A 115,343-nucleotide genomic window follows, 5' to 3' on the forward strand; every position below is an offset into this window, starting at 1 on the left:
TTAACCCCGCGCGAGTCGCACTCAGCATTGCGTTCTGCGCATAGATGACTCTAGCGCGAGGGCGCCATTATGGCGCCCCAACGCAGGCTACTTGATTACGATCGGATTGACCGGTGCGCCAGTCCCCCCTACTACCTTCAGCGGCGCAGCGGTGTACAAGAAAGTCCATTGCCCATCTTCGGCACAGTCGGCGGCAAGCGGATCCAACTGCGCAATCTCTGTCAGGGTAATACCAAGATTACGCATCAATGCGTTATGCAGTGGCAACGCGACGCCGGAAACCGGGTCGACGGTTACTTCGTTGGCAATGGTGTCAGTCACGATGTTGGGAATTTCCATGTCCTGGAACCATTGCACAAGCTCCGGGCTATAGGTCAGTCCCGGTTCGATGAAGTCTTTGTAGAACTCTTCGCTGTCGCGATAGTAGAACGAACCGATCCATCCTGTACGAATGAGCAGAATGTCGCGTTTCTGGATCTTGACGCCTTGAGCGGCAGCGGCGTTCATCAAATCCTCGTGATTGAAGGTTTCCCCTGGTGCCAACACCTGCTTGTCGCGAAAGCGCGCCATGTCGATGAGAATCCCACGCCCCACGACGCCCTTTTCCCCAATCGGTGCGACGCTGGCCTTCGCCAGCCCGCCGATGGTGGTGTCTGCATCGTAGCCGTTCCAGATCTGATCGTCGTACCACACGTGGCCAAGGGCGTCATATTGCGTTGAGCCCTGCAGATGGAAAAACATCACATCGTCAGCATACTCGTAGCAACCTGGGAAATGCGGTCCTTTTCCACAGTTGTAGTGCCCGCGATCCATGATGTTCATACGCCGCGCCGGAGTACGTCCTGGCCAAACCGGATCGCCCTTCTCATCGCCAATACGAACCTGCAGGGTAAAGGTCTTCCCCTGCCGGACTTGGCTGACACCCTCCAAGGCTTCCTTGGCAGTGAGGTAGTTCAGACAGCCGACTTCATCGTCAGCGCCCCACTTACCCCAATTGCGCGGAGCGTCTTTAAGCAGTTCACGTACGTGAGGTACTTTTTTATCGGACATGATTGTTCTCGTTTGTTGTTGTGACCATCAATCAGAATAGGGAGCGTCTCAACTCATGTTGCACGCGCTGCGGCTGACCAGCGACCGGTCATAACGCTTGAACCAACCCGCCGTTTCCCGGGTGAACAGTGCCGTCAACAGTGCCGCCACGAACATCAGCGCTGAGATGAACACCAGGGCAAGGTGATAACCTGCGGACTGCTCGAAACCGCCTCCGGCCCCAATGAACAAACCAATCAGCAGCGGGCCGAAACCACCCGCGTAAATGCCTGCGTTAACCACCGAGCCTGCCAAGCCAGTCGTGCCGGGTTTGGCTGAGTCGAATGCGATCGCATACAGCAAGGTGTAGGGCGCATTCATGGCGAAACCGGCAAACAACTGCACGCCGATCAGCCACCCGAGGCTGACCGAGGTATAGCGGAACAGATACATGCCCACGCCCAGCCAGAGAAAGACGATCACCAGGCTCAACTTTCGACCGATTCGATCCGATAGCCATCCCCACAGGATCTGGCCGATCCCACCCGTGATAGTGAAGAGCACAGAGTACGCTGCGGCTTGGGCAAAGTTGTAATGCGCAACGAACGCGAGGTATTGCGGCAACCAGAAGCTGATGCCGAAGTAGCCGACTATTGCGAACATCGAGATCAGGGCAATGACGCTGATATTGGGGTTTCGCAGGACGTCCTTAAGCACACCTTTTTGCGGGATTGCAGGTGTATCGCTCAGACTCGGTGCGGTTTCACCAACGGCGGCGACATGCGCCGTAAATTTTCGATAGCGCGCTGCCGTGCTGAACTTCCAGTACAAGGTGAATACGATGATCATGGGAATCGGGAACAGCAAGAACGCATAGCGCCAGTTTTCCGGGCCGTAGGCGTTCAATAGCGCACTGATCGCCACACCACCAATCAACGTGCCCCACGGGTAACCCGTGTGGTGAAGACCGAGCGCGAAGCCGCGACGCTCCTTGGACCACCACTCGGCCAGGGAGGTGACCTCCACGGCCTCGCCCACCCCGCCAAAAGCATGGGAAAGGATCTGCAAGCACACCAGCACGCCCAATGAAGCGGTGAGGAAGTTGAAGCCCGTCAGGAACGTGAACAGCGTATAGGCGAATACGATAGGCAAATGCCGATATTTGCGCCGCCAGCCATGACCACCTTTATCCACCCATACCATCAGTGGCACAGCGAGCAACGATGTCGAGATGGTGATGACCGCCGCCAGTAACCCGGCCATTTCAGCGCTGGTTTTGAACTCGCTGGTGATTGAAGGCAACACCATGAAAAACAGGTGCCGTGAATTGGCGTCCAGCGCATACACCAGCCAGAGCAGCAGCATCGCGCCCCAGGAGACAGCGCCGGCGCCCTGTATTTTTTTTGTAGAAAGGCCAACAGCGGATTGAGGGTCGCTGCGAAGTTCCATTAGAAAGCTCCGATATTTGATTATTGTTATTTATTGGCTTCCTGGCCCGCTCATGCACGAGGGTGCATGAACCTCTCACTCAGCACGCCTGGTGCGTGGAAACGAGTGTGTTCAAGCTTATGCCGACAGGCATGCACAGAGCATCGCTGCCCAGAGCAAACCCGCTTTGCCTGTGCGGCACGGCAACTTGGCAGGCTCCTTGCGTTACGCCTGCCATTTGGCACGGGAACTAGGGCAGATAGTCCTCAAGGATCAGATCCGCCGCCCGCTCCGCCACAGCCATTACCGCGCCCTGGATATTCCCTGAAACCATGGAAGGCATCACCGAGGCGTCGACCACTCGCAGCCCCTGCAAGCCATGCACCCTAAGTCGCGAGTCGACGACTGCGCTTGCGTCTTCGCCCATCCGACAGGTGCCCAGAGGGTGGTAGATGGTCTGCCCTGTCTTGCGGGCAAACTCCAGCCATTGTTCATCTGACTGCGCCTGCAGCCCAGGGCTGGTTTCCTCCTCGACGAAGCGGGCCATGGCTGGCTGCATGACGATCCGACGCGCGATCTTCATGCCCTCGACAATACAGCGCTGGTCTTCGTCTGCAGCCAGCATGTTGGGACGAATGGCCGGCATCGCGTTTCGGTCACTGCTTTCAATATGCACCGAACCAATCGACTTGGGCCGCAGTTGGCTGACCCCGATGGTCATGCCAGGATGCTTGTCCAATATCCGATTCGCAGCATTGGCATAGCTGGCGTGCACGAAGAAATACTGGATATCCGGCGTAGGCAAGCCTGGGTCGGTCTTGATGAACCCATGCACCAGGCCGGTTCCCAGCGTCAGGATGCCGGTTCGCCGGGTAAAGTATTCGGTCACTGCCAGCCCCAGCCGCCAGCCACGTGCCAGCTCATTCAAGGTCACGACGTTCTTCATGCGCCAGTTCATGCGGGTAGCAAAGTGGTCGATGTAGTTCTCCCCGACCCCGCGTAGCTCGTGCTTGAGTGGTACACCAGCGGCGAGCAGCACCTGCGGCTGGCCAATGCCGGACAATTCCAGCAACTGCGGAGACTGGATGGCACCGGCGCAAAGAATGACTTCAGCATTGGCTTTGATGCTGACTTGCTCACCATTGTGTACATAGGTTACGCCCGTGCAGCGTTTCCCCTGCACGTCGACCCGCAGTACATGCGCATGGAGGACGATGTGCAGATTTGCCCGTGACCTGGCCGGTTTGAGGTAGCCGTCGACTACACTCCAGCGCCGCCCATCTTTTTGCGCCACTTGGTAGTAGCCAAAACCGGTCTGATCCCGGCCGTTGTAGTCAGCATTGTGAGGATGACCATCCTGCGCAGCTGCTTCCAGGAAAGCGGTGGACAGCGTGAAACGCTCGCTGACCTGGTGGATGTGCATGGGGCCCTGGTGCCCACGCGTCTCATCCCCCGATGCATAATTCTCGATCTTTCTGAAGTAAGGTTTGAGTGTTTCGAAGTTCCAACCCTTGGCGCCTGATTCTGCCCATGCGTCATAGTCGCCTGGTTGGCCGCGCACGTAGATCATGCCATTGATCAACGTCGAACCACCCAGGCCTCGCCCGCGGGGCACAGCGATTTCACGATTGTAGGTGCCGGCTTCAGGTTTGGTCTTGAAGTCCCAGTTGAAACGTTTGTCCACCATCAGTTTGCTGAACCCAGCCGGAATCGGGATCCAACGGCCATTGGGCTCCCCGCCTGCTTCCAGCACCAGCACACTGTGTTTGCCTGATGCAGTCAGGCGGTTGGCCAGGATGCAACCGGCGGTGCCGCCACCGACGATGACATAGTCGTAGTTATTCATGGGTTGCTCCCATCGCCGCGGCCATGAGCGCGATCTGGGACTGCAGCATTGGCCGCCCCGGATGGACCCGACAGCCGCGCTCGGCAGCCGCAACCAGCAAGGGGGTATGTTCAGGCTGCATGATGATTTCCGCCACGGTTTGCTCCGGGGTCAGGCGCTGAACCTCGCACGGATAATCATCGCTATCGCGCAGTCCCATCGAGGTAGCGTTCACCACCAGGTCGTGCCCAGAAGGGTCCCTGCCCCCCAGCTTGAAAGATACATCTGGGAAAAATCCCGCGAGGCGGGTCACCAGTTGCTGTGCTTTGGCCTCGGTGCGGTTGGCAATTGTCAGCAGTGCCACGCCGGCCTCAGCCAGGGCAAAGGCGATCGCTTGCGCGGCGCCACCGGCCCCAGCGAGATAAACCGTCTTGCCGGCAGGCTCGATCGCCGCGTTGCGCAGGCCGGCGACAAACCCGACTCCGTCGAGGATGTCACCATGCAGCCGCCCTTCGGCATCCCGACGTACGACATTTACCGCGCCCACTTGGCGAGCCGCCGGTGACAAGCTGTCGCACAACGGCACGATGGCGCTCTTGTGTGGGACCGTGACCACAAACCCGTCCAGATTCTGCAGGGCCCGCAGGCCATCGACCGCGGTAGCAAGCTGAGTCTCGTCGACATGAATGGGCACCATCACCCTGTCATGCCCCCAGGACCGCATGAGTGCGTTCATGTCTTCTGGTGTTTTCACATGCACAATGGGGTCGGCGACGATGGCAAAGAGCCGTGTATTTCCGGTGATTTTTTGAGTATTCGATGGTTCGCGCATGGAGCTCAGGCCTGTGTATAGGTGGTCTTGATGGCGGTATAGAACTCACGGGCGAACGGGCCTTGCTCCCGTGCACCATAGCTGGAGCCTTTGCGCCCGCCGAAAGGAGCGTTGTAATCGACCCCCGCCGTTGGCACATTGACCATCACCATGCCGGCCGTGGAGCGTGCCTTGAAGTCGCTGGCGTGCTTGAGCGAAGTGGTGCAAATGCCGGACGACAAGCCGAACTCGGTATCGTTGGCCAGGCGCAGGGCATCATCGTAATCCCGGGCGCGAACCACACTGGCGACTGGCCCGAACACTTCCTCGCGGTTGATCCGCATATGATTTTCGGTGTCGACGATCAGTGCCGGGTTCAGGTAGTAGCCCTGAGTTGCTCGCACTACACGTTCGCCACCGAAAACCAGACGCCCGCCCTCGCGGGTGGCAATATCGATGTAATCGCAGTCCTGCTGCAGTTGGCTTTCGCAGACGACGGGACCAATGTCCGTACCTGCTTTGGTGGCGTTGTCGATATTCAGCATCGCCAGCCGCTCGACGACAGCAGCTACGAAACGATCATGAATGGCGTCTTCGACGATGAAGTGACTTGAGGCAGTACAACGCTGGCCTGTCGAGAAAAACGCGCCTTGCACCGCCACTTCGACAGCCTGCTCGAGGCTGGCATCGTTGAGCACTACCAGTGGATTCTTACCGCCCATCTCAAGCTGAACCTTGGCACCCCGCGCCATACATTCGAGGCCGATGGAACGCCCAGTCTGGGTTGACCCGGTGAACGACAACGCCCTGACCTTGGGATGCTTGGCGAACACATTGCCAACCTGGGAGCCTGGGCCCATGACCAGGTTGAAAACACCTGCCGGGAGCTGACCTGCGCGGCTTATGATCTCCGCAAGGGCCCAGGCGCTAGCGGGTACCAGGTCTGCCGGTTTGAACACCACCGCATTGCCATATGCCAATGCCGGCGCAATTTTCCAGGCGGGGATGGCAATGGGGAAATTCCAAGGAGTGATGATGCCCACTACGCCTTCAGGCTCGCGCCGTACTTCGGCTTCGACATCCGGACGAATATTTGCGAGGCGTTCGCCCGACAGACGCAGAGCTTCGCCCGCGAAAAACTTGAACACCCTGCCGGCGCGGACCACCTCGCCGACGCCCTCTACTAGCGTCTTGCCCTCCTCCCGTGAAAGCAGCAAGCCGAGTTCTTCTTTGCGTGCGAGTATCTCGGAGCCGATCCGGTCTAAGGCATCGCCACGCTGTTCAGCGCTCATCCGGGCCCAGGTGGGTTGCGCATCATGCGCAGCCTCTACGGCCAGCTCAGCCTGGCGGGTATCGGCCCTAGCGTATTCGCCGACGATATCGGTGATATCCGATGGGTTGATATTGCGATTGATACTCGCACCCTCGACCCACTGGCCAGCAATGTAGTTCTTGTTCATAGCCTATTCCGATTGACAGAGTGTCTGGACAGTCGCGTCCGGCAGCTACGAAATGCTATCCGGGGCACTGACGACACCTTAATCGAACAGGTCGCAGGCGAGTTGTGACTCCACGGCAAAGGGGGTTTTCCCTGAGTTCACAGGACCGCAAGTATGACAGGCAGGGTTCTCCCCCTTTTTTGTTAACGCTTCGCCTTTGCTGGAGGCTGGATCGTCCAGGGATTCAGCGCGATATGCTGCTCCATCGCCTTGATAAAGGCCCTGATACGGGGACTGACATTCTTGCGGTTTGGGTAGATCAGATAAATCGGCTGCGCGATGCGGCTTTGATAAGACTCCAGCACCGGCAGCAATCGCCCGGCTCTCAGGTCCTTACCGATATGGAAATCGGCGAGTCGAACAATGCCGCCACCATTCAACGCGAGCGAGCGCAGCAAGTCCCCTTGTGTGAATGTCGAACGGGGCTTGATGGGAACGATCGTTGTCTCGCCAGCGTGCTCGTAGCTCCAGATGTTCCAGGGGCTGTTGAACGCGAAGTGGAAGCAATCGTGTTCGAGCAGGTCGGCAGGCGTTTGCGGCCGACTACGCTTCTCCAGGTAGGAAGGAGCAGCGCAGGTAATCCATTGGGCCTCACCAATACGTCTGGCAACGCGCGATGAATCAGGCAATACACCACTGTGAATGGCAACATCCAGGCCGTGATCGAACTGATCAACATACTGCGCGCCCACCTCGATGGTCACCGAGAGATCCGGATGATCAGCCAGGAAGTCTGGCAGCCAAGGTATGATCTGATGCTTGGCGAACGTCGCCATCGTATGGATGCGCAAACTTCCGCTTAGCCGGCCAGGAAAAAGCTCGGCGAGGGAGTCGGCTTCCGCCATGGCGTCCATGACCGCACGGGCACTGGTCAGGTAGACCGCCCCCTCCTCGGTTAGCGTCAAGGCTCGGCTCCCGCGCTGAAACAGGCGTACTGAAAGGCGATCTTCCAAGCGAGTGACAAGTTTGCTGATCGCTGATGGCGACAGGTCATTGGCCCGAGCAGCGGCCGAGAAGCTCCGATGCTCATAGGCCCACAAAAAAGCAAGCATCTGCGCGTAGTTTTCTTTGTCCAAGGTGAGTGCCTCAGTTCAAGCGCTATTTACGGTTTGGCAGATCAACACTTGGACTCGCGCTGCTTTCGCGCGTGACCAGTGAAATGTCCAGTTCGACAACCCGCTCAATCTGGATACCTTCGACCTGCGCAATCATCATGTCGGCGCTGAGTTGCCCGATTTCGAAAATCGGGATCCTGATCGAGGTCAATGAGGGCGATGCAATCGCGCTGAAACTGATGTCGTCGAAGCCGGTGATGGTCATCTGCGTCGGCACGCAGACTCCCCGACGTTTAGCTTGCTCGCAGGCCCCCAGCGCCAGCAGGTCTGTGGTGCAAACCAGCGCAGTCGGTCGCGGTTGCATGGCAAACACCTGCTCGAAACCGGCGCGTCCGCCGTCAAGGCTGAATGGCTGTTCGATGATCCGGTTTTCAGGAATATCGAGCCCCATCTGCGCAAAGCGTTTACGCACCCCTTCGATTCGATACCTGGCACGCTCGTTGTACTGGCGCTGTCCGGTGAGAATTGCAACGTCCCGGTGGCCTAGCGCAAGCACATGGTCCGCGATCAACTCGCCTCCCCGCACATTGCTGAAGCCCACCGCGCAGTGTTCACGGCAATCATCCACCGACCACATCAGGACGTAGGGGCGCTGTGATCGCTGCAACAGTTCGAACACCGCAGGATCATGGTCTGTGCCCACCAGGAAAATCCCTTCCACACCTCTTTCGATAAAGTTACGCACACTGGAAAGCTCTCGCTCACGATCGTACTCGTGCGAGGCAATGATCAGTTGGTAGCCACTTGTATTGAGCCGCTGCTGCAGCGCCTGGATCGAGTCAGCGTAGATCGGGTTGTTCAATGTGGGGAAGATCGCAGCGACACTGAAGGTACGCCGTAATGCGAGGGCTCGCGCAGCGCCGTCCATCACATACTGCAGCTGCCGTACAGCCGCATCGACCTTGGCAAGCGTGCTTGGTTTGACCTGGTCCGGGTTGGACAAGGCACGAGAAGCACTGCCCAGTGAAACGCCGGCCAGACGTGCCACGTCGCGCAGTTTTGGTTTGTCGTTTTTTGTCATGGTGGTGGTAACTCCTGCTTGACAGCAGTGTATCACCAGACTTAAAAATGAACCGGTTCATTTATGAACAAAGTCGTCCTGAATCAACAATAAGACCACAGCCACGCAGCCCACGCCTTGCCAGGCGTTTTTTTTGACCCTGTAATTGAACCGGTTCAAATCCATGCGGCATGGCTGATACACCAGGAGGCAACACAATGAAAATCATGCCCTGGGCCATCAATGGCCTTGCTGCCCTTACCCTGTCAGTCTCGCTCACCGCACATGCCGATGTGCCAATAGGTGCCCTCTACCCACTCAGCGGAGCCCTCGCACTGCTGGGCGATGAGAGTTTTCGCGGGGTCGAATTGGCCGTGGAGCAGCGCAATGCCGCTGGCGGCCTCAACGGTGAGCGAATCAAGCTGATCAAGGCCGATGCAGTGGATGCCGCGCAAGCGGTCAGCGCCGCTCGCCGGCTTACCTCCAGCGACAACGTCGCTGCGGTGTTCGGCAGTTACTCCTCGGCATTGTCTTTCGCCGCCACGCAAGTGACCGAGCTGGCCGGCATTCCTTATTTCGAGCTCGGAGCCGTGGCCGACAACATCACCGATCGTGGGCTTCAAAACGTTTATCGCAGCAACCCCACCGCTCGTAATTTCGCCGAAGGCACCATCACCGCCATCACCCAACTGGTCGCTCCTCAACTGAAGGTTGATGCCAAGAGCCTGAAGATTGCGATCATTCATGAAGACGCGCTGTACGGCACGACCATCGCCAACTTCCAGAAAGAGTTGGCGGCCAAGGAAGGCTTGCAAGTGGTGGAGGTGCTGCCCTACTCCGCCAAAGCCGTCGACCTTTCGTCACTTATCCTGCGCCTCAAAGGCGCTGGCGCCGATGTTGTGTTGCAAACCTCCTACCAGAACGACACCACCCTGTTCTTCCGACAGATCCGTGAAGCCGGCTTTGCGCCTAAGGCCATCATCGGTGCCGGTGGAGGCTATTCCATGCAGGACACCGTCAAGGTGGTCGGCGCGCAGAACATCGAAGGCGTACTGGACGTCGATTTCCCGCAGTTCCAGACCAACGAGGCCGGTGCACCGGGCATCGCTGCCTTCGCCGAAGCCTATCGCGCACGCTACGGCAGCGAGCCGCGCTCAGGCCACAGCCTGATCAACTATGTCGGCGCCAAGGTATTCCTCGATGCCATGGCCAGCGCCAAATCGCTCGATGCCGAAGACATCCGCGAAGCGGTAAAGACGATCGACATTCCGATCGGTCAGACCGCCGCGAACATCGGTGCGAAGTTCGCTGCCAATGGCCAGAACGAGCGCGCACAAACCACCATCATGCAGTGGCAGCAGGGCGTGCTTAAAACCGTCTATCCCCAAGCCGCCGCCGTTGCCCAGGCCACTCTGGCCAGCCAGCCCTGACCCACACGCTGTACGCAGGCCCGCGTCGTGCTTGTGGCGCGCCGCCTGCGCATGAGGACCTTTCATGGATATCTTCCTGCAACTTCTGCTGAACGGTGTGTTGCTGGGTGGCACGCTCGCCATCATCAGCATCGGTCTGACGCTGATTTTTGGCATCGTCCGGGTGGTCAACTTCGCCCATGGCGAGTTCCTGATGATCGGCATGTACGCGGTGTACCTGATGAACGTGCATTTCGGCCTGCACCCCTACGCCACGGTCATTCCTGCAGTGGCGCTGCTGTTTGTGCTGGGCGCGGGCATGCAGCGCTTCATCATCCAACCCCTATTGGCCGCCGAAGGGCACATTCAGATCTTCGCCACGGTTGGGGTGTCGATCGCCCTGATGAACGCTGCGCTGATGGTATTCGGTGCCGATGTGCTCACCGTGAGCAATCCGAGCGGTGTGGGGGCCGGCAGTTTGGCCGTCGGCCCGCTGCGGGCTAACACCGGCCAGTTACTGACGTTCATGGTTTCGCTGGCACTGGTCGGCGGCCTGCACTGGTTCCTGCACAACACCTTCCTGGGGCGCGCCGTGCGCGCCACGGCACAGCACCGCAATGCCGCGTTGCTCATGGGGGTGAACGTAAACCGCATCTACATCTTCGCCTTTGGCCTGGGCTGCGCCTGCCTGGGGCTGGCGGCGGCGATGATCGCGCCGCAGTACCCGGTGTTTCCGACCTTCGGCACCTTCTTCGTCCTCACCGCGTTCGTCATCGTGGTGCTAGGTGGACTTGGCAGCCTCTCCGGTGCCTTGGTTGGTTCGTTGCTGATCGGCGTCGTCGACAGCCTGGCTGGCTATTACATCGCCCCTGACCTCAAGGAAGTCGTGTACTTCCTGATTTTCCTGGCGATTCTCATTTTCCGCCCCACCGGTCTGTTCGGTGCCGGGCGTGGCTCAGAATAGGAGCTAACCGATGAACTTTCTTCATCCGCGCATCTACCTCAGCTTTGCAGCGCTGTCGCTGTTGCTGATCATCCCGTTCTCGGCGGGCTCGAACTTTGTCTTCCACCTGTTCATCCTGATCTGCAGCTATGCAGCACTGGCCAGTGCCTGGAACATCGTCGGCGGCTTCGCAGGCCAGCTGTCCCTGGGCCATGCGGTGTTCTATGGCACCGGCGCCTACGTCAGCACCCTCCTGCTGCTGCACCTCGGCATGAGCCCGTGGCTCGGCATGCTTGTGGGCGCGGTCGTGTCCACCGTGCTGGCCGTAGTTATCAGCTGGCCCTGCTTCCGACTGCGTGGGCCTTTCTTCGCCTTAGCGACCATTGCTGTACTGGAGGTAGTGCGCCTGCTGGTCATCAATCAGCATGACCTCACCGGCGGCGCTGCGGGCCTGGCCGTGCCTCTGAAGCTGGGGGCGGAGTGGATGCTGTTCCGCGCACGTTGGCCTTACCTGTTGATCGCATTCGGTTTCCTTGCAATCACCTTGCTGGTTTCGTGGAAAATCAAGCATTCGCGCCTGGGCTATTACCTGATCGCTGTACGCGAGCGCGAGGACGCAGCCCAGGCCGTGGGCGTCAACGCAGTCAAGGTCAAACTGATCGCCGTGGCGTTGTCCGCGGCGCTGACCAGCCTGATCGGAAGCTTCCACGCCATGTACCTGACCTTCATCGAGCCTGGTGCCATGTTCTCGCTGGAGCTGTCCATCCAGATCGCCATGTTCGCCCTGATTGGAGGCCTTGGGACCTTGTCGGGGCCTCTGATCGGTACCCTGATCGTGTTGCCGCTGGCAGAGCTTGCACGTGGCTGGCTAGGCGACGCCGGCAGCGGCGTACACGGGCTTGTCTATGGACTGGTGCTGGTAGCCTTTGTCCTGACAATTCCACAAGGCCTGGTAGGGCGCTTCGGGCAGAGGGTCAGTGCGTGGGTGGACCGGCTACCTGGCGGCAAGCCCAACACCGTGCCGCCAGCCGCAGCACGCCCGGTATCCCAGCCGTCGAAGCATACGGGCCAACCGATTCTGGTCGCGGAAAACCTGCACAAGTTTTTCGGCGGGTTGCACGCGACCAACGACGTGTCGCTGACCCTCAACGAGGGTGAGATCGTGGGTGTGATCGGCCCCAACGGTGCCGGCAAGACCACCGTGTTCAACCAACTCTCGGGATTTATCCAGCCCTCCTCGGGCCAGGTGAAGGTACGCACGGCAGCCGGTCAGTGGGTAACGCCGTCCAGCCCTGCGCAGTTCGCCGTGGCCGGCATTGGCCGTACGTTCCAGATCGTGCAGCCGTTCGCTGACCTGAGCGTGTGCGAGAACATCATGCTCGGCGCATTCATGCACACCCGCGACCCCGTCGAAGCCCGGCAGATCGCCACCAAGGTTGCCGCCCTCACCGACCTTGGCCCACTGCTCGACACCCGCGCACGCAACCTCACGGTCGGTGGCATGAAACGCCTGGAAATGGCCCGTGCGTTGGCCACGCGCCCGCGCGTCCTACTGCTGGATGAAGTCATGGCGGGCCTGAACCCCACCGATGTCGGCAAGGCCATCGAGATCATCCGCCGTGTGCGTGACACGGGGGTCAGTGTGCTGATGATCGAGCACATCATGCAGGCAACCATGACCTTGTCCGACCGCATCGTGGTGATCAGTACCGGCGCGGTACTGATGGATGGCGAACCACAAGCTGTGGTGACCAATCCGCAAGTCATCGAAGCTTATCTGGGCAAGGAGTACGACCATGCTGCGGCTTGAAAACATCCATGCTGGCTATGGCAATACGGAGGTCCTGCGAGGCGTCTCTCTCGAGGTCAAGGCGGGTGAAGTGGTGACCTTGGTAGGCGCGAATGGAGCCGGCAAGACCACAACACTTCGCAGCCTCTGCGGCCTGATCCGCCCCTCTCTCGGCACGGTCGAATTCGAAGGCCGCCGCCTCGACGGGTGTGCCCCTGACGAGATTGTCGCTGCCGGCGTCACGCTGATTCCCGAAGGGCGCCAGTTGTTCCCGTTCATCAGCGTACGCGACAACCTGCTGATGGGAGCCTATAAAAAGGCCGCTCGGCCTGCGGTCAAGCAACGCCTGGAACAAGTGCTGGAGCTGTTCCCGCGGGTACGTGAGCGATTGGAGCAACATGCCGGTTCACTATCGGGTGGTGAGCAACAGATGGTCGCCATCGCACGCGGGCTGATGTCTGATCCCAAATTGCTGATTTTCGACGAGCCGTCTCTGGGATTGTCGCCGCTGCTGGTTTCCCAAGTGTTCGGCATCATCGACAAGATCCTCGCGCTGGGTACCACGGTACTGATCGTCGAGCAGAACATCGTCCATACCCTGCGTGTCGCTCATCGCGGCTACGTGCTGGAGAACGGCAGCATCACCCTGACAGGCACAGGGCAAGAACTGCTGGAGAATCCCCATGTCAAGCGGGCGTACCTGGGGCTATGAAGGAGCGGCAGACTATGGAGCAGAAGATGCTGTTGATTGAACACCGCCCAGGAGGCAGTGCTGCTTGCCTGCATCTGACCGAGGCTGACATCCCGACCCCGGCCGCTGACGAAGTGCTGATCCGGGTTGCGTATGCCGGCGTGAATCGCCCGGACATTTTGCAACGCTCCGGCAGCTATCCGCCCCCTGTTGATGCTTCACCTTACCTGGGCCTGGAAGTCTCCGGTGAAGTCGTGGCTGTCGGCGCTGGCGTACAGAACGTGCAGGTTGGCACGCACGTCTGTGCACTCACGCCGGGGGGCGGTTATGCCGAGTACTGTTGTGCACCGGCCGCGCATTGCCTGCGGGTTCCCGTTGGTTACAGGCCTGTCGTAGCGCAGGCGCCAGCAGGGTCATCAACTACCACGAAGAAGACTTCGTCGAGGTGATCGACGCCGAAACCGCAGGCAAGGGGGTCAACCTGATCCTCGATATGGTCGGGGGTAGCTACCTGCAACGAAATATCGATGCGCTGGCCGTGGAAGGCCGGCTTGTGCAAATCGCCTTCCTCGAAGGCAGCCAGGTGGACCTGAACGTCATGCCGATCATGCTCAAGCGCCTGACGTTTACCGGCTCGACACTTCGCGCCCGACCCAAAGCAGAGAAGGAGGCGATCGCCGACGCTTTGCAGGTCCACGTCTGGCCTCTGCTCGATTCCGGTCTCTGCCTGCCGGTTATTCACTCTACTTTCCCTCTGTATCAGGCCGCACAAGCTCATGCGCTGATGGAGACCAGTCGTCACATCGGCAAGATAATGTTGGAGATAAACCCATGATTGCAGGACGTCACAGCGGTAGAAATGTTCTGGTTTCAGGCGCGGCAAGCGGTATCGGCGCGGCTATCGCACAACGCTATTGCGAAGAAGGTGCCCGCGTTGCGCTACTCGACCTCAACCCGCAAGCCGTGCAAGCACAAGGTGAAGCACTGCGCGCCCAGGGCTTCCACGTTGCCTGGCAAGCTGCAGATGTTGGCGACTTTGAACAATGCCAGCATGCCTGTGCGCTGCTGGCTGAGGAAATCGGTCGCGTGGATACGCTCATCAACAATGCGGGAATTTCCCCAAAGCATGAGGGCAAGCCTGCCCCGATCTGGCAGATGAGCCCAACGGAATGGCAGCAGGTGGTTGCGGTAAATCTGAACGGCGCGTTCAACCTGTCACGTTTGCTTTCGCCCTCGATGGTCGAGCAACGCTTCGGCCGCATCATCAACATGTCCTCGGTGGCAGGCAGTGCGTACCTACCTTTGGTCGCAGCACACTACAGCGCTACCAAGGCGGCCATCATTGGCTTTACCCGACACCTGGCCGGAGAACTCGGTGCCTATGGCATCACGGCCAATGCTCTGGCACCTGGGCGCATCGAAACCCCTCTGTTGAAGACGGTTGCCTCCGCAGCCAATGAAGCAGTGATCGCCGATACGCCGTTGCTCAGGCTGGGGCAGCCGTGTGAGGTCGCCGACGCGGCGTGCTATCTGAGTGCGCCAGATAGCGCATTTATCACTGGCCAGGTGCTGGATGTGGCAGGTGGCTGGCTTATGCGTTAATTACTTTCCAACGCGTTATCAAATAACGCGGGCTGCCGGCTTCGGTGGCTCGCGGACCTTGTCGGCATCGGCTCAAAACGCCCGCAATAAAATCGAGGCCACAACTTACACCGGCAGTTCGGTAGTGAGCTTGATCTTTTCCATTGGAACCTCGGTTTTGACATTTTGCACCACGTCCAGGCTTGTCAAATGAGCGATCTGGAAGCGTCGATAAGCCTCCAGGTCTGCTGCCACTACTCTAAGCATGAGATCACAATCGCCTGCCATCACGTGGCACTCCACCACTTGCGGTAACTGGCGGACGGCGTTGATGAACTCATCGGTGGTGGCCTGGTCCTGGCGCTTGAGCCAAACCCGGACGAACAAAGTCAGCCCTAGCGCCACTTTCGCCGGGTCCACCAGCGCCACGTAGCGTTCAATCACGCCAGATTCCTCCAGCAGGCGGACCCTACGCAGGCATGGCGATGGGGAAAGCCCGACCTGCTTGGCAAGCTCCTGATTTTGCAGGCGACCATCTCTCTGCAGGGCGCTCAAGATGCGGCGATCGATAGCATCTAGCTTGATTGGCATTGGATTCTCGCTATAGGAAAATTCTGAAACTGGATGCTAAATGCTCATGCTGATCATGCAATTACGCAAGCAAATTTCAGCGACAAATTGAAATAATTTGCCTCCAACGGAGGTGCGTATGAATGTCATTGAACCTGCTCTGAGTGATCCCCCAGCCACAACACCCAACGACGATTTGCGCCGCGGAGCAATAGCTGCCGTACCCGTTCTGCTGGGCTTCATTCCCTTTGCCTTGGTGCTCGGCGCCCAGGCATCGCAACGCAGTCTTGCTGCAGGCGAGGTCGCGCTGATGACCGGCTTGAACTTTGGCGGCGGCTCGGAATTCGCCGCTATCGAGCTCTGGACATCACCTCCGGCAATCCTGGTGATCGTAGCCATGACCTTGCTGGTCAATAGCCGACACCTGCTGATGGGCGCGACTTTGGCACCCTACCTGCGGGATTTGCCGCTGAGGCAGGCGCTCGGCGCGTTGTTCTTCATGTGCGATGAGAGCTGGGCCATGGGCCTGGCCGATGCGCGCCGACGCGCAGGCTTCAGCTTGCGCTATTACATGGGCGTTTCGTTGTGCCTCTGGGGCACTTGGGTCTGCTTTACCACCCTCGGCGCATTGGTAGGGCCGCTGCTGGGCGACCTGCATGGCTACGGCTTCGACATGGCCTTCGCGGCAGTCTTTCTGGTACTGCTCAAGGGCATGTGGAAAGGTGTGCATGCCGCCCTGCCCTGGCTCTTCAGTCTAATCACTGCAGCACTCTTTTATCTGTTGATCCCCGGTGGCTGGTATGTGCTGGCTGGCACCGTTGCAGGACTGGTCAGCGCCTACCTGTGGGCCAAACCATGATGGATATCACCACCTTGGTCACCATCCTTGGGATGGCCGTCGTCACTTACCTGACTCGCATCATGGGTTTTCTGCTGTTGCGTAAACGGGTCATCGGCCCACAGCTCACCCAGGTGCTCGAGGCAGCCCCCGGTTGTGTGCTGATTGCAGTGATCGCGCCAAAATTCGTCAGTGGACAGCCGTCTGACCTGATTGCCTTGGGCCTCACCCTAGTTGCGGCCACCCGTTACTCCTTCTTCCCGGTGGTGGTATTCGCCATCGTTGTCACTGCTGCTCTGCGAACGGCCTTGCCGAGCTGAACGTTCACCTTTCTGAAGAAAATCCCAATGGTTAATCTTTCCAAGCGAGACTTGCTAGCTCTCGGTTTCATGACCTTTGCGCTTTTTGTCGGCGCCGGTAACATCATCTTTCCGCCTATGATCGGCCTGAGCGCGGGTGACCAGGTATGGACCGCCGCCGCAGGCTATTTCATCACTGCCGTAGGCATGCCGGTACTCGCGATTGTCGTTCTGGCTCGATTTGAAGGCTCCATGGACAAGCTGTGCGCGCCACTGGGGAAACTGGCTGCGCGCACATTGGCAATCGTTTGTTTTCTGTGTATTGGCCCCCTGTTTGCTACTCCGCGCACCGCTACCGTGTCATTCGAGGTTGGTGTAGCACCGTGGCTCGGCAACAGCCCTGCGCACTTGTTCGCTTACAGCGCCCTCTATTTTGCCTTGGTCCTGGCGGTATCCCTGTATCCCGGCCGGCTGTTGGACTCGGTGGGCCGCTGCCTTGCGCCGATCAAGGTAGCTGCTTTGGCGATCCTCGGTGTTGGAGCATTCATCTGGACTGCGGGTCCACAAGGTCCTGCTGAGCCACCGTTCGATACCCAGGCCTTCAGTAAAGGGCTTACGGAAGGCTACCTGACCATGGATACATTGGCCTCACTGGTATTCGGTGCAGTGGTAGTGAACGCCTTGAAACATCGCGGCATCCATGCGCCGCGGCAGCTGTTCAAATACAGCGTCATCGCAGCGTTGATTGCCGGTGTGGGTCTAAGCCTGGTCTACGCCAGCCTTTTCGAACTGGGGGCTCATGCAGGCGGGCTCGTCGATCATGCCGACAATGGTGCTCAGGTGCTCAATGCCTATGTACTGCATACCTACGGCGCAGTCGGCTACTGGCTCCTGGCATTCCTGATCACCATCGCCTGCCTGGTAACGGCGATTGGACTGACCTGCGCATGCGCAGAAGCATTCAGCAAATTCTTGCCGCTCGGTTACCGCACACTGGCAGCGCTGCTCGCTGGATTTTCCTTCGCTGTCTCCAACGTGGGACTTACCCAACTGATCGCGGTGTCTGTACCGGTGCTGACCGCAATCTACCTGCCTTGCATCGCAATCATTCTGCTCAGCCTGATTAGCTCTCGCCTCAACAGCCCTGCGCGGGTATTGATACCGGTAACCGCTTGCGCACTGGGTTTCGGCCTTATCGACGCATGCATGGCAGCGGGTTTACTGCCACCGAGTGTTCTGCTCTGGGTCAGTCAACTCCCCTTGGCTAACGCCAGCCTTGCTTGGTTACTGCCCTCCTTGGCCATATTTTTCGTCGCAACTGTTTACGACCTGTACAAAGGAGCGAAAACCCGCTCATCTTCTCTGTCGCCGGAGTCGGCCTGACCAAGTGATTTACCTTTTGAACGGAGCACGGGTATGACCGACATTGCCAAGCAGTCACACAGGATCGAGACGCCACGAGGTCATTTGTATGCAGAGTGTTGGAGTCCGCGGAAATCACGCGGGGTTCCAATCGTGCTTCTGCACGATTCACTAGGGTGTGTGGAACTGTGGCGCGATTTTCCGCTGCGGTTGGCCCAGTCTTGTGGGCGCGAGGTGATCGCCTACGACCGGCTTGGTTTTGGGCGCTCTAGCGCTTGCTTGGTCAATCTGACACCGAGCTTCATCGAGGATGAAGCTCACGGTGATTTTCAAGCAGTGCGTGAATACTTCCAACTAAGCCAATTCGTGGTTTTCGGCCATAGCGTAGGCGGCGGCATGGCGGTTGGCTGCGCGGCCGCCCATCCGCAAGCATGCCACGGACTGATTACCGAGTCCGCCCAAGCTGCAGTCGACAACGCGATCCTTGACGGTATCCGTTCCGCAGCGCGGCGGTTTGCCCTGCCTGGCCAGATGGAACGACTTCAGCAGTACCATGGAAAGAAAGCTGAGTGGGTTTTGCGCAGTTGGGTCGATACTTGGCTCTCGGAGGAATTTCGGCAGTGGAACCTTGATAGGCAACTGGCCCAGGTACAGTGCTCAGCGCTGGTTCTACATGGAGACCGCGACGAGTATGGGACTCGGCATCATCCCGAGCGTTTGTGTGCTGGGATAAGCCGAGCGCCTACTTTGCACATGCTGGAAAACTGTGGGCACCTGCCGCATAGGGAGTACCCAGACCAAGTACTCGCGGCTACGAGCGTGTTCCTTGCTAAGTCAGCCGGACACCTGTACTAGCGCCGTGCACGCTTGCTATCCGGTGGTTCCACAACTCTCACCGAACGCATTGGCAGCTGCGCTGGAACCCTTACAGCGAAAGGGTTCCAGCGGGCCTTTAGCGAACTGGGTGAACATTCCCGAGTTGTTGATCTGCATGGTAGGAAGATCGCACCAACGGACCAGAAGCTACATGCCTGAAGCCCATCCTCGCCCCCTCCTCGGCAAACCAGGCAAACACGTCGGGATGCACGAATCGCTGCACTGGCAAGTGACTGCGCGACGGCTGCAGATACTGCCCCAGCGTCAGCATATCCACCCCGTGCTCACGCATCCGCGTCATCACCTTAATCACCTCCTCGTCCGTCTCCCCTAGCCCGAGCATCAGGCCTGATTTGGTCGGCACCTCCGGGACCAACTGCTTGAACCGCTCCAGCAAATCCAGAGACCACTCGAAGTCCGACCCCGGCCGCGCTGCTTTGTACAAGCGAGGTACCGTCTCCAGGTTGTGGTTGAACACATCCGGCGGCGCTTCGGCGGTGATTGCCAACGCCGCCTCCATTCGCCCACGATAATCCGGCACTAGCGTCTCCAGCTGGATCCCAGGGCACTTCGCACGAATCTGGCGAATGCATTCGGCAAAATGCCCCGCACCGCCATCGCGCAGGTCGTCGCGGTCCACCGACGTAATCACCACGTATTTCAGGCGCAAATCGGCAATCGCGGTGGCCAGGTTACGCGGCTCGTCCACATCCAGCGGCCTGGGCCGACCGTGCCCGACATCGCAGAACGGACAGCGCCGCGTACAGATATCGCCCATGATCATGAAGGTCGCCGTGCCCCCGGAGAAACACTCCCCCAGGTTTGGACACGAGGCTTCCTCGCAGACGCTGTGCAGCTTGTGCTTACGCAGCAACGCCTTGATTCGTGCCACCTCGGGCGAGGCGGCGATCTCCACGCGGATCCAGTCCGGTTTGCGTGGCACATCCTCGGTGGGCAGGATCTTCACCGGAATCCGCGCCACCTTGTCGGCGCCACGCAGCTTCACCCCTGTCTGCACAGCCATGACCTCAGCCACGGTAGTAACGCTGCGCAACGAACGGCGTCCGCACTACCTGCATCGGCACCAGCTTGCCGCGCACCTGGGCGAAGACTTCGCTGTCCAGCGCCGCCTGCTCGCTCTGCACGTAACCCATGGCCAGTGGCCCGCCCAGGCTCGGGCCAAAACCGCCGCTGGTAACGCGGCCGATCACCTCCTCGCGGGCATTGACGGTCAGCGTGCCCTCGCGCACCGGCACCCGCTCCTTCGGCAGCAGGCCGACGCGCTTGCTGGCCACGCCATCGCGCTGCTGGGCGAAGATCTGCTCGGCACCGGGGAAGCCGCCGGCACGTTCGCCATCGGCACGTCGTACCTTGGAAATCGCCCAAGCTAGGCTGGCCTCGATCGGCGTGGTGCGGGTTTCCATATCGTGGCCATACAGGCACAGCCCCGCCTCCAGGCGCAGCGAGTCGCGCGCACCGAGGCCGATGGCCGCCACCTCGGGCTCGGCCAGCAGCGAGCGGGCCAGCATCAGCGCCGCCTCGACCGGCACCGAGATTTCATAGCCGTCCTCGCCGGTATACCCCGAGCGGCTGACATAGCAATCGACACCCAGCAGGCGTAGCGGCGCGAACTGCATGAAGGTCATGCCGGTCACTTCCGGCGCCAGGCGCGCCAGCACCCGCGCCGCCGCCGGCCCCTGCAGGGCGAGCAAGGCTCGGCTGTCGAACAGCGATTCCACTTCGCAAAGGCCTTCCAGGTGCTGCTGCAGATGACGCAAGTCCTGTTCCTTGCAGGCGGCGTTGACCACCAGGAACAGCTCGTCATCCGCCAGCCGCGCGACCATCAGGTCGTCGAGGATGCCCCCGTCGGCGCTGGTGAACAGCGCGTAACGCTGCATACCCACCGGCAGGTCGACGATATCCACCGGCACCAGGCGCTCCAGCGCCTTGCCGGCATCCACGCCGCGCAGGCAGATCTGGCCCATATGGGAGACGTCGAACAGGCCGGCCTGCTCGCGGGTGTGCAGGTGTTCCTTGAGTACGCCCAGCGGATACTGGACCGGCATCGCGTAGCCGGCAAACGGCACCATGCGCGCACCCAATTCCAGGTGCAGAGCGTGCAACGGTGTCTTTTGTAGTGTTTCAGTGGACATGGGGTGACTCCAGGCATTCGGTAGAGACGACGGCCAGCGTGCTGCTGGCCGTCTCGATGGATCAGGCTGGGTAGACCGGGAACATCGCGCACAGCCCCGCGACTTGCTTCGCCACGTGGGCCTCGATCTGGGCATTGCCGAGGTGGTCGAGGATGTCGCACACCCACGTCGCCAGTGCACGGCATTCCGCCTCCCGGAAGCCGCGGGTGGTGACCGCCGGGGTGCCAATACGCAGGCCCGAGGTCACGAACGGTGACTGCGGGTCGTTGGGTACCGCATTTTTGTTCACGGTGATATGGGCACGGCTGAGGGCAGCATCGGCGTCCTTGCCGGTGATGCCCTGACGGATCAGGCTGACCAGGAACAAGTGGTTGTTGGTGCCACCGGAGTCCACGTCATAGCCACGCTGGATGAAGATCTGTGCCATGGCCTGGGCGTTCATGATCACCTGGGCCTGATAGTCCTTGAAGCTGGGGTCGAGGGCTTCCTTGAAGCACACTGCTTGGCCGCGATCACATGCATCAGCGGGCCGCCCTGGCCGCCGGGGAATACCGCCGAGTTGAGCTTCTTCTCCAGCTCTGGCTCGCCCTTGGTCAGGATCAGGCCGCCACGGGGGCCGCGCAGGGTCTTGTGGGTGGTGGTGGTGACCACGTCGGCGTATGGCAGCGGGTTTGGATACAGGCCTGCGGCGACCAAGCCGGCGACATGGGCCATGTCGACGAATAGCCAGCCGCCGACCTTGTCGGCGATCTGGCGAAAACGTGGGAAGTCCAGTGTTCGCGAATAAGCGGAGAAGCCGGCGACGATCATCTTTGGCTGGTGCTCGACAGCCAGGCGCTCGACTTCGTCGTAGTCGATCAGGCCATTGGCGTCGATGCCGTATTGCACGGCGTTGTAAAGCTTGCCGGAGGACGAGACCTTGGCGCCGTGGGTCAGGTGACCGCCGTGGGCCAGGCTCATGCCGAGGATAGTGTCGCCAGGTTGCAGCAAGGCCAGGTACACGGCGGCATTGGCCTGAGAGCCGGAGTGTGGCTGAACGTTGGCGTAGCCGGCGCCGAACAATTGCTTGGCACGGTCGATGGCCAGTTGCTCGATCACATCGACGTGCTCGCAGCCTCCATAGTAACGCTTGCCCGGGTAGCCTTCGGCGTACTTGTTGGTCAGTTCGGTCCCCTGGGCCTGCATCACTTGGGGGCTGGTGTAGTTTTCCGAGGCGATCAGCTCGATATGGTCTTTCTGGCGCTGCGTCTCGCGACGGATGGCGTCAAACAGTGCAGGGTCGAAATCAGACAGGGTGAGGCTTTTGTGGAACATGGGAAATTCCTTGTTGTTCGGGTTTTATAGCCAGGTTTTCGCCCCCCTATCGCTGGCAAGTCAGCGACAGGGGGCGAAAGATCACTCAGGCATCCTGATAGTTCGACACCGGCGGACAGGCACACGCCAGATTGCGGTCGCCGTAGACGTTGTCCACGCGCCCCACCGGCGGCCAGTACTTGCTCTCGCGCAGGCTCGACAATGGGTACACCGCCAGCTCGCGACTATAGGTATGCGTCCATTCACCAGTCAGCTCAGCCGCTGTATGCGGGGCGTTGCGCAACGGGTTGTCCTGCTTGTCGAGCCCACCGGTCTCCACCGCACAGATTTCCTCGCGGATTGCGATCATGGCCTCGCAGAAGCGGTCCAGCTCTTCCTTTGACTCACTCTCGGTCGGCTCTACCATCAAAGTCCCGGCCACCGGGAATGACATGGTCGGCGCATGGAAGCCATAGTCGATCAGGCGCTTGGCCACGTCCTCGACACCGATTCCGCTGCTCTCCTTGAGCGGACGCAGATCGAGGATGCACTCATGGGCCACCAGGCCGTTCTCGCCCGTGTAGAGCACCGGGTAATGCTCCTCCAGGCGCCGGGCCACGTAGTTGGCGCTGAGGATCGCCACCTGCGAGGCGCGTTTGAGGCCCGCTCCGCCCATCATGCGGATGTACATCCAGGTGATCGGCAGAATGCTCGCGCTACCAAACGGCGCCGCACTCACTGCCCCGGTCTTGCCAGCACCCGGCAGGAAAGGCGCCAGGTGCGCCTTGACCCCGATCGGCCCGACGCCCGGGCCGCCACCACCATGGGGAATGCAGAACGTCTTGTGCAGGTTCAGGTGGGAAACATCGCCACCGAACTTACCTGGCGCACATAGGCCGACCATGGCATTCATGTTGGCGCCGTCGATGTACACCTGACCGCCATGTTCATGGACGATCTCGCAGATCCGCGTGATACCGTCTTCGAACACACCGTGGGTCGAGGGATAGGTGATCATCAACGCGGCCAGGCGTTCACGATGCTGTTCGGCCTTGGCCTGCAGGTCGGCGACATCGACGTTGCCGCGGGCATCGCAGGCGACGACCACCACCCGCAGCCCGGCCATCTGCCCCGTGGCCGGGTTGGTGCCGTGGGCCGACGACGGGATCAGGCATACATCGCGCCCGCCCTCGCCTCGGCTGGCGTGATAGGCACGGATCGCCAGCAGGCCGGCGTACTCGCCCTGGGAGCCGGCGTTGGGCTGCAGCGACACGGCGTCGTAACCGGTGGCGGCACAGAGCATGGCTTCCAGCTCGTCAGTCAGTTGCCGGTAACCCCTCGCCTGTTCCGCCGGGGCGAACGGGTGCAGGGCGCCGAATTCCGGCCAGGTGACCGGGATCATCTCGCTGGCGGCGTTGAGCTTCATGGTGCAGGAGCCCAGCGGGATCATGGTGCGGTCCAGGGCCAGGTCCTTGTCGGCCAGGCGGCGCAGGTAGCGCATCAGCTCGGTTTCCGAGTGATAGCGGTTGAACACCTCATGCTGAAGGAAAGGGCTTTCCCGCAGCAGCGCGGCCGGCAGGCAATCCTCGACATCCAGTGCCAGCGCGGCGAACTCCGGCAGGGCCTGGCCGGGCACGGCGAACACCTGCCACAGCGCCTCGACGCTGGCCTGCTCGCAGGTTTCATCCAGGGACACGCCGAGCCGCGTGTCGTCGATGAGGCGCAGACTGTTAGCACGCTTCACCGGACGCGCCATGCTGGCCCTACCCACACCAGGCTGTATGCCGCAGCGACCGCTATCTTCGCCGCGATAAGTGCAATGATAGCTCGGAAGAGGCGATGCAGGACTGTGCGCCGCCGATGGAGCTTGAAGTCATACCACCAACCCACGAATCTGGTGCGGTCCCCGTGTTGAAGCCAGCGATGTTCAGCCCGTTCCCCACACTGCAGGCGTGGGCAGGCGTGGCGGCTGCGCTCTATGGACGCCATTCAGACGGGGCTTTCAGGGGCGGGTTTAGCGGCATGACCGACTGGCCTCAGGCGACACTCCCCCGCAACTCGATAAACTCAGGGTATGTTGACATAGCAGTCCGCAGTCGCTGCGCTTACCTACAAGATCGGTGGCGTGCAACCCCCGCCTGAGGTCATAGTGTCATCAAAGTCTCTCGACATTTGCCTTTGGAACACTTGTCATGAACAGTATCACGATCCACGGAATTAGCGACCAGCCCTCAATCAGCTGCTGGACCTCTGCTCATGGGGCTTTTTTAACAAGGAAGGCGCAAATTTTTCGAAAAGCAATGGAGGTGCTCGGCAAAGGAGAACTGGCACAGCGTTGGATGATCAGCCCTGCGCTTGGTCTTGGCAACCACACCCCATGCACCTTGCTTTGGAGTCATGAAAGCTATATGGAGGTATGGGCCTTCCTCTACCGTCTTGAGTACGGCGTTTACACGTGAGCATCAGAATGCTGCTGATCGGGCTACGGGCTAGCCCGGGTTTTGGTATGCATCTCTCTGGTAGTGATACTCCTGTGGTGAAAGGCGACCAGCCGGGCCGAATAACAAGTGGGTAACACACGCTTCCAAGAACGCAATCGCCTCGGCTTGAGCGTACTGCGCATAAAAGCTGCGGTACGCGAGCGGGAGCGTACCGCGGCTCTGGAGGCAAAGCTTGACCATCTGAGCCAAAACGTAACCGCGTATATCGTATCGTGCGTCCACCTTTCTGAGCACAGTGTCGTAGCAGGAGTGGAAAACGACTGCTTTCGAATGGACACTAGGGGGGCTTTTTTGATCGTTCATGGACAGCCTACTGTAAAAGCGTTGAACCGCAGGGACAGTGTCGAAGCCACTGGAACGTGGCTTGGAATACGTCGCGTTGGTTCACGCGAATGAAGAAAAAGTGTAGGAAAACCTCAAAAATGAAGTTTTTTTTGCCAAGTGAAGAAAATCATTTCGGTGGCGGTGATCGTAACAAAAAAACACGAATCCCACATGCACCTAGAGCTCTCGACCTTGGCCTTCAATGCCACCTTAGGCGGCACAGTGTCTCGCAAAGCAAATCCACATTTGAAACCACGATCAGCCTTGGAATCTATCTCTGCGCCACTCCTAATCTAGCCTCGAGCAGCGCCGGCTCTCCCGTTCAGACTTAAAATATAGTGGTAGTTCGTTTGAGTACGGACCAACTTAGAATTGAGCTTATAGGATGGAGACTAAGTATGAGAGCGCACCTTCTTTTTGCACAGCTTTTGCTGGCGGAAATTAGGACATCAATTCTCCCACCACACTACTATTCCATTAGCTTGGAATAGTAGTTTGGCAAAACTTACCCGCTACCTCAATGTGATCCAGTGCGGGAAATCATCTAATGATCGATTGCAGCGACTAAGTGCTTGGTTTAATAAAGCATTTAGAGTAGCGACCTCAATAGACATCGTTGCTGCTTGTGCCATGAAAATATCGGAAAAGGCTTCGTAAATATGGTGCATCAACAAAGATGCCAACATCGTCTCAGAAATCAATGTCAAATTCCGCGATCTACGTATCTTTGATATCATCACTGGCTTATCAACATCACAAAAAACGTCAGCTAGAGAACCAACAAAACTAGGACCGCGAATTCGCAACAATTCACACGAATGAGAGGTGTGAGCGGAGTCAGAGGAATGAGTCAACTGTTCCGCGCGCACGCCCAGCATTGCTCTACCATAGAGATTGATCGTGGGCTTACCGACCGAAAAAGCATGGCCTACTATTTTGCAGCTGCGCGCGTCAACTACATAACATAAAAACGGATGTTGCCTCTTGAACTGACCCGACACCTTGACGTAAAAACCCAGGGTAACGTAAATCGGAACTATATAAGTGTACATGAAATACTTATGCGAACTGTGGAGTGCAAATACTTAGGGCGCTTGTCTGGAATCTGATCAAGCTATTTCTAAGCCAATAATAAAGCTCTTTATCAAATTTATACACGCTCCCCCATATTTTTTCCGGCGTATCTGATTCCCAAGGATCGCCACGAAGTGACTTAAAGGCCTCCTTTTGACTAACCCACCCTAGCAATATTCCAATAAAAAAAAGCGCGCGCGCGCGACAAGCTGCAGAAGCCCTAAACGGCTGCAAGTAGCAGCTAAGGTATAGCGTCTCACCTTCACTGGACACAATATCTAGCAGTCTGTTACTACCGGAATGACGATACAAATCCATGCCTGGTGTAAGAAGAGCCCGCATAAGGCTCATTATTGTGTTATCAAAGAGATAAATGCAACGATCCTGCTGAAGATTACGTAATTTTACGAGTTTCTTCTGAACACGACATGCGGTTTTAAGCAAATCGGCCCAGTTGTTAACATATTCTGCATGTCCGAGATTCTTACTCTCAATACTATGATTCCATTTAAATATGGCCCGAGGCGCATCCAACGCGGCACCTATCTGTCGCGGGACATCCTTAAGCAACACATCATGCAATTCACAAAATGGTTTTGATACGTATCGCCAGGCAATCTTGAGCATCAAAGAACAATTAGATCGAAGATTTTCACGCATGCAATCTTCGCAATAAGATCGCCGAAATCCCCAAGGTATCATCGGCGCGACATTAACAGGCTTGACGAATCTTTCTAAATCTGACCCCATAATCAATGGCAGAACCTTCCATTTATGGTCCGGGCTTATAAAATCTAAGTCGCAGTGAGCTTCACGCTTTTCAAATTCGAAAAGTGACAAAAATAATCGTGGACCACGTCCATAACCCCCAGCATTGTGCAGTATATACTGCTGCACTTCTGGGATTTGACATAGCCGATAACTCCAAGATGAAAGAGATTCACCGGCTATCATTTTAGCATTCGAGCATAGCCCGGACTTCAACATACTGACTTCCTTGAATTGAAAGCTCTTCTTCAGCACCTGAAAATTTGAGTAGGCTATCATTTCTTAAAGTCGCATATGCGTAAGCCACCTCTAAGGTCTTTACAAACTCATCGAGCCGGCATGCTTGCTGCTCGATGTGTTCAAGTGCACATTCAGAAAACTTAATACTTTGTCTAGTTTCACCATTCGCAGCGATTAAAAACTTAAATGCGACATTGGAAAGATCAGATGACTCGAGCGACATTCTAACTCTAAATAAATTCACCCTTCCTTTCATAATTTTTTCTATCTTTCTTGCCAGCGGCCGATAGTGCGTTGTATATAGAACAACTAGACCATTTCCGACTTCCGATATAGCGACCAAGCATTCAGCCAATGAGTTATCATGTGTGATTTCGAAGCGCTCCAAGTCATCAATTACTACTAGCTTTAACCCTACCTCATTTATGTACTGATCCATATATAAGGGAGCTTTTTTCAGGTGCTCGTAGGGGGATCTTATTGCCAAAGAAATAGCGAAATTATCCAATAAAGATAGCTTGCCGAAGCTAAAATTATAATTGACCTTAGTTGCCTCTACACCAAATTTATTTACCACATGTTCAAGACTGGCGGACAAGCCACAACCAGGTTCGCCCTCTAGGTGAACGACTACACCCTTAGCAGTGATGTTTGTATTTCGTATTAGCTCTGCTATGGTATTCGTCAATTCAGGGAACGAATATTCAATCTTGCATTGTCCTTGGAGAACTTTAATTGCCTTGGAAATACGGGAGCTACTATTCATGCGAAACCGCCCTCACGCTCAAGCTGGTCGACGTCGCGCAGCGCAATACATAGGTCATCCATAATATACTCAATATTGTCAAGATGCTTGTGAGCAATATGTTCAGAGCCATCAGTGATTGCGGCCATGGCTGCCGCCTGTAAAATTTTCACAATGTTATCGGTCAGCCCCTGGCCCGTCTCCATTATCTTTAGAAACAACTTCTGGTCTTTGAAGTTTGTCGGCTTCCGTAAAGGGAGGCGAAAAATGTACGATGCTACAAAGCTTCTGAACTCACTATCATTCCCCCATTGTTTTAGGGACCTCACAGCATACCGGCGGGCCAACTGAGCGTCACGCCTCAATACCCGCGCGGCATCTGGGATACCGAATGCAAAGACACAGAGACCATAGTTAGAGCCAGCTAAATTCTTCAACAATGACAAGTTAATTCGCTGCTGGAAGTCTGTTAATGTCAATGCATCATGAATCTCATCGATAACGATGGCCCGAATATTTTGACTTTTAATCAAGTATTGCAATTCCGGCGAGATATTTTCATTCAGACGCGCACGACGCGACACACCTACTCCAATTTCTTGCAGTATCAACTCCTTCAATGAATAGCCATTAGGGCTTTGATGCATTGTTACAAATACCATTTTCTCCGCCCAAACACGATGTCGCTTCTTCAATTCCTCAATCATGCTAGTTTTACCTGAGCCACCAGGCCCTATTACTAGCATACTGGGGGCATTGATTTTATTTGTCATCTGCATCATCACATGCATACGTGCAATTAGGTTTTCAACTGAGGGATGAGGCACCCAAATATCCTGACAGCACACCAATGTTCGCTCATGATCCGTTAACGAAAAATAGCTATGGCTATCGGGATGCACGTGGGAAAAATCGGACATAATAGTCTCGCAAAAACAATTGGATTAAGGCAAAAATCAAAATACTTAATCGTTCATTAATGAACGATCAATACAAAGTCGGCTCATCTTCGTAATCTACACTATTGTTTGAGCGCAGGTTCGAGACTATCCCAGGCATCGAATGGTCAATCAGCCCTCTACGCCCTCCAACCTGGCTAGCACTTACATGGGCAACGTTCGAATAATTTTCAGCGCTTTCATTATTTTTTTTGCTCGCGCCTTCTAAAATGATGGAGTAAGCATTATGCTGCTCTAGACCTTTTTCCTTCTTCAGACGCCTAGCCTTAGTCGTAGCTTTTACTTCATTTACCACGAGTTGATTTGCACTATATACTGCCTCACTGCCACGCCTAGTCATAGTGCCATTTGGTATGGACTTAATGCGCCTCTGATGCCGATAATATTCATAATGCGAATGTCTGCCAGAAGAGTTTCGTACACAAGGAACCACGAACCATTCTGTATTCACTTTAACCCTTATTACATCAAGGTTGTAAGGGTCATACTTAACCAGCACCTTCTCTCTAATATGATTTTTTAGTGCAGGAGCATAATAAAACCGTCGGAATAACTCTATCCCTTGCGGAACTACTTGTTTTGCGGCAAACTCTGGATAAAAGCTAAAGCGAAAACCATCATGGTCTTTTTCTGGAATGCTTTTTGGTTCCACCCCATCTCGATAATAATCATTCCAAGCTTCAATAGGGCTTTTCCCGATGCCAGAATGCTTGGTCTCATGATATGCGCACACTTGATAAATCATGAACTTGCGTAGCGCACTAAACGTCATTGATGCGCGTTTTTCACTGCTATATGACTTCCGGTCGATTACGTTTGAACCCGTTGTTCCTGGCAAAAAATGCACTTTGGTTGTCATGAACTTCCCAATCAAACTCTCGATATGTCCTCCTTGATGTTTTTTTCCTACATTGCGATGCCTTACGTCAATTCCATAGTGCTTGCAGTTTAGTACCAGCACATCAGATATGAATTCCTTAGCATTATCAGTATGGATAGTTTCCATCAAGCCGTGAACTGGCCAAAGGTTTTCCTCCATCCCTAAAGCTAATAAGATCTTATTCTTTGGCAGCACGCAATTTTCGATTAACATTGCCACGCTTACAGCGCTCGGTGGCAATAAAGACAAATAGAACCCAAGAACCACCCTTGTATGGATACAAATTGCCAAACTGATCCAAGGCCTGCCAATAATGACTTGGCGGTCATTTTCGTCGACCAACAATATGTCCATGACGGTGTGATCGAATTGAACCCATTGGAGTGGGCGGTCGGTTTTCTTATGTCCAGGCCTCGCTCCGTATCTTTGTTCCGCTGCGTCTTTTCCGTATTTCCTTTCGTACAATAATCTTGGAGGCTTAGATTTAATCCTTCGCCTGACCGTATAGTAAGAGGGACGCACAACTTTTTGAGCATCAGCTTCTGACTGACATACCGACCACACCTTCGCATAGCTAGCAGAAATACCATAATAGTAATCATCAAAAGCTTTATCAATAATTGCTTCCACGCGAGCATCAAGTTTATCGCTCCCGCTTTTACGACCCCGCTTACCTGGCACTAATTTATTGTAATTTCGTGCCCCTCGAGACCTTGCTACCAACTTATAAAAATACTGCTTCCCTATGCCTAGTAAATTTATGCCTTCAGCGGCTGATATTTTTCCATCAATGAAGAGGCTAATTACCGTAAAGCGCTCACTTCCGACCTTATGCCGCCCTATCTCCTCTAGCGGCGTAAAGCTATTTAACGCCCCCCACAAATCTTCTGAAGTATCGGTCATAGCTTTGAACCAAGGATTATGAAATTGACAAGTACACCTGTAGAGCCCCGATGGACATGCTTTAAACCATCAGGTGATACCCATCTACCTGAGCGCGAAGTTGAATGCTTTTTCATTTTTAACTTCCATTTTGGCTTTGTGTCAACCCTGTGAATGCAACTTTTTTGATAGGCGAAGGTGAATCTTGATCAAAACCCACAAAACAATAGACGTATAAAACGCAACCCAAAACGCCATACCGAAATTCAAAGCTCAAGCATTAAAAAGTACAAGGTTGACGCACAAATCACTGAGTAAATCGAGGCAGAAGCCTCCAATTGAAACGGGAACGACGGAATTTCATCAAGGCTTCATCTCGGTACATGCTCAATCCAAAATGCATTTACTAAATTCATCTTGTCAGAGGGTCGTTCGTCCTTAGTTTCAAACGAAAAGTAGCCCTAGGGCCCTGCATCGCAGAAGGCGAAGCCACCAGGGGGAGCCCTAGGCTCTGTACGAAATCCCGAGAAACCTAATCGTCGCTCCTTTAGCGCTGAGATTTTGTAGAGTTACGCGCCATTAACGGAAAGGAATTCTGTGATGGCAAGGCGCTACGAACTCACGGACGAGGCCTGGGATGTGGTCTCCGATCTCTTCATCGAAACCCATGGCCGAGGCCGGCCCCGACTGAGCGACCGGCTGATGCTCGATGGCGTGCTGTGGGTGCTCTGCTCAGGTGCTGCATGGCGAGATATGCCAGAGCGCTTCGGCCCATGGTCAACGGTGTATCAACGGTTTCGGGGCTGGCGAAACCAAGGGACTTTAGAGCAGATGCTCAAACGTCTGCACCTGCGATTGAATGAGCAGGGCTTGATCGATCTGCAAACCTGGATGATCGACTCAACCGCAGTACGCGCAACCCGAGCCTCATCAGGCGCCGGGAAAAAAGGGGGCCTGACGAGCCTGCCGATCATGCTCTAGGCCGCAGTCGCGGTGGCCTGACAACCAAAATCCACATGCTATGCGACGCCAACGGAACACCGCTGCGTTTTCTCCTCTCTGGCGGTCAAGCCAGTGACATCAGCTACGCACAACCACTGTTGGACGAGGTCAGCATTCCATCGAGCCAACGTGGCCGCCCGCGCAAGCGCTGCAAATGGCTGCTTGCCGACAAGGGCTACGACGCAGAAGCGCTACGCCGCTACTGCGACCAATATCGAATGCAACCCGTCATCCCGCTGCGCTCGATGAAGCGCAAGCCCAAGCCTGGCTTACCAAGACTGTTTGACCGGCCCAAATACCGACAGCGCAACATCATCGAGCGCATGTTCGGCTGGCTGAAAGAGAACCGTCGGATCGTGACTCGCTTCGACAAGCTCGCGAAAAGTTATGCCGCCATGGTCTCACTGGCTTGCTCCATGCGGTGTTTGCGACATCTCTTTTCGTACAGAGCCTAGAGAAATCTGGACGAAACGGATCACTTATTGGTGGGTACAACAGATGCAGCCACCAACACAACACTCTGCGCAAAAAGGCTTCCACCGAGCCAGATTGCCCAGCAAGGAGGGATGGAGATTGCGGTTTGTTATGTGCGGAGACCGGAGAATTCTGTTTTGGCCGCAGCGCGAGTGTCCGGCTACGCCGTCTTTGCCTGTCTAGGTAGGCGCATGCCACGGCCTCCGGGGTTAGCGACCACAACTGGGTAGACCGCCCATCGGGGGCGGAGATAGGGCCAATAAATCTACTGATCTAACTTTGGACTAATTTCATGACAGCCGAACTACCTTCGTATGGGAGATATCCTCGACAAAATGGTATTCGTTGTTGTTGATGCTTAATAAGGCGACAATCCACAAAAATAATGTTTAATCTAGCGACTATCCCAAGAAAAGTCGCTTAAATTGGCAGGGCATCGGCTAGAGCCCTTGTGAAACAACGCTTAGGGCTAGTCGCCTCATTTCGCGACAGCCTCATGTTTCGTGTTCATGGCGAGACCCTGAATGAGGTGTCTGCCAATGAAGCTGGTTCAGTGTCATTTCTCGTCAGGGCAGCGCGTGCCAGTGCTTGTGTAGGATGGTTCAGCGGCGCCCTTGCCCAAGCTGGTCCCATTTATCTACGTTCAGCTCAGATTCAAGCATCGTGCATACAACACAGTCGCAGCGCACCTGCGTGCGATCCAGGCTTTCTACACCTATGCCAAAAGCCGGGAGCTGGATATCGATGAGGCCATTCTGGCCTGTCACTTCGAGGCGATCTTGGCACTACTGGACGGTTACACCCTCTGGCTCCAAAGCGGCCGCCAGGCGGATAATCTGGTCGCCCGAATCGGCACGACTGCAATGGCATCTCCTCCACCGATAGATTTGCAGATGTTGCCGACGTAATTGAGCGACGCTTTGAGAGCCATATCACCAATGTTCGTCCCGACCGTGCTCGTTATCGCGGCCTGACCGATCCCCAACTCCAGATCATCCGCACACTGATTCGTCCGGGTGCTGTGGGAAATCCGTTTCCCAAGCGATTGCAGTTGCGCAATTGGCTAATGATTGAATTGTTGCTGGAAACCAGCATGCGTCGTGGAGAGCTTTTGAAGCTCTACACCACGGATATTAATAAGGGTTCTCAGCACGCCTACGTCAGCATCAATGATCGCGAAAATGACCCAGGCGATCCGAGTGCTGAAGAGCCTGCGCTGAGAACGCACGGACGAACCGTAGGTATTTCTACGCAGTTGTATGAGGTCTACGAGCACTATAGAACCCGGTATCAAGAGCGTGGGCAACGCGTGTATCCGCAAAGCGTCGAAAGCGGTCACTATCAAGTAATGGATTTGGCCATTTCCGACGTTCTAGTCCAACCGATTTGCTCATAGACTGGTTTGCCCGCGTCGGTGGCGTGCAGGACAGCGAAGGTGACTCCTCGGCGAGCGAACTCGGCGTCAGCAGCTTGCATCAAGGCCGACGCTAGGCCTCGGCGGCGGTAGGCCGGCTGGATGAATACATTCAACACGTACCCACGCTTATCCAGGGTTGGGTGCGATGGATGGGGAGGCCAATCAATGCTCATAAGGCCAATGGCTGCGACCGGTTGGTCGCCATCTAAGAGTTTGAATCCGTAATACCGACCGTCACCGAGCCGCTCCTCTAGCCATGGGCGAAAGTGCTGAGTCATGACCCGTAGTTTTTCAGGATCCCCACCCGCCTCAAGAAACATTTCCTGGCGATGTGAGCAGATCATTTCTGCGTCAGAGGGCCCAACAGACCAGCACTTCAGACCGGAGAACTCTACACATCCTTGTGGTTCGATCATCGTTTATCCAGCGTCAGTAGCATCGATTCATAAAGAGGCAGCCTATGGCATCTTCAGGCATATTTGCAATGGCTCGGCGCAGGCGCTGATCCCCCTACCCTCGTCGAGCTCGTCGCTCTTGAGCTTCTCCAGTACGGTATTCGGGCTATCGACAGGCGTGGATACCGGCGCGCATGTCCATCGGCTCGGTGGCCAGCCAGATCGTATCGATGCGAATCATTGAGCGACAGCCCGAATAAATTGCGCGCAGCCCTCAAAATCCGAGGCTGGCCATTTCACTGTGATCACTTGACCGGACATGGGCAACTCGATGATCACTGACGCCTCGGCAGGCCGTTTAGGTGCAGCCTTGAGCGGGACAAATGCCGGTAGTGGGGTTGCTGCAGATTGGTCTCGGTAGCGCGGCATCCATTTGCGAATGACGTTGGCATTGATGCCGTGGCTGATGGCGACACTGGACGCGGTTGCGCCAGGTTGCAGGCATTCCTGAACGACTTGGGCTTTGAACGGTTTTGGATAAGAGCTTCGTTGGGGCATGGAAATCCTGGCAAATAAGGGTGATCGCGTCCGCTTGAAAATACGTGGACACACAAAGCCCTTAAAGCTGAAGTTCGGAAGGTGAGTTCGCCGGACGCTTACTCTTAAAAAAGGCCACCGCGCTCTTGATGGCCGATGAACACGAGCGTTCGCGTTAGTTGATCAACTTCGTTCTGAAGAGCCTGTTGATCTGTTGTGCTCGGTATTTGAAGTCACCCGGTCTTGCTATTACGCGCATTGCCGCAAGCGCCGATCTCTGGACGTTGAGTGGTTGGTTTTACGCAGCTCCGTGAATGAGCTGTTCACTCAAAGCCGCAGCGCGGCGGGCAGCCGAAGCATCATGCTCATGATGCGCACGGACGGCATAGAGATTGGGCGATTCAAGGTGCGCAAGCTGATGAACGAAATGAAAGCGCTTCGTTAGCACAGCAGGATATCGGCCGGTTTTTGATGCAGCGTTACAACTGGCAACGGCCACATCAATTTAACAGCGGGCTGGCGCCCGCTGTGGCCGAGGAAAAACTTAACGCAGTGTCCGGGATTAGTTGACCAGTACATACGCTACCGGAGACAACTGCCTTGCCTTGTCCGAAGACATTCTGCTCCACTGCTCAGGAGGTCCCAACCCTGCAATGCTCATTCAGGCGATGGTGGCATTACTAGGTATGCGTCCGGCCAAGTCAGGAAGGTGTGGCGGATAGACCACTACAGGCAGCGCAGCGCACCGCAGGAGACCACTAATCCCTTCTATCCTAATGCTCATCGGGTATTTAGAATTCACGACCCTGCGCCCTATAGTCTGGTTTTTTCAACTAAACGTTCGGATCTTTACTGTGGCCAAATCCACTTCGCTTTTTGAATCGTTACGTCAGGAAATTGATGAGTTGGCCTTGCAACTCGGTGTGAGCTCTATCCTTGTCATGCGTTCTCTGCCCCAGCACATGCAGGTTTTGGCTTCGGGTGGGCGTCATGAAGACACCTATCCCATTGGTGCCGAGGGCAAGAAAAGCACTTTGGCCCACAACGGCCAGGCGCTGTATTGTGAACGCGTGGTGGATACCGACCAGCCGCTCTATGTCAAAGACTCCCGCCTGGAAGCGGACTGGGCGGGCAATGAAGATGAAGTGGAGTTCGGCTTGAGCAACTATCTGGGCTATCCGGTACGCGGGCCGGATGGTGAGGTGTATGGCACCGTGTGCGCTTTGCACGAAGAGGCCAAGGAATATACCGCCGAAGAACAGGCCGCTCTGGATGGGTTGCGCAAGAAGGTTGAAGCACTGTTGGCGCTGGAGTCCAAATAATCCCGGTAGGGCGAAACCTAGGCAGAGGCTTGCCAACAACGCTCCTCCACCTGCACTAAAACTCCACCTTGCCCCGCCCCGCCTTCACGGTGCTGCGCCTGGCTTTTCCTTCGAGGCGGCGGGTCTTCGAGCCGAGGGTTGGCTTGGTTGGGTGGCGTTTTTTCTGGGTCTTGCCGGCAGTGATGATCAACTCGGCAAGACGCGCCAGTACATCAGCACGGTTCTGCTCCTGGGTACGGTACTGCTGGCCCTTGATGATCAACACGCCGTCGCCAGTGATACGGCTGTCACGCAGCGCCAACAGCCGCTCCTTGTAAAACTCGGGCAGCGATGAGGCCTGGATGTCGAAGCGCAGGTGCACGGCGCTGGACACCTTGTTGACATTCTGCCCACCCGCGCCTTGAGCGCGAATGTAGGTTAGTTCGATGTCGGCATCCGGCAGATGCACGTTATTGGAGATGCTCAGCATGACATGGCCCTTGTAATCACCCGCATTATCACAGGCTCCGCTGCTCTCCCATAGAACAACACACAATTTCTTGTCCGCAGGCTACCAGGTAACATTGCTCGAGGTGCGTTCCTGCGCCAGGTGTTCACGATGTTGGGACTTTTCTTTCACTCAATTTTCACGCCGTCTGAGAGAAATTCAAGCTATCCCTACGTGATAGACCTTGCCCGCCTAGCAGCGGGCTTTCTTTTGCCCGCATTTCTTGCTTCGCCAGGCCATTCGTCTGCTGGACTGTCTGCTTGCAAGCCTGGGGTTGTCCTCTAAGGACACCAGCCAGAGCCTTTCTCATGCGACAGTTCCTGCCATCCCTATCCCTTCCGCTAGCCTGCAGCCTGCTGTGGGCTTGCACTGCCGCTGACACCAACTCACCGGTCGAGACGCCCGGCAGGCCAGCGTCGGCGACTACCCAGCTGCTGGAAGCCGGCGCAGCGGCGCTGCAGGTCAAGCCTCCCATTGACGCCATCAACGCGTACCTGGATGGTTTCCACTTCTACAACGGTCATCCCGACGTGCAGATGGAGGCTCATCACTACTGCTCCATCCTCAATGAAGATGTTATCCAATGCGTCATCTTCGACGGCAATACAAAGGATGCGAAGATCATGGGCATTGAATACATCATCGACGAGAAACTGTTTGCTGGGTTGCCGATCAAGGAAAAGGCGATGTGGCATAGCCATGGGTATGAGGTTTCTTCCGGCCAGTTGGTTGCCCCAGGGATTCCTGCGCCTGCCGAACATTCGCTCATGCAGCGACTGGCACATACCTACGGTAAAACATGGCACACCTGGCATACCGACCAGGACAAGACGCTCCCGGTGGGTGTTCCGCAGTTGATGATGGGCTTCACTGCCGACGGCCAGGCAGACCCGAAGATGGTTGAGCAACGCAACCGGCGCCTGGGAATAGATCCAGCCAAAACCAAAGCTCAGCGGGCCGACATTCGAAAACCCGCGGCCGATCCCGATGCCGATGGCTGGCAACGGGGCAATATCATCCAACTCGAAGACCCAACAGGCTCACATCTGCATCGTCCCGCTCGCGCGACGCCGACGACGACCAACAGCCGTGCGAGCGAATGACACATCTCAGTAATCAGTGGAGAGTAACCGCATGACAGATCAGATTACTCAGCTCGACGAGGACCTCAAGGTGCTCGACCAGATCGCCGATGAACTCGAACGCCAAGTAGCACCGTGCCCGGTTACGCGTCTTTTACTGCTCGCCTGGCTAACCGAGTGGGTGCGAGGCCGGGAAAGCCAGGCAGGGTTGGCGCAAGATCGGTCTTCCCTCCCCCAACCCTTGAAAACGGCCTATGCGGCGTGGATTCACCAAGGCGGCGGTCGCTAGCCATGGTCTTATCAGGCGCGTCCAAGCACGCTATAGATCTCGCAAACCACCTGCATCGTCGCGGCTTCAATCGTTCCTTCATTGCGGCATAAACACCACCCCTGCTCCGCAACCGCCTGCTCGAACGCCTGGGTAGACGCTACCTGTTCTTCAAGCCTGAACATCACCGTACTGCTCAACCCCCGCCGGCGTGCCGTTGCCCTCGCCCATGAAATCTCAGGGTCGGTGACAACACCGACGTGCAGGTCTGGCACCCGCACGTTACGCGACAGGTTCAACTGGAGAATCTGCGTAAACGGAACGATCCGGCGAAAGGCGGCTTCAGACGGGTACCAGCGGTCAATCAGGATGATGCTGTCCGGCGGCTGCTTAGGCAGCACTTGCTGGGAAATCCAATGGCGGCTGTCAGCGAAGCGTTCACAGACTTGCACTTCCAATTCGCGAGAGGGGTGGCGCGCCAGCGCATTGACCAGCGCCATGGTATCCCCCCTGAAAGGATCGCTTTTACTCTCGCTCAGGCGGATCACCTTCCTGTTGTCTGCCCTCAATGCTTGGGTGACGGCCTCCAACAGCGTGGTTTTGCCAGCCCCTTTGGGCCCATCTAGTGACACAAACAGCGGACGATTCATTTTCAGGCAACGCGTGGAATAGGCAGTGCTGACCACTCTACCCCATCCTTACATCAAGCAATAAAACTCACTGACCTGCGCCACGATTTCACCCCTCGCATCATACAAGCGCGCTTCGGGCGTCAACGCGATCGACCGCGCCTGAAGCACATAACGTTGCCCCGCCGCAAAATGATCGTAATTCACCGTCAAGTAGCACTCCCGCACGGACAGCCCGCCCATGATGCTCATCCCACCGCCGCCGGTGGCGTCGTAGTCGAACCTGACAATCAGCTCATGCCTGCCAGGGGTGACCTGAAAAAAACGCCCATCACTCAGCCGTTGCTGGTCCAGCCGCTCAGCCATCAGCACCCTGTCGTTGGGGAACGGTATGGACAGATCGACCCAGGCCATCCCTGGATCGGCGGCTGGCAATGGCGACTGGCACGCCGCCAGGACGCTGGCGACGACTGACAACACTATCCGGCGCATGATCGATGCCCTATGCATTACTACGTAAAGCGTAGCCTTGGCAAAACATAACACTGTCAGGCCCTACGCGATTGCAACACCGCCCTCAGGAAAAAAAAGCAGGATGTTGTGCGCAGAATTCGTTTGAGATGCACGCCCACTTTGTCCATGGTTGCCACCCTGATAGCCATTGCCTGAAAAAAGGCTACAGGGCGTGGACCCAGGCACATGACGATGCCTGTGTGGGGGGCGACAGGTGCTGCCGGCGTTGAGTCAACGCATGCGGCGCAACCGTTGCCAACTCCTCCCAATAATAAGAGAGAACAAGGAAATGCAATCCAACAGTCTCAAGCAAAGCCTGAAACAACGGCATATCACCATGATTGCCCTAGGTGGTGTGATCGGTGCAGGGCTTTTCATGGGCTCCGGCAAATTGATCGCCGCTGCCGGGCCTGCGGCAATCCTGTCGTACTTCATCGGCGGCCTGGTGGTCACCCTGGTGATGTTCATGCTGGGCGAGATGGCCTGCCGCAACCCAGATGCAGGCTCGTTTTCAACCTACGCCAATACCTACCTGGGGGACTGGGCGGGCTTTGCCGTCGGCTGGCTGTACTGGTTCAAGTCGATGATGACCATTACCCTGGAAGCCGTGCTGCTGGGCGCCATCCTGCATGATTTTCTGCCGTGGCTGCCGATCTGGGCCGGCGCCTTCTTCATGCTGGTGACCTTGATGGCGAGCAACGCCTATTCGGTCAAATCCTTTGCGGAAATGGAGTATTGGCTGGCGGCGATGAAGGTTGCCACCATCGTCATCTTCATGGCGCTGGGCATCTCGATCCTGCTCGGCATGCACAGTGACATCCCCTCCCCTGGTTGGGTCAACCTGACCGCTCACGACGGGTTCATGCCCAACGGGCTGTCGCCCGTGATGGCGGGCGTCGTCGTGGTGATCTTCTCGTTGGGTGGCAGCGAAATTGCCGCCGTTGCGGCCGGTGAGTCGGAAAACCCTCGCAAGAACGTCATTCGCGCCATCAAGAGTGTGATTGTGCGGGTGATGCTGTTTTACGTCGGTTCCGTCTCGATTCTGATCCTTTGCCTGCCCTGGACGGACACGGACAACCTGGCCTCCCCGTATGTTTCGCTGTTCAGCCTGGCTGGGTTCAGTGGCGCCGCGGTGGCGATGAAGATCGTGCTGTTCATCTCGTTCATGTCGGTGATGAACTCGTTCATGTTCTCCAACTCACGCATGCTGTTTTCACTCAGCCAACGTGGGCATGCGCCAAAGCTGTTCTCGCGCACCACGTCCAAAGGTGTGCCGCTCAATGCGCTGTTGCTCAGCCTGAGCATTTGCTTGTTGATTCTGACGGTACACTTTGTCAGTGGCGGCGACTTGTTCATGACCCTGGCCAAAAGCAGCGGAACATTCGTGATGATCGTGTGGATCTTCATCATCATCGCCCACTTCGCCATGCGCTGGAAAACCCGGCATGAAGCGGTTGATCCGACAGCCTTCCGGGCGTGGTTTTTCCCGTATGCCAATCTCGTTGCCTTGCTGGCACTGCTGGGGGTGATCGTTACCCAAGCGTTCGATCCGGCATCGCGGTTCCAGTTCTGGTTCACCACCGTCACAGCACTGGTTGTGGTCGCCGCGTATTTCGTGATGCGCAGTCGATTGGGGGAGAAGTCGGTGGGCTATGCAGGCTAGCGCCAGCCACACAAGACGCTCGTTCGGCCAAAGCAGATGGAAAGAGTGCCACACCGCCATGACAAAGCTGCACCCACCGCCCTTGGGCGCTATGGTAGGTGTCATCTCGCACCATCTGCCACGGAGGCGGCCATGACACTTTTTTGCCGGCTTAGCTTGTTGATCCTGATCGCCGGTACGCTGCTGGGCAACATCGTCATTGCCAGTATCGGGCTGGTTGGCCTGTGTGGCGCCGCCGTTTATATCGACATCCGTAAGGATGCTGCCGTACCCGCGCCCCGCGAGCCGGAGTTCCTGGCCTAGCCTACCCCTGACTCAACCAGGGTTGGCACAGGCCAGGGCTAGCCCGGCCTGTGCTGGCTTGGCTCAATTGTCCAGTTCATCCTTGGTAATGGCACCGCTTTGCGGGTCGACGTGGAATTCGTAACGCTTGCCGTCCGCTTTCAGGCCTTCACCCTCCCAATGGCCGTCATCGGCCTCGATCTTGGTGATCTGGGTGTAACCGGCGCCTTTGAGTGCCGCTTCGGCCTGGTCCTTGGTTACCTTCCAGTCTGCGCCAGGCTGGTCGGCCCAAGCAGAGGAAGTACCCAAGGCACCTGCCAGTGCCAGGCCAGTGAACAGTCGAGTCATCGCTTTCATTGATTACCTTCCTTTTATGGACACAATGTGAAGTTGTGACCCAAGCACCGCCGCTGCAGTTCAGCCGGCTTTCAACCATCGCAGTGGTAACAGATGCCTCCCTGCTAAATATTGGGCCGAGGTTCCTTAAAGCGTCTCGTCCGGAAAGCTGAAATTCTTTGCAGAGGGCAGACTGTGCGCTGTGTCACAACTGAACACAGAGCATCCTGTGTTCGACATGAGGTAAACGATCATGGCTAACAATCAAGACAGGGGCGCGAATCAGGGAGGCAGCGCCAGCAGCAACCAGGGCCAGACCGGTGGGCAGCCAGCGGGGGGCAATGTCGCCGGTGACCCGGGGCGTGGCGCCGACGCCGAGCAAGGCGGACAAAAAGGCGGCAAGATGCCAGATGACCAACGCAACAAGGACTGGCAGCGTTCCTCGGACGCTGGGCAGAAAGGCGGCCAGAGGACCGATGAAGGCAACATGGGCCAAGACGCCGATGAAACGTCCGAACCTGGCAGCATGGGTGGTCAGGGCCAGCGAGGAGGCACTCAGAAGCCGGACGACCAACGCTGATACGCCATGAACAGTGCCAGGGCGGCCATGCCGCTCTGGCACGCTGGTTATACCCCCCCACCCTCGCCTATCCTGTCCCCAACGCCTGGCGCGCCGCGCCGTCGAAGGGGGCCTGCATTTTTCATGTTCGATCAACGCTCACCCTGGCATAGCCTGGCGAATTTCTGCCTGGGCATCCGTTCGGAATTCGTCGCGCCAGAACGCTTGCCCCAGCGTTTGCTGGATGAAGCCGAGACACTGCTCTCAGTGTTACTGGCCATCGCCATGGCGCATTACCTGAGGGTGGAGAACGTCGGTTGGGCGGCCTTCAGCGGTTACATGGTCATGCGCTCTAGCCTGCACGACAGTGTCTATCGCGGCGGGCTCAGGATCATCGGTACCGCCGCCGGGGCCATGGCAGCAGCCGTGCTGGCCACGCAGGTGGGGCTCGCGGGCCATTGGCTTGGCCCGGTGATCGGCCTGGTGGGTGCTTGCACCCTGTTCTGCGCCATTCGCTACACCCATGGCTATGCGTGGCTGTTTACCGGCCTGACCTTCGCCATGGTCGCACTGGCCTCCTTGGGTACCGACAACACCGATACCGTGCTGTATTTTGCCAGGACGCGGGTCGAGGAAGTGGCGTGCGGGACGGTCGCCTGCTGGTTCGTCGCGCTGCTTTCAGGGCAGACCGTGCGCCGCGCGTTACCACGCGGCACCGTACCCACACAACCTGCAACGCCCGGCGACCCGGTCAAGGTCGACGCCAGGATGGTAATGCACGTGGTAGAGGCCGGCGTTGCCTTGGCGCTGATCCCGCTGCTGGGGCGGTGGCTCGGGGTTGATGGCCTGAGTCAGGCCGCGATCACCGTCATGGCGGTCATGATGGTGCCACCTGCGGCGCTGGCGGCTGGCGGCAAGGCTGTCACCCTGCGCAATATCCACCGCCTGGTGGGCTGCGCCGCCGGGGCTGCCTGCGCGGGTATCGCCTTGTGGTTGATGGGTTCGAACTGGCTCGCCATGACCGTGATGATGAGTATCGGGGTGATGCTGGGCAGGCACATCGAGAACAGCAACCGCTCCTTTGCTTATGCAGGGACGCAGTTTTCGCTGGTGTACCTGGTGGTGATGGTCCCGGACGCTTACCTCAATGTAAGCCCCGAGCCTGGCATCGTACGCCTGGAGGGCATCGTTGCCGGGTTCGTGCTGATTGGCCTGGTACGGCTGGCGAACCTGTTGGTCCGCCAGCGCACTGTAGCCGATTAGCCCAGGTCAGCCGCGCAACTGGAACCACGTGGTCTTCAGGTGCGAATACTTGTCGAACGAATGCAGGGACAGGTCCCGCCCAAAGCCTGACTGCTTGCCACCTCCGAAAGGCACTGTCACATCCAGCGCATCCACAGTATTCACCGACACCGTACCGGCCTTCAGTGCACGGGCAACGCGGTGGGCACGGTTGAGGTCATCGCTCCAGACCGAGGCCGCCAGGCCGTAAATGCTGTCATTGGCCAGGCTGATGGCCTGCGCCTCGCTATCGAACGCACTCACGGCCAACACGGGGCCGAACACTTCCTCACGGGCCAGGCTCATCTCGGCGCCCACGTCGGCAAAAATCGTCGGTTCGATGAAGTTGTCGGAGCCACCAATCGTCAGCCGTTGCCCGCCGCAAACCAGGTGTGCACCTTGCGCTTGCGCCTGGGCGATGGCACGAGCGACCCGGCCGGTCTGCTCGGCATCGACAATCGCGCCCGCACGGCTGGCCGGGTCCAGCGGATTGCCCGGCCGCCAGTGGCGCGCCTTGGCTTGCAGGCGCTCGAGGAACTCATCATGGATCGAGCGCTGCACATACAGCCGGGCGTTGGCAGAGCACACCTCGCCCTGGTTGAAGAAGATACCGAACGCCGCCTTTTCCGCGGCCAGGTCCAGGTCCTGGCAGTCGGCGAACACCAGGTTCGGACTTTTACCGCCGCACTCCAGCCATACCTGCTTGAGGTTGGACTGCGCCGAGTACTGCATGAAGTACTTGCCCACCTGCGTGGAGCCGGTGAACACCAGGCAATCGACATCGGGGTGCAACCCCAAGGCGCGGCCAGCGGTTTCGCCAAGCCCTGGCACCACGTTGAGCACACCCTCGGGCAGCCCGGCTTCCAGCGCCAGTTCGGCCAGGCGCAATGCCGAGAACGGTGACTGCTCGGCGGGCTTGAGCACCACGCTGTTGCCGGCTGCAAGCGCCGGGGCGAGCTTCCAGGCGGCCATGTCGAGGGGGAAGTTCCAAGGCACCACCGCGGCGATCACCCCCAGGGCCTCGCGGGTGATGGTAGCCAGGACATTGCCGGCAGTCGGCGCCACCTGATCGTAGAGCTTGTCGAGCGCCTCGCCATACCAGGCAAACACATGGGCCGAGCCTGGCACGTCGATGTTGTAGGCATCCATGATCGGCTTGCCCATGTTCAGCGTGTCCAGCAAGGCGAGCTCCTCGCGGTGGGCGATGATCAGCTCGGCCAGGCGCTGCAGCACCTTCTTGCGCTCGGCCGGGGCCATTCGCGGCCAGGGCCCCTGCTCGAACGCCTTGCGCGCCACGCTCACGGCCAGGTCGACCTGCGCCTGGCCGCAGCAAGCAACGCGGGCCAGCACCTGGTTGGTGGCCGGGTTGATGGCATCGAACGTCGCACCATCGGTTGCACTGACCTGGCGGCCGCCGATCAGGGCCTTGTCCGGCAAGCCGAGACCTGCCGCACGCTGCTGCCAGTATTGAAGATCGTTCATGCACACTCCTGACGACCGTTCTGCGGTCCGTTGTTGTTGTCTGGCTGGCATTCTTGTCGTAGCCGGGCGGGTGGCGAAACGAGCTTTTTCCTGCCTTCTGGCGAGGAAAAAATTAGCCCTGGATAGGCACCAGGCCCCGTGGGACCTGGGCGTCAAGCTCCCCCGAAAGGGTGATTTCGACCGCCCCCGGAGTATGGGAGCATTCGACCCGCCCCACCTCCAGGCCCTGCCCCTGAACAACTCCCTAACCAGTATCGAGCCCGCTCGCGTACTGCGGCGCCCTGCATCCCCTTTCAGGAGTTAGCAATGCATACAACAACAAATACAGCCCCTGCCCTTGCCCCTCACACCACCGGACACAGCGCTGCACCTGGCCGCTTCCGAAAATCCATGAGCATGACCGCGCTGGTGCTTTTCGGCCTTGCGTACATGGTCCCGTTGGCCGTCTTCACCACCTATGGGCTGGTCACCCAGATGACCAAGGGCCACCTGCCCACCGCCTATATGCTGACCCTCGCCGCGATGCTGCTGACCGCCTACAGCTATGGCCGCATGGTGCAGGCGCACCCTTACTCCGGCTCCGTCTACACCTATACCCGCAAGGCCTTCGGCAGCCACTTCGGCTTCATTGCGGGGTGGACGCTGTTGCTCGACTACATCTTCCTGCCGCTGCTCAGCTACCTGCTGATCGGCATCTACATGTCCGAGTACTTCCCTGCGGTGCATGCCTGGGTGTGGGTCGCCGGGTCGATTGCCCTGGTGACGTTTCTGAACTTGATCGGCATCGAGTCCATCACCCGGGTCAACTGGATCCTGGTGGTGGTGCAATTGCTGTTCATCGTCGTCTTCGTTGCCTTGTCGGTGCGCAACCTGACCACGCAGCCCGCGCCGGTTTCACTGCTCGCGCCGTTCCATCATGACGGGTTCAGCGTACCGCTGATCATGACCGGCGCCGCCGTCCTGTGCCTGTCGTTCCTGGGTTTCGACGCGGTCTCTACAATGGCGGAAGAAACCACCAACCCGACCTCGCGGATACCCATGGCAATCCTGGCGGTGTCGGTAATCGGTGGGCTGCTGTTTCTGCTGGTGTCGTACTTCGCCCAGCTGGTTTTCCCGGAGTGGGCCAGTTTTGCCGACCCGGACTCCGCATCGGTGGATGTCATGCGTCGGGTGGGGGGCGAGTTCCTGGTAACGGCCTTCACCGCCACTTATGTCGCCGGCTGCTTCGCCTCGGCGATGGTCTCCCAGGCCAGCGTTTCGCGGGTACTGTTCGCCATGGGGCGCGACGGCGCCTTGCCTAAGGTGTTTGGCCAGCTGGTGACGCCCAAACGTGTGCCGGCAGCGGCGATCATGCTGGTCAGCCTGCTGTCGCTGGTCGCCTTGTTCATCACCCTGGACACGGTTGCCAACATGATCAGCTTCGGCGCGCTGTTCGCGTTCTCGGCGGTGAACCTGGCCGTGGTCAAGCACTACCTGGTGGACAGCAGGCTGCGCGGCACACGCAACTGCCTGCTGTATGGCGCCGTACCGGCACTCGGGTTTCTGAGCACGATCTGGCTGTGGACCAGCCTGTCGAGCCTGTCGTTCACCATCGGCCTGTGCTGGATGGGCGTGGGGTTCGTCTGCCTGCTTGGCCTGACCCGTGCGTTCCGCGTGAAGCTGCCGGAGTTGCAGATGGCCGAGTAAGCCGCCTTGCATTGATAGGCCCGCCACATCAATGCATGCGAACTATGCACTTATCATATCAATGACCCTGCCGCACCATGCTCCCCCAATAAGAACCGTGCGCCGTGTCCCTCCGGCGCACGTCACAAAAGCGGTGTGGAGTACAGGCAATGACAGCAACAACACCCTCCGGACGCTCGCGGGCCAGTGCGATTTTCCGGGTAACCTCGGGTAACTTCCTCGAGCAGTTCGACTTCTTTCTCTTCGGCTTCTACGCAACACAGATCGCCGCGGTGTTCTTCCCTGCCAGCAGTGAATTCGCGTCCTTGATGATGACCTTCGCCGTATTCGGCGCAGGCTTTTTGATGCGCCCGCTGGGTGCCGTACTGCTCGGTGCCTACATTGATGAAGTAGGCCGGCGTAAAGGCCTGATCGTCACGTTGTCGATCATGGCCAGTGGCACCATCCTGATCGTGCTGGTCCCCGGCTACGACACCATTGGCCTGCTTGCACCGGCGCTGGTGCTGCTCGGGCGCCTGCTGCAAGGCTTCTCGGCGGGTGCCGAACTAGGGGGCGTTTCGGTCTACCTGGCTGAAATCGCCACGCCCGGCAACAAAGGCTTTTTCACCAGCTGGCAGTCGGCCAGCCAACAAGTGGCAATCATCGTCGCCGCCGCCTTGGGCTATGCCCTGAATCAATGGATGGCGCCCGCCATGATTGCCGATTGGGGCTGGCGTATCCCGTTCTTCGTCGGCTGCATGATCGTGCCGTTCATCTTCCTGCTGCGCCGCAACCTGGAAGAGTCCGAAGAGTACGCCGCGCGCAAGCATCGCCCAGCCATGCGCGAGGTGTTCCGCACCCTGCTGCAACATTGGACCACCGTGCTCGCCGGCATGCTGATGGTCGCGCTGACCACCACCGCTTTCTACCTGATCACCGTGTATGCCCCAACCTTCGGCAAGACCGTGCTGCACCTGAGCACCGCTGACGCCCTGCTGGTAACGCTGCTGGTGGGTGTGTCGAACTTCATCTGGTTGCCGCTGGGCGGCGCGTTGTCCGACCGCATCGGGCGCCGCCCGGTCCTGATTGCCATGACCCTGCTGGCCCTGTCGACCGCTTACCCGGCACTCACCTACCTGGTCAATGCGCCAAGCTTCGGCCACATGTTGCTGGTGCTGCTGTGGCTGTCGTTCATCTACGGCCTTTACAACGGTGCGATGATTCCTGCGCTGACCGAAATCATGCCGATCGAGGTCCGGGTGGCCGGCTTCTCGCTGGCCTATAGCCTGGCCACCGCAGTATTTGGCGGCTTCACCCCGGCGATTTCGACCTTCCTGATTCAATACACCGCAGACAAGGCCGCCCCCGGCTACTGGATGACCTTCGCGGCGCTTTGCGCGCTGTGCGCGACACTGTTCCTCTACCGCCGCTCAAGCGGTCGCCTGCAACCTGTCATGCCTTGAGCGGGAGCACGAACATGCGCACGTTATTGCAAAGCCTTGCGCTGCTGGCCGGTGCAGGCCTGGCCACGCTGGCCCAGGCGGAACAGATCAAGGTGATGACCTCTGGGGGCTTCACGGCCGCGTACCAGGCGCTAGGCCCCCGCTTCGCCCAGGCCAGCGGCAACACGCTGGAAACCACGCTTGGCCCCTCGATGGGCCAGGCCCCCGAGGCCATCCCCAACCGCCTGGCGCGCGGCGAGCATGCCGACGTGGTGATCATGGTGGGGTATGCGCTCGATGAGCTGATCAGGCAAGGCAAGGTCGACCCCGCATCGCGGGTGGAGCTGGCGGACTCCCGCATTGGCGTGGTAGTACGCGCCGGCGCGCCGAAGCCGGATATCAGCTCCGTGGAGGGGCTGAAACAGGCGCTGCTTGCGGCCAGGTCGGTGGCGTATTCGGACAGCGCCAGCGGCGTGTATGTGCAGAACCAGTTGTTCAAGCGCCTGGGCGTCGATGCGCCACTCAAGCACACCGCCACAATGGTGCCTAAAGTGCCGATCGCCTCTGTGGTTGCAAACGGTGAGTACCAACTGGGCCTGCAGCAGGTCAGCGAGCTGCTGCCAGTGCCGGGTGTGAGCTTTGTGGGCAAGCTGCCTGAAGCGGTGCAATCGGTGACCCGCTTTGCTGCGGGCATCCCGGTCGATGCACAGCACCCGGGCCAGGCCCGTGCTTTGCTCGATTACCTGGCCTCGCCTGCGGCCCAGGCCACGGTGCAGGCCACAGGGCTGGACTCGGTCAGTCGCTGACGGCGGTCTTCATCTCCACCACCAGTCGCTCCAATGCCATCGCCGCCGGGGTCAGTGTCCGCCCCCGGCGCTTGATCAAGCCGACACTGCGCATCACCTCGGGGTCAGTCAGTGGCACCCGGGTGAGGATCGGGTGCTCCGCCGCCGGCATCGCCATCAACGGCACGGCAGCCACCCCAAGGCCGGCCTCCACCAGGCCGATCATGGTGGTCACGTGGCGCGTTTCGCAGATGCTCTGGCGCTCGGGCACGATGCCACTGAGCGCCTGGTCGAGCAGGAACCGGTTGCCCGAGGTCTTGCCCAACGAAATGTAGTCCTGCTGGTAGAACTCCTCCCAACTGACGCTGCTGCGCCCGGCCAACGGGTGATCGCGCCTGCAGGCCACCACGTAGGCCTCCTGCACCAGGGGCTCGAACTCCACGTCGGCTTCCAGGGTGCCCATGAAACTCAAGCCGAAGTCCGCTTCGCCATCGACCACCGCGCTCAGCACATCGTGGGCGCTGGCGTCCAGCACCCGCACCTTGATACGCGGAAACTGCCGATGGTAATGGGCGATCACCCGCGGCATGAAGTAGTACGCTGCCGAGGGTACGCAGGCGACGGTGACCTGGCCCAGCCGGGTCGAAGCGACTTCGCTGATGCCCAGCAGTGCACTGTCCAGGTCATCCAGCAACCGCTCGACACTGGGCATGAAACCACGCCCGGCCTGGGTCAGGCTGACTTTACGGGTGGTGCGCTCGAACAGCCGGACGCCCAGCGCATCCTCAAGCTTTTCGATGCGCCGGCTCAACGCCGGCTGCGAGATCCGAACGGCCTCGGCGGCCTTGCGAAAGCTGCCGTGATCCACCACTGCCCGAAACGCCTGCAGGTCGTTGAGATCGAAGTTGATGGCCATGGCGCGCACTCAAATACCAGCGGATTGATGCACGCATTTTATGAGTCCGCACAATTAATGCAAAATGTTACAGCACCCCCGAAGAGGATCCGCTGCCATGTGCCGGCCTTCCTCGACGGACCTGTCGCGGATTGTCTATGATCCGGACTTGAACGTTTCAGCATGTTTCAGTAAGGATCCAGATGTCTGTTCAGGAATTACCACCGGTAGCCGTTTCCAAAGGCGCTATCGGCAAGATGGAAGCGGCCATGGCGTTGGGCAGCTTCGCCATTGGCACCGGCGAGTTCGCAATCATGGGGCTGATGCCGGATATTGCCAGCAACCTGCAATTGAGCGAGCCGCAGGTAGGCCACGCGATCAGCGCCTACGCACTGGGCGTGGTGGTCGGCGCCCCAGCGCTGGCCATACTCGGCGCCAAGCTGCTGCGCAAGCACATGCTGCTGCTGTTGATGGCGTTGTATGCAATCGGCAACCTGGCCACGGCATTCGCCCCTTCGTTCAGCGGCCTGGTGGCCTTCCGCTTCATCAGTGGTTTGCCCCACGGCGCCTACTTCGGCATTGCTGCCGTGGTGGCCTCGAGCATGGTGCCCAACAATCAGCGTGCGGGGGCTGTGGCCCGGGTGATGATGGGGCTGACCCTGGCGATGCTACTGGGCAACCCGGTGGCCACCTTCCTGGGGCAGCATTTCGGCTGGCGCTCGGCCTTCGTGCTGGTTGGGTTGATTGCCCTGTGCACCATTGCGCTGGTGTGGCGCTTCGTGCCACAGCGCCGTGATGAAGCGCGCAGTGACCCGCGCAAGGAGCTGCAGGCCTTTACCCTGCCCCAAGTGTGGATGGCGCTGGCCATCGCCGCCATCGGTTTCGCTGGGATGTTCTGCGTCTTCAGCTACCTGGCGCCGACCATGCTGCAGGTGACCCAGGTTTCCCCGCAATGGATCCCCTTTGGCCTGGCTGCCTTCGGTGTGGGCGGCATCATTGGCAACATTGCCGGAGGCAAGCTGTTTGACCGCCTGCAGTTCCGCGCCGTTGGCATTGTGCTGGTGTGGTCGACAGCGGTGCTGCTGTTCTTCACGTTTGCCGCGCACTCGCTGTGGAGCATTCTGCTGGGGATCGGCCTGGTGGGCACCATGATCGCGTTGGCCGCACCGTTGCAGATCCGCCTGATGGACATTGCCCACGAGGCACCAAGCCTGGCGGCCGCATCCAACCACGCCGCATTCAACCTGGCCAATGCGCTGGGGCCGTGGTTTGGCGGCATGGCCATCAGCGCCGGGCTAGGCTGGACCAGCACCGGCTACATCGGCGCAGCAGCGGCATTGGCCGGCCTGGGTATCTACCTGGCGGCGCGGCGCATGAAAGGCGGCCACTAGACGCCTTTCGCCCTGGCTGGGGCGCCGCTGGCGCCTCGGCTACCGACCAGTGTTCAGCGCATTGTGCACTGTTCATCGCCCGCTCAATAACAGGGCATATTTTTCACAATTTCCTCACTCGCTTACTACCATGTCTGCGGTAGAATCGTCTCGCACTTCTATTGCCGCGTTTAAATAAACACTTCAATTCAACATGAGATAATTTTAATAAAGGCATGCCCATAGCCTCATTAACTTTGTTTCATATGAAATCTGCCTCCCACCAATTGTAAGTTCCCTCTAAAGGCGTGGACAATCGCCCTCGCTCAACGCTGCAAGCCAGGGTTTCCATGCCTTGGCGCGATCCCATAGGGTTTTGCACCAGGCGCTTTGAGCTTTTTGAAAAATATACCGGGCAACCTCAAAGGTTTGCTCCGCCTGTGCCTTCGTCTCGAAGACAAGTCCGATAAACTTTTAGAGGAAGTTTATGAACGCGCCAGCCCCACTGATCACCTTTGATCAAGAACATATTCTGCTTACCGGCGCTACCGGCTTTCTTGGCGGCTCGGTGGCCGCACAGTTGATCGCCAATGGCCGAGGGGCCGACCTGCGGTTTCTGGTGCGCGCCGACAGCCGCGAACAAGGGCTCATGCGCCTTCGCGACAACTTGCGCCAGCACGGTGTGGCCGACAGCGACTGCCAGGCGCTGAGCGCTGAGCAGATCATCTGCGGCGATTTCCTCGACACGGGCTGGATCGCCCAGGAGCTGCCGCGCCTGATGCAGATCGATCGGGTCATCAACTGCGCTGCGGTGGCGTCATTCTCGAAAAACCCAACGATCTGGCCGGTAAACGTCGAAGGCACCTATGCCTTCGCGGAGGCCATGAGCCGCTCCCCACGCCTAAAGCGCTTCCTGCATGTTGGCACGGCGATGAGCTGTGGCCCGCAGCAGCAGTCGCCGATCAGCGAGTCGTGGGAGTTTCCGGCCGCCGAGCAGCAACTGGTGGACTACACCGCTTCAAAAGCCGAAATCGAGCGGCGCATGAGCGACCAGTTGCCGCACCTGCCGTTGGTGGTGGCGCGCCCGTCCATTGTCGTGGGCCATCGCACCCTTGGCTGCCAGGCTTCGGCGAGCATTTTCTGGGTCTTCCGCATGGGCTTCGCCCTGGAAAGCTTCACCTGCGAACTGGACGAGCAGATCGACGTCATCCCCGTCGACTACTGTGCCGAGGCGCTGATTGGCCTGACGCTCAAGCCACAGCTTGAACACAACCTCTACCACATCTCTGCCGGCCACCAGGCGGCCTGCACCTTTGCCGAGATCGACCGGGCATTCGCCCAGGCCAATGGCGCAGCGCCTGTGGGCGAGCGTTACCGCAAGGTCAACGTCGATGACCTCAAGGCCCTGGCCCAGGATTTCGAAGCCCGCATCGGCCCCGCCAACCCGCGCCTGGTACTGCGTGCCCTGCGCCTGTACAGCGGCTTTGCCGACCTCAACTACCTGTTCGACAACAGCCGCCTGCTGGAGGAAGGTATCGCCGTGCCACCGCGGTTCACCGATTACCTGGATGTGTGCGTGAAATCTTCCACCGGTGTCAGCATCGCTACCCAGATGCAGTGGGACTTCAAGTAGCGATCGTGTTATTGGGTTGGCCGTTCCCCCAGGCCTGCTCATTCACAAGATTCGCCGGCCGCTGTCCGGCCAGTGCGCTCAACAGGTTCTCCACCGCACACCGTGCCATGGCCTCGCGTGTTTCCTGCGTGGCTGAGCCAATGTGCGGTGTGGCCACCACATTGGCCAAGTGCAGCAGCGGCGAGTCCACTGGCAAAGGCTCCTGCACGAACACATCCAGCCCAGCGGCACGGATGCGCTGTTCACGCAGGGCGTCGATCAGCGCCCGTTCATTCACCACACGCCCGCGCGCGATGTTCACCAGGATCGCCTCGGGCTTCATCAGCGCCAACTCTCGCGCCCCAATCAACTCTTCAGTGCTACTGCTCAGCGGCACGGTCAGGCAAACGAAGTCCGCCTCACTCAACAATGCATCGAGGCTGCGGTACTGCGCGCCATGGCGGGCGTCGACCTCTGGCTTGGGCCGCGAACTGTGATAGAGCACCCGCATACCGAAGCCCGCCGCGCCGCGCCGTGCCAGCGCCTCGCCAATGCGGCCCATACCGACGATGCCCAACGTCTTGCCATGCACATCACACCCAAAGTGCGACGGCCCCAGGTTGGCTTGCCAATGCCCATCGCGTACCCAGTTGGCCAACTCCACCACCCGCCGTGCACTCGCCAAAATCAGGGCAAAACCCGTATCGGCCGTGGTCTCGGTCAGCACATCGGGCGTGTTGGTCAGCAACACGCCACGGCGCGTCAACTCGGCGATGTCGTAGTTATCGACCCCGACCGACACGCTCGACACCACCTGCAGCTGCGGCGCCAGGTCCAGCAGGCTGTGGTCCAGCCGCAGGCTTGCGCCCAACAGCCCGTGGGCGCCGGGCAGCGCATCGCGCAGCCGTGCCAGCCCGTCTTTACCGGTGGTGTCGACGTAGGTGACCTCAACGTGCTGGTGCAGCCGCGCCAGCAACGCGTCGGACAAACGCTTGTAAAGGACGATCCGCTTTTTCATGGCCAGTTTCCTATGGGTTCATTGCCAGGCGCTGGCGGCGGCGCTTGGCCTGGCCAGGTGCCTGAGCGGTTTTCAGAATGGCCGTGAGCGCCACTGCCGTCAGCAGCGCCCCCGACATGAACAGGTACGAAGCACCGGGCCCGCCGGTTGCCCCATTGAGGTAACCGACCAGCCACGAACCGCCGAACGAGCCCAGCGCGCCCATGCTGTTGATCAACGCCATGGCCCCGCCAGCAACGTTGCTCGGCAGAATCTCCGGCACGATGGCGAAAAACGGCCCGTAAGGGGCGTACATGCAGGCCCCGGCCACGACCAGCAGCGCGTAGGACCACCCGAAGTGCTCGGTGCCCAGCGCATACGAGCCATAAAAGGCCAGCGCGGCCACCAGCAACGGCGGCCAGACGAAGCGCTTGCGTTTTTGCAGCCGGTCCGAGGCCCAGGACACGCCGATCATCGCCAGCACTGCCGCCATGTAAGGCACCGACGCCAGCCAGCCGGCTTGGACGATATCGACGTTGGCCGCCTGTTTGAGAATCGACGGTAGCCACAGCACGAAGCCATACACACCGATGCTCCAGCAAAAGTACTGCAGCGACAGGACGATGACCTGCGGTGAGCGAAACGCCTCGCGGTAATTCTTCACCGGTTTGATGCCTTGTTGTTCAGCGGCAAGCGCCTGTTCCAGCCGGGCTTTTTCCTGTTCGCTCAACCAGCTCACCTGGGCTGGGCGATCGTCCACCAGACGCCACCAGATGAACGCCCACAACACCGCAGGCAGGCCCTCGATGATGAACATCCAGCGCCAGTCGAATTGCTTGATCAGGTAACCGGATACCACCGACATCCAAAGGATGGTCACCGGGTTGCCAAGCATCAGGAAGGTATTGGCGCGCGAGCGTTCGGCACGGGTAAACCAATGGCACAGGTACACCAGCATCGCCGGCATCACAGCGGCCTCGACCACGCCCAGCAGGAAACGGATACCGATCAACACGTACACATTGCTGATCATCCCGGTCAGGGTGGCCAGGCCACCCCAGAGGATCAGGCTGGCGAAAATCAGCCTCTTCACACTGCGCTTTTCGGCGTAGATCGCCCCCGGTACCTGAAAGAAGAAATAACCGAGGAAAAACAGCGCCCCGAGCAGCGAGGACAGCGCAGGGGTGATCTTGAGGTCATCAGCCATGCCCGAGGCAGCGGCAAAGCCATAATTGGCACGGTCCAGGTAGGCCAGGCTGTAGGTGACGAACACGATCGGGATGATGTACCACCAACGGCGTGGCGCGAGGCTTGTCGATTGCATGACTGTTTCTCCTGAGCTTGTTGTTTTTGTCGCAACAGGGCCGGCGTACCGGCGATCAGACGTTCAGGCACTTCTGCGCAGTTCGTGCGCCTCCAGCTCGTGGCGCAGCGGCAAGCCTTCCATGTCGCCCGGCGACTGCACGGCGCGGCTGCCGCACCAGTTGCCACGCACCACCGCCTCCGCCAACGGGCGGCCTTCGAGCAACGCGCTGACGACGCCAACGGCAAAGGCATCGCCTGCACCTACGGTATCCACAACGTTCACCACCGGTACCGGCGCCACCTGCCCTTCGCCACGGGCATTGCGGTAGTAGGCGCCCTCGCCGCCCAGCTTGATCACCACATGTTCCACGCCACGGTCGAGGTAGAACGCCGCAATGTCAGCCGGGGTTTTCTGGCCGCTCAGCAGGCGGCCTTCGTCAAGCCCGGGCAGCAGCCAGTGTGCCTTTAGCGCCAGCGCGTTCACTTCACGCACCATGCTCCCGTGGTCAGGCCACAGCGACGGGCGTAGGTTGGGGTCGAAAGAAATGCTGCGCCCGGCTGCGCGCATGCCCTCCACCAGCGCGTGGGACAGCGCTCTGCAGCCAGGCGACAGCGCCAGCGGAATGCCGGTAGCGTGCAGGTGGCGGGCCTTGAGCAACGCTGGGGTGAGCTGCGCCACTGAAAGGTGGCTGGCCGCGGAGTGGCGGCGGAAATACTCCACCACCGGGTCACTGCCATCGTCGCAACGGCCCTTGAGCTGAAACCCCGTGGGATGGCGGCCATCGACCTCGACGCTGCTGCAGTCCACCCCTTCCTGGCGCAGGCTGGCCAGTACGAAGCGGCCCAGCGAGTCATCGCCCACCCGGCTCAACCACCGTACCCGAAAGCCCAACCGGGCAAGGCCGATGGCCACATTGCTGTCGGCACCGGCAATGCGCTTGGTGAATCCGCCCACGCTGGCCAGATCGCCCACCTGCTCGGCTACGAACATGGCCATGGTCTCGCCGAAACACAGCACATCATGCTCAGGCATGGCTCACCTCCTTGCTCAGGCCAAGCCTGGCCAGATGCGCGACCTGGTCGCGGGTCAACGCCAGCAAGTCATCGCTGACCAGCGGATATTCCACGGCGCGCACCAGCCCAGGGGCAAACGCTTTGAACATTTCGCCCCAGGCTGCCAGGTCCGCAGCACGGGGCGCCACGGCGACCAGGCGCCCCGACGCTTCGCACTGCACTGCCTTGCAGTGCACGTAGCGTACCCAGCGGCCGAGCTGCCGGGCGGCCGCAGCAGCCGACTCGCACTGCCAGTGCCAGTTGCCGATGTCGAAGGTCATGCCCAGCGCCAGCGCCTGTGCGTCAACCTGTTGGAAAAAGTGCAACAGCGGCGCGATGCGACCGCCATGCCGAGTCTGGTCGTTCTCGACCAACAGCACCGGGCCGTCGGCGTTGAGCCATGGCTTCAGGGAGGCGACGTCGCAATGGGGTTGGTAGTGCCCCAGGGACACCTTTAGCGCCACGGCGCCCAGCGCCTTGGCCAGCGCCAGCTTGGCAGGCAGGCGTGGGTCTGGCTGGCCCGCTGGGGTCCAGAGCTCCAGGGGGGATGAATACAGGCATTCCAGGCCAGACGCCTGAATTGCCGCAGACAGTGCGGCGGCGTCCGGGGCCTCGTCGAACAGCTCCTCGCGCAATTCGACACGCGCCACCCCAGCGGCTGCGAGCAGCCCCAGGAAGCTTGCCTGGCCACGTTGCCGGACCACGCTGGCACCGTAACTGGAAAGGCTGATGGAAACGGGGTTCTTGTGCATTGTTATTGTCCTGATGAAACCGGTTTCATTTTCGTGCGCAGCAACGACCCGCGATGCTGCACGCCGTTTATTCACGTAAGTGGGTAGAACCTCGGATGATCAATTCGGCCTTGAAATCGATGCGCCGCGCAGCCCCGTGCTCGCCACGCAAACGGCCGAGCAAGCACTCGAAGGCTGCCGCGCCGATGCGTTCGGTCGGCTGTGCCAGTGCCGTGATGCCGCTACCGACCAGCGGGTACCAGTCCAGCTCATCCAGGGCGATCAGACCAACGTCCTGGAACAGGTTGCAGCCTGCGTCATGCAACAACCGGGTGACCGCAAGCGTAGCAACGCCGTTGAAGGTGAAGATGGCTTGAGGGCCGTGGCCGTTGCTGTCGAGAAAGGTACCGAGCCTGGCTGGCAGGTCGGCATCTATTTCCAGCAGTTGCTGGCGCATGCCGGCACGGCGGCTGATCGAGGTGGTGAATGCCTGTACCCGCGCCAGCCGGGAACTGGTGCCATCGAGCAGTTCGGTGACGGCAAGGATGTCGCGGTAGCCACGCGCCTGCAGGTGGTCCAGGGCTTGTTCGATGGCATCGGCGTTGTCCAGCCCGACCAGGTCGGCCTGAAGCTCCGGCAGTTGCCGGTCCACCAATACCATGGGAATGTCGCGTTGCAGGTTGAGCAGTTCGCCAGGGTGACGACCGAGGGTATTCACGATCAGGCCCTCGACGTTGTACGACTGCAAGGCCGCCAGGTGATGGCGTTCCTGCTCGTCATCGCGGTTGGTGTTGCACACCACCAGGCTGTAGCCGTGCTGGCGACAGGCGGTTTCGACACCGTGCATCACCGCCACTGAATAGGGGTTGAGGATGTCCGCCACCAGCATGCCGATCAGGCGTGTCTGGCCGCGCTTGAGGCCTCTGGCCATCTGGTTGGGTCGATAACCCAGGCGTTGGATGACCGCCTCCAGGCGCTTGGCGGTCGCCTCGGCGAGCAGCTGGCGGTCGCCGCCGATGTAGCGGGACACCGTGGCCTTGGATACGCCAGCGACGCGTGCCACTTCGCTGATGGTCACCCGCTCGCGGGGATGGGCAGGCACGTCGGTCATGGCGGATCCCTTGTGATTGTTATCGGTGCCGATGAATGAAACCGGTTTCAATACACCAAAACCCAAGCCTTTCGTCATCTACCGTTCGTCGCCATTTTTACAACCCCCGGCTGTAGGCGCGACTCAAGGCCGCGCCTACAAGGGTCGCATTGCCGTCAGCGCAATGCTTTTACATCCCCCGCCGATACCGCACTGCCCTGGTTACCCCAACTCGTGCGAATGAAGTTCACCACTTCAGCCACCTCCTGGTCACTCAAGCGCCAGCCGAATGCGGGCATGGTGAAGTTCGACGGCGCCGTATGCGTCGCCGGCACCGTGCCGCCGGCCAGCACCACATGAATCAGCGAAGTGGCATCGGCCGTCTGCACCACCGGGTTGCCCGCAAGGGCCGGGAACACGCGGGTGTAGCCCTGGCCATCGGTACGGTGACAGGCCGCGCAGTTGTCGATGTATACCGCCGCGCCGGGCTTGCTGTCGTCCCCCTGCCACAATGCATCGGCGACCTGCTTGTCATAAACGTGCGGCTGGTCGTCCGGGTTGCTTGGCGGCAACGTCTTCAGGTACCGGGCGATGGCCGTGAGGTCGGCATCGCTCAAGTGTTGCATGCTGTGCTCGACCACATCACTCATGCCACCGAACACGGCGCTGCGGTCACTGCGCCCGGTCTTGAGAAACTGCACCAGTTGCGCTTCGCTCCAGCTGCCCAGCCCGTCCTTGTGGTCACCGCGCAGGTTCTTGGCAATCCAGCCTTCCAGCGGTGCACTGCCCGCCAGGAACTGTTCGCCCTCGGCGGGGCTCAAGGCCTTTTCCTGCATGGTCAAGGCACGGGGGGTATGGCATGCGCCACAATGCCCCAGGCCCTCGACCAGGTACGCACCGCGGCTTACCACCGGGTCGGCCGCCACTGGCGCTACCCAGGCCTTCGCCTCAGGGGCGAACAGGCCGCGCCAGATCGCCAACGGCCAGCGCATGCTCAATGGCCAGGGGATATCAGTCGGTTTGTTCGGCTGGGCTACGGGCTCGACACCCTTCATGAAGTAGGCATACAAGGCACGCATGTCATCCTCATTGACCCGCGCGTAGGACGGGTACGGCATGGCGGGATACAACGTGCTCCCATCCTTGGTCAGCGAACTGCACTTCGAACGTGAAGGCAAGGTGTCGACGGCCGGCCTGCCGCTGTCGGAAGTGCAGGTGACCTTCATGGGCCTGGTCGGGCCGTCGGGTGTGCTGCCGCGGCCATACACCGAGCTGCTGCTGGAACGCCACGTGCAGTACCGCGACGATGCCGCGCATGCGTTCCTGGACATCTTCTCGCACCGCATGACCACGCTGTTCTACGAAGCCTGGCAAAAGTACAAGTTCCACATCGAGCACGAGCGCAACGGCACCTCGGGTTTCGATGGCTACCTGCTCAACCTCGTCGGGCTGGGCCCGCGTGCGCAGCAATTGAAGTTCGAGCAGCCGCAACCTGTGCTGCGCCGCGAACTGTTCAGCTACTTTGCCGGGCTGCTCAGCCAGAAGCCGCGCAACGCGCTTAACCTGGAGCGCATGCTGGGCTTCTATTTCGGCTTGCCGATCCAGGTCAAGCAGTTCGCCGGCCGCTGGCTCAAGCTGCAGCCCGAGCAGTGCACTCAGCTTGGCCGCAAGAACGCCCAGCTCGGCCACAGCGCCGTAGCCGGCAACCGCGTGTGGGATTACCAGTCGTGCATCCGCATCGACCTGGGCCCCTTGGCCCTGGCCGATTACCAGCGTTTTCAACCGGGCACCGAGTGCTACAACAAGCTGGTCGAGCTGGTGCGCTTCTATATAGGTGCCGAGCTGGACTTCGAAATTGCCCCTCGCCTCAAGCGCGAGGCCGTGCCGCGCGCCCAGCTGGGCCGCAGCGGCAATGTCGCGCTGGGCTGGCTGGGCTGGCTCAAACGCCCTGGCCGTGACGCGGAGCCTTCGCGTTGCGCCGTCTTCCACATTCCTTACGATGGGGTCGCCTTGTGAACCTGAAGTCTCTGTTCGCCAAGCTCAACGAAACCAGCCGCACGGCCACTGAAAGCGCGGCGGCCCTGTGCCTGTCGGAGCACCACTATGACGTCGAGGTCGAGCACCTGCTGCTGCAACTGCTCGACAACAGCGACAGCGACCTGCCGGTGATCCTGCGCCACTACGATGTGGTGGCCGAGCGTCTGCAGGCGCAACTGGTCACCGCCCTGGGCACCTTCAAAAAGGGCAACACCCGCACGCCAGCGCTGTCGCCGCACATCACCCGCATGATCGAACAGGCCTGGGTGCTGGCCTCGATCGAGTACGGTGTCGGCCAGGTGCGCAGCGCCCACCTGCTGCAAGCGTTGCTCGACGACGCCGAACTGCGCCGTGTGGTAATCGCCTCTGTACCGGAGCTGGAAAAGGTCAACGCCGACGACCTGCGCCTGAACCTGGCGGCACTGGTCGAAGGCAGCGCCGAATCGAAGCTGGCAAGCCCCTTGGCCAGCCCAGCTGCGCCGGTGACCGGCGCTGGCAAGGTAGGTGGCAAGACCCCTGCCCTGGACCAGTACACCGTCAACCTCACGCAAAGCGCCCGGGACGGCCGTATCGACCCGGTGCTCGGCCGCGAGTTCGAAGTGCGGCAGATGGTCGATATCCTCACCCGCCGCCGCCAGAACAACCCGATCCTGACCGGTGAAGCCGGGGTCGGCAAAACCGCTGTGGTCGAAGGCCTGGCCCTGCGCATCGCCCAGGGCGATGTACCGGCGGTGCTCAAGGACGTGGCCCTGCACACCCTCGACCTGGGCCTGCTGCAAGCCGGCGCCGGGGTAAAAGGCGAGTTCGAAAACCGCCTGAAGGCGGTGATCGAAGAGGTCAAGCGCAGCCTGCACCCGATCATCCTGTTCATCGACGAAGCCCACACCCTGATCGGCTCGGGTGGCCAAGCCGGGCAGAACGATGCCGCCAACCTGCTCAAGCCAGCCCTGGCCCGTGGCGAGTTGCGCACCATCGCCGCCACCACCTGGGCCGAGTACAAGAAGTACTTCGAGAAAGACGCCGCCCTCGCCCGCCGCTTCCAAGTGGTCAAAGTCGAAGAGCCTGACGAAGACAAGGCCATTTACATGCTGCGCGGCCTGCTCGGCAAGATGCGCGAACACCACAAGGTGGCGGTGATGGACGAAGCGCTGGTACAGGCTGTGCGCCTGTCCAACCGCTACATCACTGGCCGCCAGCTGCCAGACAAGGCAGTCAGCGTGCTCGACACCGCCTGCGCGCGCATCGCCCTGGCGCAATCATCGCAGCCAGGTGCATTGGAAGACAGCCGCCGCCACATCGACAACCTGCAGGCCGAAATCGCCGTGCTCGACCACGAAGCCGGCAAAGGCCACGACCATGCTCGCCGCCTGGCCGAGCTGCAGGCCGCACTGCAGGCCGAGCAGGCCCAGGAACAGCGCCTGGCCGCCCAATGGCAGCAAGAGCTGGAACTGGTCGAGCAGCTCAAGGCCCTGGACAGCGCCAAGCAGGCCGATGCCGAGCAACTCAACGCCCTGCGCGCCGAACTCAGCACTGTGCAAGGCGACCAGCCACTGGTGCACGCCTTGGTCGATGCCGGCGCCATCGCCCAAGTGATCAGCGGCTGGACCGGCATCCCCCTGGGCAAGATGCTGCGTGACGAGATCGACACCGTGCAGCGCCTGCCAGCCCTGCTCGGCGAACGGGTGCTGGGCCAGGACCACGCCCTGCACGAGATCGGCAAGCGCATCAAGATTTCCCGCGCCCGCATGGAAGACCCGAACAAACCGATCGGCGTGTTCCTGCTGCTCGGCCCCAGCGGCGTCGGCAAGACCGAAACCGCGCTGGCCCTGGCCGACACCTTGTACGGCGGCGAGCGCAACCTGATCACCATCAACATGTCCGAGTATCAGGAAGCCCACACCGTGTCGAGCCTCAAGGGCTCGCCGCCCGGCTACGTCGGTTACGGCGAAGGCGGCGTGCTGACTGAGGCCGTGCGCCGCAAGCCGTACAGCGTGGTGTTGCTGGACGAGGTGGAAAAGGCCCACCCCGACGTGCTCGAGCTGTTCTTCCAGGTGTTCGACAAGGGCGTGCTGGACGACGGCGAAGGCCGTGAGATCAACTTCCGCAACACGGTGATCATCCTTACCTCCAACACCGGCACCGAACGCATCATGCACACCTGCCTGAACGCTGAAACGCTGCCCACGCCGGAGGCTATCGTCGAAGACCTGCGCGATGAGCTCAACCGAGTGTTCAAGCCGGCCTTCCTCGGCCGCCTGAGCATCGTGCCGTTCTACCCGGTACAGGACCAGATCCTCGAGCGCATCGTCGCGCTCAAGCTCGACCGCATCGCCAAGCGTTTTGCCCGTAACCATCAGGCTGAACTCAGCTACGGCGATGCGCTGGTCAAGGCCATTGCAGCGCGTTGCACCGAGGTCGACAGCGGCGCGCGCAACATCGACAACATCCTGTCGCGCACCTTGATGCCCGAGCTGGCCCAGCACGTGCTCGAGCGCATGGCGCAGGACGCACCGATCGAACGCCTGACGATCGAGCTGGGCAGCGATGGCGATTTCGCCTATCGCCTGGCCTGAATCAGTACCTGGAGGTTTAGCCGTCATGCAACGCAGCCACACCACACTCAAGCGCCTCAGCGCTGTCGCCCTGCTGCTGGCACTCGCCGGCTGCGGGGTCACCGACCGCATCGGCAAGCGCATGGACGACAGCTGGGCCGCTGACATGCTGGCCGACAGCGAGAAGGTCATCCTGACCTCCGATGGCGGCAACCAGCTCAACCCCGATGCCGAGGGCAAACCGTTGTCGGTGGTGTTGCGTGTTTACCAGCTCACCGACCTCGAACGCTTTGCTGCCAGCGATGCCGACACCCTCTGGGATGCCCCGGAAAAAGCCCTGGGCAACACCCTGGTGGAGGCCCGCGAGCTCACCCTGCTGCCGGGCATCGGCCAGGTCGACCAGTGGCCGCTGGCCAAAAGCGCCCGTTACGTCGGTATGGCTGCCTTCTTCCGCGACGACCAGGATGCCCGCTGGAAGGTTGCCTTCGACGCCAACTCGCTGCGCAAGGACGGCATCTGGTTCTCCTCCGATGGCCTGCGCATTCTCGTCGACAAGACGGCAATCACCGCCGTGCGTGGCGTGGACGTGCTGAACAAGCCGCCCACCGCCGAGCAAGTGGCGGCCGCCCAGGCCAAGGACACCGCACCGACCATCCGCGACAAGGTGCAAGACGCGGTCATCGACAAGGCCACGGACGCTGCCGGCCAGTCGGCGCGAAACGCCATGGATTCAAAATTCAACTCTTTAGTGGATAGCGTCAAATGAGCAAGCAGAGCCGAGTGATGTGGTCAGAAGGCATGTTCCTGCTGCCCCAGCACTTCCAATACCAGGATGAGTTCCACCAGCACCAGCTGGCCGAAGCGACGCTGCGCGGCACCCCGTTCCATTGGGGCGTGCAGGCGTTGCAGGTGGACGAGGATGCCCTGGCCAACGGTTCGCTGCAGCTCAAGCGCCTGAAACTGGTGTTCCCCGACGGCAGCCTGTACGACGCACCGCAGCACGACCCGCTGCCGGCCGCCCGCGACCTCAAGGACCTGCTCAAGGCCAACGACCTGAAGGTTTATGCCGCACTCAAACTGCCCGAGCCCTTCGGCCTCAACTATGTCGAGGATGGCCAGGAGCACAAGGCTGCGCGGCGCTTTCGCAAACAGTTCGATACCCTGCCCGACCTCAACGAAGGCGAGCTGGAAAACGAAATCACCAGCCTGCGGCTGAACGTGGTGTTGCTGGTGGACGGCGACAGCCTTGATGGCTACAGCCATTGCCCGTTGGCCAAGCTGACGCGCAACAGCATGGGCGGTTTCAACCTCGACCCGCATTTCGTTCATCCCACCCTGCACCTGGGCAGCCACGATACCTTGGCCGGCATCGGCAAGCGCCTGCTCGGTGCCCTGCAGGCCAAGAGCAAGGCTCTGTCGGGCCGGCGCCGAGAACGCGCCGACCAGATCGCCGAATTCGGCTCCAGTGACGTGACCCTGTTCTGGCTGTTGAACACCGTCAACCGTGCCCACCCACAACTGGCCCACTTGCTGGCCCACCCGCGCCTGCACCCGGAGCGCCTGTACCTGTTCCTGGCGGACCTGGCCGGCGGCTTGCTGACCTTTACCCTGGACACCCAGCTGAGCGATGTGCCCGATTACGACCACCACGACCCGGCGGCATCATTGGTCAAGCTCGACGAAATGATCCGGGTGATGCTCGACAACGTCGTGCCCAACCAGTGCATCGTCATCAACCTCACGCAGACCAAACCGTCGTACTGGCAAGGGCAACTGCGCGACCCGCGCCTGGCCGAAGCCGACTTCTATATCTCGGTACACGCCGACATGCCCGGTGCCAGCCTGCTGGAACTGGTGCCGCGGGCGTTCAAGGTCGGCTCGCCGGAAGACATCGAGGTGGTGGTCAACAGCGCCATGCCGGGGGTCACCCTCAACCATGCCGCACGGCTGCCCAACGCCATTCCGGTGCGCCTGGACAACCAGTACTTCGCCATCGAGCCACACGGCAATGTCTACGAGCGAATGATGAACGCCCAGACCATCTGCTTCTACGCGCCCAGCGCCTTTACCAACCTCAAGCTTGAACTGATGGCGGTGCTCAAATGACCGAAGCCGTATTGCAGCAAGGCGCCGTTGCGGCCGCCGACGACAAACCAAAGCTCAAGGACCTGGTCCAGGACTTCATCAGCATGGCGCTGATCGTGCGCCGCGGCCGCCAGGTCACTTCGGTGCAGGCCTTCGAAGGCAGCGTAGAGCGCTTCTTCGCCAACCTGGAGCGCGATGCCCGCGCCGCCAACTACAGCGTCGAGCAGGTCAAGGACACCCAATACGCGCTGTGCGCGTTCCTCGACGAAAGCGTGCTGCGCTCGGGCGATAGCGAGCTGCGCCGGCACTTCGAACTACAGCCGCTGCAGTTCCGCTACTTCGGGGTGCACCTGGCCGGTGAAGGCTTCTTCGAGAAGGTCGACGCCCTGCGCGCCGACGTGAAACAGAACCTCGATGTGCTGGAGGTGTACCACCTGTGCCTGGCCCTGGGCTTCGAAGGCAAGTTCAGCCTCGGCCAGAAAGACCAGCTGCGTTACCTGGCCAATTCCCTGGGTCAGGACATCGCGCGCTACCGCAAGGCGCCCAAGGCCCTGTCGCCCGACTGGGCCCTGCCCGACCAGGTGTCGCAGATGCTGCGCCACGAGGTGCCGCTGTGGGTGTACCTGGTGTTGATTGCGCTGGTCTGCGTTGCGGTGTACCTGACGCTCGACTGGTTGCTCGACAAGGACGTCGCCGCCCTTTCCGAACAAATCCGCCAGCTGTTCAGTGCCTGAGCCCATTTCAGGTAGCCGAGTCAGGAAGACATGAAAACATTACTGCGTCTGTTGAAGAGTTTCTGGATTCTCCTGCCACTGCTGTGGCTGGTGAGCTTGTTGATTTGCTGGCTGGTAGCCCCACTGGTGCCGTGGCTGCGCCACCACGTGCCTGAAGCGTTGGCCATTATCAGTGCCTGCTTCTTGCTGGTGATCGTGCTGCGCCAGTACCAACGCATCCGCGCCGAACAGAACCTGGAAAACCTGCTGCAGCTTGAGGTCGACCGCTCGTGGAACGCCACGGGCGAGTTCCGCGACCAGCAAGTGTTGCGCGAGCGCCTCAAGCACGCCATCGCCATGCTGCGCACCGACCGCTCCGCCGGCGGTGGTGGCAAGGCGGCGCTGTCGGACCTGCCCTGGTACCTGGTGATCGGCATGTCGGCCGCCGGCAAAACCTCCCTGCTGACCCACTCGGGGCTGTCGGCGAGCATTGCGACGGCCAACGACAGCGAAAGCGGCACCCAGCACTGCGACTGGTACTTCAGCCCCGACGCGGTAATGATCGACACGGCGGGCCGCTACCTGCGCGACGACCAGTCTGCCAGCGAGTTCTCGGCCTTCTTGCGCATGTTGCGCAAGCAACGCGGCAAGGCAGCGATCAACGGCCTGGTACTGGTGGTCAGCCTGCCCGAGTTGCTGGCGGCCAACAGCGACGAGCGTAACGCCCTGGCTGCACAACTGGTGACGCGGGTCGAGGAATACGCCGAGTGCCTGGGTACCAACCCGCCGATCTACCTGATGCTCAGCAAGACCGACCAACTGCCAGGCTTCAACCAGGCATTCGAAGGCCTCGACCTGCACCAGCGCCAGCAGCCACTGGGCATGACCTTTGGCCTGTCGGAGATCCGCAACAACGGTTTGCACAGCGTCATCAGTGCGCGCCTGACGAACCTGCAGAGCCACATTCGTCAGCATGTTGATGCGCAGATGGCCAGCCTGGGCGCCGATGCCGACAGCACCCTGGTCAACTTCCCGCAATACTTCGCTGCACTCAATGGCGTGCTCGAGCAGTTTCTCGAACACTTCACGCGCAGCCAGCACGGCAGCGCCCCGCTGCTGCTGCGCGGCCTGTACTTCACCAGTGCACTGCAGACCGAACAGCAGTTGGGCCACGTCTATGAAGACGCGATCGCCGACAGCTTTGCCCTGCAAGCGGCCTATGATGATGGCGCGCAGGCCAATGGCAAGGCGCCGGGCAACCGCAGCTACTTCATTACCGACACCTTCCGCCAGGTGATTTTCCCCGACCGCGACCTGATCCTTTACCAGTCGCGCCTGGGCCGCCAGGCCGCGTTCAGCCCGCTGCTGCTGGGCCTGGCCGCTGCCGCCGGGGTAGCGTTCATCGGCTGGCAGGCGCTGTCGTTCGCCAACAACCGCCAGTGGCTGGACAGCCTGCGTGGGCAACTGGCCGAGATCGAGCAATCGGCTGACCGCGAACAACTGCTGGCAGCCGGCAAAGGCCTGGAAGTGCTGCGCGGGCAGATGGCGACGGTCGAAGCTCACCGGCTGCAGGGGGTGCCGCTGCAATTGAGCGCCGGCCTGTACCATGGCGAGGCGATCCACCAGGTCGCCCGCGCTGCTTACCTGGCGCAACTGCGCAGCCAGGCACTGGAGCCGATTGCCCGCAATCTGCAGGTACAGATGCGTGCCTTCAACACCTTTGCCAGCGGTATCAATCAGGAACTGGAATTCACCCCGGCACCCAAGAGCCGCAATGGCAAGCCACTGACGCCACGCCTGGCGGCCAAGGCCCAGGCCGCGCTGAACAAGTCCCGCGCCGGCGCCTACGCCGCCAAGGTCAACCTGGCGACCGCCAGTGATGCTGCCGAGCTGTCCGCAACCACCGGCGGCCTGTCGCTCTCCGAGGAGATGCTTGGGCGCCTGGATGAGCAACAGGTCGCGTCGATCATCGAGGCCTACAACACCCTCAAGCTGTACCTGCTGCTGACTGAGCCGCAGGCCCACGCGGACGCCGCCTTCGTTGCCGCCAGCCTGCCACAGGCCTGGGCCGCTGCCGCCTCCGAAGGTACACCTGCAGACGAAGGGGTTATCAGCGAGAACGCACCGCTGTACGTGCAACTGCTCGAACAGGGCCAGGCCCCGTCGCTGCCACGCAACGCACAATTGATTGACGAAACCCGGCAGAACCTCAAAGCATTCATGATTTCCAGCTCGCTGGTCGACCGTGAATACCTGCGCCTGCAGCTGGAGTCGAGCCGCCAGTTCCCGGCCCTGAGCCTCAACGACCTGGTGCCGATGCCAGGCCGCACGCTGCTGTACAGCTCGGCGGGCGTGCCGGCGATCTACACCCGCCAGGGCTGGGACACCTTCGTCAAGCCTGAACTGATCAAGCTGGTGTCGGCCAACCTGCGCAACGATACCGATTGGGTACTCGACGGTGAAGGCGGCGATGCCATCGTGCAGAAGGCCAACTTCGTGCGCGAGTTCATGACCCGCTACAAGCGTGACTACACACAGGCCTGGTACAAGATGGTCAACAGCGTCGGCGTGCGCCACTTCGCCGACCTGGCTTCGGCCACCGAGCACCTGGGGCTACTCAGCGACGTGCAGAACTCGCCGGTGAAAAACCTGCTGGCCGCGGTCAATGACAACACCCAGTGGGACCTGCCGGCACAGCGGGAAGCCACGCCTACGGGCAATGCCCGCGTGGACGGTTTCTGGAGCAAGGTCAGCGGCCTGCTCGACGACGCCAAGGACACCGTCCCGGACGCCGTGGCGCCGAGCCTGCCAGCGGTCGACGACGGCAGCCTGGCCAAACGCTTCGAACCGGTGGCGCGAGTGTTTGCCGCCAACAACGCCGAAGGTGCCGACAGCACCATCATGGACCGCTACCTGGCCGCCCTGCGCAAGCTCAAGGTGCGCATGAACAACATCCAGCGCTCGCAGGACGTCGGCAAAGGCAGCAAGCTGCTGATCAGCGAAACCCTGGAAGGCCAGCCGAGCGAAGTGACCACCGTGCGCAACTACGTGGAAACCAGCGTCGACACCAGCCAGGACGGTCTGTCGCGCTCGCTGCAGGGGCTGTTTAGCCTGCCGATCCAGTACGCCTGGGAAACCCTGCGCGACCCGGCCGGCCAACAGATTGCCAAGGCCTGGGCACAGCAGATCGCCAAACCCTGGGAGCAGGTCATGGCGCACCGCTACCCGATCGCCACCGGCAGCCGCAACGAGGCGTCGGTCAAAGACCTGCAGCGCTTCGTCGACCCCGACAGCGGCCTGCTGCCGACCTTCAAGCGCAATGAAATCGGCAACCTCTCCGGCGGTGAAGGCCTGGGCCTGAGCAACGGCAAGGCGCCGGCCCTGGTCAACCCTGGCATGCTCAACAGCATCGACAAGGCCAGCGCTGTGGGCCAGGTGATCGCCAGCCTGTCGGACCGCGACAACGGCTTCGAAATCATGCTCGAGCCGTCGGCCAACTTCACCGACATCGTGTTTACCCTCGACGGCCAGGAACAGCACTACCGCAACGGCCGCAGCAGCTGGAATCGCTTCGCCTGGCCGGGCACCAGCAACGCACCGGGCGCACGCCTGGACGTGGTGACACTGAGCGGCGCACGCCTCAACGTGTTCGACTTCCCGGGCCGCTGGGGGCTGCTGCGCATGAACGAAAGCGCGCGGGTGGACGACCTCGACGGCATCCAGCAACGCTTTAGCTGGAACACGGCCAATGGCCGCGTCAGCCTGGTGGTGCGCAACTTCGGCGGCGTCAAGCTGACCGACCTGGGCGACGTCAAGGCCTTGAGCGCGCTGAACGGCGCCGGCAGGGGCGCACAATGATCGGTTGCTTCGGCAAGCTCCCGTCGAGCGCGGACTTCGTCAGCCTGCATGGCGCGGCGGAGGAAGTCTGCGAGTTCGACGCCTGGCTGCAGGCCTCGCTGGCGGCGATGCGCCACCGCGAGGACTGGCAGGCGTTGTTCGACGCGCTGCCGATGTGTTTCTTCAGTTACCGCGCGCGCAATGGCAACCGGTTGCTGGGCGGCCTGCTCAGCTCCCGCGATGCCAGCCAGCGGCGCTACCCGTTTTTCATCTTCCAGGTGCTCAAGGGCCAGGAGGGTGAGGCGCTGCTCAACCCGTTCACCCTGGGTGAGCTGTTCAGCGCACAGATCAAGCCGCTGCTGCACCAGGCGGTGCAAGGCACCGAGCCCGCTGCCGTGTTCGAGCGCATCAAGGCCTTGCGCCCCTTACAGGCCCAGGACCTTGACCTGTTCCGCCGGGTGCACGCCAAGTTTCTCCACGATTTCAGCTTTGCCGACGTTGCCAGGGCGCTGCACGGTTCCTGGCCCACCTTTGACGGCGCTACCGCGCTGGCACGCTTGCAGCTTGCACACGCGTCGCTGCACAGCGACTTCGAGGGCGCTATCGAGTTGCCTCTACCCGCCGAGCGTGGTCTGAAAAACCCGACCGCCGACCTGTGGCTGACCTGGCTCACGCGCATGAGCGGGCGCCAAGGTGCGCCGGCGGTCAGCCTGCTGGCAGACGACTTCATGCACCCACGGCTGCTGTGCTTCCCATCGCGCCATGCCAATACGGCCTATCGCCTGCTCAGCGGCACTGCCGATGCCCGCCAGCACCTGGAACTGCTCAGCCCCTTGGCGCAACCGGCCCGCGCACACGATTACGACCGACCTCTTGAACACGTCATCGACCAGTTCGTCGATACGCTGGATGCGACGCCTGTATGAACAAGATCAAGTACTACTGCCTGCGCTACCAACCCTACCTGCTGGGGCTGGCCTTCTTCCTGGCGATTTTCGTGGTCTGGGCCATTGGCCGGGCCCTGGGCTTCGCCTCGCTGCACAGCCTGCTGGCGGGCATCGGTGTGTTCCTGCTGCTGTCGGCGGGCTATGTCCTGCTGCTGTACCGCGGCGCCGGCCAGCACCACAACCTCGAGGCGTTGCTGCGTGATGACGCCGACCAGGCCGTGCTCAACGCCACCCCGGCCGACCGCGAGGAGGTCAGCCTGCTGCGCGAGCGGCTGCTGCAGAGCATCGAGCGCCTGCACAGCAACAAGCCACGTGGCACGCCAGCCAAAGACGCCCTCTACGCCCTGCCCTGGTACCTGGTGGTGGGCCAGCCCGCCGCTGGCAAGAGCACCATGATCCTGCAATCGGGGCTGAACTTCCCCTATGCCGAGCGTGAAGGCGCACGGGTCGCAGGCCTGGGTGGCACACGCAACTGCGATTGGTTCTTCAGCTCCGAAGCCGTGCTGCTGGACACCGCCGGGCGCTACATGAACAGCCCTGAAGAAGCCGGCAAATGGCGCGGTTTCCTGCAGCTGTTGCGCCAGCATCGCCAGCGCCGCCCGCTCAATGGCTTGATCGTCAGCGTCAGCATCGCCGACATCCTGCACGGCTCGGCCGACGATCAGGAGCGCGTGGCCAAGCGCTTGCGTGAGCGCATTCAGGAAAGCTGCGCGTTGCTCGAAGTGCGCCTGCCGATCTACCTGGTGTTCACCAAGTCCGACCTGATCCCGGGCTTCACCCCCTTCTATCGCCAGCTGGACGACGCTGCACGTGGCGAGGTAATGGGCAAGACCTTCTCGCACAAAGGCTTCGAGCAGGCCGACTGGGGCCAGCGCTTTGGCAAGGCCATGGACGAGCTGACCGGTTACTGGCAGCAGGTCGCGAGCCAACAGCTGGTGCAGCAGGACATCCAGGTCACCCGGCAGAACGACGCGGCCTACCGCTTCCCGCTGGAGCTGGCCGCGCTCAAACCGCGCCTGCAACGGTTCGTTGACAGCCTACTGCGCGCCAACCCGTACCAGAATGCCGAGCTGCTGCGTGGTTTCTACTTCACCGCCGCGCTGGAAGCCGACGAGGCCCAGTGGGGCAGCCACGGTGAGCATGTGGCCGAGCGCTTTGCCCTGGCCCATGGCGAGGGTGCCGCCCAGGTCGGTAGCCAGCCGGCGCCGCTGTTCATCAACAGCCTGTTCCGCAAGGTGATCATCCCCGATCAGCACCTGGTGGCGCTGTACACCAGCAACCGCCGCGAGCGCCGGCGCAAGGCTGCCTGGGTGGGGGCCGCCAGCCTGGCGGGCTTGCTGCTGTGCAGCTTGTGGGGCTGGTCCTATTTCAACAACCGCGCCACGCTCGGCAGTATCGCCGGCGAGCTGGCCCAGGCCAAACGCGATGACCAGGCCAACCCCGGGCAGTACGCCGCCTGGCACAGCCTGGACCGCCTGCGCTTCTGGGCTGCGCACTACTACCAGCAACACCACGAGCAGGCCGTGCCACTGGGTATGCGCCTGGGTCTGTACCAGGGCCATGCGGTCGAGCCGGTGCTGCGCACTCGCTACTTCGCCACCCTGCAGAACGTGATGCTCAAGCCCACGGCGGACAACCTCACCCGCACGCTGTACCTGCTGACCACGCTCAAGGTGTACCAACGCAATACCCGCGAGCTGCAACCGGTCACCGGCGTGGACAGCGTCGAGGCCGAGGCCCTGCCCCACGACAACCGCGCCCAGTCGATCGCCGATTTCGGCAAGGCAGCCCTGGACACCTACGTGATGCTGTCGCCGGCGCAGCGGGAAAAGGCCGACCCGGCGTTCCTCAAGGCGCGCCTGCCAGACTACTGGTACCCCGCCATCGCCCGTCACACCGGCAAGAACATGGTCGCCGCCGGCAGCGACAACACCGCCAGCCAGGACTACCAGTACGCCAGCCGGCAGATCGTGTTCTACAGCGACCAGATTCGCGAACCGGACGTGCCGCGCATTCTCGACAATGCGTTCTTGATGTCCAGCTCGCGCAACTACATCAACAGCCTGCTGACCCAGTCGTTGCGCTCGATCGAGACCATCACGCTGGAGTCCGACACCCTGTTCGCCTTCGCCCGTGCCGACTTCCAGAGCCTCAAAAGCGAAGGCCAGAGCCAGCTGAGCGCGATCGCCAACAAGCTGCTGAACACCCCGAACATCGGCAAGATCATCATTTCTGGCCATGCCGACCAACTGGGGGACGCGCAGGGCAATTTGCAGGTTTCCCGGCAACGGGCGCAAACCATCCGCACCTACCTGGTCGGCAAGGGTGTGCCTGCCGAGCTGGTAACCGCCCAAGGCGAAGGCAGCCGCAAGCCGCTGGTCAATTGCGACATGCAGCAAGCACGGGCACAGCTTATCAAGTGCCTGGAGCCCAACCGGCGGGTAGAAATCGAAGTGCGTGGGCTCAACTGAAGCCGCGCCGCAAGAACCGGCCAGCCGGGCCTCACAGGAGGAGGCCCAGCTGGCGGCAAGCTACCTCTGCTGACGCCGTCAGAGAGGTCAACACGAAGGGACGCATGAGCGACCTTTAATTGATGTTAATGGAGAGTTTCACAATGGCATTTGACGCGTATATCCAAATCGACGGCATCCCGGGCGAAGTTCTGGATGAAAAACACAAGGACTGGATCGAAGTGCTGGGCTACGAGTACGGCGCCACTCAGGCCACTTCGGCTACTGCAAGCTCCTCGGGCGGTGCGTCCTCCGAGCGCGTGGTGCTGAGCGACTTCAAGATCCGCAAGGCAGTCGACAAGGCTACGGCCAAACTGTTCGAACACTGCTGCACCGGCAAGCACATCGCCAAGCTGAAGCTGAACGTCAACCGTGCCGGTGGTGACAAGGTCACCTACCTGACCATCGACATGGAAGAAGTGGTGGTGTCGTCGGTCAAGTCTGTGGCCGGTGGCAACCAGGGCGGTGAAGACAAGGCGGTCAGCGACCTGCCGATCGAAGAAATCACCTTCAACTTTGCCCGTATCAAGACCACCTACACCCAGCAGAACCGTACCGACGGCCAGGCTGGTGGCAACATCGTCGGTGGCTGGGACCGCACCGCGAACAAAGTGTTCGCCTAAGCACTTGCTTGGCATGGGCCGCACATGCGGCCCATATCCTGCGGCGTGCCGGGGCTTCCGGCACGTTGCTTCCCCCCTGATCAGAGTGTTTTATGCCTGAATTCCTCAACGACCTTTCGCTGGCCGAGCTGGCCGCGCCGATCGACGGTGGCAGCGGCGAAGACTTGAGCTTCTCTGCCTTGTTCGACCAGATCAAGGAGGCGCGCCGGGCAGACCCTGACTACCTGACCCAGGGCGACTGGCAAACCGACTTGAAAACTGCCGACTGGGAAAAAGTCATCAACCTCTCGGCCCAGGGGCTTGCACAACAGAGCAAGGACCTGATGCTGGTCGCCTGGCTCAACGAAGGCCTGGCCCAGCGTGACCATTTCGAAGGCATCACCTTCGGCCTCACCCTGACCGAACGGATCCTGGAAAACTTCTGGAGCACCGCCTACCCGTCGCTCGAAGATGGCCTGGACGAGCGTGCCTCACGGTTGTCCTGGCTCAAGACCACGCTCACCGACATTGCCGGTGGCTTGCCCATTACCCAAGGGCAGAATTTCGGCGTGCTGCGTTACGACGAATCACGCCATGTAGAAAACCTCGCGTTGCAAAACCCCAAGGCGATGCAGACCGCACTCAATGAAGGCAAGATCAACGCCGAGATCTTCCAGCGTTCGGTGGTACTCAGCGATAGCGATTACCTGCGCAGCAAAGCCTTGCAGATTACCGCCAGCCTGCAGGCCTGCCAGCGCCTGCAAGCGACCACCGACCGCCTGTTCGGCGCCGAAGCGCCCAGTTTCGCCAGCCTCGCCGACATGCTGTCGCGCGCCAGCCAACTGGCAGAGAAACTGCTCAAGGACCGCGGTATCGAGCTGCACCCTGCAGACGCCGCGCCGACAGACCCTGTTGCAACCCCCAGCGCTGCGCCCACCGAGCCAGGAGAAGCGATGAACAGCCCCGTCCAGGCTGCGGCCCCCGCAGCGATGCGCACCACGCCACTGACCCGTGACGAAGCCTTCACCATGCTCGCGGGCATTGCCCAGTTCTTCAAGCAGAGCGAGCCGCAAAGCCCGGTACCGTACCTGATCGAACGCGCCATCAAGTGGGGCAACATGCCGCTGGAAGGCTGGCTAAGCGATGTGATCAAGGACAGCAACGTGGTCGATAACATCCGCGATGTGCTGGGGACGCGCGAACAGCGGTCTTGATGACTGCCGATGCTGCCTGGGGCTGAGCGGCGCCGCGATGCGCCGCTGCCCACGCCATTTCAAATGCTGTTAACTTGAGTGTCCCCACCGCCAAGGACAGTCCCCATGCCGCCCCGCCACCCCACCCCGCCCGGCTTCATTCGCGTCCGTGGCGCCCGTGAGCACAACCTCAAGAACATCGACGTCGACATCCCCCGCGACGCACTGGTGGTGTTCACCGGCGTCTCCGGCTCGGGCAAATCGTCGCTGGCCTTCTCCACCCTCTACGCTGAAGCCCAGCGTCGCTATTTCGAATCGGTCGCGCCCTATGCCCGGCGCCTGATCGACCAGGTCGGGGTGCCGGACGTGGACGCCATCGACGGCCTGCCTCCGGCGGTGGCGTTGCAGCAGCAACGCGGCACGCCCAGCGCGCGCTCTTCGGTGGGCAGTGTCACCACCCTGTCCAGCTCGATCCGCATGCTCTATTCGCGCGCCGGCAGCTACCCGGCGGGGCAGCCGATGCTGTATGCCGAGGACTTCTCACCGAACACGCCGCAAGGCGCCTGCCCCGAGTGCCATGGGCTGGGCCGGGTGTACGAAGTGACCGAGGCGACCCTGGTCCCCGACCCGTCACTGACCATCCGCGAACGGGCCGTGGCGGCCTGGCCGATGGCCTGGCAGGGGCAGAACCTGCGCGACATCCTGGTGACCTTGGGCTACGACGTCGATGTCCCCTGGCGCGACTTGCCCCAGGCACAACGCGACTGGATTCTCTACACCGAGGAGACACCGACCGTTCCGGTGTACGCCGGGCTGACCCCGGCGCAGACTCGCGCCGCCCTCAAGCGCAAGCTCGAACCCAGCTATCAGGGCACCTTCAGCGGCGCGCGGCGCTATGTGCTGCACACCTTCATGCATTCGCAAAGCGCCCAGATGCGCAAGCGCGTGTCCCAGTTCATGCGCCCAAGCCCGTGCCCGCTGTGCCAGGGCAAGCGGCTCAAGCCCGAGGCGCTGCAGGTGACGTTCGCCGGGCGTGATATCGGCGAGCTGTCGCGTCTGCCGCTGCAGGCGCTGGCCGACGTGTTCCGCAAGGTCTCGGCGCACGGTTACCTGGAGCAGCACGACGACAACCTGACCCTGGAAAAGCGCCTGGCCGCTCAGCGCATCAGCGTCGAGTTGCTCGAACGTATCGATACCCTGATCGACCTTGGCCTGGGTTACCTGGCCCTGGAACGCAGCACACCGACATTGTCCTCCGGCGAGCTGCAGCGCCTGCGCCTGGCCACCCAGCTCAATTCGCAATTGTTCGGCGTGATTTATGTGCTGGATGAGCCGTCGGCCGGGCTGCACCCGGCGGACAGCGAAGCGCTGTTCGAAGCCTTGCAGCGGCTGAAGCAGGCCGGCAACTCGGTGTATGTGGTCGAGCATGACCTGGACACCCTGCGCCGAGCCGACTGGTTGGTGGACGTTGGCCCGGCGGCAGGCGAGCATGGCGGGCAGGTGCTGTACAGCGGCCCGCCCGCAGGCCTGGCGCAAGTAGCGGCGTCGCGCACCGGTGCCTATCTGTTCGCCGAGGCAACGCCGACCCCACGTACGCCGCGGCCGGCGCAAGACTGGCTGCAGCTCGAGGGCATCAGCCGCAACAACCTGCACGACCTCAGCGCGCAGTTTCCGCTGGGCTGCTTTACCTCGGTCACCGGGGTTTCCGGCTCCGGCAAGTCGAGCCTGGTCAGCCAGGCGTTGCTGGAACTGGTCGGTGCCCACCTGGGCCATGCCGAACAACGGGCCGAAGCCGAGGAACAAAGCTTGGAGGACGAACCGGAGCAGCTCAGCAGCGGTCGCGTCAGCGCCGGCCTGGGCAAGATCAAGCGGCTGGTGCAGGTCGACCAGAAGCCTATCGGCCGCACGCCACGCTCCAACCTGGCCACCTACACCGGGTTGTTCGACCACGTGCGCAAGCTGTTCGCCGCCACAGAGCAAGCCAAGGCCCGCGGCTTCGATGCCGGGCGGTTCTCGTTCAATGTCGCCAAGGGGCGCTGCGAGAACTGTGAGGGCGAAGGCTTTGTCAGTGTCGAGTTGCTGTTCATGCCCAGCGTCTACGCGCCCTGCCCTACGTGCCATGGCGCGCGCTACAACCCTGACACCCTCGCTGTGACCTGGGAAGGCATGACCATTGCCCAGGTACTGCAGTTGACTGTCGATCAGGCCCTGCAGGTATTCGCCGCACAGCCCCCGGCGCAGCGCTGCCTGCAGGTGCTGCAGGACATCGGCCTGGGCTACCTGCGCCTGGGCCAGCCAGCTACCGAGTTGTCCGGGGGTGAGGCGCAGCGCATCAAGCTGGCCACGGAACTGCAGCGCATGGCCCGGGGGGCCACGCTGTATGTGTTGGACGAGCCTACCAATGGCCTGCATCCACAGGATATCGATCGACTGCTGGTACAGCTCAATCGGCTGGTCGACAGCGGACACAGTGTGGTGGTGGTCGAGCACGACATGCGGGTGGTCGCGCAAAGCGACTGGGTGATCGACATCGGGCCGGGGGCCGGGGATGCCGGGGGCACCGTGGTGGTGAGTGGGCCGCCTGAGGTGGTCGCGCGCTGCAGTGAGAGCCGTACCGCCGAGTTCTTGGCCAGGGCCTTGTAGCGCCTTACCGACCCTTTTGCGCCGCATGTCCGGCCCCACGGGGCTGGATGGCCCGCGCACGCCGGCCTAGGTGGAACATCTACAGCAGACAAAAACCTTTCCTATACTCCTCCTGGCATCCCCGCATGCCATCTGCCCAAAAACGCGAAACCTCACACAACAACAAACGAGGTGGCATATGGTCTGGCAGCAAATCTACGACCCGTTCTCAAGCCCGTGGCTCTCCACCCTCATGGCCGCCGTCCCGGTGGTGGTGATGCTCGCGGCCCTGGCGTTCTTCCATATCAAGGCTCACATCGCCGCCCTGCTCGCCCTGGGTTCCGCGCTGCTGATCTCGATTTTCGCCTTCGGCATGCCAGCGAGCATGGCCGGCTCAGCGGCGCTGTACGGCGCAGCCAATGGCCTGCTGCCCATCGGCTGGATCGTGCTCAACATCATCTTCCTGCACCGGCTTACCACCGAAAACGGCTCGTTCAAGGTGCTGCAGGACTCGCTGGCGCGCATCACCGACGACCGCCGCCTGCAACTGCTGCTGATCGCCTTCTGCTTTGGCGCGTTCTTCGAGGGCGCGGCAGGCTTCGGCACGCCGGTGGCCGTGACCGGTGCAATCCTCATTGGCCTGGGCTTCTCGCCGTTGGCCGCCTCGGGGCTGGCACTGATCGCCAACACCGCTCCGGTGGCCTTCGGCGCGCTGGGTACGCCCATCATTACCCTGGCCAAGGTCACCGGGCTGGATGAGATGGAGCTGTCGGCCATGGTCGGCCGGCAATTGCCGTTCTTCTCGGTCATCGTACCGTTCTGGCTGATCTGGGCGTTCGCCGGCTGGCGCAAGATGCTGGAAATCTGGCCAGCGATTCTGGTGGCGGGGGTGAGTTTCGCCATCCCCCAGTTCCTGGTGTCGAACTACCACGGGCCAATGCTGGTCGACGTGATCGCTGCGCTGATATCCATGGCGTGCCTGACCGCGTTCCTGCGGGTTTGGAAGCCAGCCACCGTGCACACCTCGGCGGCGCTGACTGGCCGCGTGGACAACTCCAAGGTCGACGCAGACCACACACCTGGCACCCACGACGCGTTTGCCGTGCGCGACCAGCGCAGCGTGTTCAAGGCCTGGATGCCGTGGGTCATCCTCACCGTGTTCGTGTTCGCCTGGGGCACGGCAAGTTTCAAGAACCTGTTCGACACACGTCCGGCGCTGGACCCTGCCAGCGGCGCAGCCATGCTGGACCCGCAAGGCAAGCCGCTGCGCGAAGCCAACCCACTGTTCGCCCCCGTGCTGACGTTCGACACCATCCACCAGCACATCGAAAAGGTCCCGCCGGTGGTGCCCGCGCCCAAGAAAGAAGACGCCCAGTACAAGTTCACCTGGTTCACCGCCACCGGCAGCGGTATCTTCCTCGCAGCGGTTCTGGGCGGGCTACTCATGGGCTATTCGCCGCTGGCGCTCGGCCGCCAGTACCTGCGCACGCTGTGGGTGGTGCGCTATTCGCTGATCACCATCGTCGCCATGCTGGCGCTGGGTTTTCTCACGCGCTACTCCGGGCTGGACGCGACCATGGGGCTGGCCTTCGCCGCCACCGGTATCTTCTACCCGATGTTCGGCACCTTACTGGGCTGGCTGGGGGTGGCGCTGACCGGTTCGGACACGGCCTCCAATGTGCTGTTCGGTAGCTTGCAACGGGTCACGGCCGAGCAGCTGGGCCTGAGCCCGGTGCTGATGGCGGCGGCCAACAGTTCCGGTGGGGTAATGGGCAAGATGGTCGATGCGCAGTCGATCGTCGTGGCCTCGACCGCGACCCGCTGGTATGGGCATGAGGGCGAGATCCTGCGCTACGTGTTCTTCCACTCGGTGATCCTGGCGATCCTGGTGGGTTGCCTGGTGACGTTGCAGGCTTATGTGGCGCCGTTCACGTCGATGGTGGTGGGTGGCTGATTCGCTGAGCCAACACTGGCCCTATCGCCGGCAAGCCGGTTCCCACAGGCACGCCTTGGTTCTTGAACCTGTGGTGTACCTGTGGGCGATTACCCAGCCCTTCGGGCTGCGCTGTCGCGCAGAGAACAAAGCCCGCGAGCGCGCCGCATACCCTGTGGGAGCGGCTTCAGCCGCGAAGCAGGCGCCGCGGTGGATGGCACCGGCTTCGCCGGTGTTCGCGGCTGAAGCCGCGCCTACAGGATCCCCGCCCAATCAGTAAGTTAGCGTTTGTTCTATGGGAGCCGGCTTGCCGGCGATAGGGCCGCCACGTACAGTCATGCCCATGGACAAATACGCCCCTCGCCAGTGGCTTCCCCACGAAAAACCCAGCCTGCCCGGCTCTCCCTCCACGCCCCTGCATGCCCCGGCCAAACGCCTGGCCTTCGGCGTGGTCGGCCTGCTGGTGGCGATCACCGGCGGCCTGGGCAACGCGCTGGTCACCGCCAACCTGGTGTTCCTGCAAGGCGCCCTGGGCGCGACCACCGCAGAAATGGCCTGGCTGCCCGCCGCCTACGTGATGACCAACGTGTCGATGAACCTGCTGCTGGTCAAGTTCCGCCAGCAGTATGGCCTGCGCGCCTTCACCGAAGTGTTCCTGGTGCTGTACGCCCTGGTCACCTTCGCCCATCTGTTCGTCAACGACCTCAACTCCGCCATCGCCGTGCGTGCCGCCCACGGCATGGTGGGCGCGGCGCTCAGTTCGCTGGGGCTTTACTACATGATCCAGGCGTTCCCGGCACAGTGGCGGCTCAAGGCCATGGTCCTGGGCCTGGGCGCCTCGCAACTGGCCCTGCCGCTGGCGCGGATCTTTTCCGAAGACCTGCTGCAGATCGCCGAATGGCGCGGCCTTTACCTGTTCGAACTGGGCCTGGCATTGACCGCGCTGGGCTGTGTGCTGATGCTCAAACTGCCTCCCGGTGATCGCTTCAAGACCTTCGAGCCACTGGACTTCCTCACCTTCACCCTCATGGCCAGCGGCACCGCGTTGCTCTGCGCCGTGCTGTCGTTGGGCCGTATCGACTGGTGGCTGGACGCCCCCTGGATCGGCGTTGCCTTGGCAGCAGCCATCGGCCTGGTGTTCAGCGGCCTGGCCATTGAACACAACCGCCAGAACCCGTTGCTGATGACCCGCTGGCTGGGCAGTGGTGCCATTATCCGCCTGGGCCTGTGTGTCATCCTGATCCGCATGGTGACCTCCGAGCAGTCCACTGGCGCGGTAGGCTTTCTGCAAGCGCTGAACATGGGCAGCGAGCAGATGCGCACGCTGTACGCCATCATGTTGCTCGGGGCTGTGGCGGGCCTGGCCTGTAGCGCGCTGACAATCAACCCCAACCACCTGATCATCCCCCTGTTCATTTCCCTTCTGGCCATGGCCACTGGGGCGTTCATGGACAGCAGCTCAAGCAACCTGACCCGCCCGGCGCAGATGTACCTCAGCCAGTTCTTGCTGGCGTTTGGCAGTACCTTCTTCCTCGGCCCGTCCATGGCGCTTGGCATCAGCCATGTGCGGGCCAACCCACGTAATCTGGTGAGCTTTTCGGTGCTGTTCGGCATCTGCAACAACCTCGGCGGGTTGATCGGCGCGGCGCTGCTGGGCACTTTCCAGACCTGGCGCGAGAAGTTTCACTCCAGCCACCTGATGGACCGCCTCAGCTATCTCGAACCGCTGGTCAACGCCCGTGTCCAAAGCGGCGGTGGCGGTTATGCCGGGGTCATCGCCGACCCGGCCCTGCGCAGCGAGGCCGGCATGCGCCTGCTGGCCAGCGCGGCAACCCGCGAGGCCAATGTCATGGCGTACAACGACGTGTTCATGCTGATTGGCGCGATCGCGATCCTTACCATGGTCTGGATCTGCCTACGCGGCACCTGGCTGTGGTACACCACCCGCCAGGCCATTTCATCCGATTCAACCAGCGGCACTGCCAACCGATGACCGAAGAAAACCGCACGACCACCACCACCGCCATCGCAGAAACCCCGGAGGGGGCTACCCCGCCCAGCGAGCCGACCAGCCCGGTGCGTTCGCGGCGGGTGCGGATCCTGTCCACCATTACATTCGCCAGCGTGGCGCTGGCCGGCATCCTGCTGGTGCTGTATGCCTGGCGCCTGCCGCCGTTCAGCAGCGCCATCGAAAGCACTGAAAACGCCCTGGTGCGCGGCCAGGTCACGATCATCGGGCCGCAATTGAGCGGTTATATCGTCGATGTACCGGTGCATGACTTCCAGTTCGTCAAGGCCGGCGACTTGCTGGTGCAGCTTGACGATCGCATCTACACGCAGCGCCTGGCCCAGGCCATCGCCCAGTTGCAGCAGCAACAGGCGGCGCTGGCCAACAACCTGCAGCAGCGCAACAGTGCCCAGGCCACTATCGCCCAGCGCCAAGCAGCGATCGGCGATGCGACGGCCCAGGTGGACAAGGCCCGCGCCGACTTCAGCCGCAACCAGGCGCTGGTCAGCGACGGCTCGGTATCGCGCCGGGAGCTGGACGTGACCCGCGCCAATCAGGCCGCCGCCGTGGCCAGCCTGGCCCAGGCCAAGGCAGCGTTGGCGATCGCCCGCCAGGACTTGGAGACGGTAATTGTCAACCGCGCCGCGCTGGAGGCGGCAGTGGAGAACGCCAAGGCCGCCGTGGAACTGGCCCGCATCGACCTCGACAACACCCGGGTGACGGCGCCGCGTGACGGCCAGCTGGGGCAGATCGGCACGCGGTTGGGCGCCTACGTCAACTCCGGCGCACAGCTGATGGCACTGGTGCCCGATACCCTGTGGGTGATTGCCAACATGAAAGAAACCCAGATGGCCAATGTACGCATCGGCCAGCCGGCGACGTTTACCGTGGACGCACTCAACCACCTGAAACTGCGTGGCCATGTGCAACAGATTTCACCCGCCACAGGCTCGGAGTTCGCCTTGTTGCAGGCCGACAACGCCACCGGCAACTTCGTCAAGATCGCCCAGCGCATACCGGTGAGGATCACGGTGGATGCCGACCAGCCGCAGGCCAAGCGCTTGCGCCCGGGTATGTCGGTGGTGGTGAGCATCGACACCCGTGAGCACGCCCATTGACCGTGCCCGGGCAGCCCGCCCCGTAGTGTGTATGTGAGAAAACAAGGCCGACGCCCAGAAGATGCTCAACGGCACCACCCGCGGCGGGCTGTGCTTCGGCAAGGCCCAGGTCACCGCCATCGAGCAGTTCAGCGAGCCGGGCGAAATGATGGGGCAGAAGATTTCCCGCGTGACCTATGCCTACAAGATCACCGGGCTCCCGGACTGGGCCAGGCCCGAGGCGCAAAATCCCCGGCCCTCTGACCGTGCTCTCGCAGTGAACGGCGCCGTTGCACAGTGACTGCGCCGCCCCTGCGGCGTCTGGTCGCAGGCCGATGCCCCTTGGGCAAATCGTCGCCAGGCCGTAGAATCGCGCCTCCTTTTCGCCCGTCGCCTTGAACGGTGGCAACCGGCAGCAATGACAGAGTCCGTGCCTGCACACATGGCTGCACATGTGAAATAGGCTCAACCGACCCCGCCCGACCCCGCACTTGAAGGGTCCAGCGGTTGAGTCTTGCCCAGGTCGCATCCAGCCCAGGCACACCCGCACAGCCTTTCGGCCCTCTTTGGGCCTGTTTGGCGTGCGAGTTCGAAGAGGCGTTTCCTATCGCCACTCCAACTTGAGGTATGTATGTCTCCGCGTTTGCTGGCCATGGCGCTGGCACCCCTGCTCGGGCTGTTCATCATTGCCCTGGGCAACGGTTTCATGTCTTCGCTGACCACCCTGCGCCTGGGCGCTGCCGGCGAGTCGGCCACAACCATCGGTATCGTCTCGTCGAGCTACTTCATCGGGCTGACCCTCGGTGCCATCTTCAACGACCGTCTGATCCTGCGCATCGGCCATATCCGCGCCTACACCAGCTTCGCCGCGCTGATCGCTGCCACCATCCTGCTGCAAGGGCTGTTCTACGACACCACGTGGTGGTCGATCCTGCGCCTGATCAACGGCTGGGCCGCGGTTGGCGTGTTCCTGGTGATCGAAAGCTGGCTGCTGCTGGCGGGCGACGCGAAGATCCGCGGGCGCCTGCTGGCGCTGTACATGATCGCGTTCTACGGTGCCGGCGTGATCGCCCAGGCAGGCCTGGGCGCTATCACCCACCTGGGCGATAGCGCCCCGTTCATGCTGGCAGGCATGCTCGCCGCGCTGTCGGTACTGCCCATCGTCATCCTGCCACGGGTGTCGCCGCTGCTGGATCAGGTCGAGCCGCTCAAGCCGCGCCAGTTGCTCGGTGTGGCCCCCTCGGGGCTGGTCGGCTGCTTCGGCTCCGGCGTGGCCATTGCCGGTATCTATGCGTTGCTGCCGTTGTACCTGCAGCGCATCGGCCTGGACGTGGGCGAAGTGGGCAACATGATGGCCTGGGTGATCCTCGGCGCCATGTTGTTGCAATACCCCGTGGGGCGCTGGTCCGACCGCAAGGACCGCCAGGACGTGCTGATCGCGTTGGCAGGGCTTTGCGTAGTGCTGTCGCTGGTCACGGTGTTCCTGCCGTCGCACTCGGCGTTGCTGCCGGCCATGCTGTTCCTGCTCGGCGGCGGTGTGTTCGCGTTGTACCCCGTGGCGGTCAGCCATGCCGCCGACCGCGCACCGTCCGACGCCCTGGTACCGATGATCCAGGGCCTGCTACTGATCAACTCGCTGGGCTCGGCCATGGCACCGGTGGCTATTTCGCCGGTAATGACCTCGTGGGGTGAGGCGGGGCTGTTCTGGGCCTTTGCCGTGGTCAACTTGGGCATGGTGTGCTTCTTCCTCTGGCGCCGTGGCAAACGCCCGGCGGCGGAGCACCCGGCACCGTTCACCGCCTCGACCACCTTCTCGCCGACCGGCGCTGAACTGCGGGTGACCGAGGACCTGATGCACGCGGCCCAGGAGCATCCTCCACTGGATACGGCAGACACACAGCCACCTGGTGCGCAAGCACACTGAATTCGGGGCCGCGCAGCGGCCCTTTTTTTTCGACCGCCCGTCGCTCGAAGGGCACCCTACCCTCAGGCGCCAGCCAAACGAATGACAGATCATCCGCACAGGAGCTTCGCCATGATCCGCATTCGCCCGCTTGCGCTCTTGCTCGCCTTGGCCCTGGGCCTGGGCGCTGCCACCAGCTTTGCCGCCTCAGACACCTCCAACACCCACACCGACAGCTACCCGAAAAGCGACCAGCAAGGCGGCAAGACCGCCGGTGATGGCAGCAGTGTGAACAGCCCTGGCAGCGGCCAGGACAATGACAGCAGTGAAACCGGTGATGATGCTGCCGATGGCGCAGCAGGTGGCTCCAACAGCACCGGAGAAGCCACTGGCTCCGGTGCGGGGCAGAGCGGTGGGACCGCGGAAGACCAGGACAGCCGCTGATAGGCATCCAGTGATGAGGCAGGGTCTACCCGCGACGTTGCCGACCCTGCCTCATCGCCAGTACTGCGAGTCATCGACAATCCGCTCGTGCCCGGCGAACAGCGCTGGCAGCTGTTCCTTGAGGTAATCGATCCACGTTCGTACCTTGGCGTCCAGGTAGTGGCGCGACGGGTAGATCGCATAGAGCGCACTTTCCCGTAGCCGATAGGGCGCCAGCAACCGGCGCAGGCGCCCCTGTTCGATGGCCTGGCTGGCGGTATAGAACGGCAGCAGACCAATCCCCATCCCCAGCTCGCTGGCCACCAACATGGCGTCGGCGACATTGGTCAGGAAGCTGTCACGCGGTGCGATCACGCAGTGGTCCACCCCTTGCGGGAACACCCAGTCGCCTTCGTACATCGGGTAGGCCATGCGCAGGCAGCGATGCTCATGCAGGTCCTCCGGGCGCACGGGCACGCCGTGCGCCTGCAGGTAACTGGGGGCGGCACAAGGAATGCTGAAGATCTTGCCCAGCGGTACGGCGATCAGTTGCGAATCGGGCAGTGCCTCATCGACCGTGATGACCACATCATGCCCCTCAGCCAGGGGGTCGGGGTTGCGCTGAGACAAGGTCAACTCGATCACCACCTCCGGGCACAACGCGTTGTAGCCGGCCACCAGTGGCATCAGCAGCATGCCCAGCCCATGGGGGCAATGCAGGCGCAGTCGGCCTCGGGGGGTAAGGTGAGCGCCACGGGCTTCGTCCATGGCCTCTTCAGTCAGCAGCATGATCTGCCGAGACCGCTCCAGAAACCGCTCACCCGCCTCGCTCATGCGCAGGCGCCGGGTGGTGCGGTGCAACAGCCGGGTCTGCAGCTGGTTTTCAAGCTCGGCGACGATGCGCGACACCTGCGCCGCAGAAATGTCCAGGGCATTGGCGGCGGCGGCAAAGCTGCCGCACTCCACCACCCGGGCGAAGGTACGCATGGCGTGCAACATGTCCATCTGGCAGGGCTCCTTGTGCGTTCTTATTCGTACGCTTGGAGCAGGAATCTATCACGAGTTAGCCCATTTATTGTGTACCACCAATGAATACATCATTGGTAAAACACTGAAAAAGGAGCCTGCCATGAACATCAAACCTGCCATTGCCCTGCTTGGGCTGTGTGCCGCCTGTGCCTCGTTCGGCGCCTTGGCCGACCCCGCTGCACCGCAGCCGGTCGTCAGCAAAGGGGAAACCTACGAGTACGGCATGCCACTGGATGTGGCCAAGGTCATCTCGATCACACCGGCCCGCAATGCCGCCGACTGCCAGGTTGGCACCGCGCACATGGTCTATGTCGACCATCAGGGCCAGACCCGCGAAGTCAGCTACCGGGAAATGGGCAACTGCTCGCAGCTCTGACTCACCCCAGCAGCTCGCTGATCCAGCCGACCTGCTGTGCAAATGCCCGCCGTTTGGCTTGCGGAACCGCGTCGCGGGCGCGCTCGAAATTGGCCAGGGTTTGCTGTTTCTGGCGCAGCATGCGTTGCCACTTGGTGAGAAATGCCTGGCTTTTCTCGCGCATGAGCAACGGCCCGAAGTACAGCTCTTCAGCGCTATAGGCCACCGCTTCCCCAGGTTCAGCCACCAGGATTTCGTAGTCGAACCGGTTTTCGCGCAGTACCTCTTCGCAGACGATCCGGTAGCCGTTTTCCATCAGCCATCCACGCAATTCACACTCGCCCCCATTGGGCTGCAGGATCAGGCGTTCGCTGCCGTTCAGGCGGGCCTTGCCGCGCTCGAGGATTTCGCACATGGTTTCGCCACCCATGCCGCAGATACTGATGGCCGAGATGCGGTCACCCGCTTCGATCGCCGCCAGGCCATCGGCCAGGCGGATGGCGATGCGCCCTTGCAGGCCGTTGCGGCGCACGTTGCGCTGGGCCGAGGCGTACGGCGTGGGTGCGACTTCCCCGGCCACTGCGGCTTCGATGATGCCGCGTAGCGCCAAGGCCACCGGCAGGTAGCCATGGTCCGAGCCGATATCGGCCAGGCGCGCGCCCTGCGGCACATGCGCCGCCACACGCTCCAGGCGCATCGACAATGTCTGTTCGTTCAACTCCAACCCCTTGCTCAACAATCGGCCGCGATTCTGACCGCCAGGGCGCGGTATTACAATGCACGCAAGCCAGACGGCGGCCTGCGGCTCGACCCATGCACCGCGCTCGCGTAGGCTTGCAGCTTTCTTCCGTCGCAAGGCAGCACGTTCATGGCTAACATCCTCTACACCCCCGACAGCGATGCCGAGTCCATTTCCTCCGACGTCGCCGAATACAACGGCATCCTGGTCACCACGCAGATTCCAACCGATACCGACGGCAACCTGGTGCTGGGCGATATCGTTCAGCAAAGCGAAAGCACCCTGCAGGCATTGAAAGTTGCACTGGAAAAAGCCGGCAGCAGCATGGACCGCGTCATGCACCTGACCATCTACCTCACCGACATGGCCGACCGTGCCGCCTTCAACGAGGTGTACCAGCGCTTCTTCAGCAAGCCGTGGCCAGTGCGTGCAGCGGTGGGCGTCGCGGCGTTGGCCTACCCGGACATGCGCGTGGAAGTCACCGCGATGGCTGCCAAAGGCTGATGAAGCGGTTGCCATAAGATTTCGGGGCCGCCTTGCAGCGGCCCACACCCAAGCAGGACGCAGTTCCCGATGCCCCACCCTTTCTGCCGCAAGGCACTTCTTTGCCTGTCACCCACCCTGGGCTTGTGCAGCCCCGCTCACGCCGAAACCGCCAGCACCTTCAACCTGCTCGAACCGGTGGTGGTGACTGGCAGCTACGCCCCCACCGCCAGCTTCGACCTGCCCTACTCCATCGACACCGTCGACCGCTCGCAGATAGCCGATGGCCAACTGGGCGTCAACCTGTCCGAAGCGCTCAACCGCGTCCCTGGCCTGGTGGTGCAGAACCGTCAGAACTACGCCCAGGACCTGCAAATTTCCTCGCGTGGTTACGGCGCCCGCTCGGCCTTCGGCATCCGTGGCATCAAGCTGCTGAGTGACGGCATACCGGCCAGCACCCCGGACGGCCAGGGCCAGGCGGCGTCGCTGAACCTGGATGTGGCCGAGCGCATCGAAGTGCTGCGTGGCCCGGCTTCGGCAATCTACGGCAGCAATGCCGGTGGCGTGATCCAGATGTTTTCCCGCGATGGCGCCGGGCCACCCAAGGTTGGCGCCGAAACCACGTTCGGCAGCGACGGTTTCAACAAGCACCACGTCTACAGCGAAGGCGGCAGTGAGCAGGCCGGCTTCCTCGTCGATGCCTCGCGCATGGACACCGACGGCTACCGCGACCACAGCGCCGCCCGCCGCGACCAGACCTTTGCCAAGGTGCACGTCAAGCCGGACGATGACAGCCGTCTGGCGCTGATCCTCAGCACCCTCGAGCAGAACGGCACCGAGGACCCGCTCGGCCAGACCTGGGACGCTTACCAGCACGACCCTCGTTCAGTGTCGTCGCGTGCCGAGCAATACAACACCCGCAAGAGCATCCACCACCAGCAGGTGGGCATGAACTACGAGCGCTATTTCGGCGAGGCCACCTTGCAGTTCAACCTGTATGCCGGCAAGCGCAGCGTGATCCAGTACCTGTCGATCCCCAAGGGCACGCCGCCGAACAACCGCGGCGGTGGCGTGGTCGACTTCGACCGCGAATTCCATGGCGGCACCCTGCGCTGGATCCAGCCGATCAGCGCCGCGCCCGGCAACCTGACCCTGACCGTCGGCGCCGATTATGACCGCAGCCGCGACGACCGCCGCGGCTTCCAGAACTTCAGTGGCGACACCCTGGGCGTCAAGGGCGAACTGCGCCGCGACGAAAAGGACACCGCCACCAGCCTCGATCCCTATGTGCAGGCGCACTGGGAGCTGGACCGCTGGACCTTCGATGCAGGCTTGCGCCACAGCAGCATGCAGATGGAGGTGGACGACCACTTCCTGGCCAACGGCGACGCCAGCGGCTCGAAAAAGTACCAGCGCACTACCCCAACCCTGTCGGTGATGTACGCGTTCACAGCGGACCTGCATGGCTATATCAGCGCCGGCAAGGGCTTCGAGACGCCTACCCAGGCTGAAATGGCCTATGCCCCCGGCGCGCTGGAAGGCTTTAACTTCGGCCTTGAGCCCGCCACCAGTACCCAGTACGAACTGGGCCTCAAAGCACGCCCGGACGAGCGCACGCGGATCAACGCCGCAGTCTTCGAGATCCGTACCCGGGACGAAATCGTGGTCGATGCTTCCGAAGGTGGGCGCACCAGCTACCGCAATGCAGGCAAGACCTTGCGCCGCGGCTTTGAACTGAGCGTGCAGCGCGAGCTGACAGAACAGTGGCAAGCCAACCTGGCCTACACGCTGCTCGATGCCACCTATGACCAAGCCTTCACCCAAGGCAGCACGACCATCGACAAGGGTAACCAACTGCCGGGCGTACCGCGCAGCAGCCTGTTCGGCGAACTGGTGTGGAAGCCCCGTGCAGGTATCAGCATGGGCCTGGAGGGGCAGTACCGCAGCAAGGTGTATGTCGAAGACAGCAACGACCAGCATGCCGCGCCGAGTTATGCGGTGTTCAACTGGCGGACACGGTTCGAGCAGCAGGCGGGGCCGTGGACGTTCCATCAACTGGTGCGGCTGGACAACCTGCTGGACCGTCAGTATGTCGGCTCGGTGATCGTCGGTGATGGCAATGGCCGGTACTACGAAGCAGCGCCGGGGCGCTCCTGGTACGCCGGCGCAGGGCTGGAGTACCAGTTCTGAGCGGGGGGCGCTTGCGCCCCTTGGGTACCCAGGGTCACCTAACGCTGTATTTCCATCCGCAACAAGGCCGCACCCAGGCATTTGCCATGGGCGTCCAGGGCCAACGAGCGTGTCACGCCACCGCGCAACAGCCCCGGCAGCACGAAGTTCAAGGCATGCAACTGGGCCAGTTCGTAGCGCCGCACCGGTCCGGCGCTGGCGTCACGCAAATGGGCAAACCAGGCCTCGACCTTTTCTGCGGTCACTTCCCGCACCAGCACCTCATAGTCTTGGGGCTTGAAGGCAATCAAAGAAATGTTCGAGGTATCACCCTTGTCACCGGTGCGGGTGTGGGCAAGCTCGTACAGGGCGATGGTCATGGGCATACCTCCAGGTGAACACGGGCAACGGCCAGCTCGCGGGGCAGGTACAGGCTGGCCACCGCCAGCACTTCGCGCACCTGTCGGGTGGCGCCACCACCGCCTGCCGGCCCGTTGGTGTAAAGGGTCTCGACTTCATTGGCCAGCGCCTGGGCCAGCGCACGGGTGGCACAGCGCCCAGCCACCCGCAGGCGTACCTCCCAGGGCGCGTGGGGCTGGCCGAACGCACTGCCGTGCAGCGAGTCGACGCCCATCAGGTCGCAGCGCAGCTCCTCGACCGCAACTGCGGTGAGGGCCAGGCGCTGCTGGACAATCTGGCCGGCCAGCCGGGCCCGGGCAACGGCGTTGGGGCCACCGTAGGAAATCTGGCCCTCGCCGATCCAGCCATCGCGGTACCCCACCGTCACCTTCAACTGCTCAGGACGCTGCGTACCACTGGCCCCTCTGGCCTGTACCCGGTCGGGGCCCTGCTGATGGAAAGACACGGCGGAAAAATCGGCCACCACATCCGGCGTCAGGTAGCAGCGTGGATCATGCACCTCGTACAGCAACTGCTCGGTACAGGTGGCTACATCGATACGGCCACCGCTGCCAGCCACCTTGGTCACCAGGGCATGGCCCTCGGCATCGATCTCGGCCAGGGGGAAGCCCAGCCGCGCCAAGTCTGGGACCTCCTTGACGCCCGGGTCGGCAAAGTAGCCGCCGCTGACCTGGCCGGCACATTCGAGCAGGTGCCCGGTCAAGGTACCGCGACCACGCCGCAGCCAGTCGTCCTGTGCCCAGCCAAAGGCATGCACCTGCGGGGCGAGGAACAGCGATGGGTCGGCCACGCGCCCGGTGATCACCACATCGGCGTCCAGCGCCAGCGCTTCAAGAATCCCCTCGACACCCAAGTAGGCATTGGCCGACACCAGCCGCTCGCCCAACGCGCCCACGCTCAAGCCGTTATCCAGCGCCCACGCCGGGTGCTGGCGCAGCACGGCCAGCACATCGTCGCCCTCCACCGCCGCTACCTTGAGCCCCTTCAGCCCCAGCTCGGCGGCGATGGCCAGCACCTGCTGCGCCGCGCCGCGGGGGTTGGCAGCGCCCATGTTGCTGATGATGCGCAGGCGCCGTTTGCCCTGGCGCACATAGGGCAATACGGCACGCATGCGCGTAGCCAGCAGCGGGTCGAAGCCAGCGCCAGGGTCGGCCAGGCGCGCCTGCTGGGCCAGCGCAATGGTGCGCTCGGCCAGGCACTCGAAGATCAGGTAGTCCAGCTGGCCATCGCGGGCCAGCTCCACGGCGGGTTCCAGGCGGTCACCGGAATAGCCGGCGCCGGCGCCGATACGCAAGGTGTTCATGTCAGAAGACTCCCAAGGCCAGCGCGGTCAGCGTCATCAGCACCGACGCGGCAAATAGAAAAGGCAGGGTAAAACGCTGATGGTCGGCCAGATCGAGCTTGCACAGGCCCACCAGCAGGAACGTCGCCGGGGTCAGCGGGCTGACCGGGAAACCGGTGGTGTGCACCCCCAGCAGTGACGCCTGCGCCACTTGCACGGGGTCCACGCCCAGCGAGCGGCCGACTTCGGCAATCACCGGCATGACCCCGAAATAGAACGAATCGGGGTCGAACAACAGGCTCAGCGGCATCGATACAAAGCCCACCAGGGCCGGGATCAGCCGCCCGTGCCCGGGCGGGATCTGCTGCACGGCCACTTCGGCCATGGCCTTGAGCATGCCAGTGCCTTGCATGATGCCGGTGAATACGCCTGCGGCGAGGAGGATGCTGGCCATGGTCAGCGCGGTCTTGGCGTGGGCGTCGATGCGCTCGCGTTGCTGGTCCACGCGGGGGTAGTTCAGGCATAGCGCGGCAACCGTACCGAGCATGAACATCACCACCGGGTCGACCCAACCGGCGATCATCACCGCCATCACCAGTACCGTCAGCAACAGGTTCGGCCAGAACATGCGTGGCCGGCGCAGCGCCTGCTCGTCGGCACTCAGCACACGCTGCGGCGCAGCCACCGCGCTGCCCGCCCTCAGACCCAAGCGTTTTTCTTCACGACGGCCCAGCCACCAGGCACACCCGAAGACAAACGCCAGGCCCATCAGTTGCACCGGGATCAGCGGCTGGAACAGGTCGGCCACCGGCACATGCAAGGCCGCCGAAGAGCGCAGTACCGGGCCGGTCCATGGCAGGAAATTGACCCCTGCCGCCATCGCTGCCACGCAGGCCAGTACCCGCCGGTCTATGCCCAGGCGCGTGTACAGCGGCAGCATCGCCGGCACCGTGACCAGGAAGGTCACCGCGCCGGAGCCGTCCAGGTGCACCAGCAACGCCAGCAAGGCGGTGCCACACACGATGCGGGTCGGCCGGGTACCGACGGCACGCAGGATACGGTCGATGATCGGGTCGAGCATGCCGGCATCGGTCATCACCCCGAAGAACAGGATGGCGAAGATGAACATACCCACCACGGGGGCGACGTTCTTGATACCGGTGAGGATGAAGCCGCTGGTTTCCAGGCCAAAGCCGGCCAGCACGGCAGCGATCACCGGGAAAGCGATCAGCGCCACCAGGGGCGAAATGCGCTTGCTCATGACCGCAATGAGCAGGGACAGGATGGTAATGACGCCGTAGAGGGCGAGCATGGGGTTACTCCGGCTTGTTTTTGTTGTTGCCCCGAGTATCGGGAACCGCCGGCTTGCGTGTAAATTGCAATTTAATGCCAGGCACATTCGAAAAAACAAAATGAAGAATGCACTGCAGCACATGCGCGCTTTCATCACCGTTGCCCAGCGCGGCAACTTTGCCCGCGCTGCGCACGACCTGCACCTCTCGCCTTCGGCGCTGACGGTGCAGATTCGCCAGCTGGAAGGCTGGTTGGGCGTGGCCCTGCTCGAGCGCAGCCCCCGGCACGTGGCGTTGACGGCCGCTGGGCGCGAAGCATTGCCGGCGATGGAGAAGCTGCTGCTGGACCTGGGCAACATCGTCAGTGCCAGCCAGGGCCTGGCTGCCGTTCGCCGGGGCGTGGTGACCGTCGCCGCCCTACCCTCGCTGTGCGCCGGTGCCCTGCCCGAGCGGCTGGCGGCATTCAAGCGTGATTACCCCGGTATCGAAGTGCGCCTGCGCGACCTGGTGGCCGAGCGCATCATCGAGCGGGTACGGGATGGCGACGTCGACTTTGGCCTAGGCGTGCATGCCAAACTCGGCCACGGGCTGGATTTCACCCCATTGCTGCGCGACCGCCTGTGCGTGTTCGTCCCCGAGGATCACCCGCTGGCCAGCGGCTCATTGACCCTGGCCGCGCTAGACGACCAGCCGATGATTCTGACCGGCCGCGACAGCAGCGTGCGGGTGCAGATCGAGCAGGTGTTCCGTGAGCGCGGGCTCACGCTGCGCCCGGCCATGGAGGCCAACTACATGTCCACGGTGCTGGCCCTGGTGCGCAACGGCCTGGGGATTGCGTTGCTGCCGGAGTCGGCCGACGACGGGCAGCGGCGGCTGGTGCGCAGACGGCTGGATGAGCCGGGACTGGAGCGGGAATTGGGCATCATCACCCGTAGTGAAATCAGCCTGGCGCCGGCGGCACAGCGGCTGGTGGAGTGTTTGCAGGGTATCAGCCTATAGCGCTCGATTGCCTGCACCGGCAGCAGGGCCGCTACTGGCTGCCTACCTGCGGGCAGGCAAAGCATGCCACCCACCCATTTACCCGGTACAATGCCGCCCTACCGTGACAGCCCGAACCTATAACGACATGTCCCTTCCAAAGAACCACCTGGAACTGCTCAGCCCTGCCCGTGACGTGGCCATCGCCCGCGAAGCGATCCTGCACGGCGCTGACGCCATCTACATCGGCGGCCCGAGCTTCGGCGCGCGCCACAACGCCTGCAACGACGTCAGCGAGATCGCCGCACTGGTCGAGTTCGCCCGTCGCTACCATGCACGCGTGTTCACCACCATCAACACCATCCTCCACGACAACGAGCTGGAACCGGCGCGCAAGCTGATCCACCAGTTGTACGACGCAGGCGTGGACGCCCTGATCGTGCAGGACCTTGGGGTGATGGAGCTGGACATTCCGCCGATCGAGCTGCACGCCAGCACCCAGACCGATATCCGCACGCTGGAACGGGCGAAGTTCCTCGACCAGGCGGGTTTCTCGCAGCTGGTGTTGGCCCGTGAGCTGAACCTGCAGCAGATCCGCGCCATTGCCGCCGAAACCGACGCAGCCATCGAGTTCTTCATCCACGGTGCGCTGTGCGTGGCCTTCTCCGGCCAGTGCAACATCTCCCACGCCCAGACCGGGCGCAGCGCCAACCGTGGCGACTGCTCGCAGGCCTGCCGCTTGCCGTACACCCTCAAGGACGACCAGGGCCGTGTGGTGGCGTTCGAGAAGCACTTGTTGTCGATGAAGGACAATAACCAGACCGCCAACCTGGCCGACCTGGTCGATGCCGGGGTGCGCTCGTTCAAGATCGAGGGCCGATACAAGGACGTGGCCTATGTGAAGAACATCACGGCGCACTATCGCAAAGAACTCGATGCCATCCTCGAAGGCCGCCCTGACCTGGCCCGCGCTTCCAGCGGTCGTACCGAGCACTTCTTCGTGCCCGACCCGGACAAGACCTTCCACCGTGGCAGCACCGACTACTTCGTCACCGACCGCAAGGTCGATATTGGCGCGTTCGACTCGCCAACCTTCACCGGCCTGCCGGTGGGCGTGGTGGAAAAGGTCGGCAAGCGCGACCTGCAGGTGGTCACCGAAGTGCCGCTGACCAACGGGGACGGCTTGAACGTGCTGGTCAAGCGCGAGGTGGTCGGCTTCCGTGCCAACATCGCCGAACCGCGTGGCGAGTTCGAGGAAGACGGCCAGAAGCGCTACCGCTACCGGGTCGAGCCCAACGAAATGCCCGAAGGCCTGCACAAGCTGCGGCCCAACCACCCGCTGTCGCGTAACCTCGACCACAACTGGCAGCAGGCCCTGCAGCGCACTTCGGCCGAACGCCGGGTGGCCGTGCAATGGCACGCCGTGCTGACCGAACAGCGCCTGATGCTCAGCGTCAGCAGCGAGGAAGGCGTAAGCGTTCAGGTCGCCCTGGACGGGCCGTTCGGCGCGGCCAACAAACCGCAGCAGGCGCTGGAGCAGTTGCACGACCTGCTTGGCCAGCTGGGTACCACGATGTACCACGCCACCGCCATCGAACTGGACGCGCCTGAGGCGTACTTCATCCCCAACTCGCAGCTCAAGGCCCTGCGCCGCGAAGCCATCGAGGCATTGACCGAAGCCCGTATCAAGGCCCACCCCCGAGGTGCTCGCAAAGCCGAGACCACGCCGCCGCCGGTATACCCCGAGTCGCACCTGTCGTTCCTGGCTAACGTGTACAACCAGAAGGCGCGTGACTTCTATCACCGCCACGGTGTGCAATTGATCGATGCCGCGTACGAAGCCCACGAAGAACACGGCGAAGTGCCGGTGATGATCACCAAGCACTGCCTGCGCTTCTCGTTCAACCTGTGCCCCAAGCAGGCCAAGGGCGTGACCGGCGTGCGCACCAAGGTGGCACCGATGCAGTTGATCCAGGGCGATGAAGTGCTGACCTTGAAGTTCGACTGCAAACCGTGCGAGATGCATGTAATCGGCAAGATGAAAAACCACATCATCGACCTGCCGACACCCGGCAGCGCGGTGGCGCAGGTGGTGGGGCACATCAGCCCGGAAGACCTGCTCAAAACCATCCCCCGCGCGCCCCATTGAGTAAAGGCCTTATCGCCGGCACCCCAGGTTGAGGTGTGGGGTGTTGCAGTGAAGGCAACTGTCTTGCCCAACTTCCAGAAGTTGGCGCACTGGCCTGTGGTAGCGGGCTTGCCCCGCGAACACCGGCGAAGACGTTGCCAACCACCGCCTCGCCGGCGTTACAGAATCCCCAACCCACGCGCCGTGCGGTCCACGGCGAGGCGGGTCTTCTCCACCAGCTCGTCCAGTTCGCCATGGTTGGCCACCAGCGCCGGCGCCATGATCATCCGCCCCAGCGTGGAACGAATGATCACCCCCTCTTCAAACCCATAGGTCCGACACTGCCAGGCCAGGTCGTTCTCGTTGGCGTAGCGTTTGCGGCTCCCCTTGTCCTCGGCAAACTGCAGCGCCGCGACCAGCCCGGTACCCTGCACCTGGCCAATCAGCGGGTGATTGGCAAACACCTCACGCAAGATGCGCTGCAGGTACGGCCCGGTGTCGTCCTTGACCTGGCGCACGATACCCTCGTCACGCAAGGCCTTGAGGTTGGCGATGGCCACCGCTGCCGCCACCGGGTGGCCGGAATAGGTAAGGCCGTGGGCAAACACCCCACCGCGCTCGACCAAAGCCTGGGCAATGCGCTTGCTCAGCACCAGCCCGCCCATGGGCACATAGCCCGAAGTAAGGCCCTTGGCAATGGACAAGGTGTCAGGCTCGAAACCGAAGTACGCGTGAGCGAACCATTCACCGGTCCGGCCAAACCCACCGATCACCTCGTCGGCGCACAGCAACACGTCGTACTGGCGGCAGATGCGCTGGATTTCCGGCCAGTAGCTCTCGGGCGGGAAGATCATGCCACCGGCCCCCTGGAACGGCTCGGCGATGAACCCGGCCACGTTCTCGGCGCCGAGTTCGAGGATCTTCTGCTCCAGTTGCAGAGCGCAGCGGCGGCCGAATTCGGTTGGCGTCAGGTCACCACCCTCGGCGTACCAATAGGGCTCATCGATGTGCGCCACATCCGGAATCAGCCCGCCCATTTCATGCATGAACTTCATCCCGCCCAGCGCAGTGGCCGCCAGGGTGGAGCCGTGGTAACCGTTCCAGCGCCCGATCATGATCTTCTTGGTCGGCTGGCCCACCACCTGCCAGTAACGGCGCACGGTCCGGATCAGCACCTCGTTGGCTTCGGAGCCCGAGTTGGTGTAGATCGCGTGGCTGTAGTGCCCCGGCAGCAGGCTGAACAGCAGCTCGGAGAGTTCGATCACTGCCGGGTGGGTGGTGTGGAAAAACATGTTGTAGTACGCCAGTTGGTCCATCTGCTTAGCGGCAGCGGCGGTCAGGTCCTTGCGCCCGTAGCCGAGCTGGGTACACCACAGGCCGGACATGCCGTCCAGGTAGCGCTTGCCGTCGCTGTCCCAGAGGTGCAGGCGTTCGCCGCCGACAATGACCCGCGGGCCTTCGGCATTGAGTGCCTTCTGGTCAAGGAAGGCATGGATGTGGTGGGCGGCATCACTGGCTTGGTAGTCACGGGTGTCGCGCTGCGGCTGGAACGGCGCTTGGATGGGAGCGTTCATTGTTGTTCTCCAGGGTAAAACGCGGCATGCAGGTGTCCCTGCCAGACCGCTGACAGTAAAAAAACGGGTGAGGTGAAACGCTTGGCTAGCGCCTTCGCAGGTAGCTTTCCAGGGGGTCCTTGCTCAAGCCTTCCTGGGCCTGGGCCAGCGAATCGATGAACAGCGAAAACAGTTCGGACTGCTTGGCGATGTCGAGCTTGTTGTAGAGGTTCTTGCGGTGGGTCTTGATGGTGTCTTCGCTGATGCCCAGGCGCTCGGCCAGTGAGCGCGTGGAGTGCCCGCGCAGCAGGTACTGGGCGATGCGGCATTCGCGCTCAGTGAGCAGGGACGCGCCGAAATTGTTCAGCGCGGCGTTTATCTGGCGGCCCAGGGCGCTTTCAAAGCGCCCGCCCACGGCGTCGACATCCAAATGGCTCCACTGCCGGCGCACCACCGCCACGACCCAAGGCGCCACGCACCGCAGGTCGCTGACCTGCTGGCGGTCCAGGCGACGGGTGCTGGCCAGGGCCACGGCGATGGTCAGCTGCTCATCCAGCGGGACGATGAAGTTCAGCTCGTCCTCCAGATGCGCGTGCTGGTAGAACGACAGGTAGTACTCGCTGCGCTTGAAGTGGTCGGGGGCGACATCGCTCAGGCGGTAACAGCCCGGCGCCACGCCATCCAGGCAGGCGCGGTAGAACGGGCACAGCAGGTAGTAACCTTCCAGGTAGCGCTGCACGTTGCCCTCAGGCAGCCAGGGGCCTTCGTCGTCCTTGACGAACAACGCCGAGGGCAGGCCCTTGCGCGGATACAGGAAGACCGTGATCGCCTGGCACGGAGCAAGCAGCTTGAGCGCGGCGAACAGCGCCTCGACAAAGCCCGCGGTGCCCTGAGCTTCGACGACACGGGCCATCTGCGCGTACCAGTCGGGCGATTTCAGCCGGTCTTTGCTCATGGTGGTGATCCCGTGCCAGGGTTGTGTTGGCTTGGATTCTTGCATGGGTCGGGTAGGCAGGCCATCACCCTTCGGGGTGAGGTTATGGCATGCTCTGCAGCACCTTCATTTCAGGGCCCTGCCATGCTGATCGACGAAGAACTGACCCTGAAAAAGCTCGAGACCTTCCTCGCCTTCATGCGTAGCGGCAACCTTGGCCGCGCCGCCGCCGAACTGTCCACCAGCGCTGTCAGCGTGCACCGTGCCATCCACTCCCTGGAAAGCGCCCTGCGCTGCCCACTGTTCAAGCACGAAGGCCGACAGTTGATCCCCCTGGAGAGCGCTTACGTGCTGGAAAAAAAAGCGCGCCAACTGATCCAGGACGCCGAGCAGATGGTGCGCCAGACCCGTGAAGCCGCCGGGTTCTATGCCGAGCGCTTCCGCCTGGGCGCGCTGTATTCGCTGACGGTGAAGACCGTGCCGAAGCTGGTGATGGGCCTGAAGTTGCGGCGCAGCGAGCTGAACATCGACCTCACCCTGGGCTCGAACGTCGACTTGCTGCAACGGTTGAAAAACCATGAGCTGGAGGCCGTGCTGGTGTCGCTGGATGAAAGCGTGGCGGACCCTGCGTGCGAGCAGTTGGCGCTGTTCTCTGACGACATCTTCTTGGCCGTGCCCACCGACTCACCCTTTGCTGGGCAACAGGAAGTCGACCTGGCCGACCTGGCTGATTCAACCTTCATCACCCTGACCCAGGGCTTTGCCACTCACCGCGATGGCGCTCGGGTGTTCCAGCAGGCGGGGTTCGAGCCGAAGGTGGCGATGCAGGTGAACGATATCTTCACCCTGCTCAGCATGGTCAGTTCGGGGGTGGGGTTTGCGCTGTTGCCCGGGCGGATTGCGGCGGTGTACGAGAACCGGGTGAAGTTGATTGCGCTGCAGGCGCGGTATCGGTTGCAGCAGCATATTGGCGTGGTGTTCCTTAAGGCACGGGAGCGGGAGCCGAACCTGCTGGCGTTGTTGGCTGAATGCCGGATGTACAGCCGGGAGAATTAAGCTGTTTTCGCCGGTGGAAGCGCCCCGACAGGTTCTGCACAGCCCTGAATGCCGTGGTGTACCTGCGGGGCGGTTTACCCGCGCAGAGGCCGGCGCTAGCCCACCAACCCGCGCACGCAGAAGTACAGGATCGAAGGGCCCATCAAACACCCGAGCCCGGTATGGAAGGTCGCCGTCAGTGCGCCATACGGCACCAACCGCCGATCCGTCGCCGCCAACCCCGCCGTCACCCCCGACACGGTCCCGGCCAGGCCGCCAAAAACCATCGCCGATCGCGGGTTGTCCAACGCCAGCAGCCGCGCCGATACCGGGGTGAACACCATCACCAGGATCGCCTTGATCAACCCGGTGGCAATCGACAGCGCCACCACATCCGAACTCGCGCCCAGTGCCGCGCCGGTCACCGGCCCGACGATGTAGGTCACCGCGCCGGCGCCGATGGTGGTCATGCTCACCGCATCGCGATAGCCGAAGGCATAGGCCACGCCAGCCCCGACGATGAACGGCAGCACCGTACCCAGCAGCAGGGCTATCGCTCCGATCATGCCTGCCTTGCGCGCCTCGGTGGCCTGCACTTCGAAGGCCGTGGCGACGATGGCGAAATCGCGCAGCATCGCCCCGCCCATCAGGCCGATGCCCGAGAACAGCGCCATGTCGGCCAGGCCCTTCTGCCCACCCGTCACGGTGCCGCCGACCCAGGCCAGTACCAGACCGATGACGATGGCAATGGCCGAGCCATGCACGCGGCCGAAGGTCAGGTACCTGGACAGCAGCACCGACAGCCACATGATTCCGCCCACCACTGCGAACGCGGTGATCAGGCCATTGTGTTCCAGGGCATTGTCAATGATCGGCCACATGTCAGCGCCCTCCCGCAGGGGCTACCTGCGCGTTGCTGGGCGGGGGCGCATCGAGCGCCGGCAGGGGTTCGCCACGGTGGCTGCGGCTGATGACGGCGATGGTAACGCCACACACCAGCACCGCACCGATCGCGGCCAACAGCGCCACCGGCCCACCGTGCAGGGCCGTGACCACGTTCTGCTGGGCGGCCATGGCCACCACCACCGGGATGTACATGGCACCCCAGAAGCCGACACCGAACTCACACTCCTTGCTCATGCCGCCATGCCGGTGCATGTACAACCGCGCGCAAATCAGCAGGATCATGGCGATGCCCACCCCACCCACATTGGATTTGACGCCCAGCAGCACGCCCAGGAAGTCGCCGACGATAACGCCCGCGAGGGTACACACCGCCAGCAGAGCCACACCATAGATGATCATTGTTGTTGTCCTCAGCTTGTATCGAAGTGGATTGTTGTTGTTCTTCGAGTTCCAGCGCCGTCATCGGTTGTGGGCCACCTCCTGGCGCAGCAGCGCGTCGACGGTGTCAGCCCGGGTGCCTTCGAGGGCCACGACCCTGCCCTGTTCGAACACCGGCCGCGCCAGGCCGCTGAGCACACTGCCAGGCGGCATCTCCAGGTGCAGGCGCACCCCGCGTTCATAGGCGGTGCGCACCGTAGCGCGCCAGTCCACCCGCCGCGCCATGTTGCCAGCGAGGTCGTCGCAAAGGCGCTGTGGGTCGTGGATCGGCCGCGCGCTGCTGCCGCTCAGGTAGGTGATGCATGGGCGGCGCAGTTCGACGGTGGCGAAGGCAGCCGCCAATTCGGCGGCCGGGCCGTCGAGCAATGGGCAATGGGAAGGCACGCTGACCGCCAGGCGCCGAGCCACGCCCTGGCCACGGCGGCGGGCGCGGGCGGCGACCTCGGCCATCGCGGTGTCGCTGCCGGCGATGACGAACTGGTTGTCGCTGTTGAGATTGGCCAGGTAGACCTCGCCGCTCACCTCGGCCAGCACGCGTTCGACGCAGGCCTGGTCCAGGCCGCTGAGGGCCATCATGCCGTAGCCCTGGGGGTAGGCGCGCTGCATGAGCTCACCGCGCAACGCCACCAGGCGCACAGCGTCCGAAAACGCCAGGGCACCGGCAACGACGGCGGCCGGGTAGGCCCCAATCGACAACCCGGCGACATAGTCGGGGGCCGGGCTGCGCTGCATCACCCAGCGCGCCCAGGCTACCCCGGCCAGCAGCAGGCATAGCTGCACGGCTCGGGTCGTTTCCAGGGCCTGCGGGCTGTCCAGCGCCAGTACCTGCTGGTTGAGTACAGCGCTGGCCTCATCCAGCAGCGCCGCACTGCCCTCAGGCAGCTGGTGCAGCATCCCCGCCTGCTGGGCACCCTGGCCTGGGAAGGCGAACAAGCTGCTCACGCTGCACACTCCAGCAGATTCCACGGGTCAGCCACCAGCCGGGCGCCGACTGCAGACTTGAGCAGTACGCGCCGCGCCGCGCCGGCCCACTCGCGCAAGGCAATGGCCCCCGTTGGGGTTTCCAGTTGCACATCGATGCGGCAAGGGCCGCAATCGAGGCTATCCAGCAGCTCGCGCGCTTTGGCCCGTGTCAGGGGTTGTGGTGCGCGCACCACCAGGTCCAGGTCGCTAGCCGCGTGCACGGATGCAATGCCGCATGCCAGGAGATAGCCGACGCTACCGGTCGGCCCCCAGGCCAGGCCGCTGGCGTCTAGCACAGGGGCCACGCTGGCCAGCGCCTGTAATGCGGCCCATGGGCTTGCGCCCTGCCAGCGCAACGTTTCAGGGCTCATTTGCCGACGAATGTCGGCCAGGCGCATCTGTGCCCCAAGGCGCTGCGCCCGCCCTTCCCCGCGTACGCCCACCGCCACCCAGCCTTCGTCGCACACGGCCCGCCGCACCACCACCGGCTGGCCGTGCGCAAGCACTTGCGCGGCCCAGGCCGGGGCATCGTCCGGCAACGTGGCCGGGAGCATCCCCCAAAGCAGGTCATGGGGCTGCGGGGCGCGCATGTCAGGCCTCCTGCCACTGGCTGCGCAGGCGTGCACGCACCGCGCGGGAGGCACTGCGATGCTCACCGGCCAGGCGTGACGACAGGTCGGTAGCGCTGCCGATATCGCGCACGGCTTCGGCCAGGCAGGCACGCACCTGCGCAAGGTCCCCCGCACTCGGCGCATCGGCGTTGTCCACGCTCAGACGCCGCCACAGCAGGCCCAGGGAGGCATAGCTGGCCAAATCATAAGCCATGGGCGGCACTTCGGCGGCCAGTGCTTCGAGCTGCTCGACGCTGCGCAAGGTAATCCGCGCTGCGGCCGCCTTGCCCATCGCATGCACCATCACCCCGCCGTCATCCAGCGCGATCAGCCGTTGTGCCTGGTAGCCGTGGGCCAGAAACGCTCCGGACATGGCCTTGCCGACCAGCAGCCCAATGACCGGGTGCCCGGCCAGACGGGCCTGGGCATAGGCCTGCACAGCCGCCGCCAGGGCCTGGTGAATGCCCAGGGCCTCTTCGCGGCGCCCGTAGGCTTGGCTCGGCACATCGATCACCGCAATGATGGCGCGCTTCTCACCGTCGCGGTCCTGGTCCACAGCCTCGCTCACCGCCTTGGCCAGGCCCCACCCTTCGAGCAGGCCGACCTCGCCCGAGCGAGCACGCGGGAACGGGTTCTGTGCATCCGGCACCACGGCGATGAAACGCGCCAGGCGGTGGTCCAGCGCCCCATCGATCACCTTCACCGACGCGGGATAGCCCGCCAGGGCTTCGCCACCGGCAAGGCCCGGCAGCCAGTTCAAGGCACGGTTCATGAGGCATCTCCTTGGTAGAGGGCGCGCACGGCGGCGGCATCCAGTTGCGGGCAGTCATCGCCCAGCCGGCCAAGACGCTCCAGATACCAGGCCTGGCGGCTTGCACGGTTGGCAGAAGGCGCTTGCAGCACATCCAGCAGCTGTTGGCGAATGCTGTCGACATCGTCGTCCACATAGCGGTCCGCGAGGCCACTGGCATGGCGTTGCTCGCCACCGGTCAGGCTCCAGATGAACGGGCGGTCCTTGGCGTCGTACTCGGCAATGCCGGCTTCCTGTTCGATCACCTGCGGGCCGTTGAGGCCCAGGCGCGCTTCGCGGGTGACCAGCAGGTGGCTGCACAGGCCAGCGGCGATGGACATGCCCCCGAAGCAGCCCACCGCGCCGGCGACCACGCCTACCACCGGTTGATAGCTGCGCAGCTCGACGATGGCCGCCTGAATCTCGGCGATCGCCGCCAGGCCGAGGTTGGCCTCCTGCAGGCGTACCCCGCCGGTTTCCAGCAGCAGCACAGCGCAGGTGGGCACCCCGTGGCGATTGTCTTCGATGGCCAGCTCCAACGCGCCGGCAATCTTCGCCCCGCCCACTTCGCCCATGCTGCCGCCCTGGAAGGCGCCTTCGATGGCGGCGATCACAGCGTGGCAGCCGTCGAGCCGGCCCTTGGCGATGACCACCCCATCGTCGGCCTGGGGCACGATGCCCTGGCGCGGCAGCCAAGGGGACATCAGCCGGTCGAACGGGCCTAGCAACTCACGGAAGCTGCTGGGGTCGAGCAAGGTGCGGGCGCGCTGGCGAGCGCCCAGTTCGACAAAGCTGCGGCTGCGCAGCAGGCGTTCGGTGTCAGTCATGGGCGATCTCCTCGAAACCTTGCTCAAGGCGCAGGCGCACCACGCCGGGGGTAGCGCCGAAGTCATGGATGTCGATCTTCATGGCCGGCCATGGGCGGCCTTCGAACAGGCGCTGGAACAGCTGCTCCCAGCGGGCGCCGCTGCCGTTGACCGAGGTCACCACCTGGATCTGCAGGCAACCGGTGGTGCCAGGCTCTATCAGCACTTCCAGGTCGCCGGAGCTGACGCAACCGACCAAGGTGCGGCCGCGCCCTGGCTCGGTGGCGGGGAATTGAAAGGTCAGGGTTTCCATGTCACAGGCTCCCGGCTTTATCGAGGAACAGGCAGGCGGCCAGCAAATCGGCGGCGCCGCCCGATGAGGCATTGAGTTGCAGCAGTTGGGCGTCCAGCAGGCGCAGGCGCCGGCGCCCGTCAAGGCTGGCACTGCCACCGACGACCAGCACGTCGCGGGCACCCGTTTGCACAGCCTGCAAGCCTTGTGGGCCAGCACGCCATAGCACACAGGTGTCACTGAGCGCGGCCATGATCGCCAGTAGGGCATCGAGCCGTGCGTGGTTTTCGCTGGCGCCGGCAGCGCGGCTGCGGCGCAACTGCGGCAGGCCATGGTCGATCACCGCGGGGAAACCTTGTTGCGCCTGCTCACGGGCACCACTGGCGCCGTAGCGCCGGCGCACCTGGGTGCCGTGGCTGTCCTGGGGGATCGCAGCAGGGTCATCGAACAGCGCGATGCGCCCAGCGCGGGCGGCCACTGCAGCAGGTTCGGCCTGAGCATCCAAGGCCTGCGCCGCGACCAGTAGACCTAACGCCCAGATCGCGCCGCGATGGGTGTTGACCCCAGCGGTGGTGGCCAGCATCGCCGCTTCGCCTTCACGGCCGATGCGCCCCAGGGTTGCGCGTAGCGCCAGGCTGACCTGGCCATGGGCCTGAGCGGCTTCGGCCATGTGTCGCAGGCACGGCCACAATGCCAGTGCCGAGGCCTGCATCAGGGCCAGGCTCATGTCGCTGTGCGCGCCGCTGCTGCGCCGGTCCACCAGGCCAGGCTTGGGCGACAGGTCGGCTTCGTCGATCAGTGCCTCCACCGCCAGATCGGCAAGCCGATCGGCCAGGGGCAAGGGCTGCAGGTTGAGTGCTTTCATTACCAGCTCCTGAACCGTGCAGGTGGGTTGTACAGGCCACCGGACCACTCGACCAAATCGGCAATGCTGCGTGCGGCGAGCAGTTCGCGGCTAGCGTCGGTGCGGCGGATGCCGAGGTCTTCGGGCAACGCCACCAGGCCTTGCTGGCGCAGGCGCAGGGTGTCGTTGGGGTTGTGGCGCAAGCCAATGGCGGTGACCCCGGCCACGGCGGCGATCATTTGCTGGCGCTCTTCCAGGCTGCGGGCCTTGTACAGGTAGGCAATGCCTTCTTCGGTAAGCAGGTGGGTCACGTCGTCGCCGTAGATCATCACCGGTGCCAGCGGCATGCCCGCCTTCCTCGCCACCTCGACGGCATCGAGGGTTTCGACGAACGTGGGTTTGCCACCTTCCTGGTAGGTTTCGACCATCTGCACCACCAGTTTGCGGCCGCGTTCGAGCAGCGTGTCGGGCACTGTCATGTCGAGCCATGCCGGGGTGGCGTGGCGGCGGCCGCGGGGGTCGTGGCCCATGTTCGGCGCGCCACCAAAGCCGGCCAGGCGGCCACGGGTGACAGTGGAGGAATGGCCGTCGCCATCGACCTGCAGGGTGGCGCCGATGAACAGGTCGACCGCGTACTGCCCGGCCAGCTGGCACATCATGCGGTTACTGCGCAGCGAGCCATCGCGGCCGGTGAAGAACACGTCCGGGCGCTGGGCGATGTAGTCCTCCATGCCGAGCTCGGTGCCGAAGCAATGCACACTTTCGACCCAGCCGGTTTCGATGGCAGGGATCAGCGTCGGGTGTGGGTTGAGGGTCCAGTTGCGGCAGATCTTGCCCTTCAGGCCCAGCGATTCGCCGTAGGTCGGCAAGATCAGCTCGATGGCGGCGGTATTGAAACCGATGCCGTGGTTAAGCGACTGCACCTGGTGTTTTTCATAGATGCCACGGATGGCCATCATCGCCATCAGCACATGCACCGGCTTGATATGGCGCGGGTCACGGGTGAACAGCGGCTCGATATAGAACGGTTGGTCGGCAACCACTACAAAGTCCACCCAGGAGGCTGGAATATCCACCCGCGGCAGGTCGTCGACGCGCTCCACCAACTGGTTCACCTGGGCAATGACCAGGCCGTCGCTGAACGCTGCTGGCTCGACCAGCGCCGGGGTGTCCTCGGTACTGGGGCCGGTGTACAGGTTGCCGTCGCGGTCGGCCATGAAACCGGCGACCAGCGTGACGTTGGGGATCAGGTCCACCAGCAGGCGTGAATACAGTTCGATATAGGTATGGATGGCGCCGACTTCGAGCAGGCCGTCTTCCAGCAACTGGCCGATGCGCAGGCTCTGCGGCCCGGCGAACGAGAAATCGAGCTTGCGGGCGATGCCACGTTCGAACAGATCCAGGTGCTCACTACGGCTGACGCTGGGCATGATCATGTGCAGGTCGTGCAAGCGCTCGGGGTCGGCCTTGGCCAGTGAACGGGAGAGGAAATCGGCCTGTTTCTGGTTATTGCCCTCGAGCACGACACGGTCGCCGGGGGCTATCAGCAGTTCCAGGGCTTCGACGATACGCTCGGCCGGCAGCACCCTACCCTCGGCCAGATGGCGGACGCGGTCCAGGCGGCGCTGCTTTTCGGCGCGCCGCCTGGACCACTGCGGCGGTGGATTGTTCGTTATGGTCATGGGGTGACTCCACGGGTTCGCTGTCGTGGAGGCACAGTAGGCCGGCCCAGCCAACCCGATCAATCAAGCCGGGTGCGTGTTCATTACGCTCAGGTTAACGATTGGGGGTCAGCGCCGCGGTGACGGCAGGCGAACCAGTGACCAGCAGGCCTCGGGCTCTTCCAGCACCCAGCGCACGCCGTTCAGCGGCGCGGGGTCCAGCAGTTTCGGCGCCAAGTCACCCACCATCCAGTTGGCGGTGTTGGCCGGCTATGCCAAGGTCATGGCGCTGTCGGTTCCGCGCGGCGCTGGGTCTTGACCACCCTGAAAGGCTCGGCCATGCAAAAATGCAGACTCCCCCTGCATTTTTGCCGATTGTGGACGACAAATTCGCATGCCACGATCTCGCGATACTCCAGCGCCCTCCGAACTTCACTCGGAAAATCAATAACAAAGCAGGGAGAACACGATGACCGCGCACGCTCATGCCTCGGCAACGGCTCATGTACTGGCCGAGGTTCGCAACCACATTGGCCACCTCACCCTTAATCGCCCTGCCGGCCTCAATGCCTTGACCCTCGACATGGTGCGCAGCCTGCGCCAGCACTTCGACCGCTGGGCCGACGACCCGCAGGTGCTGGCCGTGGTACTGCGCGGCGAAGGCCCCAAGGGCTTCTGCGCCGGTGGCGATATCCGCTCGCTGCATGACAGTTACAAGGCCGGCGACACACTGCACGAAGACTTCTTCGTCGAGGAATACGCCCTCGACCTGCTCATCCACCGCTACCGCAAGCCCGTGCTGGTGCTGATGGACGGTTTCACCCTCGGGGGCGGCATGGGCCTGGCCCAGGGCTGTGACCTGCGCGTCGTCACCGAGCGCAGCCGCCTGGGCATGCCCGAGGTCGGCATCGGTTATTTCCCCGACGTGGGCGGCAGTTACTTCCTCTCCCGCATCCCTGGCGAGCTGGGCACCTACCTGGGCGTCAGCGGCGCCCAGATCCAGGCCGCCGACGCGCTGTACTGTGGGCTGGCCGACTGGTACCTGCCCAGCGAGCAACTCGCAGCGCTGGATGAGGGCCTCGGCCGCCTGAGCTTCGGCGACCACCCGCTCAAGGACCTGCAGGGTCTGCTGGCCACCCTTGGCAGCCAGACACTGGAGGATGCGCCGCTGCAGAAGCTGCGCCCGGCCATCGACCACTACTTTGCCCTGCCAGACCTGGCGGCAATCATCCAGCAATTGCGCGCGGTGAGCATCGGCGACAGCCATCCCTGGGCCCTGGCCACCGCCGACCAGCTGGAAAGCCGCTCGCCCCTGGCCATGGCGGTTACCCTGCAGATGCTGCGCCGCGGCCGTCACCGGACGCTGGAAGAATGCTTCGCCATGGAGCTGCACCTGGACCGCCAGTGGTTCCAGTACGGCGACATCATCGAAGGCGTACGCGCGCTGATCATCGACAAGGACAAGCAGCCGCGCTGGAACCCGCCGACCCTGGCCGGCCTGCAACGCCAGCGGGTCGACCAATTCTTCGAAGGCCTGTGAGCCGGGGAGTACACAGATGCAAGACCTGGAACTGAGCGAAGAACAGATCATGATCCGCGACATGGCCCGGGACTTCGCCCGTGGCGAAATCGCCCCCCATGCCCAGGCCTGGGAGAAGGCTGGCTGGATCGATGATGACGTGGTGCGCAAGATGGGTGAGCTGGGCCTATTGGGCATGGTGGTGCCGGAGGAATTCGGCGGCAGCTACACCGACTACGTCGCCTACGCCCTGGCCGTCGAGGAAATCGCCGCGGGCTGCGGCGCCACCGGTGCGATGATGAGCATCCACAACTCGGTGGGCTGCGGGCCACTGCTGGCCTATGGTTCGCCCGAGCAACAACAGGCCTGGCTGCCGCGCCTGGCCAGCGGCGAAGTGATCGGTTGCTTCTGCCTGACCGAACCGCAGGCCGGCTCCGAAGCGCACAACCTGCGTACCCGCGCCGAGCTAGTCGACGGGCAATGGGTGATCAACGGTGCCAAACAGTTCGTCAGCAATGCCCGCCGCGCGGGGCTGGCCATCGTCTTTGCGGTGACCGACCCGGCGCTGGGCAAGAAAGGCCTGTCGGCGTTTCTGGTGCCCACCGACAACCCGGGCTTCAAGGTCGATCGCAGCGAACACAAGATGGGTATCCGTGCCTCGGACACCTGTGCAGTCACCTTCGACAACTGCCGCATTCCTGCCGCTAACCTGTTGGGTGAGCGCGGCAAGGGGCTGGCCATCGCCCTGTCCAACCTCGAGGGCGGGCGCATTGGCATTGCCGCCCAGGCCTTGGGCATCGCCCGAGCGGCCTTCGAGGCGGCGCTGGTCTACTCCCGCGAGCGGGTGCAGTTCGGCAAGCCGATCAACGAGCACCAGAGCATTGCCAACCTGCTGGCCGACATGCAGGTGCAGGTCAATGCCGCGCGCCTGCTGATCCTGCATGCCGCACGCCTGCGCAGTGCCGGCAAGCCGTGCCTGTCGGAGGCGTCGCAGGCCAAGCTGTTCGCTTCGGAAATGGCTGAACGGGTATGTTCGATGGCCATCCAGGTGCACGGTGGCTATGGCTACCTGGAGGATTACCCGGTGGAGCGTTATTACCGGGATGCACGCATCACGCAGATCTACGAAGGCTCGAGCGAGATCCAGCGGATGCTGATTGCGCGGGAGTTGAAGCACTATCCGTTGTGAGGCTGCAGCGCTAGCGCCGCTGCCTGAAGGTTTGCGAAGGCAGCAGGCCAAAGCGCGCGCGGTACATCTCGGAAAACCGCCCCAGGTGCAGGAAGCCATAATCCATCGCCAGCTCGGTTACGCTGCGCACCGCGCAGCTGGTATCACTCAGGCAGGCGTGTACCCGTTCCAACTTGCGCTGGCGCACGTACTGCTTGGGGGTGGTGCCCAGGTGGCGGTCGAACAGCGCATACAGGGAGCGCACACTCATGCAGGCCTGCTCGGCCAGGGTCTCGGCCGCCAACTCCAGCTTCAGGTTGCGGTCGATGTAGTCGAGGATGCGCTCCAGGCTCGCCCCAGGGCTGCCCAGGCTCTCCCGACGAATGTTGGTGTTCATCAGGGTCAACAGCTTGCTGGCGACAATCTCGCTGTAGTGCCCCTGTACCCGCGGCAGCGAATCGCTCACCTCGGCCTCGTGGCAGACCATCGCCAACAGGTTGACGAAACCGTCCAGTTCTTCCAGCCGGTAGTGATTGCGCAGAAACCGCACCCCTCCCTCCGGCCGCTGCCAGCGCTGCGCCTCGCAGATCGAGTCGAGCAGCCTGGTCGGCACCTTGAGAATGAATTTCTCGCAGTCCTCTGAATACGTCAGGTCGACCGGATCGTCCGGGTTGATCAGCAGCAGCTCGCCCGGCACCAGGTGATGCTCGCGCTGGTGCCCCCGCCACAGGCAGTTGCCATTGAGCAGCACCTGCAGGTGGTAGATGGTTTCCAGGGCCGGTGAAGTGACCCGCACGCTGCCGCCGTAGCTGATGCGGCACAGGTCGAGTTCGGCGAACTTACGGTGGCTGAGACTGGCTTGTGGATGGGTGGTGCGCGAAAGGCCGATGCAGTGTTGGCCCACGTGCCGGTTGACGTAGTCGGACACCGCATAAGGGTCGGCGTGATGGAACACGCTACTGCGCTCGCTCAGCAGGCGGCTTTCCATAGGCAAGGCACTCGGCATCGTTATTGTTCTGGGCGCCGCTTCCTACTGGCCAAGGCCCGTGGTCGCGGTCGTTCACGGTCATTCTACGAGCCCGGGGTCGGGTTTCTGGGGGCAACTGACCACCGGTGGCTGGATGACACACTAAGCAAAAGGTGGGGGTTGGGCAATGAGATGTTGGGATTGGGTGGGCGGATAACGGACGCCCGCCCTTCGACCGCTGCGCGATTACCGGACACCGCCTGGAAACAGCTTGCAATCAAGCACTTGCTCCGTTCGGTAATATTTCCGACATCAAGGCCAGCACATCTGCTAAAAAAGCCGCATGCCAACCCTACTGCTCTCTCACCTTCGTCGCCGCTGGCTCACCTGGCTGTGCACTACCCTGCTGATCATCGGCCTCCCCGCCGGTTGCGCCGTGCTGCAGCACAAGGAGCGCGAGCTGGTGTTTCGCATCGAACCTGGCCAGGCGAGCTGGTTCCACGGCCTGCCCAGTGACGTGCAGGAACTTGACCTGTGCCCACGCACTTTCACCGAAAACCAGAGCCTGCATGCCTGGTGGTGGCCGGCCAAACGCGCCGACGCCCCCGCCATCCTCTACCTGCACGGCGTACGCTGGAACCTCACCGGCCAGCTGTTCCGCATCCAGCAACTGCACGCGATGGGCTATTCGGTGCTGGCGGTGGATTACCGTGGCTTCGGCCAAAGCCGCGGTGACCTGCCATCCGAGGCCACAGTCTACGAAGACGCGCGTATTGCCTGGGAGCGCTTCGCCCAACTGCAGCCGGACGCCAACAAGCGCCTGATCTTTGGCCATTCACTGGGCGGCGCGGTGGCAGTCGAGTTGGCCACGGAGCTGGCGCGCCAGGCGCAACAGGACGGCCATGGCGCACCGGCCCGGGGCTTGATTCTCGAATCAACCTTCACCTCGCTGGGCGATGTCGCCGCCGCAGTCGCCGATACCACGCTACCGGTGCGCTGGCTGCTGTCGCAGAAGTTCGACTCGCTGGACAAAATCAAGGACGTGGGCCTGCCACTGCTGCTGGTACACGGCCTGGACGACCGTTTCGTGCCGGCCCGTTTCAGCCAGCAGCTGTTCGAGGCCGCTCAGCAGCCCAAAACCCTGCTGTTGGTGCCAGGGGCCACCCATAACAACAGCATGAGCCTGGCAGGCCAACGTTACCGGCAGGCGATTGAAGGGTTGCTCTGAGCGTTCTTATTGCACCGGCAAGAAGTTCATCAGCAACAGGCTTTGCGCATAGTTCAACCCGATGCGCCGGTAGCGCTCATCCAGCAGCTCCGCCAGCAGGTCCAGGCGCGCCACGATCTTGCCGAACTCCACCGCAAAACTCAGGTTGCTGGCCTGTTCCGAGATCTCGTTGGAGAACAGCAGCAACACGCCATTGGCATCCTGGCGCTGGCTCAACATCCAGGTGGCCTTCTCGATGTTGCGTGCGGCGTTGTTGATGAACAACGGGTCGAGGGTATCGGTCATGTAAAACTCGCTACGCCCCCCATGCGCGGTGATCAGCATGCTGCCGATGGCATAGATGAAGGCACCGACCCGGTCCCCCCGAAACGCCGGGCTCAAGGCATAACTCAAGGCAGCCAGGTCGCGGCGGTTGCCTAGCTGAGGGAGCGGTTGGCGCTGCTCGATGGCCAGCCTGATCTGCCGCTCGGCCGTGGCCGCATCGAGGTAGCCGGACATTTTCCACTGGTTAGGGTTGCGCAGGTACAGCTTGTTCATCAGCAGGTACAAGCTCTGCAGGTTGTCGCGCATGGCCAGGGTCGCCATGCGGTCGACGCTGGTCTGGAACAGCTCGCTGGGCTTGCCGTCGCCGAACTGGCTGACGATGTCGCGGCCCTGTTGCTGGGTACAGGCCCCCAGGCAAATCAACGTACCTGCCAGCAGCAGGCGTGGGAGGATTTCAATTTTGCTTGCAACCATCGGCACCGGGTCGAAGTCGGCGGCCGCGCTGGGGATCGGCGCAGCCTGGCCAAGCATAGAGCCCGCAAATGCGAAAAAGTGCGATGGGGCGGCGTAAGCCGCGCAAGCGCCGGTGCCTGCAACCCACCGTCACATGGCGTGTTGCAGCATCTGCACCACCTGTGCATGCAACGCCGGGTCCCCGCAAGCCACCACACACCCACCGTTCTGCGCCGAGCTGCCATCCCAGGCGGTCATCACCCCACCCGCCCCTTCAATGATCGGCATCAGCGCCTGCACGTCATACGCCTGCAGGCTGGCCTCGACAATCACATCGACAAACCCTGACGCCAGCATGCAATAGGCGTAGCAGTCGCCGCCGTAGCGCATCAACCGCGCCTTGCCGGCAACGGCTTCGAAGGCTGCCTTGCGCTGCGGGGTGTCGAACATGTCGGGAGTGGTGCACATCAGTGTGGCCGCAGCCAGGTCCGCGCAGGCGCGTGTTTTCAACGCGGTGCCGCTGCGCCAGGCACCTTCGGGCGTACCGACGAAGCGCTCGCCAGTGAAGGGCTGGTTCATCACCCCCAGTACCGGGCGCGAGCCATCGTTCAGGGCAATCAAGGTACCCCACAGTGGCAACCCCGTGATAAAGGCGCGAGTGCCGTCGATCGGGTCCAATACCCAGGTCAGCGGGCTAGTGCCAAGTGCAACGCCCTGCTCCTCCCCCAGGATGCCGTGCTCTGGGTACCGAGCCTGGATCAATGCGCGCATCGCCTCTTCGGCGGCTTTGTCGGCCACGGTTACCGGGTCGTACAGGCGCCCGCCCTTGTCCTCGACGTCCAGGCTGGCGCGAAAATACGGCTGGATCGCCGCCGCCGCGGCATCGGCCAACTGCTCGGCAAACGCGCGAAATTCACCAATCTGTTCAGCATTCAGGGTCATGGGCCAAGCCTCGGGCAAATGATGGGGCCGGCATCATACCTGACAACCCACTCGACCGTGGGCGCCGGCCCACACGCAGTGCCGGATATGATCAGCGCACGCTGGCACTGCGGCAAAAGCCTGCCCGGGCGTTACTGGGTCTAGACTCAACATAGCGACCTGTTGGCACTGACCGGGGGGCTGCCCACACGTGGAGGTGTGCGATGAGCCAGTTCAAGCGTCTGTTCGTCATGCTCGGCCCGCAAATGCGCTACACGCCCGCGTTGCAGCGCGCGGCGGCACTGGCAGAGTCCAGTGGCGCACTGCTGGATATCAACGTGTTCGTCGACGATGTCGACACCTTCGGCCTGATGAGTGACGGCCATGAGCGTGAGCATCTGCTGGCCGACAATCGTCAATGGCTGGCCGACGCAGCGGAGCAGTTAGGCAATGCCGGCCTGGATGTGTCCACCGAACTGCTGCTGACCCGCGACCCGTTGGGCAGCGTCATCGAGCGCATCGAACGCCTGGGCTGCGACCTTCTGGTCAAGGACGTGCAACATGAGCCGGTCCTCAAGCGCCTGCTGGTCACGCCGCTGGATTGGCAACTGCTCAAGGACAGCCCGGTGGCCGTGCACCTGGTCAGCGACATCCGCCTGCCGCTGCCAAGGCAGATCGCGGCGGCGGTCGACCTCAACTGCCACGGTGCGGGCGAACACCTCGACGACCAGGTGATCTGCAGCGCCCACGCCTTGGCCCTGCAATGCAACGCCGAGCTGCATCTGTTGCACGTGTGCGATGCCGCCAAGACCCACATCGCCGACTTCGGTGCCGGCACGGTGACCATGCCCGGTTTTGGCGGTAGTGTGCGCACGGCCCAGCGCACGGCGTTCAACCGCCTGGGTGACCACCATCAGATCGCGCTGGAACGCAGGCATTTCGTCGAAGGCCCGGCGATACGGGCGATTGCCCACTTCGTCAGCCATAGCCGGGTGGATGTGATCGTGATGGGCAGCCATCGGCATGATGCCCTGCAGACCTTCCTGGGTGGAACCACGGCACATGTGCTGGAACATCCGCTGTGCAATGTGCTGGCGATCAAAGGCGTCAGCTGAGTGACGCCCAGCCGCCCACGGCCCCCTCGCGGCACTTCGGCGCGAAGGGGCCGGTAGTCAACGGGGTGTCAGAAGCCCTTGCTGTAGAACAGCGAGTACGACTCGATGCCGTCGTTCGGCTGCTTGATGCCGGCGTTGGAGTAGTGGATGGCACGAATGCCGACCTTCTGCTCGCCCGGCAGTTTCAAGCCGAAACCGATGCGGTCTTCGAAGTTGACCGAAGAGCCCAGACGCTGGTCGCCCACCTTGGTCTTGGAAAACGCAGCCAGGCCGATACCTGCCTCGATGTACGGGGTGTAGGTGAAACCGCTGAATTCATAGGTGAACACCGGGCTGAACGACAGCGAATGGGCACCGCTGAAATCGCCACCTTCCCAGTAGGTATAGCCAGCATCCCAGTAGCCACTCACGAAACCGGTGCTGCTTTCCAGCCATTTCTTGTCCCAGTCAAAGGACAGGCCGATGCGGTAGGTCATGTCGCCCTGGCTGGTAGCGCCCACAGCCCCGGAAACTTGTGCAGCCTGGGCCAGGTTGGCCCCGGCGAAGGCCAATACAGCAGCGGCCAGCGAAGCGGCGAGACGGGTTTTCATTGATGACTTCTCCTGATGGTCAACACGGCAAGCGGGGGCTCGGGCCCCTTGTTTTTACGGTGACCGACGCATCCAGCCGGTCACACGGGGTAATACTTTTCTGATTATTGTCCAGATAATCAGAAAGTTGAAAGTGAATTGCCACTAATGGCTAATTTCATCGCCCCTGGTGAGCTGGCGAGGTTGGGCCTGTGGGAGGCTCCAGCGCTCGGTTTGCCTGAACGCTGGGCCCCCAGGCATGCCCGTCAACGCCAGTTGAGGTTCACCGTGGCAGGCGCCTTGCCGTTCACCGTCACGTGCTGCTGCACGGTGGCACCGTCCGCCTGGCCAATGACGGTGTACTGGCCCGGTGGCAATTGCACGTAAAGCAACGGGCCGACATCCTGCAGGCTGAGCACCGATTTGCCGTGCGCGCTCTGAATGTCCACCGATGCGCCGCTCTGGAACTTACCTTCCGGCCCGGTTGACAGTTCGACGTGCAGGTCATAGCCCGCAGTCTTGCGCAGGGCATTGGCCTCATCCTGGCCAATCCCCCCTTGCAGGTAGCGGATGCCGTTCTGTTCCTGGGGCTGCAGTTGCACGGCCTGCATGTCGATGGGTGCATTAAGGTCGGCCGCGGCGGCGAGGGTCCACGGTAATGCCAGCGCGAGCAACAGCGTCGCGCCCAAGGCATAGTGATGATTACGCATGGTCAGCTCCTCCTTATGGAGATGGCTTACCTGACATTGGATGCGCTGGCACAGGGCAGGTTCAGGCCGCGCGCCGCTCTTCGAGCAATTTCACGAACATGCTCAGGCTGCGCGACACGGTGCCGCGGCGCCACACCAGCCAGGTCTTGAGGTAGCGAAAATCCTCTGACATCGGCCAGGCGCTGACGGTGCTGCAGCCGGGCATGTTGTCGAGCATGCTGCGCGGCAACATCGCCAGGCCGGCACCGGCGCTGACGCACGCCAACATCCCGTGGTACGACTCCATTTCGTGGATCTTGCCCGGCACGGCCTGGTCCTGGACGAACCAGTTCTCGAAATGATGACGGTACGAACAGTTGGCGCGGAAGGCATAGATGCTCGCGCCGTTGACGTCCTGGGCACGGCCCACCGGCGCATGGTTGAGCGGCGAGATGATGACCATTTCCTCTTCGAATACCGGTATGCCTTCGAGGGTGGGGTGCAGCACCGGACCATCGACGAAGGCCGCCACCAGGCGCCCGGACAGCACGCCTTCGAGCATGGTCCCCGAAGGCCCGGTGGACAGGTCGAGGTCAACCTTGGGGTAGCGCTGGTTGTAGGCGGCCAGCAACGCGGGGATGCGTACCGCCGCCGTGCTCTCCAGCGAACCGAGGGCGAAGGTGCCTTGGGGATCTTCACCGGCCACGGTCAGCCGCGCTTCG

General features: G+C 61.8%; 99 protein-coding genes and 6 pseudogenes (1 of these 105 running past the window's edge). 53 read left to right on the forward strand and 52 right to left on the reverse strand.

The annotated features are described in order from the left end of the window. Positions 1-87: 87 nt before the first annotated feature. From APH34_RS12445 to APH34_RS12475, 7 genes are all read right to left on the reverse strand, one after another. Complete coding sequence (locus APH34_RS12445) at positions 88-1,050, reverse strand: cyclase family protein (protein WP_016486894.1); 963 nt, start codon at positions 1,048-1,050, stop codon at positions 88-90. 48 nt (positions 1,051-1,098) lie between these two features. Continuing rightward, positions 1,099-2,478 (reverse strand): nitrate/nitrite transporter, encoded by a 1,380-nt coding sequence (locus tag APH34_RS12450; RefSeq protein WP_052960499.1) that lies wholly within the window; start codon positions 2,476-2,478, stop codon positions 1,099-1,101. Positions 2,479-2,707: 229 nt separating this feature from the next. Further along, on the reverse strand, positions 2,708-4,303 hold the full coding sequence (locus APH34_RS12455; protein ID WP_009684909.1) for a GMC family oxidoreductase: 1,596 nt from the start codon (positions 4,301-4,303) through the stop codon (positions 2,708-2,710). Next, the gene (locus tag APH34_RS12460; protein ID WP_016486891.1) at positions 4,296-5,114 is read right to left on the reverse strand and encodes a shikimate dehydrogenase; all 819 of its coding nucleotides are present in this window, start codon (positions 5,112-5,114) and stop codon (positions 4,296-4,298) included. The genes APH34_RS12455 and APH34_RS12460 overlap by 8 nt, the downstream gene beginning before the upstream one ends. Positions 5,115-5,119: 5 nt before the next feature. After that, positions 5,120-6,553, reverse strand: a complete 1,434-nt coding sequence (locus tag APH34_RS12465) for an aldehyde dehydrogenase family protein (RefSeq protein WP_054901352.1) — start codon at positions 6,551-6,553, stop codon at positions 5,120-5,122. A gap of 182 nt (positions 6,554-6,735) precedes the next feature. Next, positions 6,736-7,644 carry a LysR family transcriptional regulator gene (locus APH34_RS12470; protein ID WP_009684906.1) on the reverse strand — a complete coding sequence of 303 codons (909 nt, stop codon included), beginning with the start codon at positions 7,642-7,644 and terminating at the stop codon, positions 6,736-6,738. A 46-nt stretch (positions 7,645-7,690) separates the two neighbouring features. Next, complete coding sequence (locus APH34_RS12475; protein WP_016486890.1) at positions 7,691-8,728, reverse strand: substrate-binding domain-containing protein; 1,038 nt, start codon at positions 8,726-8,728, stop codon at positions 7,691-7,693. A 197-nt stretch (positions 8,729-8,925) separates the two neighbouring features. Here APH34_RS12475 and APH34_RS12480 point away from each other — a divergent pair, with 197 nt between their 5' ends. The 6 genes and pseudogenes from APH34_RS12480 to APH34_RS12505 all read left to right on the forward strand — a co-directional run bounded on the left by APH34_RS12480 (position 8,926) and on the right by APH34_RS12505 (position 15,141). Further along, positions 8,926-10,137 carry an ABC transporter substrate-binding protein gene (locus tag APH34_RS12480; protein WP_009684904.1) on the forward strand — a complete coding sequence of 404 codons (1,212 nt, stop codon included), beginning with the start codon at positions 8,926-8,928 and terminating at the stop codon, positions 10,135-10,137. 64 nt (positions 10,138-10,201) lie between these two features. After that, a complete protein-coding gene (locus APH34_RS12485; RefSeq protein ID WP_009684903.1) occupies positions 10,202-11,080 on the forward strand; it encodes a branched-chain amino acid ABC transporter permease in 879 nt (292 codons plus the stop codon). A 10-nt stretch (positions 11,081-11,090) separates the two neighbouring features. Continuing rightward, a complete protein-coding gene (locus tag APH34_RS12490) occupies positions 11,091-12,869 on the forward strand; it encodes an ATP-binding cassette domain-containing protein (protein ID WP_009684902.1) in 1,779 nt (592 codons plus the stop codon). Beyond that, positions 12,856-13,560, forward strand: coding sequence for an ABC transporter ATP-binding protein (locus APH34_RS12495; RefSeq protein ID WP_009684901.1), 705 nt, complete (start codon positions 12,856-12,858; stop codon positions 13,558-13,560). The genes APH34_RS12490 and APH34_RS12495 overlap by 14 nt, the downstream gene beginning before the upstream one ends. Then, positions 13,557-14,374: pseudogene (locus APH34_RS30340) on the forward strand (NAD(P)H-quinone oxidoreductase). Before APH34_RS12495 ends, APH34_RS30340 begins: the two are co-directional and overlap by 4 nt. Continuing rightward, complete coding sequence (locus APH34_RS12505) at positions 14,371-15,141, forward strand: SDR family NAD(P)-dependent oxidoreductase (protein ID WP_009684898.1); 771 nt, start codon at positions 14,371-14,373, stop codon at positions 15,139-15,141. Before APH34_RS30340 ends, APH34_RS12505 begins: the two are co-directional and overlap by 4 nt. 105 nt (positions 15,142-15,246) lie before the next feature. Here APH34_RS12505 and APH34_RS12510 read toward each other — a convergent pair whose 3' ends face one another. Further along, positions 15,247-15,711: an Lrp/AsnC family transcriptional regulator gene (locus APH34_RS12510; RefSeq protein WP_009684897.1), complete on the reverse strand. Its 465-nt coding sequence runs from the start codon at positions 15,709-15,711 to the stop codon at positions 15,247-15,249. A 118-nt stretch (positions 15,712-15,829) separates the two neighbouring features. Here APH34_RS12510 and APH34_RS12515 point away from each other — a divergent pair, with 118 nt between their 5' ends. The 4 genes from APH34_RS12515 to APH34_RS12530 are packed head-to-tail and all read left to right on the forward strand — an operon-like array spanning position 15,830 to position 19,044. Then, the gene (locus APH34_RS12515) at positions 15,830-16,549 is read left to right on the forward strand and encodes an AzlC family ABC transporter permease (protein ID WP_009684896.1); all 720 of its coding nucleotides are present in this window, start codon (positions 15,830-15,832) and stop codon (positions 16,547-16,549) included. Further along, on the forward strand, positions 16,546-16,848 hold the full coding sequence (locus tag APH34_RS12520; RefSeq protein ID WP_033690795.1) for an AzlD family protein: 303 nt from the start codon (positions 16,546-16,548) through the stop codon (positions 16,846-16,848). Before APH34_RS12515 ends, APH34_RS12520 begins: the two co-directional genes overlap by 4 nt. 27 nt (positions 16,849-16,875) lie before the next feature. Beyond that, positions 16,876-18,210: a branched-chain amino acid transport system II carrier protein gene (gene brnQ, locus APH34_RS12525; RefSeq protein WP_016486888.1), complete on the forward strand. Its 1,335-nt coding sequence runs from the start codon at positions 16,876-16,878 to the stop codon at positions 18,208-18,210. A gap of 33 nt (positions 18,211-18,243) precedes the next feature. Next, on the forward strand, positions 18,244-19,044 hold the full coding sequence (locus APH34_RS12530) for an alpha/beta fold hydrolase (protein ID WP_009684893.1): 801 nt from the start codon (positions 18,244-18,246) through the stop codon (positions 19,042-19,044). 97 nt (positions 19,045-19,141) lie between these two features. On the opposite strand, the gene lipA is transcribed toward APH34_RS12530, so the two are convergent. From lipA to gcvP, 4 genes and pseudogenes are all read right to left on the reverse strand, one after another. Beyond that, positions 19,142-20,089, reverse strand: coding sequence for a lipoyl synthase (lipA, locus tag APH34_RS12535; protein ID WP_099815951.1), 948 nt, complete (start codon positions 20,087-20,089; stop codon positions 19,142-19,144). 4 nt (positions 20,090-20,093) lie between these two features. Then, complete coding sequence (gene gcvT / locus APH34_RS12540) at positions 20,094-21,218, reverse strand: glycine cleavage system aminomethyltransferase GcvT (protein ID WP_009684891.1); 1,125 nt, start codon at positions 21,216-21,218, stop codon at positions 20,094-20,096. 220 nt (positions 21,219-21,438) lie between these two features. Then, positions 21,439-22,532: pseudogene (glyA, locus tag APH34_RS12545) on the reverse strand (serine hydroxymethyltransferase); the annotation flags it as partial. Positions 22,533-22,617: 85 nt separating this feature from the next. Continuing rightward, a pseudogene (gene gcvP / locus APH34_RS12550) lies at positions 22,618-24,240 on the reverse strand (aminomethyl-transferring glycine dehydrogenase); the annotation flags it as partial. A 463-nt stretch (positions 24,241-24,703) separates the two neighbouring features. Between gcvP and APH34_RS12555 the strand changes: the two are divergent. Beyond that, a complete protein-coding gene (locus tag APH34_RS12555; RefSeq protein ID WP_009684887.1) occupies positions 24,704-24,970 on the forward strand; it encodes an antitoxin Xre/MbcA/ParS toxin-binding domain-containing protein in 267 nt (88 codons plus the stop codon). A 1,425-nt stretch (positions 24,971-26,395) separates the two neighbouring features. Here APH34_RS12555 and APH34_RS29225 read toward each other — a convergent pair. The 4 genes from APH34_RS29225 to APH34_RS28670 all read right to left on the reverse strand — a co-directional run bounded on the left by APH34_RS29225 (position 26,396) and on the right by APH34_RS28670 (position 30,905). Then, on the reverse strand, positions 26,396-27,397 hold the full coding sequence (locus APH34_RS29225) for a hypothetical protein (protein WP_143524266.1): 1,002 nt from the start codon (positions 27,395-27,397) through the stop codon (positions 26,396-26,398). After that, positions 27,366-28,184 (reverse strand): hypothetical protein, encoded by an 819-nt coding sequence (locus tag APH34_RS29230; RefSeq protein ID WP_143524265.1) that lies wholly within the window; start codon positions 28,182-28,184, stop codon positions 27,366-27,368. The genes APH34_RS29225 and APH34_RS29230 overlap by 32 nt, the downstream gene beginning before the upstream one ends. Next, positions 28,181-29,083, reverse strand: coding sequence for a TniB family NTP-binding protein (locus tag APH34_RS12565; RefSeq protein WP_232251875.1), 903 nt, complete (start codon positions 29,081-29,083; stop codon positions 28,181-28,183). Before APH34_RS12565 ends, APH34_RS29230 begins: the two co-directional genes overlap by 4 nt. Before the next feature lie 67 nt (positions 29,084-29,150). Next, on the reverse strand, positions 29,151-30,905 hold the full coding sequence (locus APH34_RS28670; RefSeq protein ID WP_080641041.1) for a Mu transposase C-terminal domain-containing protein: 1,755 nt from the start codon (positions 30,903-30,905) through the stop codon (positions 29,151-29,153). Positions 30,906-31,484: 579 nt separating this feature from the next. Here APH34_RS28670 and APH34_RS28675 point away from each other — a divergent pair. Both APH34_RS28675 and APH34_RS29920 read left to right on the forward strand, forming a co-directional pair. Continuing rightward, a protein-coding gene (locus APH34_RS28675; protein ID WP_104148369.1) for an IS5 family transposase occupies positions 31,485-32,341 on the forward strand; the annotation gives its coding sequence in 2 pieces (ribosomal slippage) (positions 31,485-31,826 and positions 31,829-32,341; 855 coding nt in all). A 633-nt stretch (positions 32,342-32,974) separates the two neighbouring features. Then, entirely contained in the window at positions 32,975-33,268 is a 294-nt protein-coding gene (locus tag APH34_RS29920; protein WP_256215625.1) for a hypothetical protein, read from the forward strand. A gap of 433 nt (positions 33,269-33,701) precedes the next feature. Here the strand turns inward: APH34_RS29920 and APH34_RS12585 are convergent, their stop codons facing one another. Both APH34_RS12585 and APH34_RS28680 read right to left on the reverse strand, forming a co-directional pair. Then, a complete protein-coding gene (locus tag APH34_RS12585; RefSeq protein WP_054901353.1) occupies positions 33,702-34,193 on the reverse strand; it encodes a GNAT family N-acetyltransferase in 492 nt (163 codons plus the stop codon). 216 nt (positions 34,194-34,409) lie between these two features. Further along, a complete protein-coding gene (locus APH34_RS28680; RefSeq protein ID WP_082422789.1) occupies positions 34,410-34,730 on the reverse strand; it encodes a transposase in 321 nt (106 codons plus the stop codon). A gap of 88 nt (positions 34,731-34,818) precedes the next feature. Here APH34_RS28680 and APH34_RS29925 point away from each other — a divergent pair. Together APH34_RS29925 and APH34_RS12595 are read left to right on the forward strand one after the other, a co-directional pair. Then, positions 34,819-35,139 (forward strand): annotated as a pseudogene (locus APH34_RS29925) (IS3 family transposase); the annotation flags it as partial. Positions 35,140-35,563: 424 nt separating this feature from the next. After that, positions 35,564-36,031, forward strand: a complete 468-nt coding sequence (locus tag APH34_RS12595; RefSeq protein WP_054901355.1) for a GAF domain-containing protein — start codon at positions 35,564-35,566, stop codon at positions 36,029-36,031. A 55-nt stretch (positions 36,032-36,086) separates the two neighbouring features. Here the strand turns inward: APH34_RS12595 and arfB are convergent, their stop codons facing one another. Then, positions 36,087-36,500 carry an alternative ribosome rescue aminoacyl-tRNA hydrolase ArfB gene (arfB, locus tag APH34_RS12600; protein WP_054901356.1) on the reverse strand — a complete coding sequence of 138 codons (414 nt, stop codon included), beginning with the start codon at positions 36,498-36,500 and terminating at the stop codon, positions 36,087-36,089. Between the two features lie 326 nt (positions 36,501-36,826). Here arfB and APH34_RS12605 point away from each other — a divergent pair, with 326 nt between their 5' ends. Together APH34_RS12605 and APH34_RS12610 are read left to right on the forward strand one after the other, a co-directional pair. Further along, positions 36,827-37,621: an OBAP family protein gene (locus tag APH34_RS12605; protein ID WP_054901357.1), complete on the forward strand. Its 795-nt coding sequence runs from the start codon at positions 36,827-36,829 to the stop codon at positions 37,619-37,621. Between the two features lie 31 nt (positions 37,622-37,652). Then, complete coding sequence (locus APH34_RS12610; protein WP_054901358.1) at positions 37,653-37,889, forward strand: hypothetical protein; 237 nt, start codon at positions 37,653-37,655, stop codon at positions 37,887-37,889. A gap of 11 nt (positions 37,890-37,900) precedes the next feature. Here the strand turns inward: APH34_RS12610 and APH34_RS12615 are convergent, their stop codons facing one another. Both APH34_RS12615 and APH34_RS12620 read right to left on the reverse strand, forming a co-directional pair. Next, positions 37,901-38,518: a dTMP kinase gene (locus APH34_RS12615; protein WP_054901464.1), complete on the reverse strand. Its 618-nt coding sequence runs from the start codon at positions 38,516-38,518 to the stop codon at positions 37,901-37,903. Between the two features lie 48 nt (positions 38,519-38,566). Continuing rightward, positions 38,567-38,989, reverse strand: coding sequence for a hypothetical protein (locus APH34_RS12620; protein WP_054901465.1), 423 nt, complete (start codon positions 38,987-38,989; stop codon positions 38,567-38,569). Between the two features lie 310 nt (positions 38,990-39,299). Between APH34_RS12620 and APH34_RS12625 the strand changes: the two genes are divergently transcribed. Beyond that, positions 39,300-40,673, forward strand: coding sequence for an amino acid permease (locus APH34_RS12625; RefSeq protein ID WP_054901359.1), 1,374 nt, complete (start codon positions 39,300-39,302; stop codon positions 40,671-40,673). Positions 40,674-40,805: 132 nt separating this feature from the next. Then, positions 40,806-40,976, forward strand: coding sequence for a hypothetical protein (locus APH34_RS29535; RefSeq protein WP_177337028.1), 171 nt, complete (start codon positions 40,806-40,808; stop codon positions 40,974-40,976). 63 nt (positions 40,977-41,039) lie between these two features. On the opposite strand, the gene APH34_RS12630 is transcribed toward APH34_RS29535, so the two are convergent. Then, complete coding sequence (locus tag APH34_RS12630) at positions 41,040-41,312, reverse strand: PepSY domain-containing protein (protein WP_054901360.1); 273 nt, start codon at positions 41,310-41,312, stop codon at positions 41,040-41,042. Between the two features lie 232 nt (positions 41,313-41,544). Here APH34_RS12630 and APH34_RS12635 point away from each other — a divergent pair, with 232 nt between their 5' ends. Next, positions 41,545-41,871 carry a hypothetical protein gene (locus APH34_RS12635; RefSeq protein WP_054901361.1) on the forward strand — a complete coding sequence of 109 codons (327 nt, stop codon included), beginning with the start codon at positions 41,545-41,547 and terminating at the stop codon, positions 41,869-41,871. A 123-nt stretch (positions 41,872-41,994) separates the two neighbouring features. Next, positions 41,995-43,113: an FUSC family protein gene (locus tag APH34_RS12640; RefSeq protein WP_054901362.1), complete on the forward strand. Its 1,119-nt coding sequence runs from the start codon at positions 41,995-41,997 to the stop codon at positions 43,111-43,113. A gap of 6 nt (positions 43,114-43,119) precedes the next feature. Here the strand turns inward: APH34_RS12640 and APH34_RS12645 are convergent, their stop codons facing one another. Next, complete coding sequence (locus APH34_RS12645; RefSeq protein ID WP_054901363.1) at positions 43,120-44,613, reverse strand: aldehyde dehydrogenase; 1,494 nt, start codon at positions 44,611-44,613, stop codon at positions 43,120-43,122. A 306-nt stretch (positions 44,614-44,919) separates the two neighbouring features. On the opposite strand from APH34_RS12645, the gene APH34_RS12650 reads away from it, so the two are divergent. From APH34_RS12650 to APH34_RS12660, 3 genes are all read left to right on the forward strand, one after another. Then, positions 44,920-46,299 (forward strand): APC family permease, encoded by a 1,380-nt coding sequence (locus APH34_RS12650; protein ID WP_054901364.1) that lies wholly within the window; start codon positions 44,920-44,922, stop codon positions 46,297-46,299. A 149-nt stretch (positions 46,300-46,448) separates the two neighbouring features. Then, positions 46,449-47,741, forward strand: a complete 1,293-nt coding sequence (locus tag APH34_RS12655; RefSeq protein ID WP_054901365.1) for an MFS transporter — start codon at positions 46,449-46,451, stop codon at positions 47,739-47,741. 14 nt (positions 47,742-47,755) lie between these two features. Next, positions 47,756-48,526: a substrate-binding domain-containing protein gene (locus APH34_RS12660; RefSeq protein WP_054901366.1), complete on the forward strand. Its 771-nt coding sequence runs from the start codon at positions 47,756-47,758 to the stop codon at positions 48,524-48,526. Here the strand turns inward: APH34_RS12660 and APH34_RS12665 are convergent. Then, positions 48,516-49,421: a LysR family transcriptional regulator gene (locus tag APH34_RS12665; RefSeq protein WP_054901367.1), complete on the reverse strand. Its 906-nt coding sequence runs from the start codon at positions 49,419-49,421 to the stop codon at positions 48,516-48,518. The genes APH34_RS12660 and APH34_RS12665 overlap by 11 nt on opposite strands. A gap of 182 nt (positions 49,422-49,603) precedes the next feature. On the opposite strand from APH34_RS12665, the gene APH34_RS12670 reads away from it, so the two are divergent. Then, complete coding sequence (locus APH34_RS12670; protein WP_054901368.1) at positions 49,604-50,791, forward strand: MFS transporter; 1,188 nt, start codon at positions 49,604-49,606, stop codon at positions 50,789-50,791. Positions 50,792-51,257: 466 nt separating this feature from the next. Further along, on the forward strand, positions 51,258-52,403 hold the full coding sequence (gene cprA, locus APH34_RS12675) for a cationic peptide resistance protein CprA (protein ID WP_054901369.1): 1,146 nt from the start codon (positions 51,258-51,260) through the stop codon (positions 52,401-52,403). Here cprA and APH34_RS12680 read toward each other — a convergent pair. The 6 genes and pseudogenes from APH34_RS12680 to APH34_RS12705 all read right to left on the reverse strand — a co-directional run. Continuing rightward, the gene (locus APH34_RS12680) at positions 52,396-53,400 is read right to left on the reverse strand and encodes a D-glycerate dehydrogenase (protein WP_054901370.1); all 1,005 of its coding nucleotides are present in this window, start codon (positions 53,398-53,400) and stop codon (positions 52,396-52,398) included. The two genes, cprA and APH34_RS12680, sit on opposite strands and share 8 nt — an antisense overlap. A 10-nt stretch (positions 53,401-53,410) precedes the next feature. Then, a complete protein-coding gene (locus tag APH34_RS12685) occupies positions 53,411-54,703 on the reverse strand; it encodes an MFS transporter (RefSeq protein WP_054901371.1) in 1,293 nt (430 codons plus the stop codon). A gap of 63 nt (positions 54,704-54,766) precedes the next feature. Next, positions 54,767-55,717 carry a sugar kinase gene (locus APH34_RS12690; RefSeq protein ID WP_054901372.1) on the reverse strand — a complete coding sequence of 317 codons (951 nt, stop codon included), beginning with the start codon at positions 55,715-55,717 and terminating at the stop codon, positions 54,767-54,769. Then, complete coding sequence (locus APH34_RS12695; protein WP_054901373.1) at positions 55,710-56,489, reverse strand: AP endonuclease; 780 nt, start codon at positions 56,487-56,489, stop codon at positions 55,710-55,712. Before APH34_RS12695 ends, APH34_RS12690 begins: the two co-directional genes overlap by 8 nt. Before the next feature lie 67 nt (positions 56,490-56,556). Beyond that, on the reverse strand, positions 56,557-57,579 hold the full coding sequence (locus APH34_RS12700; protein ID WP_054901466.1) for a LacI family DNA-binding transcriptional regulator: 1,023 nt from the start codon (positions 57,577-57,579) through the stop codon (positions 56,557-56,559). A 155-nt stretch (positions 57,580-57,734) separates the two neighbouring features. Beyond that, positions 57,735-58,703 (reverse strand): annotated as a pseudogene (locus APH34_RS12705) (cytochrome c); the annotation flags it as partial. Between APH34_RS12705 and tssG the strand changes: the two are divergent. From tssG to APH34_RS12790, 17 genes and pseudogenes are all read left to right on the forward strand, one after another. Continuing rightward, positions 58,675-59,574 carry a type VI secretion system baseplate subunit TssG gene (gene tssG, locus APH34_RS12710; RefSeq protein ID WP_054901374.1) on the forward strand — a complete coding sequence of 300 codons (900 nt, stop codon included), beginning with the start codon at positions 58,675-58,677 and terminating at the stop codon, positions 59,572-59,574. The pseudogene APH34_RS12705 and the gene tssG sit on opposite strands and share 29 nt — an antisense overlap. After that, complete coding sequence (gene tssH / locus APH34_RS12715) at positions 59,571-62,168, forward strand: type VI secretion system ATPase TssH (protein WP_054901375.1); 2,598 nt, start codon at positions 59,571-59,573, stop codon at positions 62,166-62,168. The genes tssG and tssH overlap by 4 nt, the downstream gene beginning before the upstream one ends. Before the next feature lie 25 nt (positions 62,169-62,193). After that, a complete protein-coding gene (tssJ, locus tag APH34_RS12720; protein ID WP_054901376.1) occupies positions 62,194-62,913 on the forward strand; it encodes a type VI secretion system lipoprotein TssJ in 720 nt (239 codons plus the stop codon). Then, the gene (tssK, locus tag APH34_RS12725; RefSeq protein WP_054901377.1) at positions 62,910-64,253 is read left to right on the forward strand and encodes a type VI secretion system baseplate subunit TssK; all 1,344 of its coding nucleotides are present in this window, start codon (positions 62,910-62,912) and stop codon (positions 64,251-64,253) included. Before tssJ ends, tssK begins: the two co-directional genes overlap by 4 nt. Then, positions 64,250-64,966, forward strand: coding sequence for a type IVB secretion system protein IcmH/DotU (gene icmH, locus APH34_RS12730; RefSeq protein ID WP_054901378.1), 717 nt, complete (start codon positions 64,250-64,252; stop codon positions 64,964-64,966). Before tssK ends, icmH begins: the two co-directional genes overlap by 4 nt. Positions 64,967-64,996: 30 nt before the next feature. Beyond that, the gene (locus APH34_RS12735; protein ID WP_054901379.1) at positions 64,997-68,803 is read left to right on the forward strand and encodes a type VI secretion protein IcmF/TssM N-terminal domain-containing protein; all 3,807 of its coding nucleotides are present in this window, start codon (positions 64,997-64,999) and stop codon (positions 68,801-68,803) included. Further along, complete coding sequence (gene tagF / locus APH34_RS12740) at positions 68,800-69,708, forward strand: type VI secretion system-associated protein TagF (RefSeq protein WP_054901380.1); 909 nt, start codon at positions 68,800-68,802, stop codon at positions 69,706-69,708. Before APH34_RS12735 ends, tagF begins: the two co-directional genes overlap by 4 nt. Continuing rightward, a complete protein-coding gene (gene tssM / locus APH34_RS12745) occupies positions 69,705-72,200 on the forward strand; it encodes a type VI secretion system membrane subunit TssM (protein ID WP_054901381.1) in 2,496 nt (831 codons plus the stop codon). The genes tagF and tssM overlap by 4 nt, the downstream gene beginning before the upstream one ends. Before the next feature lie 143 nt (positions 72,201-72,343). Then, positions 72,344-72,862: a type VI secretion system tube protein Hcp gene (locus tag APH34_RS12750; RefSeq protein WP_054901382.1), complete on the forward strand. Its 519-nt coding sequence runs from the start codon at positions 72,344-72,346 to the stop codon at positions 72,860-72,862. Between the two features lie 92 nt (positions 72,863-72,954). After that, the gene (gene tssA / locus APH34_RS12755; RefSeq protein WP_054901383.1) at positions 72,955-74,055 is read left to right on the forward strand and encodes a type VI secretion system protein TssA; all 1,101 of its coding nucleotides are present in this window, start codon (positions 72,955-72,957) and stop codon (positions 74,053-74,055) included. Between the two features lie 105 nt (positions 74,056-74,160). Further along, positions 74,161-76,677 (forward strand): excinuclease ABC subunit UvrA, encoded by a 2,517-nt coding sequence (gene uvrA, locus APH34_RS12760; protein WP_054901384.1) that lies wholly within the window; start codon positions 74,161-74,163, stop codon positions 76,675-76,677. A gap of 178 nt (positions 76,678-76,855) precedes the next feature. Beyond that, a complete protein-coding gene (locus APH34_RS12765; RefSeq protein WP_054901385.1) occupies positions 76,856-78,610 on the forward strand; it encodes an L-lactate permease in 1,755 nt (584 codons plus the stop codon). Positions 78,611-78,932: 322 nt separating this feature from the next. Next, positions 78,933-80,582: an MFS transporter gene (locus tag APH34_RS12770; RefSeq protein ID WP_054901386.1), complete on the forward strand. Its 1,650-nt coding sequence runs from the start codon at positions 78,933-78,935 to the stop codon at positions 80,580-80,582. Next, a complete protein-coding gene (locus APH34_RS12775) occupies positions 80,579-81,715 on the forward strand; it encodes an HlyD family secretion protein (protein ID WP_054901387.1) in 1,137 nt (378 codons plus the stop codon). Before APH34_RS12770 ends, APH34_RS12775 begins: the two co-directional genes overlap by 4 nt. Before the next feature lie 85 nt (positions 81,716-81,800). Continuing rightward, positions 81,801-81,995, forward strand: a pseudogene (locus APH34_RS12780) (hypothetical protein); the annotation flags it as partial. A 330-nt stretch (positions 81,996-82,325) separates the two neighbouring features. Continuing rightward, positions 82,326-83,618: an MFS transporter gene (locus tag APH34_RS12785; protein ID WP_054901388.1), complete on the forward strand. Its 1,293-nt coding sequence runs from the start codon at positions 82,326-82,328 to the stop codon at positions 83,616-83,618. A 111-nt stretch (positions 83,619-83,729) separates the two neighbouring features. Beyond that, positions 83,730-84,041 carry a hypothetical protein gene (locus tag APH34_RS12790; protein ID WP_054901389.1) on the forward strand — a complete coding sequence of 104 codons (312 nt, stop codon included), beginning with the start codon at positions 83,730-83,732 and terminating at the stop codon, positions 84,039-84,041. Positions 84,042-84,092: 51 nt separating this feature from the next. Here APH34_RS12790 and APH34_RS12795 read toward each other — a convergent pair whose 3' ends face one another. After that, positions 84,093-85,025 (reverse strand): LysR family transcriptional regulator, encoded by a 933-nt coding sequence (locus APH34_RS12795; RefSeq protein WP_054901390.1) that lies wholly within the window; start codon positions 85,023-85,025, stop codon positions 84,093-84,095. 130 nt (positions 85,026-85,155) lie between these two features. Between APH34_RS12795 and APH34_RS12800 the strand changes: the two genes are divergently transcribed. Further along, positions 85,156-85,425 (forward strand): DUF2790 domain-containing protein, encoded by a 270-nt coding sequence (locus tag APH34_RS12800; RefSeq protein WP_054901467.1) that lies wholly within the window; start codon positions 85,156-85,158, stop codon positions 85,423-85,425. Position 85,426: 1 nt separating this feature from the next. Here APH34_RS12800 and APH34_RS12805 read toward each other — a convergent pair whose 3' ends face one another. Then, positions 85,427-86,122, reverse strand: coding sequence for a tRNA (adenine(22)-N(1))-methyltransferase TrmK (locus tag APH34_RS12805; protein WP_054901468.1), 696 nt, complete (start codon positions 86,120-86,122; stop codon positions 85,427-85,429). Between the two features lie 150 nt (positions 86,123-86,272). Here APH34_RS12805 and APH34_RS12810 point away from each other — a divergent pair, with 150 nt between their 5' ends. Next, complete coding sequence (locus APH34_RS12810) at positions 86,273-86,647, forward strand: RidA family protein (protein ID WP_054901391.1); 375 nt, start codon at positions 86,273-86,275, stop codon at positions 86,645-86,647. A gap of 69 nt (positions 86,648-86,716) precedes the next feature. After that, the gene (locus APH34_RS12815; protein ID WP_054901392.1) at positions 86,717-88,816 is read left to right on the forward strand and encodes a TonB-dependent receptor; all 2,100 of its coding nucleotides are present in this window, start codon (positions 86,717-86,719) and stop codon (positions 88,814-88,816) included. Between the two features lie 38 nt (positions 88,817-88,854). Here the strand turns inward: APH34_RS12815 and APH34_RS12820 are convergent, their stop codons facing one another. From APH34_RS12820 to APH34_RS12830, 3 genes are read right to left on the reverse strand one after another with little or no spacing between them, the layout of a single operon-like run. Then, positions 88,855-89,169, reverse strand: coding sequence for a hypothetical protein (locus APH34_RS12820; protein ID WP_176514783.1), 315 nt, complete (start codon positions 89,167-89,169; stop codon positions 88,855-88,857). A 2-nt stretch (positions 89,170-89,171) separates the two neighbouring features. Further along, positions 89,172-90,518 carry an acyclic terpene utilization AtuA family protein gene (locus APH34_RS12825; protein WP_054901394.1) on the reverse strand — a complete coding sequence of 449 codons (1,347 nt, stop codon included), beginning with the start codon at positions 90,516-90,518 and terminating at the stop codon, positions 89,172-89,174. A 1-nt stretch (position 90,519) separates the two neighbouring features. Then, a complete protein-coding gene (locus APH34_RS12830) occupies positions 90,520-91,809 on the reverse strand; it encodes a CitMHS family transporter (RefSeq protein ID WP_054901395.1) in 1,290 nt (429 codons plus the stop codon). 100 nt (positions 91,810-91,909) lie between these two features. Here APH34_RS12830 and APH34_RS12835 point away from each other — a divergent pair, with 100 nt between their 5' ends. Together APH34_RS12835 and APH34_RS12840 are read left to right on the forward strand one after the other, a co-directional pair. Further along, on the forward strand, positions 91,910-92,788 hold the full coding sequence (locus APH34_RS12835; protein WP_054901396.1) for a LysR family transcriptional regulator: 879 nt from the start codon (positions 91,910-91,912) through the stop codon (positions 92,786-92,788). 127 nt (positions 92,789-92,915) lie between these two features. Continuing rightward, a complete protein-coding gene (locus APH34_RS12840; protein WP_054901397.1) occupies positions 92,916-94,916 on the forward strand; it encodes a U32 family peptidase in 2,001 nt (666 codons plus the stop codon). Between the two features lie 158 nt (positions 94,917-95,074). Here the strand turns inward: APH34_RS12840 and APH34_RS12845 are convergent, their stop codons facing one another. Together APH34_RS12845 and APH34_RS12850 are read right to left on the reverse strand one after the other, a co-directional pair. Further along, entirely contained in the window at positions 95,075-96,469 is a 1,395-nt protein-coding gene (locus APH34_RS12845; protein WP_054901398.1) for an aspartate aminotransferase family protein, read from the reverse strand. An 85-nt stretch (positions 96,470-96,554) separates the two neighbouring features. Then, positions 96,555-97,403 carry a helix-turn-helix transcriptional regulator gene (locus APH34_RS12850; protein WP_054901399.1) on the reverse strand — a complete coding sequence of 283 codons (849 nt, stop codon included), beginning with the start codon at positions 97,401-97,403 and terminating at the stop codon, positions 96,555-96,557. A gap of 123 nt (positions 97,404-97,526) precedes the next feature. Here APH34_RS12850 and APH34_RS12855 point away from each other — a divergent pair, with 123 nt between their 5' ends. Then, entirely contained in the window at positions 97,527-98,438 is a 912-nt protein-coding gene (locus APH34_RS12855; protein ID WP_054901400.1) for a LysR family transcriptional regulator, read from the forward strand. A 95-nt stretch (positions 98,439-98,533) separates the two neighbouring features. Here APH34_RS12855 and madM read toward each other — a convergent pair whose 3' ends face one another. The 9 genes from madM to mdcA are packed head-to-tail and all read right to left on the reverse strand — an operon-like array spanning position 98,534 to position 105,749. Further along, the gene (madM, locus tag APH34_RS12860; RefSeq protein ID WP_054901401.1) at positions 98,534-99,298 is read right to left on the reverse strand and encodes a malonate transporter subunit MadM; all 765 of its coding nucleotides are present in this window, start codon (positions 99,296-99,298) and stop codon (positions 98,534-98,536) included. Between the two features lies 1 nt (position 99,299). Beyond that, complete coding sequence (gene madL, locus APH34_RS12865; RefSeq protein WP_054901402.1) at positions 99,300-99,722, reverse strand: malonate transporter subunit MadL; 423 nt, start codon at positions 99,720-99,722, stop codon at positions 99,300-99,302. A gap of 60 nt (positions 99,723-99,782) precedes the next feature. Next, positions 99,783-100,703 (reverse strand): malonate decarboxylase subunit epsilon, encoded by a 921-nt coding sequence (mdcH, locus tag APH34_RS12870; RefSeq protein WP_054901403.1) that lies wholly within the window; start codon positions 100,701-100,703, stop codon positions 99,783-99,785. Next, a complete protein-coding gene (locus tag APH34_RS12875; RefSeq protein ID WP_054901404.1) occupies positions 100,700-101,314 on the reverse strand; it encodes a malonate decarboxylase holo-ACP synthase in 615 nt (204 codons plus the stop codon). The genes mdcH and APH34_RS12875 overlap by 4 nt, the downstream gene beginning before the upstream one ends. A 1-nt stretch (position 101,315) precedes the next feature. Next, positions 101,316-102,107, reverse strand: a complete 792-nt coding sequence (mdcE, locus tag APH34_RS12880; protein WP_054901405.1) for a biotin-independent malonate decarboxylase subunit gamma — start codon at positions 102,105-102,107, stop codon at positions 101,316-101,318. Further along, entirely contained in the window at positions 102,104-102,952 is an 849-nt protein-coding gene (locus APH34_RS12885; protein WP_054901406.1) for a biotin-independent malonate decarboxylase subunit beta, read from the reverse strand. Before APH34_RS12885 ends, mdcE begins: the two co-directional genes overlap by 4 nt. Further along, entirely contained in the window at positions 102,945-103,244 is a 300-nt protein-coding gene (locus APH34_RS12890; RefSeq protein ID WP_054901407.1) for a malonate decarboxylase subunit delta, read from the reverse strand. The genes APH34_RS12885 and APH34_RS12890 overlap by 8 nt, the downstream gene beginning before the upstream one ends. A 1-nt stretch (position 103,245) precedes the next feature. Continuing rightward, entirely contained in the window at positions 103,246-104,088 is an 843-nt protein-coding gene (locus APH34_RS12895; RefSeq protein WP_082422795.1) for a triphosphoribosyl-dephospho-CoA synthase, read from the reverse strand. Then, positions 104,088-105,749, reverse strand: coding sequence for a malonate decarboxylase subunit alpha (mdcA, locus tag APH34_RS12900; RefSeq protein ID WP_054901408.1), 1,662 nt, complete (start codon positions 105,747-105,749; stop codon positions 104,088-104,090). The genes APH34_RS12895 and mdcA overlap by 1 nt, the downstream gene beginning before the upstream one ends. A gap of 448 nt (positions 105,750-106,197) precedes the next feature. On the opposite strand from mdcA, the gene APH34_RS12905 reads away from it, so the two are divergent. Next, complete coding sequence (locus tag APH34_RS12905; protein WP_054901409.1) at positions 106,198-107,268, forward strand: enoyl-CoA hydratase/isomerase family protein; 1,071 nt, start codon at positions 106,198-106,200, stop codon at positions 107,266-107,268. A gap of 16 nt (positions 107,269-107,284) precedes the next feature. Beyond that, the gene (locus APH34_RS12910; RefSeq protein ID WP_054901410.1) at positions 107,285-108,436 is read left to right on the forward strand and encodes an acyl-CoA dehydrogenase family protein; all 1,152 of its coding nucleotides are present in this window, start codon (positions 107,285-107,287) and stop codon (positions 108,434-108,436) included. Between the two features lie 10 nt (positions 108,437-108,446). On the opposite strand, the gene APH34_RS12915 is transcribed toward APH34_RS12910, so the two are convergent. Beyond that, the gene (locus APH34_RS12915) at positions 108,447-109,403 is read right to left on the reverse strand and encodes an AraC family transcriptional regulator (protein ID WP_054901470.1); all 957 of its coding nucleotides are present in this window, start codon (positions 109,401-109,403) and stop codon (positions 108,447-108,449) included. 322 nt (positions 109,404-109,725) lie between these two features. Here APH34_RS12915 and APH34_RS12920 point away from each other — a divergent pair, with 322 nt between their 5' ends. Next, positions 109,726-110,610 (forward strand): alpha/beta hydrolase, encoded by an 885-nt coding sequence (locus APH34_RS12920; protein ID WP_054901411.1) that lies wholly within the window; start codon positions 109,726-109,728, stop codon positions 110,608-110,610. Between the two features lie 6 nt (positions 110,611-110,616). Here the strand turns inward: APH34_RS12920 and APH34_RS12925 are convergent, their stop codons facing one another. Together APH34_RS12925 and hisN are read right to left on the reverse strand one after the other, a co-directional pair. Next, a complete protein-coding gene (locus tag APH34_RS12925) occupies positions 110,617-111,348 on the reverse strand; it encodes a hypothetical protein (RefSeq protein WP_054901471.1) in 732 nt (243 codons plus the stop codon). 129 nt (positions 111,349-111,477) lie between these two features. After that, the gene (gene hisN, locus APH34_RS12930) at positions 111,478-112,269 is read right to left on the reverse strand and encodes a histidinol-phosphatase (protein WP_054901412.1); all 792 of its coding nucleotides are present in this window, start codon (positions 112,267-112,269) and stop codon (positions 111,478-111,480) included. Between the two features lie 203 nt (positions 112,270-112,472). On the opposite strand from hisN, the gene APH34_RS12935 reads away from it, so the two are divergent. After that, the gene (locus tag APH34_RS12935) at positions 112,473-113,363 is read left to right on the forward strand and encodes a universal stress protein (protein ID WP_054901413.1); all 891 of its coding nucleotides are present in this window, start codon (positions 112,473-112,475) and stop codon (positions 113,361-113,363) included. 68 nt (positions 113,364-113,431) lie between these two features. On the opposite strand, the gene APH34_RS12940 is transcribed toward APH34_RS12935, so the two are convergent. From APH34_RS12940 to APH34_RS12950, 3 genes are all read right to left on the reverse strand, one after another. Next, positions 113,432-113,953: an acyloxyacyl hydrolase gene (locus APH34_RS12940; protein WP_054901414.1), complete on the reverse strand. Its 522-nt coding sequence runs from the start codon at positions 113,951-113,953 to the stop codon at positions 113,432-113,434. A 245-nt stretch (positions 113,954-114,198) separates the two neighbouring features. Beyond that, the gene (locus tag APH34_RS12945; RefSeq protein ID WP_054901415.1) at positions 114,199-114,642 is read right to left on the reverse strand and encodes a hypothetical protein; all 444 of its coding nucleotides are present in this window, start codon (positions 114,640-114,642) and stop codon (positions 114,199-114,201) included. Positions 114,643-114,703: 61 nt separating this feature from the next. Beyond that, positions 114,704-115,343, reverse strand: partial view of a LysR family transcriptional regulator gene (locus tag APH34_RS12950; RefSeq protein WP_054901472.1) — the 3' portion only. It continues 227 nt past the right edge of the window; 640 of the gene's 867 nt are visible here — the last part of the coding sequence; the start codon falls outside the window, past its right edge; the stop codon is at positions 114,704-114,706.

It is taken from the genome of Pseudomonas sp. NBRC 111131 (assembly GCF_001320525.1).
In the GTDB taxonomy this organism is placed as follows: Bacteria; Pseudomonadota; Gammaproteobacteria; order Pseudomonadales; family Pseudomonadaceae; genus Aquipseudomonas; species Aquipseudomonas ceruminis.

Bases quoted from the DNA above. Each gene is read 5' to 3' on its own strand.
- APH34_RS12945 (WP_054901415.1), bottom strand. From the start codon at position 114,642: ATGCGTAATCATCACTATGCCTTGGGCGCGACGCTGTTGCTCGCGCTG.
- tssA (WP_054901383.1), top strand. From the start codon at position 72,955: ATGCCTGAATTCCTCAACGACCTTTCGCTGGCCGAGCTGGCCGCGCCG.
- APH34_RS12890 (WP_054901407.1), bottom strand. From the start codon at position 103,244: ATGGAAACCCTGACCTTTCAATTCCCCGCCACCGAGCCAGGGCGCGGC.
- APH34_RS12475 (WP_016486890.1), bottom strand. From the start codon at position 8,728: ATGACAAAAAACGACAAACCAAAACTGCGCGACGTGGCACGTCTGGCC.
- APH34_RS12490 (WP_009684902.1), top strand. From the start codon at position 11,091: ATGAACTTTCTTCATCCGCGCATCTACCTCAGCTTTGCAGCGCTGTCG.
- APH34_RS12470 (WP_009684906.1), bottom strand. From the start codon at position 7,644: ATGCTTGCTTTTTTGTGGGCCTATGAGCATCGGAGCTTCTCGGCCGCT.
- APH34_RS12680 (WP_054901370.1), bottom strand. From the start codon at position 53,400: ATGAAAAAGCGGATCGTCCTTTACAAGCGTTTGTCCGACGCGTTGCTG.
- APH34_RS12685 (WP_054901371.1), bottom strand. From the start codon at position 54,703: ATGCAATCGACAAGCCTCGCGCCACGCCGTTGGTGGTACATCATCCCG.
- madM (WP_054901401.1), bottom strand. From the start codon at position 99,298: ATGTGGCCGATCATTGACAATGCCCTGGAACACAATGGCCTGATCACC.
- mdcE (WP_054901405.1), bottom strand. From the start codon at position 102,107: ATGAACCGTGCCTTGAACTGGCTGCCGGGCCTTGCCGGTGGCGAAGCC.
- APH34_RS12565 (WP_232251875.1), bottom strand. From the start codon at position 29,083: ATGTCCGATTTTTCCCACGTGCATCCCGATAGCCATAGCTATTTTTCG.
- APH34_RS12830 (WP_054901395.1), bottom strand. From the start codon at position 91,809: ATGCTCGCCCTCTACGGCGTCATTACCATCCTGTCCCTGCTCATTGCG.
- APH34_RS12620 (WP_054901465.1), bottom strand. From the start codon at position 38,989: ATGCGCCGGATAGTGTTGTCAGTCGTCGCCAGCGTCCTGGCGGCGTGC.
- tagF (WP_054901380.1), top strand. From the start codon at position 68,800: ATGATCGGTTGCTTCGGCAAGCTCCCGTCGAGCGCGGACTTCGTCAGC.
- APH34_RS29535 (WP_177337028.1), top strand. From the start codon at position 40,806: ATGACACTTTTTTGCCGGCTTAGCTTGTTGATCCTGATCGCCGGTACG.
- brnQ (WP_016486888.1), top strand. From the start codon at position 16,876: ATGGTTAATCTTTCCAAGCGAGACTTGCTAGCTCTCGGTTTCATGACC.
- APH34_RS12855 (WP_054901400.1), top strand. From the start codon at position 97,527: ATGCTGATCGACGAAGAACTGACCCTGAAAAAGCTCGAGACCTTCCTC.
- APH34_RS12615 (WP_054901464.1), bottom strand. From the start codon at position 38,518: ATGAATCGTCCGCTGTTTGTGTCACTAGATGGGCCCAAAGGGGCTGGC.
- APH34_RS12605 (WP_054901357.1), top strand. From the start codon at position 36,827: ATGCGACAGTTCCTGCCATCCCTATCCCTTCCGCTAGCCTGCAGCCTG.
- APH34_RS12750 (WP_054901382.1), top strand. From the start codon at position 72,344: ATGGCATTTGACGCGTATATCCAAATCGACGGCATCCCGGGCGAAGTT.
- APH34_RS12875 (WP_054901404.1), bottom strand. From the start codon at position 101,314: ATGCGCGCCCCGCAGCCCCATGACCTGCTTTGGGGGATGCTCCCGGCC.
- APH34_RS12665 (WP_054901367.1), bottom strand. From the start codon at position 49,421: ATGGCCATCAACTTCGATCTCAACGACCTGCAGGCGTTTCGGGCAGTG.
- APH34_RS12765 (WP_054901385.1), top strand. From the start codon at position 76,856: ATGGTCTGGCAGCAAATCTACGACCCGTTCTCAAGCCCGTGGCTCTCC.
- APH34_RS12510 (WP_009684897.1), bottom strand. From the start codon at position 15,711: ATGCCAATCAAGCTAGATGCTATCGATCGCCGCATCTTGAGCGCCCTG.
- cprA (WP_054901369.1), top strand. From the start codon at position 51,258: ATGAACGCGCCAGCCCCACTGATCACCTTTGATCAAGAACATATTCTG.
- APH34_RS12635 (WP_054901361.1), top strand. From the start codon at position 41,545: ATGGCTAACAATCAAGACAGGGGCGCGAATCAGGGAGGCAGCGCCAGC.
- APH34_RS12885 (WP_054901406.1), bottom strand. From the start codon at position 102,952: ATGACTGACACCGAACGCCTGCTGCGCAGCCGCAGCTTTGTCGAACTG.
- APH34_RS12915 (WP_054901470.1), bottom strand. From the start codon at position 109,403: ATGGAAAGCCGCCTGCTGAGCGAGCGCAGTAGCGTGTTCCATCACGCC.
- APH34_RS12815 (WP_054901392.1), top strand. From the start codon at position 86,717: ATGCCCCACCCTTTCTGCCGCAAGGCACTTCTTTGCCTGTCACCCACC.
- APH34_RS12630 (WP_054901360.1), bottom strand. From the start codon at position 41,312: ATGAAAGCGATGACTCGACTGTTCACTGGCCTGGCACTGGCAGGTGCC.
- madL (WP_054901402.1), bottom strand. From the start codon at position 99,722: ATGATCATCTATGGTGTGGCTCTGCTGGCGGTGTGTACCCTCGCGGGC.
- APH34_RS12555 (WP_009684887.1), top strand. From the start codon at position 24,704: ATGAACAGTATCACGATCCACGGAATTAGCGACCAGCCCTCAATCAGC.
- APH34_RS12770 (WP_054901386.1), top strand. From the start codon at position 78,933: ATGGACAAATACGCCCCTCGCCAGTGGCTTCCCCACGAAAAACCCAGC.
- APH34_RS12495 (WP_009684901.1), top strand. From the start codon at position 12,856: ATGCTGCGGCTTGAAAACATCCATGCTGGCTATGGCAATACGGAGGTC.
- APH34_RS12655 (WP_054901365.1), top strand. From the start codon at position 46,449: ATGACAGCAACAACACCCTCCGGACGCTCGCGGGCCAGTGCGATTTTC.
- APH34_RS12785 (WP_054901388.1), top strand. From the start codon at position 82,326: ATGTCTCCGCGTTTGCTGGCCATGGCGCTGGCACCCCTGCTCGGGCTG.
- APH34_RS12845 (WP_054901398.1), bottom strand. From the start codon at position 96,469: ATGAACGCTCCCATCCAAGCGCCGTTCCAGCCGCAGCGCGACACCCGT.
- hisN (WP_054901412.1), bottom strand. From the start codon at position 112,269: ATGACCCTGAATGCTGAACAGATTGGTGAATTTCGCGCGTTTGCCGAG.
- APH34_RS12650 (WP_054901364.1), top strand. From the start codon at position 44,920: ATGCATACAACAACAAATACAGCCCCTGCCCTTGCCCCTCACACCACC.
- mdcA (WP_054901408.1), bottom strand. From the start codon at position 105,749: ATGACCATAACGAACAATCCACCGCCGCAGTGGTCCAGGCGGCGCGCC.
- lipA (WP_099815951.1), bottom strand. From the start codon at position 20,089: ATGGCTGTGCAGACAGGGGTGAAGCTGCGTGGCGCCGACAAGGTGGCG.
- APH34_RS12465 (WP_054901352.1), bottom strand. From the start codon at position 6,553: ATGAACAAGAACTACATTGCTGGCCAGTGGGTCGAGGGTGCGAGTATC.
- APH34_RS12940 (WP_054901414.1), bottom strand. From the start codon at position 113,953: ATGAAAACCCGTCTCGCCGCTTCGCTGGCCGCTGCTGTATTGGCCTTC.
- APH34_RS12935 (WP_054901413.1), top strand. From the start codon at position 112,473: ATGAGCCAGTTCAAGCGTCTGTTCGTCATGCTCGGCCCGCAAATGCGC.
- APH34_RS12455 (WP_009684909.1), bottom strand. From the start codon at position 4,303: ATGAATAACTACGACTATGTCATCGTCGGTGGCGGCACCGCCGGTTGC.
- APH34_RS12840 (WP_054901397.1), top strand. From the start codon at position 92,916: ATGTCCCTTCCAAAGAACCACCTGGAACTGCTCAGCCCTGCCCGTGAC.
- icmH (WP_054901378.1), top strand. From the start codon at position 64,250: ATGACCGAAGCCGTATTGCAGCAAGGCGCCGTTGCGGCCGCCGACGAC.
- arfB (WP_054901356.1), bottom strand. From the start codon at position 36,500: ATGCTGAGCATCTCCAATAACGTGCATCTGCCGGATGCCGACATCGAA.
- APH34_RS12670 (WP_054901368.1), top strand. From the start codon at position 49,604: ATGTCTGTTCAGGAATTACCACCGGTAGCCGTTTCCAAAGGCGCTATC.
- APH34_RS12485 (WP_009684903.1), top strand. From the start codon at position 10,202: ATGGATATCTTCCTGCAACTTCTGCTGAACGGTGTGTTGCTGGGTGGC.
- APH34_RS12585 (WP_054901353.1), bottom strand. From the start codon at position 34,193: ATGATCGAACCACAAGGATGTGTAGAGTTCTCCGGTCTGAAGTGCTGG.
- APH34_RS12735 (WP_054901379.1), top strand. From the start codon at position 64,997: ATGAAAACATTACTGCGTCTGTTGAAGAGTTTCTGGATTCTCCTGCCA.
- APH34_RS12690 (WP_054901372.1), bottom strand. From the start codon at position 55,717: ATGCCTGAGCATGATGTGCTGTGTTTCGGCGAGACCATGGCCATGTTC.
- APH34_RS28680 (WP_082422789.1), bottom strand. From the start codon at position 34,730: ATGCCCCAACGAAGCTCTTATCCAAAACCGTTCAAAGCCCAAGTCGTT.
- APH34_RS12515 (WP_009684896.1), top strand. From the start codon at position 15,830: ATGAATGTCATTGAACCTGCTCTGAGTGATCCCCCAGCCACAACACCC.
- uvrA (WP_054901384.1), top strand. From the start codon at position 74,161: ATGCCGCCCCGCCACCCCACCCCGCCCGGCTTCATTCGCGTCCGTGGC.
- APH34_RS12905 (WP_054901409.1), top strand. From the start codon at position 106,198: ATGACCGCGCACGCTCATGCCTCGGCAACGGCTCATGTACTGGCCGAG.
- tssG (WP_054901374.1), top strand. From the start codon at position 58,675: ATGGCGGGATACAACGTGCTCCCATCCTTGGTCAGCGAACTGCACTTC.
- APH34_RS12775 (WP_054901387.1), top strand. From the start codon at position 80,579: ATGACCGAAGAAAACCGCACGACCACCACCACCGCCATCGCAGAAACC.
- APH34_RS12895 (WP_082422795.1), bottom strand. From the start codon at position 104,088: ATGAAAGCACTCAACCTGCAGCCCTTGCCCCTGGCCGATCGGCTTGCC.
- APH34_RS12700 (WP_054901466.1), bottom strand. From the start codon at position 57,579: ATGACCGACGTGCCTGCCCATCCCCGCGAGCGGGTGACCATCAGCGAA.
- APH34_RS12610 (WP_054901358.1), top strand. From the start codon at position 37,653: ATGACAGATCAGATTACTCAGCTCGACGAGGACCTCAAGGTGCTCGAC.
- APH34_RS12450 (WP_052960499.1), bottom strand. From the start codon at position 2,478: ATGGAACTTCGCAGCGACCCTCAATCCGCTGTTGGCCTTTCTACAAAA.
- APH34_RS12480 (WP_009684904.1), top strand. From the start codon at position 8,926: ATGAAAATCATGCCCTGGGCCATCAATGGCCTTGCTGCCCTTACCCTG.
- APH34_RS12645 (WP_054901363.1), bottom strand. From the start codon at position 44,613: ATGAACGATCTTCAATACTGGCAGCAGCGTGCGGCAGGTCTCGGCTTG.
- tssJ (WP_054901376.1), top strand. From the start codon at position 62,194: ATGCAACGCAGCCACACCACACTCAAGCGCCTCAGCGCTGTCGCCCTG.
- APH34_RS12850 (WP_054901399.1), bottom strand. From the start codon at position 97,403: ATGAGCAAAGACCGGCTGAAATCGCCCGACTGGTACGCGCAGATGGCC.
- APH34_RS29225 (WP_143524266.1), bottom strand. From the start codon at position 27,397: ATGTTGAAGTCCGGGCTATGCTCGAATGCTAAAATGATAGCCGGTGAA.
- APH34_RS12505 (WP_009684898.1), top strand. From the start codon at position 14,371: ATGATTGCAGGACGTCACAGCGGTAGAAATGTTCTGGTTTCAGGCGCG.
- APH34_RS12790 (WP_054901389.1), top strand. From the start codon at position 83,730: ATGATCCGCATTCGCCCGCTTGCGCTCTTGCTCGCCTTGGCCCTGGGC.
- APH34_RS12660 (WP_054901366.1), top strand. From the start codon at position 47,756: ATGCGCACGTTATTGCAAAGCCTTGCGCTGCTGGCCGGTGCAGGCCTG.
- APH34_RS12460 (WP_016486891.1), bottom strand. From the start codon at position 5,114: ATGCGCGAACCATCGAATACTCAAAAAATCACCGGAAATACACGGCTC.
- gcvT (WP_009684891.1), bottom strand. From the start codon at position 21,218: ATGTCCACTGAAACACTACAAAAGACACCGTTGCACGCTCTGCACCTG.
- APH34_RS12695 (WP_054901373.1), bottom strand. From the start codon at position 56,489: ATGCACAAGAACCCCGTTTCCATCAGCCTTTCCAGTTACGGTGCCAGC.
- APH34_RS12825 (WP_054901394.1), bottom strand. From the start codon at position 90,518: ATGAACACCTTGCGTATCGGCGCCGGCGCCGGCTATTCCGGTGACCGC.
- tssK (WP_054901377.1), top strand. From the start codon at position 62,910: ATGAGCAAGCAGAGCCGAGTGATGTGGTCAGAAGGCATGTTCCTGCTG.
- APH34_RS29230 (WP_143524265.1), bottom strand. From the start codon at position 28,184: ATGAATAGTAGCTCCCGTATTTCCAAGGCAATTAAAGTTCTCCAAGGA.
- APH34_RS28670 (WP_080641041.1), bottom strand. From the start codon at position 30,905: ATGACCGATACTTCAGAAGATTTGTGGGGGGCGTTAAATAGCTTTACG.
- APH34_RS12520 (WP_033690795.1), top strand. From the start codon at position 16,546: ATGATGGATATCACCACCTTGGTCACCATCCTTGGGATGGCCGTCGTC.
- APH34_RS12810 (WP_054901391.1), top strand. From the start codon at position 86,273: ATGGCTAACATCCTCTACACCCCCGACAGCGATGCCGAGTCCATTTCC.
- tssM (WP_054901381.1), top strand. From the start codon at position 69,705: ATGAACAAGATCAAGTACTACTGCCTGCGCTACCAACCCTACCTGCTG.
- APH34_RS12530 (WP_009684893.1), top strand. From the start codon at position 18,244: ATGACCGACATTGCCAAGCAGTCACACAGGATCGAGACGCCACGAGGT.
- APH34_RS12625 (WP_054901359.1), top strand. From the start codon at position 39,300: ATGCAATCCAACAGTCTCAAGCAAAGCCTGAAACAACGGCATATCACC.
- APH34_RS12925 (WP_054901471.1), bottom strand. From the start codon at position 111,348: ATGGTTGCAAGCAAAATTGAAATCCTCCCACGCCTGCTGCTGGCAGGT.
- APH34_RS12920 (WP_054901411.1), top strand. From the start codon at position 109,726: ATGCCAACCCTACTGCTCTCTCACCTTCGTCGCCGCTGGCTCACCTGG.
- APH34_RS12910 (WP_054901410.1), top strand. From the start codon at position 107,285: ATGCAAGACCTGGAACTGAGCGAAGAACAGATCATGATCCGCGACATG.
- APH34_RS12835 (WP_054901396.1), top strand. From the start codon at position 91,910: ATGAAGAATGCACTGCAGCACATGCGCGCTTTCATCACCGTTGCCCAG.
- APH34_RS12445 (WP_016486894.1), bottom strand. From the start codon at position 1,050: ATGTCCGATAAAAAAGTACCTCACGTACGTGAACTGCTTAAAGACGCT.
- APH34_RS12640 (WP_054901362.1), top strand. From the start codon at position 41,995: ATGTTCGATCAACGCTCACCCTGGCATAGCCTGGCGAATTTCTGCCTG.
- APH34_RS12795 (WP_054901390.1), bottom strand. From the start codon at position 85,025: ATGGACATGTTGCACGCCATGCGTACCTTCGCCCGGGTGGTGGAGTGC.